An 89,024-nucleotide genomic window follows, 5' to 3' on the forward strand; every position below is an offset into this window, starting at 1 on the left:
ACCCGACTGCCCACCACCAAGGACCGTGACATCAACAGCCTGCTGCCACTGGCATAGCTGAGGTCCGGGGGTAGGTGGCTTCGGCGCACGCTTACAGCCATTGTCCGAGCGCAGCAGAAACGGCACCGGCACGTGCCCCAAGGTGCCGTAGTGGGTGATCAGCGCCTGCTCCAACGCCGCGGCGGCCGTGCTGACCTTCCCGCTGCGCGAGAGCTGCCAGCCCAGCAACTGCCGGGTGTGGCAGTCGATCGCCAGGGCCAGCGTCAGCCAGCCATCCCGGCCATGTCGCCCAGCGCTGATCTGGTGCGGTCGCTACCGACGGCAACGCCTCGATCCGCGGCCGCTTGCCTACTGCCCGTGAGCAGGAAATCACTGGGGCGTTACACAAGTTCTCCCATTGTCGGAGCAGCTGGGAGCGTGCCTACTTGCCCACCACCGGCAGCGCGATGAAGCTCGCCTGTCCCGGTGCGTGGTACACGCGCTGGGTGGCCTTCACGTAGTCGGCCGGCCTGGCGAAGAAGATGTTGTCCACGTAGGTCTGCGGGTTGCGGTCGTACAGCGGGAACCAGCTCGACTGCACCTGCACCATCAGCCGGTGGCCGGGCAGGAACACGTGGTTGGCGGCGGGCAGCGCGAAGCGGTAGTCCAGCGGCTGGCCGGCGGCCAGCGGCGCGGGCTTGTCGTAGCCCCCGCGGTAGCGGCCGCGGAAGATGTCCATCGCCACCGCGAGCTGGTAGCCGCCCATCGCCGGCTGCTCGGCCACCTGGTCGGGATAGACGTCGATCAGCTTCACCACCCAGTCGCTGTCGGTGCCGCTGGTGGCGGCGGTGAGGTGCACCTCGGGCGCGCCGGCGATGGCCAGCGGCGCGGTCAGCGGCGCGGAGACGTAGGTGAGCACGTCGGTGCGGCCCGAGGCCTCGCGCTGGTCGTCCACCAGCCACTCGGACCAGGTGAGGCCGTTGTCGTAGCCCACCGGCTGGATCGGCCGCGCGCGGAACGGCACCGGATGCGCGGGGTCGGAGACGTATTCGTCGTAGGCGCCGCCGCCGGCGGGCGCGTCGAAGCCGAGTTTGCCGCCCGGCTGCAGGTACAGCGCGCGGCTGGCCGTGGCGCAGCCGCTCTCGCAGGCCAGCGGCCAGCGGTCCAGCCGCTGCCACTGGTTGCTGCCGGTCTGGAAGGCGGTGACCGGGGCGAGGTCGGCCTTCGGCGCGTCGTCCTTGAGGTACTGCGCGAGGAACGGGCGCAGGATGTGCTCGCGGAAGTACCTGGCGGTGTCGCTGCCGAAGCGGATCGCGCCCAGCGAGGAGCCCTCCTCGATCTCCTGGCCGTGGTGCCACGGGCCCATCGCCAGCTTCACCATGTCGCCGTTCTTGTCCTTGGGCTTGATCGCGCGGTACACGGCGAGGTCGCCGTAGATGTCCTCCTGGTCCCACAGGCTGTGCACCAGCAGCACCGGCACCTTGAGCGGCTGCGCGGCGAGCACTTTGTCCATCGCCTGCTGCTGCCAGAAGGCGTCGTAGGCGGGATGCGCGACGAGCTTGTTCCAGAAGCCGAGCTGCTTCATGCCATAGGCCTCGCCCATCGCGCCGGCCGAGCCGTAGTGCATGAACAGGTCGTACTCGTCGTGGAAGCTGGTCCACCATTTCGTGCTGTTGTCGCGGGTGGCCTCCTGCTCGTAGATGTAGCTCAGGTTCTGCTGGCGGAAGGCGCCGTGGTGGAACCAGTCGTCGCCCATCCAGCCGTCCACCATCGGGTTCATCGGCACCGCCGCCTTCAGCGCGGGGTGCGGGTCCACCAGCGACATCAGCGGCTCGAAGCCGTCGTAGGAGATGCCGATGGTGGCGACGCGGCCGTTGCTCTCCGGCACGTGCTTCACCAGCCAGTCGATGGTGTCCCAGGTGTCGGTGGCGTCGTCCACCGGCGTGGGGTTGAGCGGGCCGTGCACCGGGCGGTTCATCACGTAGTCGCCCTCGCTGCCGTACTTGCCGCGGATGTCCTGCACCACGCGGATGTAGCCGTCCTCGACGATCACGTCGGCGGCGTTGTCGTAGCCCTGCAGCATCGGGCCGAGGTGGCCGCTGGGCGCGTGCGCGGTGAGCGCCTTGGCGTCGTAGGGCGTGCGGGTGAGCAGGATGCCGGCGCGCCGCGCGCCCCTGGGCAGCAGGATGAGGGTGTGCAGCTTCACCCCGTCGCGCATCGGGATCATCACCTCGCGCATGTCGTAGTCGAAGCTGCTGGTGACGGGCACGAACTTCGCCGGCGTTTCGCTGGGGTAGTCGGGATACCTGGCCTGCCGCGCATCCGCCGCGGGAGTCCGGCCCAGGGCCAGGAGCAGCAGGGCGAAGGCGGATGCCAGCGCGCCGCGGCGCGCGAGAAGGCGACTCATCGTGGAACTCTCCCCTGGTGGACAAGCCGGCCTAGCCTAGCGCGTGGGGAGTGCGATGGCGCATGCCGCGCCGTGGATCGCGGCCCGCATGCACGAACGCCCGGCACGGGCCGGGCGTCCGCGGTGGCGAAGCGCTGGCGGGCGGTCAGGACGAGGCCGACGCCGCGCCGGCGCCGACGGAGTCGACCGTCAGCGAGACGCGGCGGTTGTCCGCGCCGTTCTCGCGCACGGCGCCCTTGGCCACCTGGCGGTTGCGGGCCTCGCCGTAGCTGACCGCGCGCACCTTGTCGGCGGACAGGCCGCTGCTCACCAGGAAGTCGCGCACCGCCCTGGCGCGCTCCATGCCGAGCCGCTGGTTGTAGCCGGCCGGACCGGCCGGGTCGGCGAAGCCTTCCACCGTGACCAGCACGTCGGGGTGGTACTTGGCCAGCGTCTGCGCGAAGTTCTGCAGCGCCGGCTTGTCCTGCTCGCGCAGGGTCGAGCTGTTGAAGTCGAAGTGCGCCACCGTGTCCACGCTCACGCGGCCCTGCAGGCTGGTGATCTGCGCGTCGTACTTGGAGAACTGCTCCTGCATCTGCTGCTTGATCGCGTCGATCTGCTGCTGCTGGTCCTGCTGCTTCTGCTGCAGCTGCTGGATGGCGGCGTCGAAGTCGGTGCGCTTGACGTAGCTGGAGCAGCCGGCCAGGCCGACGGCGAGCAGGGCCGCGGCCAGCGCTGCGGTGCGGGGAACATGGAGGGTCATCGCCGGTCTCCTTGGATGCGCGCCCGCGTTCGCAAGCGACAGCCAGGCGCGGGCGGTGGTGGGAAGGGAGCGTTCGGAAAGCTGCCGCATTCCCGGGACCGTAGCCGATGTGGCCGGACGAACCCACCCCGTCGCGCGCGCCTGCTGCGCTTGCGTTCAGCAGCGTGAAGGCCGCATGCGCGCCACGTTGCGCGCGCGGAAAAAAGCGAGGCCCGGCGTTGCGGCCGGGCCTCGCGTCGCGTCCGGGCCGAATCGGTTACGCGATCTCGGGCAGCGTCGCCACGCCGGCCTCGATGCCGGCCTTGTGCGCGTGGATGCGTGGCAGGATGCGCGCGAAGTAGAACGTCGCGGCGTCGCGCTTGGCCTGCTTGAACGCGGCGCCCCGGCCGCCCGCCTCCGCGGCCGCCACGCTGCGCGCCCAGAAGTAGGCCAGCGTGACGTAGCCGGAGTAGTACAGGTAGTCGTTGGCGGCCGCGCCCAGCTCCTCCGGGTTGGCCTGCACGCGCTGCGCCAGCTGCTGGGTCAGCTCGCCCCATTGCCTGGCGGCGGCCGCGAGCGGGCCGACGAACGGGCGCAGCGCCTCGTCCTGGCCATGCGCCTGGCAGAACGCGCCGATCTCGTCGAGGAAGTGCCTGAAGCCCACGCCCTTGAGCTGGAGGATCTTGCGGCCCAGCAGGTCCGCGGCCTGGATGCCGGTGGTGCCCTCGTACAGGGTGATGATGCGCGCGTCGCGCACGAACTGCTCCATGCCGTTCTCGCCGATGTAGCCGTGGCCGCCGTACACCTGCAGCGCCTCCTTGGTGCACTCCTGCGCCAGCTCGGTCACCACGCCCTTGGCGATCGGGATCAGGAAGGCGAGCAGCTCGCCGGCCCGCTGCCGCTCGGCCGGGTCGGCGGCGCGCGCCTCGAGGTCGGTCTGCAGCGCGGCGTACAGCACGATCAGGCGCGAGCCTTCCACGAAGGCGCGCTGGGTCAGCAGCATGCGCCGCACGTCCGGGTGCACCAGCAGGTTGTCGGCGGGCTTGTCCGGCAGCCTCGGGCCGGACAGCGCGCGGCCCTGCAGGCGCTCGCGCGCGTAGTTGAGGCTGTTCTGGTACGCGCGCTCGGACAGCGCCAGGCCCTGCACGCCCACCGCCAGGCGCGCCGCGTTCATCATGGTGAACATCGCGGCGAGGCCCTTGTTCGGCTGGCCGATCAGGTAGCCCTCGGCGCCGTCGAAGTTCATCACGCAGGTGGAGCAGCCGTGCAGGCCCATCTTGTGCTCGATGGCGCCGGCGCTCGCCGCGTTGCGCTCGCCCGGCGAGCCGTCGGCGTTCACCTTGAACTTGGGCACGATGAACATCGAGATGCCGCGGCTGCCGGCCGGCGCGTCGGGCAGGCGCGCCAGCACCAGGTGCACGATGTTCTCGGCCAGGTCGTGCTCGCCCGCGCTGATGAAGATCTTGGTGCCGGTGATGCGGTAGCTGCCGTCGGCGGCAGGCTCGGCGCGGGTCTTGAGCAGGCCGAGGTCGGAGCCGGCCTGCGGCTCGGTGAGGCACATGGTGCCGGTCCAGCGGCCTTCCACGATGGGCTTCAGGTAGACGTGCTGCTGCTCCTCGGTGCCGTGCAGCTCCATCGCGTGGCAGGCGCCCTCGGAGAGCAGCGGGTACAGGCTCCAGGCCAGGTTGCCGCTCTGGAACAGCTCGGTGGTGGCGGTGCCCATCACCGCCGGCAGCGCCTGGCCGCCGAACTTCTCGGGCATGGTGAGGCCGGCCCAGCCGCCCTCGGCGAAGGCCTTGAACGCCTCCTTGAAGCCCTTGGGGGTGGCGACGGTGCGCGTTTCCTTGTCGTAGCGGCAACCCTCGGCGTCGCCGCTCTCGTTGGTCGGCGCCAGCACCTGCTCGCTCAGCCGGGCGGCCTCCTCCAGCACGGCGTCGAGCAGGTCGCGGGTGTGGCCCTCGCCGCCCTGCAGCCGGGTGAGCACGGCCTCGGCGCCGAGCACGTCGAAGAGGGCGAAGCGCTGGTCGTCCAGCGGGGCCTTGTAGATGGTCATGGCTAGGGTTCCTTGCGGTCGAGGCGGGAAATCAGCGGTAGGTGTCGGCGATGCCGGGCACCGGCGAGAGCCAGTCGTTGCCGTGGAAGGGGAAGTCGCGCGGCTTGTCCTCCTTCTCCGGCGTGGCGGTGGCGGTGCCGCTCACGCTGTAGGCGAGCGAGCCGGCGCTGCCCTTGGCGTCGATCGCGCGCAGCGCGGCGCTCATCTCGGGCGTGGGCAGCACGTCCAGCTCCAGCACGTCGCCGGCCAGCGCGGGGATGTCCAGGTCGAAGCGCGCGTGCAGCCGCACCGGCACCAGCTGGGCCACCTGCAGCTCGCCCTCGATGGCGCTGAAGTCCATGCCGGCGTAGCTGTTGTTCTGGATGCGCACGGCGAGGTGCCAGCGCCCGTCCGGCCGCACCTGCAGCTGCTGCACGCTCAGCGACGGCGGGAACACGCTCTTGCGCGGTGGCCCGCAGGCGATCAGGCCCAGGCAGAGCAGGGTGGGGATGATCCAGCGCAGAAGACGCATCGCGGCCTCCAAACGATCGTTTGAACGGTCGATTCTAACCGCGATTCGGGACGGGGGTGATAGCGCCGGCCCGATGCCGGTCACCATCCCGGCGAAAGCCGGGATCCGGAGGCTTCGGGCGGCCGGAAGCAAAGGCGCTGGGTTCCTGCTTGCGCAGGAATGCCGGCGCTTGCCAATCGTCAGCCGGGATCCAGCGACTTCGGGCGGCCGGAAGCAAAGGCGCTGGATTCCTGCCTGCGCAGGAATGACGGCACCGGAATCCGGCGCATCCATGGCGAACGCAGCCGGCGGAAGCACGCGGCCGGTTTCGCGGCAACGCACGAACAGGCATGATCGGACTTTCGCCTTCTCCGAGGATATCCGCCGCATGCCACGCCGCTTCGTCGCCCGCCGCTCGCCCATCCACGGCAACGGCGTCTTCGCCACCGCCCCGATCAAGAAGGGCGAGGAGATCATCGAGTACAAGGGCACGCTGATGACCCACGCGGAGGCCGACGCGATGTACGGCGACGGCGGCGAGACCGGCCACACCTTCCTGTTCACCCTCAACGACCAGTACATCGTCGACGCCAACCGCAAGGGCAACACCGCGCGCTGGATCAACCACAGCTGCGACCCGAACTGCCGCGCGCTGATCGAGGAGAGCGCGGACGGTGACCCGCGCAAGGACCGCGTGGTGATCGAGGCGATCCGCAACATCAGGCCGGGCGAGGAGCTGACCTACGACTACGGCATCACCCTGGACGTGCCGCACACGCCGCGGCTGAAGAAGCTGTGGAAGTGCCTGTGCGGCTCGCCCAGGTGCACCGGCACGCTGCTCAAGCCCAAGCGCTGAGCGGCACGGGCGCGGCCGTCACGCCGCGCTGATCCGGTGCACACCCGGCCTGCATCGCCGGCCTGCCACGCTGGCGGCTCCATCCGGAGGGCCAAGCGATGAACGAGCCGAAACGATTGCAGGGGCGCGCCGTCGCCATCCTCGCCACCGACGGCTTCGAGTACTCGGAGCTGACCGAGCCCAGGCGCCTGCTGGAGGAGGCGGGCGCCGCGGCCAGGGTGATCGCGCCGGACGGCGCGGACGCGATCAGGGGCTGGAAGGGCGGCGACTGGGCGGACGAAGTGAAGGTGGACCTGCCGCTGTCGCAGGCGCGCGCCGCCGACTTCGACGCGCTGGTGCTGCCCGGCGGCGTGCTCAATCCCGACAAGCTCCGCCTGAAGCCGGAGGCGATCGAGCTGGTCCGCCGCTTCGGCGCCAGCGGCAAGCCGATCGCGGCGATCTGCCACGGGCCGTGGACGCTGATCGACGCGGGCCTGGCCAAGGGCCGCCACGTCACCTCCTGGCCCTCGCTGCGCAGGGACCTGGAGAACGCCGGCGCGCAATGGGAGGATGGCGAGGTGGTGCGCGACGGCCCGCTGATCACCAGCCGCAGGCCGGGCGACATACCCGCATTCACCCGGGCGCTGATCGAGGCACTGGCGGGATAGGCGGCCTCTCACTTCGGCTCTCTACCCGGGGGGAGAGAAAGCAGGGGCGAATGGAGCCGGTTGCAAGCCTGTTTTGCCTCTCTTGCCACATGCGCAAGCGTGAATCCACCGCCCACCGCCATGGCTCCCTCTCCCCTCCGGGGAGAGGGTTGGGGTGAGGGGACGCACGTGCCGCGTTCTTCCCGACGAAGCCTGCCCGCCGAAAGTGGAACGTTGCCGCGAGCCCCGGCCCCTCACCTCGGTCCTCTCCCCGGAGGGGAGAGGAAGCCCGGGGCGAATGGAGCTGGTCGCCATCCCATGCCTTGCCGGAGATCCCCTGTCGGAGCCCGAAACGCACTGGTGGGAAAGCCAAGAACGCACAGACGCCCTCAGTCCTCCTCCACATGCGGCTTCCACGCCTCGCTGAGCTGCTTCTGCACCGGCGGCGGCACCGGCTCATAGTGGCTGAGGTCGAGGCTGTAGCGGCCGCGGCCGCCGGTCATCGCCTTCAGCTCGGTGGGGTAGTCGGTCAGCTCGGCCAGCGGCGCCTGCGCGCGGATCACCAGCTCGCCGCCGCGCCGCGCGTCGGTGCCCAGGATGCGCGCGCGCTTGCCCGCCAGGCCGCCGGTGACGTCGCCCACGTTCGCCTCCGGGATCGCCACCTCCACGTCCACGATCGGCTCCAGCACGATCGGCCGCGCCTTGCCCACCGCGTCGAGGAAGGCCTTCTTGCCCGCGCTGACGAAGGCCACCTCCTTGGAGTCGACCGGGTGGTACTTGCCGTCGTACACCGTCACGCGCAGGTCCTGCATCGGGTAGCCGGCCACCGCGCCGCGCTCCATCGCCTGGCGCACGCCCTTCTCGATGGCCGGCAGGAACTGGTTGGGGATCACGCCGCCCTTCACCTCGTCGACGAACTCGAAGCCGCCGCCGCGCTCCAGCGGCTCCACGCGCAGGAACACCTCGCCGAACTGGCCCGCGCCGCCGGTCTGCTTCTTGTGCCGGTGGTGGCCGTCGGCGCGCGCGGCGATGGTCTCGCGGTAGGCGATGCGCGGCGGGTGCGTCACCACCTCCACGCCGTAGCGCTCGCGCATGCGCTCCAGCATCACCTTCAGGTGCAGCTCGGAGAGGCCGCGCACCACCGTCTCGTTGAGCTCCTTGTGGTGCTCGACGCGCAGGCACGGGTCCTCCTCGGCCAGCCGCAGCAGCGCCTGCGAGAGCTTCTGCTCCTGGCCCTTGTGCTTCGGCTCCAGCGCCAGGCCGAACATCGGCTGCGGGAAGTGCGGCGGCGCCAGGCGGATGCGGTCCTCCTCGTGCGAGTCGTGCAGCACGGCGTCGAAGTGGATCTCCTCCACCTTCGCCACCGCGGCGATGTCGCCGGGGATCGCCCGCTCGATCTCCACGTGGTTCCTCGCGTTGAGGCGGAACAGGTGGCCGACCTTGAACGGCTTGCGGCCGTCGTCGACGTAGAGCTGGCTGTCGCGGCGGATGGTGCCCTGCCACACGCGGAACACGGAGAGCTTGCCGACGAAGGGGTCGTTGACGATCTTGAACACGTCGGCGACCACGTGCCGGCCCGGGTCGGCGCTCACCGCGATCGGCGCGCCGCCGGCGTCGAGGAAGGGCGGCGGGTTGCCCTCGGCGGGGTTGGGCAGCAGCCGCTCGGCCAGCTCCAGCAGCTCGGCCACGCCCGCGCCGGTGCGCGCGCTGACGAAGCACACCGGCACCAGGTGGCCCTCGCGCAGGCACTGCTCGAAGGCGTCGTGCAACTGCTCGCGGGTCAGCGCGCCCTCGCCGGCGTCGAGGTAGCGGTCCATCAGCTTCTCGCTGACCTCCACCACCTGGTCGAGGATGCGCTGGTGCGCCTCGGCCAGCGAGGAGAGATCGGTGGCGCCCTCGGCGTGGAAGAAGCAGTCCAGCACGCGCCGGCCGCCGTCGGCGGGCAGGTTCACCGGCAGGCACTCGGGGCCGAACTCCTCGCGCAGCGCCTCGGCCAGCGCGGGCAGGTCCGCGCCCTCGGCGTCGATCTTGTTGACCACCAGCAGCCGCGCCAGGCCGCGCTCGCGCGCGTGCTCCATCATGCGGCGGGTGCCGTGCTCGACGCCGTTGGCGGCGTTCACCACCACCGCCACCGTCTCCACCGCGGCGAAGGCCGACAGCGTGCCGCCGCGGAAGTCCGGGTAGCCGGCGGTGTCGATCAGGTTGATGTGGCAGCCGCCGCGGTCGATGCCGGCGATGCAGCTGTCGATGGAATGGCCGCGCGCCTTCTCCTGCGCGTCGGTGTCCGACTGCGTGGTGCCGCGCTCCACCGAGCCCTGCGTCTGGATCACGCCGCCGGCGTGCAGCAAGGCCTCGAACAGCGTGGTCTTGCCGGCGCCGGCATGGCCGGCGAGCGCGATGTTGCGGATGTTTTCCGTGCTGTACGACACGATGCGACCCTCCTTTGGCGGAGGCGCGGACTCGCATCGGCATGAGCGGCGCCGCACGAGGCCGCGCGTGGCGGCTGACGATGGCGGGCCGTCATGGTCGTCCGGGCGCCGTGCGGCGACGGGGGCGGTCATGGCGGGAAGGCGGCGGGCGCCGCGCGCATAGCCTTGTGCCATCGCGTGGCCCGGTCAAGCTGCATTGCGGGGCGGGGAACCCGCGGCGCGTCCGTCGGTCCCAGCAAGCGTACGAAGCTCCCTCCCGGCTTCCATCCCAGGACGGGGACCCCTGTCGGGAGCCGCCGCGGTTCCGCCGCGGCTCTTCCCCCCGCCCGCGGGGAGCCGGGAGGGACCCTGCCTGCGGCCGTGCGCCGCGGCTGGGGTGCGCCCGGCCGCCGCGGCGCACGGCTGCGCTTCGGAAACGATTCAAGCGGCGGGCGCCATGCTGACGGCCGGACATCCACCACGCGAGGGACATCGCCATCGTTTCGCCGCCGCCGGTCGAACACCATCGCGGGGCACCGCCCGCCCGGCGCGGGCTGGCGCCGCTGGACGCGGACACCGGCGCGCGGCTGCGCGCGATGCGCTGGCGCGCGCCGCCCGGCCGGCGCCACGGCCTGCCGGCGCTGGCGATCGTGCTGGCGCTGCACGCGCTGTTCGCGCTGGTGGTGTGGATCGAGATGCGGCCGCCGGCATCGCGCGAGGTGGTGCACGCGCGGCTGGACGACGCGCTGCGGGTGCGCTTCATCGTCGCGGCCAAGGCGCCGCCGCCGTCGCCCGTGCCGCCGCCCGCGCCGGTCCGGCCGCCTGCGCGCCCGTCGCCATCGCCGCCCGCGCCGCCGCCGTCGCGCGAGCCGCCGGCGAAGGACGCGATGACCGTGACGCTGCCGCCCGCGCCGCGCCTCTACGACCGCAACGGCCAAGTGCTGCTGCCTGCCGCGCCGTCCAGCGCGCCGCCCGCGCCGGACTACGTGCAGCGCCTGCCGCAGGGCGACATGCAGGTGATGCGCCACGACAGCCCGGTCGAGTACAAGGCCACGCGCTTCGCGCAGGACTGGGGCAAGGGCGGCGGCGCAGTGACGCGCGCGCTGGAGAAGGCGGTGGAGAAGACCACGCTCGAGACCACCATCCGCCTGCCGCGCGGCGTGCGCATCCACTGCGCGGTCAGCCTGGCGGCGCTGGCCGGCGGCTGCGGCGGCGATCCGCCACCGCCGCCGTCGAAGAAGGATGGCGACGAGCGCCTCAGCATGGCCCCGGCCAGGCCGCTGGCCGCCGGTCCGACGCCCCCCGAGGGACCTGGTGAGGCCCAGTGCATCGCGCTCTACCGCAACGGCAAGCCGTTGCCCCACGGCTGCCCGGTGGACACGCCCAACCGCGCGGTGGACGCGGAGATCCGCGACTGCGTAGAGCGCTACCGCGCCGGCAAGCGCCTGCCCACCTGGTGCCCCGCCGACACGCCGCGCCGCGCGGCATCCGCACCCGCCGCCGCATCCTCCGCACCCGGCAAATAGCCATCCAAAACACGCACGACCACCGCCTTGCCCCCTCTCCCCTCCGGGGAGAGGGCCGGGGTGAGGGGTCACCCTTGCGACCAGCCCGAACCAGACCGCGCGAACCTCACCGCCTGCATCGCCCGACCCGCATCGACGAGGCACCCCCAGAAAAGCTCTCCCCGCCGCCGCCCTCCGATCCCCCTCGCAGCGGCCGACCCATCCCCGTCTCCCGCTACACTCGCCGCCATGCCCATGCCCCCCGCGGAGAAGCCATCCGGTTCGCGCGTCGTGACCCTGCTGCCTTCGCCGCGGGAGGCGGCGCAGCGCGCCCTGGTCTACCGCCGCCGCCGCGCCGAGCGGCCGCGCGAGCGCGGCCTGCGCATCGCCGCCTTCGTCGGCACGCTGCTGGTGCACCTGCTGGTGCTGGTCGGGGCGATCCTCGGCCCCGCCTACGAGCTGGTCGAGCCGCCGCCGCAGAACGCCGAGCCGCTGCAGGTGCGCCTGATCACCCATGCGCCCGAACCGCCGCCGCCCCCGCCGCCGGTGCGCGGCCTGCCGCCACGCAAGCCGGGCCCGACCCATCGCGGCAGCGCGGTGCCGAACGCGCCGCGCCGCGTCGAGCGCAGCGCCGCCGCGCCGGCCGTCGCCGCGCTGCAGCCGGTGCCCGTGCCCGCGCCGCAGCCGCCGGTGATCACCGTCACCGCGGAGCCCGCCACCATCAAGCTCGCCCCGGTCGCCGCGCCGCGCCCGCCGGCGAGCCTGCCCAGGCCGAAGCCCTCGCCCGAGCTCAAGCCGGTGCCGCTGGCCGGCGAGCCGCCGCAGGTCGCGCTGGACACGCCGCCGGTGCCCAAGCCGGTGCCGCCGAAGTTCCAGCCCGAGCCGATGCGCAAGCCGCAGCCCGAAGGCAACCAACCGTTGCAGACGCCGCCCTCGCTCACCCTGCCCGAACTGCCCGCGCAGGCGCCGCCCGCGGTGAGCGCGCCGAGCATCGCGCTCGACGCCACGCCGCCCAAGCCGGCGGTTACGCCGAGCACGATGGCGCTGGCGCAGCCGGAATCGCCGGCTTCGCCGCCCACGCAGGAACTCGAGGCCGTGCCGCTGCCCGCGCAGCTGGCGCCGCAGGTGAACCTGCAGCCGCAGCTCAGCGCGCCTGCGCCCAGCGTGCCGCGCGAGCGCACGCAGGTGCAGGCGCCGACGATCCGCCTGGCCGAGCCCGAGCTGGCTCCGGTGCCCGCTGCCGAACAGGCGCCGTCAGTGCAGGTGGAACGTCCCGCGGCGCCCAGCCTGGACACCCGCACGATCCAGGCGCCGCGCCCCAGCCTGCCGGCGATCGCGCGTCCGCAGCTCAGCGTGGCGAGCGAACCCTCGTCCAGTAGGGGGGAGGAAGCGGCCAAAGCGCCGGCCGCGAACAGCGAAGCGCAGGCGTCGTCGGTGGCCGCGCCGGAGAACGCCGCCGCCGAATCCTCCGCGAAAGGCGCACAGGAAAGCAGCGCACCCCAGACCACGCCGCAGGGCAGCGAAACCGCCACGCCCGGCCAGCCCGAGGGCACCGCCAATGCCGCGCCTTCCGCCAACGCCAACGCCAATGGCCAAGCCACGCCGTCGCCGGCGCACGGCCGCGGCAGCGAAGGCGAGGGCAAGCTCGGCGAGCACGCTCAGGCCGGCGCCGCCGAGGGCGCCGAGAAGGGCCGCTTCGGCAGCTACATCCAGCTGCAGCCGCACGGCGACACGCAGATCATGGAGCACCGCGCGCCCAACATCGGCTACCGGCCCACCCGCTTCGAGCAGGACTGGACGCCGGAAGGCGAAAGCTCCATCGACACCGCGCTGCGCCGCGCGGTGGAGAAGACCACCATCAAGCACACCTTCCACCTGCCGCGCGGCGTGCGGGTGGAATGCAAGCTGCTGCCGTTGATGCCGGTCGCGCTGTTCGGCTGCGACAACCCCGACCCACCGCCCCGGCCGGTGGCCGACAAGGTCTACGAGCGCATGCACCTGGCCCCGGCCAACCCGCTGCTGCCGCTCGCCGACGCCACGGGCGCCCCCGCGTCGGCCGCCACGGCGGCCGCGCCGATCAAGCTGGACGACAGCGCCGAATGCGCCGCCGCCCGCGTGGCGGGCGGGCCGCTGCCGCCGGGGTGCGCGACGGAAGCGGCCGCGCCGGTCCGGCCGGCACTGGCGGCGCCGGCACGGTCGTCGAGTTCGTGGGTGCCGGCGAGCGACCAGTTCTGACCGGTTTCCGACGCAATGATCCTGCCCCTGTTTCTCGGACCCCCGGATAAGCAATTCATCACGCGTGAGCAGGCGAATTGCACGAGTTCGAATTATTTCGTGTCGCTTAATCCGGTGTCCGAAATTCGGGGGCAAGATCACACATGACGGTAAGCAGATGCGTCATCCACACCTTGTTGGTACTTGGCCTGTGGCTGGGATTGGGGTTGCAAGCGCGGACGCAGACGCGGACGGTGCATTACTACTACACCGACCCGCAGGGCACGCCGCTGGTGAAGGCGCACGCGCAGGGCAACGTCATCGCGCGAGACGAACCGGGACTACGTGTGGCTGGGCGACTTGCCGGTGGCGGTGTGGACGCCAGCGGTGGCACGGCGACGGTGAGCCATGTACATGCGGATAGGCTAGGCACATCGCGGGCCATCACTTCGCACAAGTTGCGTGCATTGCGACGGGCACGAATCATCTAATCGAGTGGCAGTCGGGATGCAGAGCGGCGACGCCAACGGCAGCACTATGGCGTAGCAGGGGGATGTTTGGCTATTGCGCCAGGGCTAGAGCATCCTCAACAACTCCCTCATCAACGGCAGCCTGCGCACCCGCACCGCACTGACGCGGAACACCGCGTTGGCCAGCGCCGGGGCGGCGGTGGGCATGGCGAGGAAGCTGGCGCCGCTGGGCGGGAGGTTCTCGCCGGGGACGACGATCACCTCCACCTCGCGCGGCAGCTGGGCCATGCCGGCGAGCGGGTAGTCGCGGTAGCTGTGCTGCTGGATGCGGCCGTCCTTGAAGGTGACGCCGAGGTTGAGCGCGGTGCCCAGCGCGTCCAGCGTGGCGCCGGCGACCTGGCCTTCCAGGCCGGTGGGGTTGATCACGCGGCCCACGTCCACCGCGCACACGGCGCGCCGGATGCGCAGGTCGTTGCCGTCCAGCGCGGCCTCGATCGCGTGCGCCACGTAGGCGTCGCCGATGCGCCAGCAGGCCAGGCCCAGGCCGTTGACGCTGTGCAGCCAGTTCTGCTTCCAGCCTATGCGGTCGGCGACCAGCCTGAGCACGTTGAGCAGGCGGCCGGTGTCGAGCACGTGCCCGTCGCCCAGCGCGACCTGCCGCGGCTCGCCGAGCAGGCGCAGGCGGGTGTCGAGCGGGTCCTCCTTCATCGCGTGCGCCAGCTCGTCGACGAAGCTTTCCACCGCGAAGGCGTTGGAGAGGTGCGGCATGCCGCGCTGCGCGCCGCGCGGGATGGCCGACTGCAGCGCGCACCAGTCGCTGCGGTAGCTGGGCACCAGGCCGGCGGGCAGCTGGTCGGCGGCCACCTCGGAAGTCCACAGGCGATCGTCCGGCACGCCGCGGCGGGCGAGGGCGGAGGCGCTCGCGGTGCGCTGCGTCCAGGCGATGACGTTGCGCTTGCGGTCCACCACCGCGCTGATCTTGTGCGCCGAGCCGGGGCGGTAGACGTCGTGGGCGAGGTCCTCGCCGCGCGTCCACAGCAGGCGCACCGGCCTGCCGGCGGCCTGCGCCAGCAGCACGGCCTCGGCGACGTAGTCGTGGTCGAGCCGGCGGCCGTAGCCGCCGCCCACGCGCGGCACCTGGATCCGGATCTGCTCGGGCGCCAGGCCGGTGAGCCGGCGCACCACCGTCCACGCCTGCTGCGGCGCCTGGGTGGGCACCACCAGGGTGGCGCGGTCCTTCTCCAGCCGCACCAGGCAGTTCATCGGCTCGGGCGTGGCGTGCGCCAGCCAGGGCAGGACGTAGCTGGCCTCCAGCCGGCGCGCGGCCTTCTTGCCGGCGGCGTCGACGTCGCCGTCGTTGCGCACGCGCACGGCGGCGGCGGTCTTGTCGTCGAGCAGCGCCACGGCCTGCTGCTCCAGGTCGGCGCTGTTCTCGCCGCCGCTGGGGCCGGGCTTCCAGTCGAGCTTGAGCTTGTCGCGGCCCTGCAGCGCGGCCCAGGTGTCTTCGGCGAGCACCGCCACCGCGGGCGCCAGCACGGTCTGGCCGAGCGGCTGGCTCGGCTCGGGCCGAAGCTGCACCACCTTCACCACGCCCTTCACCGCCAGCGTGGCGGCGGTGTCGATGGCGGCGAGGGTGCCGTCCGGCCAGGGGCAGTGACTGAGCACCGCGACCAGTTCCTCGGCGAAGCGGTGATCGCTGGCGAAGCGCAGCTGGCCGGTGACGATGGCGCGCGCGTCGGCGTCGCCCGCGGGCTGGCCGATCAGCGCGTAGCGCTCGGGCTGCTTCACCGGCACCGGCGCGGGCGGCGGCGCGACCTTGGCGGCCGCGGCGGCGAGCGCGCCGTAGCCGAGCCGGCGGCCGTCCGGCGCGATCACCAGGCCGGACTGCGCGCGCAGCTGGTCGGCGGGCACGCCGAGCTGGCGCGCCGCGGCCTGCAGCAGCAGCCAGCGCGCCAGCGCGCCGGCCTGGCGCAGGTCGGCCCAGGCGGCCGGCACCGTCTCGCCGGCGCCGCCGCGCTGGTGGCCGTAGGTCCAGGCCGGCTGGCCGTCGCGGTTCTGCACGCCCAGGCCCAGCGGCAGCACGGCGACGCGCTGCCAGTCGGCGTCCAGCTCGTCGGCGATGATGCGCGCGACGGCGGTGGCGCCGCCGGTGCCGGTCTCCGGGTCGCGCGTGCCGATCAGCACGGCGCCGTCGGCGTCGATGCGCACGAAGGCGCCCAGGCTGCGGTAGTCGTCGCCGAGCAGGCCGGGCGGCAGCGGCGCGTCGTCGGCACGGGCCTCCGCCAGCGGCAGGCCCACGACCAGCGCGCCGGCACTGCCGGCCAGCACCTTGAGGAATCGGCGGCGCGAGAGGTCGGCGCTCATGCCTTGCCTCCGTTGGCGGCGCGCTTGATCGCGCGGCGCACGCGCGCGTGGCAGCCGCAGCGGCACAGCACCGGCAGCTGGTCGATGTCCTCGTCGCTCGGGCGGGGCTTGCGGTTGAGCAGCTCGACGCCGGCGATCAGCCAGCCGGGCGTGCAGTAGCCGCAGCCGATCGCGTCCTCGTCGACGAAGGCCTGCTGCAGCGGGTGCAGCGAGCCGTCGGCACCGGCCAGGCCCTCCACCGTGACCACGCGCCTGCCGGCCAGCGCGGCCATCGGCTGCGCCAGCGCGGGCACCGCCTTGCCGTCCACCAGCACCAGGTCGGCGCCGCTGTGGTCGCCGCCGTACTTGGTGCCGGTCAGGCGCAACACGTCGCGCAGGTACCACAGGAGCGGCATCGAGGGATCGCCGGTGTGGCGGTAGCGCTCACCGTTGATCTCCAGCTCGATGCCGGCGCGGACCGGCTCCGGGACGATCCGTCCGGCCGGCTCCGCCGGCACGCCCTGCGCTTGCGCCATCAGTCATCTCTCCCAGGCTGAACGCGCCTATTGTGGCATCGCGCCGCCCGTCTGGCCCGCGTCGCGGCTGAACAGGCGGCGCCAGATGGCGTAGACCGGCACGCCGGCCAGCATGATCAGCACGCCGATGCCGGCGTCGCGCGGGCGGCTGCGCATGGTTTCCAGCACCACCCAGCCCACCGCGCCGACGAACAGCAGCGGCAGCCACGGGTGGCCCGGCACCTTGAACGCCGCGTCGCCGCCACGCCGCCGGTACCAGAACAGCGTGGCCACGCCGGCGGCGCAGGCCAGCCAGTCGCCGAAGGTGGCGTAGTCCAGCAGCTGTCCTTAGCTGCCCGAGAGCAGCAGCACCACGGTCCAGCCGGCGAGCAGCAGCAGCGCGAGGTTGGGCGTGCGGTGGCGCGGGTGCAGCCGGCCCACCGCGCGGAAGAACAGCCCGTCCGCGCCCATCACCTGCAGCACGCGCGCGCCGGCGACCAGGGTGATGTTGCAGAAGCCCAGCGCGGAGACGGCGATGCCGAGCGCGATGATCCGCGCGCCGGCCGGCCCGGCCACGCGCTGCATCACTTCCGCCGCGGGCGCGCTGCTGGCGGCGAGGCCGGCGTGGCCGAGCACCGCGAGGTAGGCCACGTTGACCAGCGCGTAGGCGGCGATCACCGCCAGCATGCCCAGCAGCAGCGCGCGCGGCAGCGTGCGCTGCTGGTCGTCCACCTCGCCGGCGAGGTTGTTGAGGTAGGTGAAGCCCGAATAGGCGAACAGCACCGGCAGCGCCGCGCCCATGAAGCCGGCGTCCGCGCGCGCCGGGTCGGCCGCCAGCACCGGCTGGCCGCGCCCGGCCAGCAACAGCCCGCAGGCCACCAGCGCCGCCACCGCCAGCAGCTTGAGCAGGGCGAACAGGTTCTGCACCCGCGCGCCCAGGCGCAGCCCGAACAGGTTGGTGCTGGCCACGAACGCCAGCGCGCCCGCCGCCAGCGGCAGCGCCATGGCGGCGGGCAGGCCGAAGGCGGCGCAGGCGTAGCTGGCGAAGATCGTCGCCACCGCCGCGGTGGAGCCGGAGTAGATCACCAGCAGCATGGTCCAGCCGAACAGGAAGCCGGCCAGCGGCCCGAACGCCTCGCGCAGGTAGACGTAGGTGCCGCCCGCCTGCGGCCGGCGCGCGCCGAGCTCGGCGTAGCACAGCGCGCCGGCCAGGGTGAGCAGCCCCGCGCCCACCCACATCGCCAGCAGCGCCAGGCCCGAGCCGGTGCGCTGCGCGGCGATGCCGGGGTTGAGGAAGATGCCGCCGCCGATGATGCCGCCGACCACCACCAGCGCGGCGTCGAGCGGGCGGAGACGGCGCAGGTAGCCGCGGTCGTGGTCGGTCATGGCGTCGGCGCGGGCGGAGAGGCGGGCAAGCATGGCCGGCGGCGCGCGGGCGGGCAAGGGTGGTGGCCTCGTGGCGACGCTGCGGCAGGGCGGGGAGGAAAGGCACTGGATTCCCGCTTGCGCGGGAATGACGTCGAGGGAGGGTCAGGAGTCGCCGCAGAGACGCACTCCACACGCCTCGTCATTCCCGCGCAAGCGGGAATCCAGCGCCTCTTTCGACGCACCGCGGTGAATCGCTGCCGCGGCGGATGCGGTGGAAAGCCCGGTAACCACCGCCCGGATACGCGCCCCCCACGTTCCGTCATCCCGCGCAAGCGGGCATCCAGCGTTTCTTTCGACGCACCGCGGTGAATCGCTGCCGCGGCGGATGCGGTGGAAAGTCCGGTAACCACCGCCCGGATACGTGCCCCCCACGTTCCGTCATTCCCGCGCAAGCGGGCATCCAGCGCCTCTTTCGACGCACCGCGGTGAATCGCTGCCGCGGCGGATGCGGTGGAAAGCCCGGTAACCACCGCCCGGATACGCGCCCCCCACGTTCCGTCATTCCCGCGCAAGCGGGCATCCAGTGCCTCTTCGACGCGCCGCGATGGATCGATGCGCCACGGTGGACACCACCCGCGCGGGCGCGTCTCCGGCCCCGCCGTCGCTACAGCCGCAGCTCGCCGCGCACGCCCACGGCGCAGGCGCCGCCGATGGTGATCGCGCCGGTGGCCGCGTCGCGCGCCACGTCCACGTAGCCGTCGCAGTCCACCTCGCGGCCCTGGCTGGCGCGGTAGCGCAGGCCATAGCCGTCCGGGTCGCCCGCGGCGGCGAGCATCGCCATGATCGCGGCGTTGGCGCTGCCGGTGACCGGGTCCTCGGGGATGCCGTCGGCGGGGCAGAAGGCGCGCACCGCCATCGCCGCGCCGCCGCCGGTCTCGCGGCCGAACACGGCCACGCCGATGGCCGATTGCGCCTGGCACAGCGCGGCGACCGCCGGCAGGTCCGGCCGCAGCGCGCGCACGCGGGCGGCCTCGCGCAGGTCGCAGAGCAGCCAGTGCGGGCCGTTGTCGACGCGCTGCAGCCGCGCCGCCGCGGGCAGGCCGTGCAGGGCGCGGTCCAGCGCCTGCCGGGTTTCCGCGGCCACGGCGTGCACGCGCGCCGGCGGCGCCTGCACGTGCACGATGCGCCCCGCGCCGTCGCCTTCCACATGCACCGGCAGCAGCCCGGCGGCGCATTCCTGCACCAGCGTGGACTGGCCGGCCGGCACCAGGCCGGCCTCGATCGCGGCGTAGGCGCTGCCCACGCTGGGATGGCCGGCGAAGGGCAGCTCCTGGCGCGGGGTGAAGATGCGCACGCGGTAGTCGGCCGCCGCCGTGGCGGGCGGCAGCAGGAAGGTGGTCTCGGAAAGATGGGTCCAGCGGGCGAACGCCTGCATGGTCGCCGCGTCCAGCCCGTCGCCGTCGATCACCACCGCCAGCGGGTTGCCGCCGAGCAGGCGGCGGGAGAACACGTCGAGCTGCATGAAGCGGCGGGAGCGGGGCATGGCGCGTTCCGGAGCGGGAAGGCGCCAGACCATGGCATCGCCGGGGACGGGAGGCAAGGCGGCCGGCCCGCGGAGCGCGGGCCGGCCGCGGGAGGCTCAGAAGCCGCTGCGCAGGAACAGGTCCAGGTTCGCCACGTTCAGCGTGCCCAGGCCGGCGCCGGGGTTGTAGCGCGGCTCGCCGTAGTAGAACCAGTTGTCGCCGGTGGTGACCTTGTCGAAGGCCGACCACTTGCCGTAGCCGAACAGGCCCTGCAGCAGGTACAGGCGCGGGTTCCACAGGCCGATGCGGTGGTGCGTGCTCTGCTTCAGCAGCGCGCTGATGCCGTTGAGCTGCGGCGCCACGAAGCTGGTGCCGCCGGAGCTGTAGAAGCCGCCCTGCCAGTAGAGCAGGTAGCCGGTCTCCGGGTCGGCGTTCAGCGCGACGTCCGGCACGTTGCGGCCGGCGAAGCGGGCGGGCAGCTTGAGGTAGGTGTACGGGCCGCTGTCCGGGTCGTTGTAGACCAGCGACTGGTTCTTCTCGCTCAGGCGCACGCCGTTGGTGAACAGCTGGTACAGCGGCGTGCGCCAGTACACGCTGACGCCGCCGCCGCCGCCCACCGAGAACACCGTGTCGCGGCTGGGCACGAAGGGCAGCAGGTAGTCCCAGCCCCATACGCTTTCCTTGTCGATCGACAGCACCACGTCGCCGGCCGAATCGACGAACTTCACCGGCACGGTGGTGCCGCCGGCGGCGGTGATGTACGGGTCGGAGGCGGGCGAGTCCACCGTCAGCGGCGCGCTGAACTCGCCGGGGCCGTCGCCGGTGCCCAGCGGGCGCACGGTGTCGTAGGCGCCGGAGTCGCCGCTGGCGGCGAACAGCGACTGCCCCTGCACGGCGGCCTCCAGGAAGATCTGGTGGTAGGCCTGCAGGTCGCCCACGTCGCTGGTGTCGTGCGCGTTGCCGCCGTTCAGCGCGGCGAAGTTGAAGATCTCCGCCAGGCCCCAGCTGGTGGAGATGCTGTCGGCCTTGTTGTCCGACACCGCGCGGGCGAAGGCGTCGACGAAGCCGGAGCCGGCGTTGGGCGCGTCGTACACGATGATGTCGGCCTGCGGCGCCAGGCCGCCGGCCTGCTGCACGTCCAGCGTGGTCTCGTCGCTGCCGTTGCTGCCGCCGCCGCCGTCGACGTGCACCTGGGAGATGCGGTTGGGCTTGGTCTGCAGCCCGATCGCGTCCCAGTACGCCTGCGCGTCGGCCGGGTCGAAGTTGGCCAGGGTCACGATCGCCACGGTCGAGCCCTTGCCGGTGATGCCGCGCTGGTACAGCGGGTTGATGTTGTAGAAGTCGGCCACGTCGCCCACGGTGTACTCGCCGGGGATGCCGGTGGAGGTGGGGTTGCCGGCGGCGGCCGTCGCGGTCTGCGCGCGCAGCGCGGTGGGCTGGTTGCGCACCGTCAGGTTGACCGTGCGCGGCGCGGTGGTGTGGTGCGGCAGGAACTGCCGCTCGTTGCTGAGGCCGCTCGCCGTCAGCACGCTGTCGCCCAGCCCGACCGGAATGGCCAGCGGCCTGGCCGGGCGGTGGAAGCGCCGCCCGTTGCGCGACACGTAGGTGTGGATCGGGGTGCCGAACAGCTGGCTGAACTGGCCGATCGTGCCGCTGACCGAGATCACCATGTGGTTGTCCAGCACCTCGCCCTGCAGGCCCTGCCTGGCGAGGAAATCCTGCACGCGCTTGATCTGCGCGTCGGTGGCGCCGTAGCGCCGGGCGAACTCGGCGGTGCTGAGGAACTTCTGGAAGTAGGGGCTGCCGGGGGTGGCGGTCTGCTGGGCGTAGGCCTCCAGCGCGGCCTGGTCGCGCAGGCGCAGCACCAGGCTGACGGTGACCTTCTGGTCGCTGGCCGCCAGGCCCTGGTCGAGTTCCTCCTGCAGGCCGGTCGCCGCGGCCGAGGCGGCGGCGCCGGCGAGCAGGGCCGCCAGCGCGATGGAAAGAGCCTTCCGGTGCGATTTCACGAGCATGTGCGTTCTCCCTGAAAGTGGTCAGGGCTGGCGCAGGGGCGGCCGCCGGCCGCCGCGGAGGGACGGGCACGGCATCGCATCCCGGCGCAAGCCGCAAGCGAGTCACGAAAAAAGTCTTTCCCCAGCGACGTCGTCAGCCCCCCTGACGACCGGCGTTGCGCCGCTGCGGCCACCCTAATCTGCCGGGGCGGCGCGCGCAAATGCCGATCGGTGGATGCGGGGCTGCGTCCCGGCATAAGCCGCCGCGCATTTCCCGTCTGCGGGCGCGCGGCCCCGCGCCGCCGCGGTTTGGCCGCGCCGGGCCGGCTGCGGCACAATGGGCCGTTTTTGCGCCGGCCGCGGCGCTTCCCGCACGTCCCCGTCAAGCCATCGCCATGACCATCATCAAGCAAGACGACCTGATCCAGTCCGTCGCCGACGCCCTGCAGTACATCAGCTACTACCACCCGGTCGACTACATCAGGAGCCTGGCCGCCGCCTACGAGCGCGAGGAGTCGCCCGCCGCGAAGGACGCGATGGCGCAGATCCTGATCAACTCGCGCATGGCCGCCGAAGGGCACCGCCCGCTGTGCCAGGACACCGGCATCGTCACCGTGTTCCTGAAGATCGGCATGGACGTGCGCTGGGACGGCGCCACGATGAGCGTGGAGGACATGGTCAACGAGGGCGTGCGCCGCGCCTACAACGACCCGGACAACCGGCTGCGCGCCAGCGTGCTGGCCGACCCGGCCGGCCGGCGCCTCAACACGAAGGACAACACGCCGGCGGTCGTCAACGTCTCGGTGGTGCCGGGCGACAGGCTGGACGTGATCGTGGCCGCCAAGGGCGGCGGTTCGGAGGCCAAGAGCAAGTTCGTGATGCTCAATCCCTCCGACTCCATCGTCGACTGGGTGCTCAAGACCGTGCCGACCATGGGCGCCGGCTGGTGCCCGCCGGGCATGCTCGGCATCGGCATCGGCGGCACCGCCGAGAAGGCGATGCTGCTGGCCAAGGAGTCGCTGATGGAGCCCATCGACATCCAGGAGCTGATCGCGCGCGGGCCGTCGAACCGCATCGAGGAGCTGCGCATCGAGCTGTACGAGAAGGTCAACGCGCTGGGCATCGGCGCGCAGGGCCTGGGCGGCCTCACCACCGTGCTGGACGTCAAGATCAAGGACTACCCGACCCACGCCGCCAACCTGCCGGTGGCGATGATCCCCAACTGCGCCGCCACCCGCCACGCGCACTTCACCCTGGACGGCTCCGGCCCGGTCGCGCTCGACCCGCCCTCGCTGGAGGACTGGCCCAGGCTCACCTACGACGCCGGCAAGGGCCGCCGCGTGGACCTGGACACGGTGACGCGCGAGGAGGTGGCGGGCTGGAAGCCGGGCGAGGTGCTGCTGCTCACCGGCAAGCTGCTCACCGGCCGCGACGCCGCGCACAAGCGCATGGTGGACATGCTCGGCCGCGGCGAGCGGCTGCCGGTGGACTTCACCAACCGCTTCATCTACTACGTGGGCCCGGTCGACCCGGTGCGCGACGAGGTGGTCGGCCCGGCCGGCCCCACCACCGCCACGCGCATGGACAAGTTCACCCGCCCGATGCTGGAGCGCACCGGCCTGCTCGGCATGGTCGGCAAGGCCGAGCGCGGCCCGGCGGCGATCGAGGCGATCCGCGACAACCGGGCGGTGTACCTGATGGCGGTGGGCGGCGCGGCCTACCTGGTGTCCAAGGCGATCAAGGCGTCGCGGGTGCTGGCCTTCGAGGACCTGGGGATGGAGGCGATCTACGAGTTCGAGGTGAAGGACATGCCGGTCACCGTGGCGGTGGACAGCGCCGGCACCTCGGTGCACCAGACCGGGCCGCGCGAGTGGCAGGCGCGGATCGGCAAGATTCCCGTAGCAATCGAATGAAGCCCCAAGCGGGCTGCCCTCTGCAGGATGCGGGGAGGTCCGGGGCCGCGGACCCGCACGGCACCTCGCCTCCTCTCCCCTGCGGGGAGAGGATTGAGGTGAGGGGCAGGGCTCGCGGAAGCGCATCGCCAGTGCGTCCCCACGCCCCGGCCCTCTCCCCGGAGGGGAGAGGGCGCAACCCGTATTCGCATAAGCCTCGCGGCGGTGTTGGCTACTGCGCCTCCTCTCCCCTGTGGGGAGAGGATTGAGGTGAGGGGTGGGGCTCGCGGAAGCGCATCGCCAGTGCGTCCCCACGCCCCGGCCCTCTCCCCGGAGGGGAGAGGGGGCAAGTCTCGGGGCGCTGCGGATGTCTAAACGTCCAAACGCCGCGCGCCGCCGCCCCATTGCATTCGGCGTGCCGCAGCGCAACACTGGCGGAATTGCCTTTCCCCGCCGACCAACCCCAGACCCGTGACCTCCAACGCCCCCGCGCCGCTGCCTGCGGACGCCCCCTGGATCGTGATGAAGTTCGGCGGCACCAGTGTCGCCACCCTGCCGCGCTGGCAGAACATCCGCGAGCTGGTCGCCAGCCGCCGCGCCGAGGGCGCGCGCGTGCTGGTGGTCGTGTCCGCGCTCACCGGCATCACCGACGCGCTGAAACAGCTGTGCAGCGAGGGCGACCAGGACAAGCGCAGGGCGGCGGCCGGCGCGATCGCGCAACGCCACTACGACCTGCTCGCGCACATGCAGCTGCCGCTGCCGGCCGCGCTCGGCGCGCGCCTGGACGAGCTGGCGCGGCTGGCCGAGCAGGGGCCGGCGGCAATGGGCGAGCTGGCCTGGTCGGCGCTGGTGCAGGCGCACGGCGAGCTGATGTCCAGCGCGCTGGGCGCGGCCTTCCTCAGCGAGAGCGGCCTGCCCACGGCGTGGGTGGATGCGCGCGACTGCCTCGCCGCGGCGGCGTTGCCCAACCAGAACGAGCGCACCAAGCTGCTCTCGGCGATGGTCGAGGCGCGGCCCGACCCCGCGCTCGCCGCGCGGCTGGCCGCGCAGGGCGAGGTGTTCATCACCCAGGGCTTCATCGCGCGCGAGGCGGCAGGGCGCACGGTGCTGCTCGGCCGCGGCGGCTCGGACACCTCGGCGTCCTACTTCGGCGCGCTGCTCAAGGCCGCGCGCGTGGAGATCTGGACCGACGTGGCCGGCATGTTCACCGCCAACCCGCGCCAGGTACCGGGCGCGCGCCTGCTGCAGAAGCTGGACTACGAGGAGGCGCAGGAGATCGCCTCCACCGGCGCCAAGGTGCTGCACCCGCGCTGCCTGTCGCCGCTGCGCGAGCCGCGCGTGCCGCTGCTGGTGAAGGACACCAACCGGCCGGAGCTCGAAGGCACGGTGATCGGCCCGGAAGTGCGCGAGCACGCGCCCAGCGTGAAGGCGATCAGCGCGCGCAAGGGCATCACCCTGGTGTCGATGGAGTCGGTGGGCATGTGGCAGCAGGTCGGCTTCCTCGCCGACGTGTTCGCCCACTTCAAGCGGCACGGCCTGTCGGTGGACCTGATCGGCTCGGCCGAGACCAACGTCACCGTCTCGCTCGACCCCACCGAGAACCTGCTCGATTCCGACGCCGTGGCCGCGCTGGCCGCCGACCTGGCCAAGGTGTGCCGGGTCAAGGTGATCGCGCCGTGCGCGGCGATCACCCTGGTCGGCCGCGGCATGCGCTCGATGCTGCACACGCTGTCCAGCGTGCTGGCCGAGTTCGGCCAGCTGCGCGTGCACCTGATCTCGCAGTCGTCCAACAATCTCAACCTCACCTTCGTGGTGGACGAGAACGTGGTGGACGAGCTGCTGCCGCACCTGCACGAGCTCTTGATCGCCGCCGGCGCGCTGCGCACCGACGACGCGGCGCTGTTCGGGCCGAGCTGGCAGAGCCTGTACGGCAGCGGCGAGGCGCCGCCGCCGGCCGAGGCGTGGTGGCGCGAGCCGGCGCAGCGCAAACGCCTGCTGGCGCTCGCCGCCGAGGCCACGCCGCGCTACGTCTACCACCTGCCCACGGTGCGCCGGCAGGCGCGGGAGCTGAAATCGCTCGCCGCGGTGGACCGCCTGCACTACGCGGTGAAGGCCAACACGCACCCGGCGATCCTGCGCGCGCTGGCGCAGGAGGGCTTCGCCTTCGAGTGCGTCTCGCCGGGCGAGCTGGCGGCGGTGGCCGCCGCGGTGCCGGAGAGCGCGCCGCTCTTGTTCACGCCCAACTTCGCCGCGCGCGCGGACTTCGAGCGCGGCCTGGCCACGCGCGCCACCGTCACGCTGGACGCGCTGTACCCGATCGAGCACTGGGGCGAGCTGTTCCGCGGCCGCGAGATCTCGCTGCGCGTGGACCTGGGGCGCGGCCTGGGCCACCACGAGAAGGTGCGCACCGGCGGCAGCGGCAGCAAGTTCGGCCTGCCGGTGGAGCAGCTCGACGCCTTCCTGCGCCATGCCGACGCGCACGGCGTCGCCGTGCGCGGCCTGCACGCGCACCTGGGCTCGGGCATCCTCGACCCCGGCCACTGGGGCGAGGTGTACGGCCAGCTCGCCGCGCTGGCCGAGCGCATCGGCAGCGTCGCCTTCCTCAACATCGGCGGCGGGCTCGGCGTGCCCTCGCACCCGGGCGAGGCGCGGCTGGACCTGGCCGCGCTGGACGCGGTGCTGCGCAAGGTCAAGGCGGCCTATCCGCACTACGCGCTGTGGATGGAGCCGGGCCGCTACCTGGTGGCGGACGCCGGCGTGCTGCTGGCGCGCGTCACCCAGACCAAGGGCAAGGGAGGCTGGCGCTACCTCGGCGTGGACACCGGCATGAACAGCCTGATCCGCCCGGCGCTGTACGACGCCTGGCACGAGATCGCCAACCTCACGCGGCTGGACGAACCGGCCACCGGCCTGTTCCAGGTGGTCGGCCCGATCTGCGAGAGCGGCGACGTGCTGGGCAGCGACCGCCGCCTGCCGGAACCGCGGGAGGGCGACGTGATGCTGATCGCGCAGACCGGCGCCTACGGCAAGGTGATGTCCTCGCCGTACAACCTGCGCGGCGAGACCGAGGAGGTCGTACTGGACGACTGACCGCGCCCAAACTACCTCACGCTGCTCCCTCTCCCCTCCGGGGAGAGGGTTGGGGTGAGGGGCCGCTCTTGCGACAAACTCCAATGGATGGAGCCTTCAAGGATGAAGCGCATCAACGTGGACCGGGCGCGCAGCTTGCGCACGAAGCAGACGGACGCGGAGCAACATCTATGGCGTCGCCTGCGCAACCGGCAACCGCAAGGCTGGAAATTCCGCCGCCAGCACGAGATCGACCGCTATATCGTCGATTTCGCCTGTCCGGACGCGGCGCTGGTGGTGGAGCTGGATGGCAGCCAGCGCGACGGGCAGATGGCCTACGATGAGGTACGCACGCGCAAGTTGGAAAACCTGGGCTACCGCGTGCTGCGTTTCTGGGACAATGACGTGTTGACGGATATCGAGGGCGTGCTCGAGGCGATTCTGGAAGCCTTGGCAAGCCCGGCCCCTCACCCCGACCCTCTCCCCGGAGGGGAGAGGGAGCAGGGTTCGCGGGAGACTTGAGAGAGTGACGACGACCATCCAACCGCGCCTGACTCAGGCGTTCCGCTTCCTGCACGCGCGCTACGCCGACGGCGTGGCCGAGCTGGCGTATGCCTTCGACGACGGCGAGCCGCTGGTCGAGCGCATCCGCTTCCCCGCCGCGCCGCCGCTGCCGGCCGCGCGGCAGGCGGCGTTCGACGCCGCGCTGAAGCTGCTGCACCTGGTCGCCGGCGTGAGCTACTACAAGGCCGGCGTGCCGCCTAAGATCGAGGTGGCCGACGGCCCGCTGGACGCGGACACCGCCGACCTGCTCGACGCGCTGTACCTGCACGGCCTGGCCGAGTTCGCCTACCGCAACGGCCTGGACCTGCGCGGCCGCATCGCTTTCCCGCGCGTCGGCTCTGCGCCCTCTCCCCTCCGGGGAGAGGGCCGGGGTGAGGGGCCAACCTCGCCGCAGGCCGGGGAGGGCCGCAAGCCGGACGCGCGGCAAGCCCCGTCGCTGGACCTGCCCAGGCGCACCCTCGTCCCCATCGGCGGCGGCAAGGACTCGCTGGTCGCGGTGGAGGCGATCAAGTCCATCGGCGGCGAGGCCACCGCCGCATGGGTGGGCAACTCGCCGCTGATCGCCGCCTGCGCCGAGCGCACCGGCCTGCCGCAGCTCAACATCCAGCGCGAGCTGGCGCCCGGCCTGTTCGAGCTCAACCAGCGCGGCGCGTGGAACGGGCACATCCCGGTCACCGCGGTGAACTCGGCGATCCTCGCGGTGGCCGCGATCCTCTACGGCTACGACTCGATCGCCTTCGCCAACGAGCGCTCCGCCTCGGTCGCCACGCTGGAGTACGAGGGCCAGCAGGTGAACCACCAGTGGAGCAAGGGCTACGCCTTCGAGGCGATGCTGGCCGACTGGCTGCACGCGCACGTGGCCGCCGACCTCGACTACTGCTCGCTGCTGCGCCCGTACTCGGAGCTGGCGATCACCCGCGCGTTCGCGCGCCTGCCGCAGTATTTCGACGTGTTCTCCAGCTGCAACCGCAACTTCCGCATCCTCGGCCCCAGGCCGGCCGACCGCTGGTGCGGGCAGTGCCCGAAGTGCCACTTCGTGTTCCTCGCGCTGGCGCCGTTCCTGCCCAAGCCGCGGCTGCTCGCCATCTTCGGCCGCAACCTGCTGGACGACGAGACGCAGGCCGCCGGCTTCGACGCGCTGCTGGAATACAAGGACCACAAGCCGTTCGAGTGCGTGGGCGAGGGCGCCGAGGCGCGCGCGGCGATGCACGCGCTGGGCGAGCGCCCGGAATGGCAGGAGGACGCGCTGGTGGCACGCTTCCGCGGCGAGATCCTGCCGCAGCTGGACGCCGCGCGGCTGGCGCTGGAGCCGTGGCTGCGGCCCTCGCCCGAGCACCGCGTGCCGGCGCGCCTGCGGCCCGCGCTGAAGGCCATCGGCTGATGCGCATCGCCGAGCTGGCGGGCAGGCGCGTCGCGGTCTGGGGCTTCGGCCGCGAGGGACGCGCGGCGATCCGCGCGCTGCGCGCGCGCCTGCCGGCGCTGCCGCTGGCGCTGTACTGCCGCGAGGACGAGGCCGCCGACGCGCGCGCCTTCGATCCGGCGCTCACCGTGTACGGCCACGAGCCCGAGGCGGTGGCGCTGTCGGCCTACGACGTGGTGGTGAAGTCGCCGGGCATCTCCGCCTACAGGCCGGCGGTCGTCACCGCGCAGGCGCAGGGCACGCGGTTCACCTCCGGCACGGCGCTGTGGTTCGCGGAGAACCCGGACGCGCGCGTGGCCGCGGTCACCGGCACCAAGGGCAAGAGCACCACCACCGCGCTGCTCGCGCACCTGGCGCGGCACCTGGGCGTGCGCACCGCGCTGGCCGGCAACATCGGCCTGCCGCTGCTGGAGCTGCTGGACGAGCGCGCCGAGCTGTGGGCGGTCGAGCTGTCCAGCTTCCAGACCGGCGAGGCCGGCCCGCTGGAACTGGGCGTGGTCACCAGCCTGTACGAGGAGCACCTGGACTGGCACGGCTCGCGCGAGCGCTACGTGGCGGACAAGCTGAAGCTGGCCGACGCCGCGCGCACGCTGCTGGTCAACGGCACGCAGCCGAACCTGCTGGAACGCACCGCGGCGCATCCGCATCGCCTGCCGTTCGGCACGGCCGCGGGCTGGCACGTGGCGGACGGCACGATCCGCCGCGGCGACGCGGCGGTGTTCGAGCTCGCCGCGCTGCCCGCGCCGGGCCTGCACAACGCGCTCAACGCCTGCGCCGCGCTGGCCGCGCTGGAGGCGCTGGGCCTGGACGCCGCCGCCGCCGCGCCGGCGCTGGCGAGCTTCCGCCCGCTGCCGCACCGCCTGCAGCCGCTGGGCGAGCGCGACGGCCTCGACTGGATCAACGACTCGATCAGCACCACCCCGCAGGCCACGCTGGCCGCGCTGGACAGCCTGGGCGGACGCGAGGTCACGGTGATCGTGGGCGGCCACGACCGCGGCCTGGACTGGTCGGACTTCGTGGCCGCGGCGAAGGACCGCGCGCGCCTGCGCATCGTGGCGCAGGGCGCCAACGGGCCGCGCATCGCGCAGGCGCTGCGCCGGGCGAAGGCCGGCGTGCCGCTGGGCGAGGCGGAGGATTTCGCCGACGCGGTGGCGATGGCGCGCACGGTGACGCCGGCCGGCGGCGTGGTGCTGCTCTCGCCGGGCGCGCCCAGCTTCGACCAGTTCAAGGACTACGCCGAGCGCGGCCGCCGCTTCGCCGAGCTGGCCGGCTTCGGCGCGCAGGCGGCCACCGCCATCGCCGGGCTGGGCGTGGCCTGAACGCCTGCTCACGATCTCTCCGTGCCCCCGGGCCGGGAACTCTGCTTGCGCGCAGGCCAAGGAGGAGCGACGGCACGCGGGGAGGCGCCAGCTTTTGGGGAGCGCGGAGTGGGGCGATGGCCGCGATCGACCCGGCGCAGGACCGCCAACGGCCGAGCGTTGCCTCCGCACCCGCCCGCGATTCGTCCTGCCGCTCTTCCTCGGGAGGTCTCGAGGCGCTGAAGCCGGCCGCCACGCGGCGGAGCGCCGCAGGGGAACGGCGCAAGGCGGTGCGATCAGCCGCTAGAATGCGCGGTCCCTTGAACAGGCGGCGCGCGGCGCCGCGCGGAGTGGCACGCGCGTGGAGCGGCCGGTGACGGCAGAAAAGGCGGCGGAGGCGGCGGTCCGGGCCGGGCTGCCGGCGCTGCTGCGCCGCTGGGCCGGGCCGCTGTTCTCGGTGGCGGTGCTGTGCCTGGCGCTGTGGGCGCTGCACCGGCTGCTGGCCGAGGTGAGCTACCGCGAGGTGCGCGGCTACTTCCACCAGCTCGGCCACGGGCAGGTCGCGCTGGCGGTGCTGCTGACCGTGCTGGGCTACGCGGTGACGACGCTGTACGACCGCTTCGCGCTGCGCGCCATCGGCCGCCCGCTGCCGTACCGGCGGGTCAGCCTGATCGCCTTCGTCAGCTACGCCTTCAGCAACACGCTGGGCATGGCGCTGCTGGTGTCCGGCTCGATCCGCTACCGCTTCTACATGCAGGCGGGCCTGGGCAACGCCGAGATCGCCAGGGTGGTGCTGTACACGACCACGGCGTTCTGGCTGGGCCTGTGCGCGCTGACCGGCGTCACCCTGCTGCTGGTGCCGGTGCCGCCGGGGCTGCCGTTCGCCGCCGCGGGCCGGCCGCTGGGCGTCCTGCTCGCCGCGATCCCGCTGCTGTGGATCGGCGGCCGCCTGCTGTGGCGGCGGCCGCTGGGGCTGGGCCGCTGGCGGCTGGCGCCGCCCCCGCCGGCGCAGGCGCTGCGCCAGGTGCTGGTGGGCGCGCTGGACTGGGGCCTGGCCGCCGGCGTGCTGTACGTGCTGATGCCGGAGGCGGTCGCCGGCGGCTTCGGGCACTTCCTGGCGATCTTCGTGCTGGCGCAGCTGGCCGGGCTGGTCAGCCACGTGCCGGGCGGCCTGGGCGTGTTCGAGACGGTGATGCTGGCCGGCTTCGGCGCCAGCGGGCAGCAGGCGCTGGCGGCGCCGATCCTCGGCTCGCTGGCGGCGTTCCGCATCGTCTACTACCTGCTGCCGCTGTGCGCGGCCGCCGTGCTGGTGACGCTGCGCGAGGCGCGCGGCCTGCGCCGGCGCGCGCTGCTGGCGCCGTGGTTCACCGCGCTGCTGCCGCCGCTGTTCGCCGGGCTGACCCTGGTGTGCGGCGCGATCCTGCTGTTCTCCGGCGCCACGCTGGGCCTGCCGGGGCGCATGGCGGTGCTGCGCGAGGTGGTGCCGCTGCCGCTGCTGGAGGTCTCGCACTTCATGGCCAGCGTGATCGGCATGCTGCTGCTGATCCTGGCCCGCGGCCTGCAGCGCCGGCTGGACGCGGCCTACGTGCTGACCCTGGTGCTGCTGGTGGCCGGCGCGGTGTTCTCGCTGCTCAAGGGCATCGACTACGAGGAGGCCGCGCTGCTGCTCCTGCTGGCGCTGGCGCTGGCGCCGGCGCACCGGCAGTTCTACCGGCGCGCCTCGCTGTTCGGCACCAGCTTCTCGGCGGGCTGGATCGCCGCGATCGTCGCGGTGCTGGTCTGCGCGGGCTGGCTGGTGGCCTTCAGCTACCGGCACGTGGAGTACGACAGCAGCATGTGGTGGGAATTCTCCTTCCGCTACGGCGGCGCGCCGCGCGCGCTGCGCGCGCTGGTGGGCGCGGCGGCGGTGGGCCTGCTGTTCGCCGCGGCGCACCTGATCCGCGCCGCGCGCCCGCGCCCGCAGCCGCCCACCGGGGCGGAGCTGGAGCGCGCGCTGCCGCTGCTCGGGCGCTTTCCCTCGACCCAGGCGCAGCTGGCGCTGATGGGCGACAAGTCGCTGCTGTTCGACGCGCACGACCGCGCCTTCGTGATGTACGCGGTGGAAGGGCGCAGCTGGGTGGCGCTGGGCGACCCGGTGGGCGCGGACGAGGCGGCGCGGCGCGAGCTGGTGTGGAGCTTCCGCGAGCTGTCCGAGCGCGCCGGCGGCTGGCCGGTGTTCTACCAGGTGCGCCCGCAGGACCTGGACCTGTACCTGGAGGTGGGCATGCGCCTGCTGAAGATCGGCGAGGAGGCGCGCGTGCCGCTGGACCGCTTCAACCTCGACGGCAAGTCGAAGAAGGTGCTGCGCAACACGGTCAACCGCCTGCACCGCGAGGGGCTCGCGCTGGAGATCGTGCCGGCCGAGCGGGTGGGCGCGCTGTTGCCGCGGCTCAGGCCCGTCTCCGACGCCTGGCTGCGCGACAAGCGCGTGCGCGAGAAGCGCTTCTCGCTGGGCGCGTTCGACCCGGCCTACCTGGCGCGCACGCCGATGGCGGTGGTCTGGCAGGGCGGCGAGCCGGTGGCCTTCGCCAACCTGCTGCTGTGCGAGACCAAGGAGGAGGCCTCGGTGGACCTGATGCGGCACGTGCCCGACGGCCCCGCCGGCCTGATGGACTACCTGTTCGTGGAGCTGATGCAGTGGGCGCGCTCGGAAGGCTACCGCTGGTTCAACCTCGGCATGGCGCCGCTGTCGGGCCTGCAGAACCGCCGGCTGGCGCCGCTGTGGATGCGCTTCGGCGCGCTGGTGTTCGGCCGCGGCGAGCGCTTCTACAACTTCCGCGGCCTGCACCGCTACAAGGACAAGTTCGACCCCGAGTGGGAGCCGCGCTATCTCGCCGTGCCGGCCGGCGTCGCGCTGCCGGTGGTGCTGGCCAACGTGGCCGGCCTGATCGCCGGCGGCCTTGCCGGAGTGGTGCGCCGATGAGGCGATGGCCGAGGCGGATCGCACTGGTCCTGGCGCTGCTGGCCGTGGCCGGCGTGCTGGCGTGGCGGCCGTGGTCGCATCCGACGCTGGCCGAGGCCAGCGTGGTGCTGCCGGCGCCCGCGGGCGTGACGCCGCTGGCCGGGCGCGGCGACGTGCTGGCGGTGGTGTTCTCCGGCGACGGCGGCTGGCGCGACCTGGACAAGCAGCTCGGCGAGCAGCTCAACGCGCGCGGCATCCCGGTGGTGGGCGTGAGCATGCTGGAGTACTACTGGCACGGCGGCTCGGCCGGGCGCACCGCGCGCGAGCTGGACGCGCTGCTCGACGCGCAGCTGGCGGCCCTGCACAAGCGGCGGCTGTGGTTCGTCGGCTTCTCCTTCGGCGCCGACGTGCTGCCCACGGTGATCGGGCACTTGCGGCACGAGCACCGCGCGCGCATCGCGCAGCTGGTGCTGCTCTCGCCCACGCAGGACCTCAACTTCGAGATCGAGCTGGAGGGCTACATGCAGCAGCGGCTGGGCTGGCTGCAGTCGATGCTGAAGTCGATCCAGGAACGGCTCAAGCCGGTGCCGCACTATCCCGCGCTGCCGCCGCTGCTGGCGCTGGGCGCGCACCCGCCGGTGGAGTGCTACTACGGCACCGACGAGGCCGACGACACCATCTGCACCGACCCGCGCCTGCCGCCGTGGGTGCGCGTGCACGCGATGGCCGGCGACCACCACATGGGCGGCGACTACGGCCGGCTGGCGCAGGCGATGATCGCCGGCCTGCCGGCGGCGGAGCCCGTGCCGCGCTGAGGGCGCAAGGCCGCCCTGCCTGCGGGGGCAGGACAAAGGCGGGCTTGCGCGCGCCGGGCGGCCGAGGGCGCGGCCCCGCGCGGGAGTGCGGCGGCAAGCCGTCCAGTGCCTTCGGACCTTGGAGGGAAGTCGCTGGATCCCCGCTTGCGCGGGGATGACGGACGGGGCAGGGCTGCCGGCGGCGCGGCGCGTTCAGTGCCGCAGGCTGTCCGGCACCTTGCCGCCGTTCTCGGCCAGCTTCTGCATCACCGCCTTGTGCAGGGCGAGGTTCTGCTCCGCGCTGCCGTCGGCGGCCACGTGCACGTTCAGCTCGCCGGCCAGTTCCTTGCGCGCGGCGAGGCTGGAATCCAGGTCGAGCAGCTTCAGCAGGTCGACGATGGAGTGGCGCCAGTCGCTGGGCCGGCCCTTGGCCTCGGCGAGCCTGGTGAGGACCGCTTCCACGTCCACCGGCTGCGGCGCGGGGGCGGGCGCGGCGGCCGGCGCCGGCGGCGCGGAAGAAGCGTCCTGCGGCGGGGCGGCCGGGGCGGGCGCGGGGGCGGCGGCGGCGTCGCCGCCGTGGTGGAAGATCTTGTCGAGGATGGTGCCGAAGATGCTCATGGCGGGTCTGCCTCCTTGAAGCCAGTGGGAAGCCGCGCTGCCGCGGCCGGTGCATCCCCCCGAACTTGCAACGGCATCCATGACGTTGCGGTGAAACCTTGGGGTCGAAGCGTCGCGGATCGGCGCGGGGGGGAAGGCATGCGGGGGTGGCGCGCCGTTTCGAAGCGAGTTTCGACGGATGCCATCGCGGGCGTGGCCCCTCACCTCGATCCTCTCCTCGCTCCTCAAAGCCGGCGCCATCCATGGCGCCTCCCCGCGTGCCCCGGCGGGGAGAGGAGGCGAACGCGGCGGGCGGGTTCGCCCGTCCAATGTCCGGCAGGCCGGGCGGGAAGTCTCCGGTTGCAGGGCGGCTTTCTCAGCGCTCGATGCGGTAGTTCAGGCTCGCGCGGCTGAACTCGGTGGCGTTCTGCGCCTCGAAGTTCCAGCGCCGGCTCAGGCGGTAGCGCAGGGTGATCACCTCGCCCGGCTCGAACAGGCCCACGCCGTAGCTCAGGTACAGCCGCGGCGAGAGGTACTTGCCCACGGTGAAGGCCGAGCTGCCGCCCAGCGCCTCGTTGCTGGACACGCCGATCTCGTCCACGCCGATCTTCGAGCCGATGCTCTTGGCCAGCAGGTCGCCCGCCGCCGAGCCCAGCGCCTGCGCCGCGGCGCCCACCATGTTGCCCTCGCCGCCCTTCACCTGCGACAGCGGCTTGCCGGTGATCAGGTAGGACAGCGCGTCGGACTGCTCCATCACCGGGTTGGAGAACACCGTGAGCACCGGCCGCTGCGCGGTGCCGGAGACCAGCAGGCCCACTTCCTGCCCCTCGTCGATGGTGGCGTTGGGGTTGAGCTTGCGCACCGCGCGGATGTTGAGGCCGGGGTTGTCGATCGGCGTGCTGGCGAACAGCAGCTGGCCGCGCTCGATGTGCAGGTCCTGGCCGTAGGCCTTGTAGGTGCCGTCCACCGCCACCTGGCCCTGGCCGGTGGTGTCGCGGCCGGGCCGCTCGCTCACGGTGAGCGTGCCGCTGAGCCGGCCGTCGAGGCCGAAGCCGATCAGGTGCGTGCGCCGGCCCAGGTCCACCTTGACCTGCGCGTTCAGCGGCAGCTGCTTGGCCGCCTCTTCCTGCTTCTGCTGGTCGACCACCACCACGTCGGGCGAGGCCTGGGTGGCGCCGGCGCCGGGCAGCTTCTCCACGTTCACGTCGGCGCTGTCCAGCAGCACGCTGCCGCCGACATTGATGCCCTTGGCGTCCTGCCGCACCACCAGGTCGGGACTGATCTCCACCTTGGCGGCGGGGATGTCGGCCGCGGTGAACTGCTTGCCCTTGAGGGTCACCGCGGTGGCGGCGCCTTCGCCCAGCCCCACCGTGCCGCCCACCGCAAGCTGGCCGCGGCCGGAATGCACGCTGCCGTCCAGCACCAGCTGCTGCGCGCCCTGGGTGCCGGCGACCAGCCGGCCTTCGCCGAGCTTGAGGCCGAGCGAGGGCACCTCGCCGGCGAAGCCGGCCACGCTGGCCTGGCCGGTGAGCTGCGGCTCGTCCAGCGTGCCGCCGAAGCGGAAACTGCCGTCGAGGCTGCCCTTGACGTTGGCCAGCTCGCTGGTGAACAGCTCCAGTGCGGCGAGGCTGCCCACGTGCAGCGTGAGCTGGCCGCTCAGCGCGCGCTGCGCGCCGCCCACGGCGAACTGGCCGTCGATGCGACCGCCGTGGTCCAGCTCGGCGCGCAACGTGGCCTGCTGGCGGTCGGGGCCGAGCTGGGCGTCGACGGCGAGGCCGCGCCAGGTCAGCAGCGGCGCCTCGGCATGGTCGGTGTAGGTGACCGAGCCCTGCGCCGAGCCCAGCGTGGCGCTGCCGCTGAGCGCGCCGGCGGCGTTGCGGCGGATGCGGCCGTCGCCCTGCAGCGTGCCGTCCACGCGCAGCGGCAGCTCGGCGTTGCCGCTGGCGTTGAGCAGCAGGGCCAGCGGCAGCGCGCGCAGGCGGTAGCCGGCGTCGAGGTTGCCGGCCTTGTCCTGGGTGGCGCTCACGCACAGCAGCGGGTCGCCCGCGCTGAGGCACAGCTCGGACAGGCTGGCCGCGCCGTCGTTCCAGCGCAGCCGCGCCGGCTGCTGCAGGCGCCAGCGCGGCAGGCCCTGCGGCTCCAGGTCCAGCGCGGACAGCGTGCCGTTCCACGCCTGGCCCTGCATGCCGCCGGCCAGCGCGAGATGCAGCGAGAGCTGGCTGCCCTGCGCGTCCAGCTTCAGCTGGTGCCTGGCCTGGGTGCCGTCGCCGTCGAGCGCGATGCGCTGGAACGCCAGCCCGCCCGCGTGCGTGCCGGTGGCGACCAGGTCGAGCTGGCCGCCGGGCGCGCTGAGGTCGGGCAGGTGCGCGGTCAGGTGCAGGCCGTCCACGGTCTGGCCATGGTAGGAAAGCGTCTGGCCGTCCAGACGTCCGTCCACGGCGAGCCTGGGCCACAGGCCCTTGAGGCGGAAGTCGCCCTGCAGGCGTCCGGCGGCGTCCGGCAGCCAGTCGGCCAGCGAGGCGACGGCGAGCCTGAGCTGCACGTCGTTGCTGGCGCCGGGCCTGGCGTCGAGGCGGATGGTGCTGCCGCCGGAGGCGAGCTCCAGCCGGCCGTCCACCACGCGGGCGGGCGACAGGTGCAGCGTGCCGCTGCCGCGCAGCGCGCGCTCGCGCAGGCGGCCGTCCAGCCTGCGCAGTTCCAGCGTGGCGTCGGGGCCGCTCTGCGGCAGCGAGCCGCGGGTGCCGAGGTCGGCGTCGATGGCGCCGTTCCAGCCGGCGAACAGCTGGCCGGGGTCGAAGGCCCTGGCCTTGGCGTCGAGCTGCCAGGCCAGCGCCGGTTGCAGCACCAGTTCGCCCTTGAGGTCGAGGCCGCCCTGCGGCTGCTTGAGCGCGAGCGCGTTGAGCGCGATGCGCTGCGGCGTGCCGTCGAGGTCGAGGGTGAGCTGCGCGAGCTTGCCGGGCGGGCCGATGGCGACGTCGCCGGCGGCGTGGAACCGGTCGGCGTTGCCGCTGGCGTCGAGCTGGCCGTGGCTGGCCAGCGCCTGGCCGGCCAGTTCCGGCGGCAGCTGCACGTCCTGCCAGGCCAGCCGCAGCGCGCCGCCCAGCGGCTGCGCGTCCAGGTGCAGCGTGCCGCTGGCGTTCACCCGGCCCTTGACCTGCGGCGAGCCGAGCGTGAGCGCGTCCAGCTGCAGGGTCTTGTAGTCGTCGCTGAAGTGCGCGCGCAGCGGCTGCAATTGCAGCTGGTAGTCGTTGAGGGCGAGCCGGCCCTGCAACGTGCCGCCGCGGCGGTCGCCGCTGCCGCGCAGGTCCACCGCCAGCGCGGTCAGCGAACTTTCGCCGAGCAGCGGCTTGGGATCGAAGCGCGGCGCCTTCAGCGTGGCGGTCCAGGCGTAGCGGTCGTCCTGCGCGAGGTCCAGCACGAGCTGCGCCGGCGTCGGCGCGCTCAGGTCGAGCTGCAAGTGGCTGCGCTTGCCGTCGCCGTGCGCGGCCAGCGTGCCGGCGTAGCCGGTGCCGGCCAGCTTCCAGGCGAAGCGGGCGTTGCCGTCGCCGCGGTAGCCGCGGTCCAGCGCCACCTCGCCGGCGAGGTCGGCGCTGCCGTCGGGCGCGCGCAGCCTGAGCTGCTTCAGCGCGATGCCGGCGGCGGTCCAGCGGCCGGCCAGGTCCAGGCTGTCGGAGGCGAACAGCGGCTGGCCGTCCTGGCGGATCGCCACCTTGCCCACGTGCACGCGATCCAGCAGCAGGTCCACCGGCGGCTTCAGCGAGAAGGGGCCGTTCTGTTCCTCCGGCTGCGGCGGTGCCTTCGGCAGGGCGACGACGACGTCCTCCACGGCGAGGTCCAGCACGTGCACGCGCCTGGCCAGCAGCGGCCAGAAGCGCAGGTCCAGCGAGGCGCTGCCGACGGTGGCCCGCAGCCCGTCCTTGCCGGCGTAGCGGATGCCGCGCAGGCGCAGCGGGCCGAGCAGCCGGCCGTCCGCCTGCTGCACGCTGAGCGCGCCGTCGGTGAAGCCGCTGGCGCGCGCCAGCGCGAAGCGCAGGCCGCTGCCGGTGCCCAGCAGCCACCACAGGGCCACCGCCGCGAGGAGCAGCAGCGCGACGAGGGCGATGGCGAGGCGCTTGAGCCACTTCTTCATCGGTGCGCCTCCGCTCGCCCGTCTCTCCCTCGCCCCGGCAGCCGGCCGTTTCTCCCTCTCCCCTCCGGGGTGAGGGGGCGGGGCTGGCGGGGACGCTCGCTCGATGCGGCGCTTTCGCGGCGTGGCCCCTCACCCCAGCCCTCTCCCCGGCGGGGAGAGGGAGCCATGGCGCTGAGGATGGGGAGGGCGGCGCTCACAGGTCCGGTCCTATCACGATGTGCAGCTGGATGCCGTGCTCGTCCTTGCTGTGCACCGGCGTGCCCAGGTCCACCCGGATCATGCCCACCGGCGAGAGCCAGCGCACGCCCAGGCCGGCGCCGATCTTCGGGCGGTAGTCGGTGCCGTCGAAGGCGTTGCCGGCGTCGACGAAGGCGGCCATGCCCCAGTTGCGGGTGAAGTAGTGCTCCACCTCGCTGCTGCCGACCAGCAGGTTCCTGCCGCCGACCACGCGGTCGTAGCTGTTGCGCGGGCCGATCGACTGGTAGCTGTAGCCGCGCACCGAGCGGTCGCCGCCGGCGAAGAAGCGCAGCTGCGGCGGCAGCGCGCCGAAGTCGGAGGTCCAGGTCATGCCGGCGCTGCCGCGCAGGATCAGGCGGTCGCGGCGGCCGAGCGCGTGGATCCACTTCGCGTCGGCCAGCAGCTGGCTGAAGCGCGCGTCGGAGAGCAGCGTGCCGGCGGTGCTGCGCGCGGTCACGTTGATCGACCAGCCCTTGCGCACGAAGCTGGGGTTGTCGGCCTGCTTGCGCGCCAGCGAGGCCTCCGCGTACAGCAGCGTGCTCCGCCCGTGCTCGATGCCCAGCGTGTTGTCCGGCTCGCCGCCCTTCTTGCCCACGGTGAAGGTGCCCGACAGCGCGTGCAGGCCCAGCGTGCGCGTCCAGCCGTGCCACAGCCGGGTCTCGTTGGCGACCAGCTCCAGCGTGTGCGAGTCGGAGGTGTCGGTGTTGGCGGCGCGGTAGTTGGCGCCGAAGTTGAAGCTGCGCTGGTCGTCGCCGGGCATCGGGATGGAGTACAGCGAGGAGACCATCTTCAGCCGCTGTGCCAGCACGATCTCGTTCTTCCACTTGTGGCCGCGGTCGTTGACCCAGCGCCGCTCCAGCCCGCCGCGCACGCCGAAGCCGGTGTCGGTGCCGATGAACGGGCCGCCGGTGTAGATGCTGCGCCTGGCCGGCGCCAGCTCGACCTTGACGTCGACCACGCCGTCCCTGGCCTCGTCCACCTCCGGCAGCACGTTGACCACCGCGAAGTAGTCCGCGCCGGTGAGCGCCTGCTGCAATTGCAGCAGGTCGTCCTGCAGGAAGTAGTCGCCGCGCTTGAACGGCACGTAGCGGTCGAGGAAACCGGGGCGGAACTGCGAGCCCTCGAAGTGCACCCGGCCGAAGCGGAAGCGCCTGCCGGCCTGCCAGGCGAGCCTGACCTCGGCGCTGCGGTTGCCGCGGTTGACCTCCACGCGGCGGGTGACCAGCCGCGCGTCGAGGAAGCCGTTGGCGGTGAGCTGGCGCGCCAGGCCGTCGCGCGCGGCCTCGTAGGCGCCGTGGTCGAGCGGCTGGCCCTTCAGCCGCTCGATCGCGCGCTCGGCGCGGCGCACCGCCGGCAGCGCCAGCGCGTCCGCGTCCAGCCGCACGTCCACCGAGGTGATCCGCACCGGCTCGCCGGGCTTCACGTGCAGGGTCACGCGCCAGTCCCTGCCGACCTGCTGCAGGTCGCTCTCCACGGTGGCGTCGTAGTAGCCGTAGGGCTCCAGCGCGGCCTTCGCCTGGTCGGGCGCGCGGGCGTAGAGGCGGCGGATCTGCGCGTCGCTGACGTCGCGCGCGGCGTACTGGGACAGTTCCAGGCCGGAGGTCACTGCCGCCTTGAGGCGGTCGTCCACGCCGTCCACCACCAGCTGCACGCCGGCCCGCGCCAACCCCGGAAGCAGCAGGGAAAGCAGCAGGAGCCGCCGTGAAAGGCTCAGGCGGCGATGGCGTCGCATGCGCTGGGCTCCATCCTTGTCGTGCGTGTCGATCGGCCTCGGTGGAGGGGAGCTTAGCGAAACGCGCGTTCGCTGCACATGAACGCGCCGGGCCGGCGGGCCGCCGCGGCGCGGCGTCAGCCGACCTTGTCGCCGGCCCTGTGCGCGATCCAGGCGCCGGCCAGCGCCGACACGTAGGGGATCGACTGCGCGGCCAGGATCACCATCCACAGCGTGCCCTCGACGTAGCGCGTGCCGAAGTGCAGCGCCATGCCCACGATGCACAGCGCCAGCGCCAGCGCCATCAGCAGCTCCTCGCGCACCGGCGCGAAGGCGGCGAAGTTGCTGCCGCCGATGCGCCGGCTCTTGGCGGTGACCACGAACGAGGTCTTCTCGCGGGTGAGGCCGTGCAGGATGCCGCGCGCGATGGCGTGCGACAGGCCCATGCTGGCCAGCGAGGCCATCAGCGTGTCGTACCAGCCGCACGGCACGCGCGCGCGGTACAGCACGATGCCGAAGATCGCCTTGGCGAAGAAGAAGCCGATCACCGGGATCAGGAACAGCTGCATCGGCAGGCTGAACAGCTGCGGGAAGGCCACCATGCCGGCGGTCCAGTAGATCGCCATCAGGGTAAAGATCAGGTGCAGCGCGTCGGCGAACCAGCTGAACCAGCCGGTGAGGAAGTGGAAGCGCTGGCCGGCCGAGAGCGGGCCTTTCTTGGTCATCCAGTCCCAGCGGCCCTTGAGGATCTGCATGGCGCCGAACGCCCAGCGGTAGCGCTGGCTCTTGTACGCCTTGAAGTCGGCCGGGGTGAGGCCCTTGCCCATCAGCTCGTCGACGTAGACCAGCTCGTAGCCGGCGTGCATCAGCCGCAGGCCCAGCTCGGCGTCCTCGCAGATGGTCCACTCCGACCAGCCGCCGGTGCCCTCCAGCGCGGAGCGCCGCACCATGGTCATGGTGCCGTGCTGGATGATCGCGTTGCGCTCGTTGCGGTGGTGCATGCCGATGCGGAAGAAGCCGTCGTACTCCCACGCGGTCATGCGGCGGAAGCGGTTGTGCTCGAAGTCGCGGTGCGCCTGCGGGCACTGCACCACCGCCACCTTCGGGTCGTGGAAGTAGCCGGTCAGCGCGGACAACCAGTCCGGCCGCACCACGTAGTCGGCGTCGATCACCGCCACCACGTCGGCGCGCGGGTCGGTCTCCTTCAGGCCGAAGTTCAGCGCGCCGGCCTTGAAGCCGGGCCACGGCTCCAGGTGGAAGAAGCGGAAGCGCTTGCCGAGCTTCTCGCAGTACTCCTGCACCGGCTTCCAGATCGCCGGGTCCTTGGTGTTGTTGTCGATCACCAGGACCTCGTAGTTCTCGTAGTCCAGCCCGGCCAGCGAGTCGAGCGTGACGATCACCATCTCCGGCGGCTCGTTGTAGCAGGCCAGGTGGATCGAGACGAACGGCTGCTTCTCCGGCGGGTCGGGCCTGAGCATGCCGGCGTGGCGCACCCAGCGGCGCCGCCACAGCACCTCGGTGAACTCGAAGCCGTTGATCAGCAGGATGGCGAGAATGGCGACCTGCGCCGGGAACAACAGGACCAGCATGGTCCAGTCGATCCAGCTCAGGTAGAAGTTGAAGGGCAGGGTGGCCGACCACACCACCAGCCCGCAGGCGAGCTGGATCAGCGCGGCGAAGAAGAGCCGCCCCATCGGCTTGAAGCGGCTGAAGCGCACGCCGAACCAGACCATCGGCAGCAGCGCCAGCAGGCTGGCCGCCAGCGCCTTCCACGGCCAGGCGGTGTCCTCGGTCACCGGGCCGGTGAACGGGAACTTCGGCTGGCGGTCGGCGTTGAACATGCCCCAGTAGGCGCCGGTGCGGCCCTCGCCGAGGTTCTCCTTCCACGGCTGGTCGAAGGCCTCCAGCAGGTAGTAGTCCACGCCGTGCGCCTTGGCCGCGTTGAGCCAGTCGCGCACGAAGATCGCCTCGTTGGAGACCGACGGGTCGGCGTACTCGTGGCGGTCGCCGTTGGAGGGCCAGCCGATCTCGCCCACCACCACGTGCTTGTCCGGGTACAGGTGCCGGATGTTGTCGTAGGCGCCCAGCGCCGCGCCCACCGCGTCCTTGCGCGCCACGCCGTTCCAGAACGGGAACAGGTGGATGGTGATGAAGTCCACGTGCTCGGCCAGCTCGGGGTACTTGATCCAGATGTAGTCCGGCTCGGCGATCGACACCGGCTGGCGGATCTGCGCGCGCGCGCGGTCGAGGTAGGCGATCGCCTGCTCGACGGTGATGTCGCCGCGGAACAGCGCCTCGTTGCCCACGATCACCCGCTCGATCGCGCCGGGGTAGCGCCGGGCCAGCTCGATCAGGCCCTCCAGCTCGCGCTCGTTGTTGTTGAGGCGGGTGTCGATGTTCGCCCCGGCCATCACCTCGAGGCCTTCCTGGCGGGCCAGGCGGTAGACCTGCGGGTTCTCCAGCGTGGAGTAGGTGCGGATGCGGCCGGTGTAGCGGCGCAGCAGCTTCAGGTCGCCGTCGATCTCCGCGTCGCTGGGGAAGTCCTGCTTGAGCGGGTTCTGGTAGCGCTGGAACACCGACACGGAGAAGCCGTTGATCGGGCCGTGCCAGTCGTCCGGGCCGTGCGGCCGGTTGCCCCACCACCACAGGCCGATGTTCAACGCCGCCACGACCAGCGCGATCAGGAGGGCTGCGAGCAGCGGATGCCGGCTGTCGTGCGTTGCTGGTGTGGCGCTCAAGACGGTCCCCGTGGCAGCCTCCTCGACGAGGCGGTAGAGCCGCAGGAGCTTACTAACGTGGCGCGGCGGGCTCAATAAAGCGCGCCGGCGGCGGTCAGCGCGAGGTCAGTCCTGCGCCGGCGGTCGGCGGCTTCTGTGGGAGCGGCTTCCGGCCGCGATTCCCCCGCTAAGCTTGTCACAAGGTGTTGCGTCTAGCCTGGGAAAATGCCCAGGTCGATTCCGGACGGATGCCCATGATGCTCGGGAAAGCGGATGCGCCGGCGCGGCGCGCTTTCGGCTGGTTCATGCTGCTGGCACTGGTGGTGCTGGCCGCCGGCATCGGCCTGCGCGACCCGTGGCCGCCGGACGAGCCGCGCTTCGCGCTGATGGCGCGGCAGATGCTCGAGTCCGGGCAGTGGCTGTTCCCGCACCGCGGGCAGGAGCTGTACTCGGACAAGCCGCCGCTGCTGATGTGGTGCGAGGCGGCACTGTTCGGCCTGTCCGGCGGCTGGCGCGCGGCCTTCCTGCTGCCCTCGCTGCTGGCCGGGCTGGGCACGCTGGGCGTCACGTACTGGGTCGGCCGGCGCCTGTGGGACGCGCGCACCGGCCTCGCGGCGGCGGGCCTGCTGCTGGCCTCGTTCCAGTTCGTCGAGGTGGTCAAGCACGCGCAGATCGACCCGCTGCTGCTGTTCTTCGTCACCCTGGGCAACGCCGGCCTGCTGCTGCACTGCCTGCGTGGCCCCGACTGGCGGGCCTGCTGGCTGGGCTGCTTCGCCGCGGGGCTGGGCGTGGTCGCCAAGGGCGTGGGCGTGCTGGCGCTGCTGATGCTGCTGCCCTACGCCTGGGCGCGCTGGCGCGGCTGGGCGGTGTCGGGCGTGCGCGATGTTCCCGCCGCAGGGAGCGGCGGGCAGGAACCGGCCGTCCATGGCGGCGTCGCGTCCGGCATGGACGACGGCGAGCCGGTCGTCCGCGACCGCATGCTGCGGAGGGGCCAGCCGCCGGCCGGCGGCGACGGCTGGCGCTGGGCGGCGGGCGCGCTGGCCTTCCTGCTGCCGATCCTGGCCTGGCTGCTGCCGATGCTGGCGACCGCGCTGGGCAGCGGCTCGCCCGAGCGGCTGGCCTACGTGCAGGACCTGCTGTTCCGGCAGACCGCGCAGCGCTACGCCGACTCCTGGCAGCACGTGGAGCCGCCCTGGTACTTCCTCGGCGTGATGCTGGCCGACTGGCTGCCGGTGTCGCTGCTGATCCCGCTGCTGCTGCCGCGCTGGCGGCGCGCGCTGCGCGAGCGCGAGGCGCGCGTGCTGCTGCCGCTGGCGTGGTGGCTGCTGGTGCTGCTGTTCTTCAGCCTGACCCCGGGCAAGCGCGAGATCTACCTGCTGCCCGCGCTGCCGATGGCGGCGCTGGCGATGGCGCCCTACGCGGAGGAGCTGCTGCGCCGCCGCTGGTTGCAGCGCGCCGCGTTCGGCCTGGCCGTGCTGGCCGGCGCGCTGGCGCTGGCGGCCGGCGCCTGGGCCCTGCTCGGGCAGCCGCACGCGGCGCGGCGGATCGCCGCCGGCTACGAGCTGGCCGACGGCGGTCGCGCGCTGTGGTGGTGCGTGATCGCCGCCGGCACGCCGTTCCTGCTCGCGGCCGCGCTGTGCCGGCCGCGCCGCGGCGTGGCGGCGCTGCTGGCGGGCATCGCCGCCGCGTGGGTGGTCTGGCCGCTGGCGACCTATCCGCTGCTCGACGCCAACCAGTCCGCCCGCGCGCTGATGGCCCGCGCCGACGCGCGCATCGGTCCCGACGGCCAGCTCGGCCTGGTGCTGTGGCGCGAGGAACTGCTGCTGCAGGCGCGCCGTCCGGTGGCCGAGTTCGGCTTCTCGCGGCCGTGGGAGGACCAGCTGCGCGACGCGCTGGCCTGGCAGGCGCAGCGGCCGGGGCGCTGGATCCTGCTCGACAGCGACGCCATGGGCGACTGCGTCGACAAGGCGCGCGCCTGGAAGGCGGGCGTGGCCAACCGCAACGAGTGGTGGATGTTCGACGCGGCGGCGGTGCGCCCGGCCTGCCGGCCGCCGGGCGGCGCGGCCGCACCCTGAACGGATGCCGGCGGCGGCCGGGGCGGGCGTCGCCCCGGCGCCGGCTTGTCACTAAAATGTCACGGTTTCGTGCGGCAGCCCGCGCCGCGGAGAATCGTGGTGACGCGCTCTGTCGACTGGCTCACCGGCGCCTGGCGCCGCGGCATGCCCTCCTGGTGGCTCGGCCTGCTGGTCGCGCTGTATTTCCTCATCTTCCTCAACCACACCATGTGGCGCGAGCTGGCGGGCGACTTCGCACCCACCGGCGGCATCGGCGCGCAGCCGCTGTTCGCGCTGGCGGTGGCGCTGCGCATCGTCGGCAACGTGCTGCTGGTCGTGGCGCTGTCGCTGTGGCCGCGGGTGGGCAAGCCGCTGCTGGCGCTGCTGCTGGTGGTGGGCGCGGCCAGCGCCTACCACATGGACGTCTACGGCGTGCGCTTCAACGAGGACGTGGTGCAGAGCATCTACGAGACGCAGCGCGCCGAGGCGGCCGCCATGCTCACCCGCGACATGCTGCTGTGGGTGGGCCTGTTCGGCGTGCTGCCCGCGGCGCTCGTGCTGTGCGTGCCGGTGCGCTACGCGCCGTGGCGGCGCGAGCTGTCGCGGCGCATCGCGGTCGTCGCCGGCGTGCTGCTGCTGATGCACGCGCCGGGCCTGCTGGCCAAGCGCAACTTCACCTACTTCTTCCGCAACCACCGCGTGGTGTACGAGGTGTACAACCCCTACGCGGCGCTCAGCGGCACCTTCCACTACCTGCAGCGCAACGTGTTCCGCCGCGAGCGGCCGGTGCAGCCGGTGGGGCAGGACGCCGCGCTCGACCCGGCCGCGGCGGCGGGCCGCAAGCGCGTGCTGGTGCTGGTGGTGGGCGAGACCGCGCGCGCGGAGAACTACGCGCTGCAGGGGTACGCGCGCGACACCAACCCGGAGATGGCGCGCGCCGGCGCCTGGTACTTCCGCGACGTGTGGTCGTGCGGCACCGCCACCACCGTGTCGGTGCCGTGCATGTTCTCCGGCCTGGGCCGCGAGCACTTCGACAAGGCCCGGGCGAGGGCGCGCTGGAACCTGCTCGACGTGGTGCAGCACGCTGGCGTGGACGTGTTCTGGCGCGACAACGACGAGGGCTGCAAGGGCGTCTGCGCGCGCGTGCCCAGCGAGGACCTCACCGACGCCAGGGTCGAGGGCCTGTGCGACGCCAGCGGCTGCCTGGACGACGTGCTGCTGGCCGACCTGCCGCAGCGGCTGGCGAAGATGCGCTCGCCCGCGCTGCTGGTGCTGCACCTCAAGGGCAGCCACGGCCCGGCCTACTACCAGCGCTACCCGGCCGCGTTCGCCCGCTTCAGGCCGACCTGCGACACCGCCGAGGTGCAGACCTGCGGCTACGCGCAGGTGGTCAACACCTACGACAACACCATCCTCTACACCGACCACATCCTCGGCCGCATCGTGGACATGCTGAAGGCGGACGGGGAGCGCTACGACGGCGCGATGCTGTACCTGTCCGACCACGGCGAGTCGCTGGGCGAGCACGACGTCTACCTGCACGGCGCCTCGTGGGACAGCGCGCCCACGCAGCAGAAGCACATCCCGCTGCTGCTGTGGCTGTCGCCCGCGTGGCAGCGCGACGCGGGGCTGGCGGCCTCGTGCATCGAGGCGCAGCGCGGCCGCCGGCTGAGCCAGGACAACCTCTACCACACGGTGCTGGGGCTGCTCGGCGTGCGCACGGCGCTTTATCAGAAGGAACTGGATTTCCTTGCACCCTGCCGTTGAACGGTGGTTCGCTACGGCGGGTCGAGCCGCACCAGGTCCGTTCGAGACACGATCGTGGCGCATCCTCTCCCCTGCGGGGAGAGGAATGAGGTGAGGGGGCGGGGTTCGCGGCGGCGCTTCGTCCGTGCGCGCTTCAAAGCCCGGGCTGGCCAGGACTGGCGCCAGTGCGGCCCCTCACCCCGGCCCTCTCCCCGGAGGGGAGAGGGAGCGCGGCTTGCGGCAGCGGCGGGCCATCGCGCCTCCTCTCCCCTTCGGGGAGAGGAATGAGGCGAGGGGCGGGGCTTGCGGCGACGCTTCGTCTGGGCGCGCTTCAAAGCCCGGGCTGGCCAGGATTGGCGCCAGTGCGGCCCCTCACCCCGGCCCTCTCCCCGGAGGGGAGAGGGAGCGCGGCTTGCGGCAGCGGCGGGCCATCGCGCCTCCTCTCCCCTTCGGGGAGAGGAATGAGGCGAGGGGCGGGGCTTGCGGCGACGCTTCGTCCGTGCGCGCTTCAAAGCCCGGGCTGGCCAGGACTGGCGCCAGCGCGGCCCCTCACCCCGGCCCTCCCCGAAGGGGAGAGGGAGCAGAGCTTGCCGCAGCGGCTGGTGATTGCGCTTCCTCTCCCCTTCGAGGAGAGGAAGAGGCGAGGGGACGGGGCTCGCGGTGACGTCTCGTCTGTGCGTGCTTCAATGCCTGGACCGATGAAGACTGGCGCCAGTGCGACCCCTCGCTCCAACTCTCTCCCCCGGAGGGGAGGGGAGGAAGTGCGGCTTCACCCGCGCGGCGTCGCCTTCGTCCGCTCCAGCATCTTGCCGAACTTGTAGCGGGTGCGATGGGCGTTGTGGCGGCGGCTCATCGAGCAATGCGGGATGAAGTTCTTCTCGCCGAAGCCGTCGATCATCACCAGCCGCGGGCCGCCGCGGGAATCGCTGCCGTAGACCACGTTCCAGGCATGCAGGTCGCCGGCGATCACGTTGTGCTCCAGCATGCTGGCGAGGAAGGCGTCCATCGCCGCCTGCACCTGCGGGGTGAAGCCGTCGCGGCGCACCCAGGCGTCCAGCGTGGGGGCGAGACCGCCGTCGGCGCCGCGCACCTTCTCCACCACCAGGCCCAGGCCCAGGTCGGTGTCCTCCAGCCCCGCCACGCGCGCCAGCGGCGACGGGCTGTGCATGGCGTAGCGGCGCGAGGCCACGTACTCCTTGAACTCGCGCACGAAGCCGGCGTAGGGACCGGTGCGCGCCAGCCGGCGGTACCACGGCGCGGCGCGCCAGCGCTGCTCGATGGCGTCCTCGCGCAGCACCTTCACCAGCAGGTCGGGCGCGTCGGGGTGCCGGTAGATCCGGCGGATGTGCCCGCTGGCAACGGGCTGGAGGTGGCGGAGGGCGAGCATGCGGCCTCGAAGGCTTGGCGAGGGACGTATTGTGGGGCATCGGGCGCCGCCTTGTGGGCATCGGGTATCGCCGCATCGGCGTGGTTCCGTCCCGTCATTCCGGCCTGCGCCGGAATGACGGCTGGGAGGTGGTCGCACCAGGCGTGACGGGAGGCGAAGTGGGAGTCGCGGCATGCCCCCGTGGCGCAGGCGCGCCGCCGCTTAAGCGTATGCTAGGCGGCTTGCGCTACCTTGCGGGCAGCGCCCTCGCGCGCCGTTCGCACCCGTTCCACCGCCGCCGGCCCGCCGGCGGTTCCTTTCCCGGAGATCCTAAGCATGCGTCGATTGAGCTGGCGCTTCCTCGTGGCCTCGCTGGTGCTGCTCACGCTGAGCCGCCTGGGCCTTTCGTTCTGGCAATGGCAGCGCGTGCACGACGCGGGCGGGCTGTGGCCGGTCGTGCTCGGCGGCTGGCGCATCGACCTCAGCCTGCTGGCGATGATCGTCGCGCTGCCGCTGGTGCTCTCGCCCTGGCTGGGCCACAGGCCGCTGGCGGTGAAGATCACCGCGTGGTGGTACCGCGTGTGGTGGCTGCTGATCGTGCTGCTGGAAGTGTCCACGCCGCAGTTCATCACCGAGTACGACACCCGCCCGAACCGGCTGTACTTCGAGTACCTCAGCCATCCGCGCGAGGTCTCGGCGATGCTCTGGCACGGCTACAAGGGCGTGCTGTTCGCCGGCCTGCTGGTGCTGGTCGCGCTGGGCTGGCTGGGCTTCCGGCTGTTCGGCTGGGCGAGGACGGATGCGCGCATGCGCGGCTGGCTGCGCGTGCCCGCCACGCTGGTGCTGTTCGCCGCGGCCTTCCTGGCCGCGCGCGGCACGCTGCAGCACCGCCCGCTCAACGCCGCGCAGGTGGCCTTCAGCAGCGACAGCATGGTCAACACGCTGCCGCTCGATTCGCTCTACAGCGTGGCCAACGCGGCATGGGAGCTGGGCAGCGAGCGCTCCGCCTCGGCGGTGTACGGCAGGCTGCCGGAGCCCGAGATGCAGGCCATCGTGCGCCGCGCCGCGCTGCTGGAAGACCCGCCGATGGACCCGCAGTACCCGAGCCTGCACCGCCAGGAGGCCAGCGCGAAGCCGCCCCGGCCCTACAACCTGGTGATCATCGTGGAGGAAAGCCTGGGCGCGCAGTTCGTCGGCAGCCTGGGCGGGCGCGACCTCACCCCCAACCTCGACGCGCTGGGCAGGCAGGGCTGGCTGCTGGCGCGCACCTACGCCACCGGCACGCGCTCGGTGCGCGGGCTGGAGGCGATCACCACCGGCTTTCTGCCCACCCCGGCCGAGGCGGTGCTGAAGCTGCCGCGCAGCCAGCGCGACTTCTTCACCATCGCCGGTCTGCTCGGCCGGTTCGGCTACCACTCGCGCTTCATCTACGGCGGCGAGGCGCACTTCGACAACATGAAGGGCTTCTTCCTCGGCAACGGCTTCGACGAGGTCATCGACCAGCCGAAGTTCGACCTCAAGCCGGCCTTCGTCGGCTCCTGGGGCGCCAGCGACGAGGACATGTTCAACGAGCTGCACCACCGCCTGCTGCAGGACGAGCGGGGCGGCAAGCCGGCCTTCACGCTGGCCTTCAGCGTGTCCAACCACACGCCGTGGGAGTATCCCAGGGGGCGCATCCAGCCGCAGGGCGAACCGGCCAGCGTGGACAACACCGTGCGCTATGCGGATTGGTCGATCGGGCAGTTCTTCGCCCGGGCCCGGCAGGCGCCGTACTGGGACCACACCGTGTTCCTGATCGTGGCCGACCACGATGCGCGCGTGTTCGGCGCCAGTCTGGTGCCGGTGCGGCACTTCCACATCCCGGCGCTGATCCTCGGCGCCGGCGTGCCGGTGCAGCGCGACGAGCACGTGGTCAGCCAGGTCGACCTGGCGCCGACGCTGCTCTCGCTGATCGGCGTCGGCAGCGTGCACCCGATGCTGGGCGCCGACCTCACGCGGCACTATCCGGACCGCGCGATCATGCAGTACGGCGACAACTACGGCTACCTCAAGGGCGACGAGCTGCTGGTGCTGGAGCCGCACAAGCCGCCCACGCAGTACCGCTACGGCGTGGCCGGCGAGACATTGGCACCGGAGGCGGTCGATCCCGCGCTGGCGAAGGAGGCGCTGGCGCACGCGCTGTGGCCGAGCTGGGCCTACCTCAACCAGCGCTACCGGCTGCCGCCGGCGAGCATGCAGCGCTGACGGCCGGGCTGGGGAGGGTGTCCGGTCGCCGGCGGGCCTGATCCGAGCCAGACAGTTGCCGCGATGCGTCTCGGCAGCTTGCGGCCGCGATCCGCGCAATGTCGCCGGCCGCAACGTGGCGGGCGAGGTGTTCCTCGTCCGTCATGCCCTGCCAGGCATCTGCGTTCAGACGGTGCGGATCGGTTGCCGGCCAGCGGATGGTCGGCTGCACGACATCGGCCAAGCTGTGGCCATGAGGAACGAAAGCGCGGTGCCGGCGGCGCTGCCGGAAAAAAGCGAAGGCCGGTACAGGGCCGGCTTTCTTGGCGCTTGCGGCCGCGTGTTGGCAATGCCCCCAATCATCCGGTGACCGGAAAGAGGTAGGGGGGGAAGGGGGGCTCTGCGTTTATATGTTGGAGGGAACAGGGGGAAGGCGGCCGTAATGACACGAACAGGATTGTTCCGACAGGAAGTCGTGGAGGCCCGGCGCGGGGAATGGCTGGGTTCCATCGTGGTGGCGGCGCCGTTGTCGCGCTGGTGGCTCACGATGCTGGCCGCAGCTGCGGCCGCGGCGCTACTGCTTTTGCTATGCCTGGGTTCCTATACCCGCCGCGAGACGGTGAGCGGTCAACTGGTGCCCAGCGCCGGCCTGCTCAATATCGCGGCGCCCAGCGCGGGAACCGTGCAGCGGTTGCGCGTGCACGATGGCCAGGCCGTCAAGGCCGGCGAGATCCTGCTCGAACTGGTCGGTGACCAGGACAGCGCGGCGCTGGGCGGCACCCACGCCCTGGTGGGGCAACAGCTCGAGACGCAGCGGGCGCGCCTGGAGGCGGATCTGGCCGACCAGCAGGCGCTGGCCAAACAGCAGGCGGCGGCGCTCCAGGCCAAGATCGCCTTGCTGGGAGCCCAATTCGACCAGATCGCCGGGCAGCTGGATTTCCAGCAGCAGCAGGTGACCAGTAACCGACAGCTGCTTGAGCGCATACAGCCCTTGGCCAGCAAGGGCTACGTATCGATCTTGCAGGTCCAGCAACAGCGCACCGCGCTGCTCGATGCGCAGACGCAGTACAAGGCTCTCGTCCGCCAGCAGTTGGACACGCGGCAGCAACTGGACGCCGCCCAGCAGGCGCTGTCGCAATTGCCGCTGGAAACGGCGGCCAAGCGCAACGAGACCGAGCGGCAACTGGCCTCGGTCCGCCAGTCCATGGCGCAGAACGAAATGGCCCGTGCGGTGGTGTTGCGCGCGCCGCGCGACGGGGTGGTGTCGGCCGTGCTGTTCAAAGAAGGGCAGATGGTGAGCGCCGGGCAGCCGCTGCTCTCCCTGCTGCCCAACGGTGCCACCTTGCAGGCGCAGTTGCTGGTGCCCAGCCGCGCGATCGGTTTCATTGCGCCGGGCAATCAGGTGGTGCTGCGCTACCAGGCCTTCCCTTATCAGAAGTTCGGCCAGCAGTACGGTCGCGTGGACGACGTCTCGCGCAGTGCCTTGGCACCCTCGGAAGTGGCGGCCCTGGTCGGCGAGCAGGCGAAGGAGCCGCTGTACCGGGTCCAGGTGGCGTTGGACAGCCAGCACGTCATGGCCTATGGCAAGGCCGAGCCGGTCAAGCCGGGCATGGCGGTGGAGGCGGACATCCTGATGGAGCGGCGGCGCCTGATCGAATGGGTTTTCGAGCCACTATACGGCATCGGTAGCCGGTTATTTAGCAGTAGCTCTCGGTAGCGACCTCCGCTCTCCAGCTTGATTATTTGTGGTTGTTAGCATGCCGACCGCCAGAACGGCATTATTTCTGGCATCACTTCAAGGAGATGAAGCCATGCGTAATCTTGATGAGGTTGAAGTCCGTGGTGTCGCGGGTGGTCTGATTGCTGGTCCGGTAGATTGGATTGGTGGTTGGGCCGTTGGCAAGGCACTCGACTGGTTTGTTGGTTATGTAGAGGATGGCTTGCAAACGGGAGCCCCCGGTTTTATTGAGGGCGATCCCAACTTGCCCGCCAATGTTTATGGAGCTTGATAGTGCTAAAGAGAGGGGCGCCTTTGTGGCGCCTCTCTTTTCCCGTACTGGGCAGAGGAATTGTTGTGATTGCTATAAGGATGAATTATCTACGGTTATTTCTGATGGTGGCGGTTGCCGGCTTGATTGGCACATGTTCCGCGCTGCTTGTTGATGCATTCTTTGTTCATGTTGTTGGCTTGGTTGGGTGCGATGAGTTTCCGAAAAATGGCATCGCAAGCCAATGGTATATGGTGATACTTATCGGACCAGCCATTGAGACATTGATCCTTTCCTGCTTCATTTCTCTTGCGAGTAACTTTGTGGAATGGAAGAGTGTTTCACTTTGCTCGGCGATATTCTGGTCTCTGTTGCACGGTTTTTTTTGTGTTCTATGGGGTGTTGTGGTCTTTATACCGTTTTTGATTGATTCATTGATTTATATGTTTGTGAGAAAACGGTTTTCTTTTGGATTGGCTTTTTTATGCGCCATGGCGGTTCATTCAATTTATAATTTTTTTTCATTCATTATCTATCTATATAGATAGTCTTTGGTAGTAATCAATGGGTCTGAAGTGGCTATTGAGCACTCCAGTCATATGGATGTGTGGCGATCGATTTCCTGCTTTTCGAGTGAAAATATAAGGTTGCATGCAAGTAACGTCAAGTAAGATTTCTGAGTCGATGAATGACGTTATCAATTCCCGGGCTTTGCGGTTAGATATGATCATGGCCAAGTATCACGTTGCGACGGCCTAAATGGATGGGCTGCTTTTATTCTTGTCAGAGAAGATTATGTGCGCATTTGGCGCATTGATTGCTGTTAATGGCAAGGTTTAGTTGTGGGGCTCTGGGAGAGAGTTTTCAATTTAGACAAGGGGGCTTCTTCATGCCTACTATCGGCACGCAGCCGATATCGGCGGCTGCCAAGCCGGATACACATGCGCGCCTACTGTTCGGCTGGTGGCATCGCCTGCCAGTGTTGCTGCAGACAGAAGCGGTTGAATGCGGCCTGGCCTGTTTGGCGATGGTGGCGAACTACCACGGCCACGACGTGGACCTGGCTGGCTTGCGCCGGCGCTTTGCCACCTCGCTCAAGGGCGCGACCCTGGCCCGGCTGATGGAGATGGCCGGGAAGCTCGGCTTCACCTGTCGGCCGCTGAAGCTGGATCTCGGCGAGTTGACGCAGTTGCGCATGCCCTGCGTATTGCATTGGGATCTCAATCACTTCGTCGTACTCAAGCGCGTTACGCGACACGGCATTGTCATCCACGATCCGGCGCGTGGCGTCCGCAAGCTGGGCATGCGTGAAGTGTCCGATCATTTCACCGGCGTGGCGCTGGAGCTTTCGCCTGCCGCCGACTTCACGCCGGTGCGCGAACGGCAGGCGGTGTCGTTGCGCGCGCTTACCGGCAAGGTGCGCGGCCTGGTGCCCGCGCTGGCGCAAGTCCTGGTGCTGGCCCTGGCGCTGGAGGTATTCGCGCTGGCCGCGCCGTTCTACCTGCAATGGGTGCTGGACCAGGTACTGGTCTCGGCCGACCGCGATCTGCTCACTCTGCTGGGGTTGGGTTTCGGCACATTGGCGATCCTGTCGGCGCTGGTCACCGCCGCGCGTTCGTGGGCGGTCACCTGGCTGGGTGCCACGCTCAACGTGCAGTGGGCCGGCAACCTGTTCGGCCACCTGATGCGGCTGCCGCTGGACTGGTTCGAGAAGCGCCACGTGGGCGACGTGGTATCGCGCTTCGGCTCCATCCAGACCATCCAGAAAACCCTGACCATGCAGTTCGTCGGCTCCCTGCTCGATGGCCTGATGTCGCTGGTCACGCTGGTGGTGATGACCTTCTACAGCGCATGGCTGACGCTGCTGGTGCTGGGCCTGTTCCTGGGCTACGGCCTGGCGCGCTGGCTGTGGTTCGGCCCGCTGCGCCGTGCCAGCGAGGAGCAGATCGTCCATGCGGCGCGTCAGCAGAGCGAGCTGCTGGAATCCATCCGCGGCGCGATGCCGGTGAAGCTGGCCAACAAACAGGACGAGCGGCTGGCGCGCTACGTCAATGCCACCGTGGCCGCCACCAACCGCGACATCGGCATCCAGCGGCTCACCATCGCCTTCGCGCTGGGCAACCAGTTGATGTTCGGGTTGGGCAGAGTGGCTTTGATCTGGATCGCCGCTGCGTTGGCGCTCAGGAACGAATTTTCGGCTGGCATGCTGGTGGCCTTCATCGCCTACGCGGACCAGTTCACCAGCCGGGCGGCGGGGTTGATCGACAAGTGGATGGACTTCCGCATGCTGCGGCTGCATGCCGAGCGGGTGGCGGATATCGCCCTGACGGCGCCGGAGCCGCGGGCCGAGATCGCCTGGACGGGGCCCGTTCCCGAGGCCAGTGTGGAACTGCGCAACGTGAGCTTCCGCTATGCCGAGGGCGAGCCGTGGATCCTGAAGAACTGCAACCTGCGCATCGAAGCCGGAGAGTCGGTAGCGATCACCGGCCCCAGCGGCTGTGGCAAGACCACGCTGGCGAAGATCGTGTTGGGTCTATTGGAGCCAACCGAGGGCGAGGTGCTGTTCGGTGGCATCGACATCCGCAAGCTGGGTCTGGACACCTACCGCCAGTGGGTCGGCGCGGTGATGCAGGACGACCAGCTTTTCGCCGGCTCCATCGCCGACAACATTGGCTTCTTCGACCCGGAGGCGTCGATGGAGCGGATCGTGGCGGCAGCGCGGATGGCGGCGATCCACGAGGACATCATGCGCATGCCGATGGGTTACCAGAGTCTGGTGGGCGACATGGGTTCGAGCCTGTCTGGCGGACAGAAGCAGCGCGTCATATTGGCACGGGCTTTTTACAGAAATCCCCGCTTATTGGTGTTGGATGAGGCTACGAGCCATCTCGATCAATTTAACGAGGCGGCTATAAATGATTCCGTCCGAGGCCTCGGTATGACCCGCTTGATCATTGCCCACCGACAAGAAACCGTTGCGTCGGCACGTCGCGTCGTTTCGCTAGTGGGCACTACAACAGAAAGAAATTTGTCCGGGCGGACGTCCGGACAAATAGTAGCCGGATAGGCCGGCATCCCGGTGCAGGGGGAACTGCACCAACTTGAAAAAGGAGACAAACATGAGAGCCATTATGCCTCTTGGTTTTGAAAATGCCCGCGAGCTGACCTCGGACGAGCTGGCTCAGGTTGGTGGCGGGGTGGCGAAGAACACCTTTGTCGTCAAGGGGACTACCGGTCCGAATGGCAATGACGGTGAGGTTCAATACGACCGCGAGTGGTAATGGTTGGGTGATAATGGAGGCAGGGCCTTGTGCCCTGCCTCTCCAAGGGGGATTTGATGGATCGGATTCATCTAATTGTAGGTAATTCGCGAGACTACCATGCTGTTGCCGTGCAATGGGCAATCCGGCGCATGGGTCATGAGGCGATAATTTGGGATGGTCTTGCGGCAGACCCTCATGGGCAAATGAGTATTGCCTATGAGAACATGAGCCCCTTACGTCTTGGGCCTCGCTTGTTCAACACTTTCGGAAGTGTTTGGTTTCGCAGACAGATTCCCTTTCAGCCAATCGGGAGCGTTCATCCTGATGCGCGATCTTTCCTGATCCAGGAGTTGACTGATGCTCATTTGTCATTCTGTGCATCAGTTGAGTCGATGTCTAACTTCGTTATAGGTGGACAGCGCACACGGTGCGCGTCGTCGAAATCCTATCAATTGCGAATAGCGCAGGAGCTAGGTTTCAAGATTCCTCGAACATTGATATCGAACAACTATGCAGACGTCATGGCGTTCACGAAGGGGGCGGAAAGGCTTTTAGTCAAGCATTTCGCTCCCCATTACTTCATAAGTAGGTCGACAGGAGCCGTCAGAGCAGTGGGTCCGAGTGTAATTCGTTCGGAGCACCTCTCTCCAGAAAAAGTGGAAGTCTGTCCATGTATCTACCAAGAGTATATAGATAAAATCTATGAGCTTCGTGTTACGGTGATCGGTAGCCAAATTTATACTGCCCGGCTTTCATCTAATGTTGGGGAATTGATCGACTGGCGGCCTGCGTTTGGTTCGGCTCGTCTGGATGTGGAGCCATTCAAACTTGATAGGGCCACTGATTCGCGTATCAGGCAGCTGATGGCGCGGCTTAATTTGCCTTACGGTTGCATAGATATCGCAGTCGATAGATCGGGAGAGAATATTTTTTTGGAGATAAATCCTGGCGGACAATTCCTATTTATTGAAGAAAAAATAAAGGAATTTCCTCTCCTTCGGGCGTTCGCTTCGATGCTTATTGCTCAATCATGTGACTTCCAAGTGAACATTGATGGCCGTATGCCAATCGATATAGATGAATTTGAACTTAGTCCCGAGTTTGATGAGTGGAGGGTCGCATATGATAAGAATGCCAGCAAGAATCCTAAGTTTGTTACTTTTGTTGAGTAGTTTGTGGCTGTTATGCACCTCGGTTCTGGCTGGAAATGCTGAACAGTTGGCGCGCAAAAAATGCCCGGGTTTGGCAACATGGGAGGCTCGGCATCTGAAGACACAAGCGTCCGATAAGACGGGAATTCCCGCGTTGCCTTCCTTGCGTGCTCAGCTACTTGCTATGGAGCAACGAGATCAGAAGGCAAGGGACCAATTTTTACAGAAGGGTGGTAGTGCAGCTTCTCTTGCCGAGCTTGTGCGCGTGGATGCCGAAAATTTGAAACAACTCAAGCGTATAATAAGGAGGTACGGTGTGCCCGATGTCTCGCAAGTCGGGCGGGATGGGATGGGTTCACTCTGGTTGCTAACCCAACATGCTAGTGCTGACGTTAGTCTTCAGAAGGTTGTTCTTAGTAAGCTCAGGGATCGCCCTGGCGATATTGATACGGTGGAGATAGCCATGCTCACAGATCGGATTCTGCTTGGAGAGGGCAAACCGCAGGTTTACGGAACACAGTTCCATGAAGTCCACGGAAAGCTTGTTCCTTACAAGATTAAAGACGAGAAAAGCGTAGATGCTCGACGCGCGAAGATGGGGCTGATGCCGCTGGCAGACTACCAGTGTGCTATGAACGTCTCGCCTCCTACGACAGATGGAGGCGGACAGACGAGCTCAAGCTCTACAGACCATTGAGCCCGCAGGCCATGTTCAGGCAAGTTTGCTCAAATCTCAGCCATGAAAAGCCGCCTTGCCAGGCGCGGACAGCGCTCTGGGCATGCGTGACTCAGAGCTCAATTCGGTGAGCCTACGTTTCGTCTGAAGCCGTAGGCGCCACCCTCTTTCCCTTTGGATCGTGGACGTCTTGCCCCTACTTAAGCAGCGAGCGCAGCATCCAGGCGGTCTTCTCGTGTGCTTTCAGGCGGCCGGTGAGCATGTCGGCGGTGCCTTCGTCGCCGGCGGCGTCGGCCACCTTGATCGCCTCGCGCGCGGTGTGGGCGGCGATCTCGTGGCCCTCCACCAGCTGGTTCACCATCTCCTTCCAGTCCGGCACGCCGGACTCCTCCTTGATCGAGGTGAGCTTGGCGAACTGGCTGTAGGAGCCGGGCGCGAACACGTCCAGCGTGCGGATGCGCTCGGCCACTTCGTCGGCGGCCAGCCACAGTTCGTTGTACTGCGTCTCGAACATGGTGTGCAGGCTGTTGAAGTGCGGCCCGGTAATGTTCCAGTGGAAGCTGTGCGTCTTGAGGTACAGCGAGTAGGTGTCGGCGAGCAGCTTGGACAGGTGCTTGGCGATCTGCTCGCGGTCTTTCTTGGCGATGCCGATGGATACGGCCATGTGTCCTTCTCCTTTCCCGTAGCGTGGATGATCTGTCGAAGACAGCCCATGCAGCTTAGCGGCGGGCCTATGACGGAGGAAATTCAACTTGGCGATGTTCTCGATAGGCGAGAACTATCGGGTGCCGCGCCGGGCCCCAGTGCTTGCTTCAAACGGGATGACCAGGCCTTTTCCCGCCCGGCGCGCGGCATGAGCAGCCTTGCCGTGGCGACGATGGATGCCGAGCCGGTCGGCGCATCCCCGGAGATCGCCGATCCGCTGCCGCGGGCCCGACGCCCGAATCGGCCACGCTGCGGGGCGGCGTCCGCTTGAACGAACGATCAGGCCGGCGGCCCGATGAGTTGCTCGTACCAATCCCGATACGGCGTGTTCTTGACCAGGTAGCGGTTGAAGTCCTTGGCTCCATCCTGCCACCAGACCGGCCCGCGTTCCCCCAGTGCGATCTTGGCCGCGTTGACGGAACGGCGCGCCGCCGCCAACGCCGCTGCATCCCCGGCGGCCATGGTGGCTTTCACCTGCCGCCGCGCCGCCATCAGCGCCCTGACCAGGGTTTCGCGTTCCTGAGGCGACAGGTGCGGGTTCGCCACCCGCCAGAGGCGGCCGCGAACCACCATGTATCGACCGTCGGGTGTCTGCGGATGCTCCATGCGGGTCCGGCTTACGGAGTTGGGGACGGGGCACACGCCTTGCCCACATCATGGCGTGCGTCCTGCCGATCGTCCGATGCCATTCGTCAAAGCTTCGTGCGCGCCGGCATGCCCGCCACCCCGGCCACCGTTCCTGGTCCAGCCATCGTCGCCGCGTTTTGGAAAAAAAAACCGCCCCGCCTGCGCGGCCCATCCGCAAGCTTGGCGATCGATTCTCCGGATGGCCGCGGCAAGCGGGTTTCACCGCAGGTGAAAAGGCAGACCTGCGTGTTGCAGACGGATCCATCGCGATCGTTCCCATCCGGGAAAGCCGATCCAGGAGACGGATGAATGGGACAAGCCTTGTTCAGCCCCCAGATCGCGGGGCCAGCCCGCACATGTTGCGCCGCTGCTCGGATGATCCGCCCACCGTTTCCCGCACCCACAGACGCCGTGACGCCATCGCGGCAATGCGTTGGCAGCCACGGGCTATCATGGTGGATCCATGAAGGACCGTGCCTCTCCCGCCGCCCCCGCCCCGACCGACGACCGCCTGCGCACCCTGCGCGCCGCGCTCGACGGCGTCTGCAGCCGCGACTTCGGCCGCCTGCTCGGCCGCTGGCGCGGTCTGTCGCGCCGGCCCGACGCCAGGAAGCTGGAGGCGCTCGCCGCCGACGTCGAGGCGTCCGCGGCGAAGCGCCGCGCGCGCGCCGCGGCCAGGCCCGCACTCCGCCTCGACGAATCGCTGCCGATCACGGCGCGCGCCGAGGAGATCGTCAAGCTGATCCGCGCGCACCAGGTGGTGGTGATCGCCGGCGAGACCGGCTCGGGCAAGACCACCCAGCTGCCCAAGCTGTGCCTGGCCGCCGGCCGCGGCGAGGCGGGCATGATCGGCTGCACCCAGCCGCGGCGCCTGGCCGCGCGCTCGGTGGCGCGGCGGGTGGCGGAGGAGCTGGGCACGGCGCTGGGCGAGCAGGTGGGCTTCCAGGTGCGCTTCAACGACCAGGTGTCCGAGCGCACCCTGGTGAAGTTCATGACCGACGGCATCCTGCTCGCCGAGACCCAGGGCGACCCGTGGCTGAGCGCCTACGACACCCTGATCATCGACGAGGCGCACGAGCGCAGCCTCAACATCGACTTCCTGCTCGGCTACTTGAAGCGCCTCGCCGCGAAGCGGCCGGACCTCAAGATCGTCGTGACCTCGGCCACCATCGACACCGCGCGTTTCGCCGCGCACTTCGGCGGCGCGCCGGTGGTGTCGGTGGAGGGGCGCGCCTACCCGGTGGAGGTGCGCTGGCGACCGCTCGAGGCGCTGGGCCTCGAGGCCCAGCGCGGCCTGCAGCAGGGCAGCGCCGAGCACGTCGCGGCGGTGCTGGACGAGATCACCCGCGAGGACCCGCGCGGCGACGTGCTGGTGTTCCTGCCCGGGGAGCGCGAGATCCGCGACGCGCACCTCGTGCTCTCGCGCCGGCAGTACCGCGAGACGGAGATCCTGCCGCTGTACGCGCGCCTGTCCGCCGCCGACCAGGACCGCGTGTTCAAGCCCGGCCCGAAGCGCCACGTGGTGCTGGCCACCAACGTGGCCGAGACCTCGCTCACCGTGCCGCGCATCCGCTACGTGATCGACGCCGGCACCGCGCGCGTGAAGCGCTACAGCCAGCGCAGCCAGCTCGAACGGCTGCACGTGGAACCCGTCTCGCAGGCCGCCGCCGACCAGCGCAAGGGCCGCTGCGGCCGCGTGGGGCCGGGCGTGTGTTACCGCCTGTACGACGAGGCCGACTTCGCCGCGCGGCCGCTCTACACCGACCCGGAGCTGCTGCGCTCCTCGCTGGCCAACGTGATCCTGCGCATGCTGGCGCTGAAGCTCGGCGAGGTGGAGGACTTTCCCTTCCTCGATGCGCCCGACCCGCGCGTGGTCGCCGACGGCTACCGCCGGCTGGCCGAGATCGGCGCGATCGACGACGCGCGCGCGCTCACCGCGGTGGGGCGCACGCTGGCGCGGCTGCCGATCGACGTGCAGCTGGCGCGCATGCTGGTGGAGGCCGAGAAGCTGCGCGCGCTGCGCGAGCTGCTGGCGATCGTGGCCTTCCTCAGCATCCAGGACCCGCGCGAGCGTCCCGCCGAGGCGCGCCAGCAGGCCGACGCCGCGCATGCGGCCTTCGCCGACCCGAGGTCGGATTTCGTCGGCGTGCTCAATCTGTGGCGCGCCTACCACCAGGCGCACGAGGAGCTGACGCAGTCCCGGCTGCGCGACTGGTGCGCGCGGCATTTCCTGTCCTTCCTGCGCATGCGCGAGTGGCGCGAGCTGCACCGGCAGCTGCTGCTGGCGGTGGAGGAGCTGGGCTGGTCCACCTCCGCTCCTGCTCCCCTGCGGGAAGATCGTGCTCTTCCTCCCTCTCCCCGTCGGGGCGAGGGCCGGGGCGCGGGGCCAACCCCGCGAGGCGGCGGGAAGAACGAGCGCGCTTCGCCCGCCCGCGCCGGCAAGCAACGCCCCCTCACCTCGATCCTCTCCCCGGAGGGAAGGGAAGGCGAGCGCGAGGAGCGCGTGCTTGATCGGGAGGCTGCGGTGGACCACCGCTTCGAGGCGATTCATCGCAGCCTCCTGGCCGGCCTGCCCACCCAGGTCGGCCACAAGGACGAGAAAGGCCTTTACCGCGGCACGCGCGAGCGTCGCTTCCAGGTGTTCCCCGGTTCGGCGCTGGCCAAGGCGCCGCCGAACTGGATCTTCGCCGCGCAGATCATCGACGTCGGCGGCAAGGTGTGGGGCATGATGTGCGCCCGCGTCGAGCCGGCGTGGATCGAGCAGCAGGCTGCGCACCTCGTGCGCACGAGCTGCCGCGAGCCGCACTGGTCCAGGAAGCGCGGCACCGTGGTGGCCTACGAGCAGGTGAGCCTGCTCGGCCTGGTGCTGGTCGAGCGCCGCCCGGTGACCTTCCAGCGGCAGGACCCGCGCCTGGCCCACGCGATCTTCCTGCGCGAGGCGCTGGCGCGCGGCGACATCGACGCGAAACTGGATTTCCTGCGCGCCAACCAGCGCGTGCTGGAAGAGGCGCGCGGCATCGAGGCTAGGCAGCGCCGCGAGGGGCTGCTGCGCACGGAGGACGAGCTGGCCGCCTTCTTCGAGGGCAAGCTGCCCGAGGCCATCGCCTCCACGCGTGCGCTGGAGGCGTGGTACCGCCGCGCCAGCCCCGCCGAGCAGGCCGCGCTGCGCTGGTCGCTGGGCGACGTGATGGCGGGCGGCGCGGGGCTCGATCGCAGGGCGTTTCCCGCGGTGCTGGAGCTTGCGCCGGCGTCCGGCGGCGCGGCGCAGCGCTACCGTCTGGAATACCGTTTCGTGCCCGGCGACGAGGCCGACGGCGTCACGCTGCACCTGCCGCTGGCGATGCTCAACGCGCTGCCCGCCGCGCGCTGCGAATGGCTGGTGCCCGGCCTGCTCGCCGACAAGGCGGCCGAGCTGATCCGCGGCCTGCCCAAGGCGCTGCGGCGCAACTTCGTGCCCGCGCCGGACTTCGCGCGCGCCTTCGCCGAGGCCGAGGCGCCGCGCGACGAGCCGCTGGCGCAGGCGCTGGCCGCGTTTCTCGGGCGCGTGACCGGCGTGGCGGTGGAGCCGGGCGAGTTCGCCGCGGTGGAGCTGCCGGCGCATTTCCTGATGCGCTTCCGCCTGCACGACGAGAGCGGCCGCACCCTGGCCGCCTCGCGCGACCTCGCCGGGCTGCGCGCGCAGTGGGAAGGCCGGGCGCGCGAGGCGTTCTCGCGCAAGACCGACGTGGAGCTGACCCGCGAGGACGTCGCCGCCTGGGACTTCGAGGAAATCCCGCGCGAGGTGCGCTCGGCCGGCGGCCTGCTGGCCTTTCCCGCGCTGGTGGACCTGGGCGAAGCCGCCGCGCTGCGCGTGTTCGAGCGCCGCGACGAGGCGGCCGCGGCCCACGTGAAGGGCGTCGAGCGCCTGCTGCGCAACGCGCTCGCCGGCGACTTCAAGCAGGCGCGCCGGCGGCTGCCGATCGCCAGCGCGCTGTCGCTGAAATACGCGCCGCTGGGCAGCGTCGACGGCCTGCGCGAGGACCTGGTGGAAAGCGGCTTCGCCGACTGGCTGGCCGCGCACGAGCTGGACGCGCGCACCGCCGGCGCCTTCGAGGCGCTGCGCACGCAGGCCGCGCGCGAGCTGTTCGCGGCGGCGGTGGCGCGCCTGAAGCTGGCCGAGCCGATCATCGAGGCGCAGGCGGAGCTCAAGCCCTGGCTGGAGCCGCCGCTGCTGGGCTTCGCCCGTGCCAGCTACGACGACCTGCGCGAGCAGTTCGACGCGCTGCTCGCGCCCGGCTTCCTGCGCGAGCTGCCGACCTCGCGGCTGGCGCACTACCCGCGCTACCTGAAGGCGATGCGCCTGCGCGCCGAGCGCCTGCGCCACGACCCGGCGAAGGACCAGCAGCGCCTGCTGCAGGTGCTGCCGTACTGGCGCGAGTACCTCAAGCGCCGCGCGGCGGGCGAGGACGGGCTGGACGAGCTGCGCTGGCTGATCGAGGAATGGCGCGTGTCGCTGTTCGCGCAGGAGCTGAAGACCGCCGAGCCGGTCTCGCCCAAGCGGCTGGCGCGCGCGCTGGAGGCGCTGGGGCCGGGCTAGCGGGAAGGCGGCGGTTCCCCGCCTTGCGCCAGCAGGCGCGCGAAGCGGTCCAGCTCGGCCTCGTCCATGTCCGACACCACCGCCGCGGCGGCGTGGTCCAGCGCGAGGACGCGCAGCCCGTAGCCCTGCATGCGCGCCTGCCGCGGCAGGCCGGCGGGCGGCGCGGCCAGGACGAACACGTCGATCAGGTGGCCGCCGTGGCGGTAGACCAGCACCGGCACGCGCGCGCTGCCCACGTAGTCGATGCGCCCGCCCGCCAGCGGGAAGCCCTGCGCGGCGAAGTCGCGCACCGGCGGCGACTCGGCCACCTTGCCGGCGAACCAGGGCTTGACGGTGTGCCGGTCGCTGGACACGACGTCCACCGGCGAGGCGGCGGCGAGCGCGCGCCAATGGCTGGCGAACAGGTCCCGGGTGAGCCCGGCCTGCGCCCGGAGGCCCTGCTGCCGGTCGTGCCAGAGTCCGGCCGCGCCGGCGCCGAGGAGGGCGGCGGCGAGCCACGAGGCCGCCAGCGCCGCCCAGGCGCGGGCGCGCGGGCGCGCCGCGGGCATCGCGGCGGCCAGGCGGCCGCGCAGCGCCGCCGGCGCCGCGTAGCGCATGGCGGGATCGCGCAGGCGCGCGCGCAGCGCCTCCAGTTCGGCCAGCGCCTGCCGGCACGCCGCGCAGCCGTCCAGGTGCGCCTCGAAGGCGCGGCTGTCGGCCGGGTCCAGCTCGCCGTCGAAATACAGCGGCAGCAGCCGGCGGGACGATTCGCAGTTCATGGCCGGTCTCCGTTGGCGCCGAGGGCCTGCAGCAGCTTCTCGCGCCCGCGCGACAGGCGCGACATCACGGTGCCGATCGGTATCGACAGCATCTGGGCGATCTCCCGGTAGGACAGTTCCTCGATCTCGCGCAGGACCAGCACCTCGCGGTATTCCTCCGGCAGGCCGCGCAGCTGCCGGTGCAGCCGCGCGCGCTCCTGCGCGGCGGCCGCGTTCTGCTCCGGCTCGTCGGCGGCGGTGTTCGGCAGCACGCGCTGCGCGGCGGCCTCGCCGAGCTCGGCGGCGAGCTGGTCGATGGCCACGAAGCGCCGCCCGCGGCCGTGCTCCTTCAGCCGCGCGAAGCAGCAGTGGCGCACGATGGTGAGCCACCACGCCTTGCCGTTGCCGCCCGCGTAGGTGTGCGCCGACTGCAGCGCGCGCACGAAGGCGTCGTGCACCGCGTCGCCGGCGTCGGCGTCGTTGCCGAGCAGCCAGCGCGCGAGGTTGTAGGCCGCGTCGAGCTGGCGCATGGCCAGCTCGCCGACCAGGGTCCGCCGGGCGGCGAGGTCCATCGCGCTCAGGTCCGGCACGGGGCGGGGACGCTACTGGCGCACATGGACCACTCCGCTCATGAACGGATGCACGGTGCAGTAGTACTCGAAATCGCCCGCCTGGGTGAAGGTGTGCGAATAGCGGTCGTCGGTGTCCAGCGCCGGCGAAGCGAGCGGCTTGCCGGTCCTGCTGGTCACGGTGTGCGGCACCTGGTCGTGGTTGATCCAGGTCACCTCGGTGCCGGGTCGCACCGTGAGCCCGGCGGGGCCGTAGGCGAAGCCGGCGATGGAGACGGTGACCTGCGCCGGGGCGGCCGCCGGTGCGGGAAGCGGGGCGGCCAGTGCGGCGAGCAGCGTCAGGGCCAGGCCGGTCTTCTTGTCGGGTTTCATGGGTTGGCCTCGGGAAGTGGAAGGGGCGTCAGCGGTCGAGCGGGGTGTCGATCAGGGCGAGCAGCCCCCTGCCGCGGACCAGCGAGACGCGGCGGGTGCCGAGCAGCCTGCCGAGCTGGCCGGGCGGCACGGTCACCGGCCCCGGCTCGCCGATGCCGGCCTGTCCCGGCGTCGGCAGCGGGTAGGCCAGCGACATGGCGGTGTGCAGCGCCACGTGGCCTTCCACCTTCTGCATCACCTGGTGGATGTGGCCGTTGAGCACCGTCACCGAGCCGAACGGGCGCAGCAGCGCGAGCGCGGCGTCGGCGTCGCTGGTGCCCCAGCCCCAGGGCGCCCAGATCGTCCACAGCGGGATGTGCGCCAGCACCACCACGGGCGTGGAGTGCGCGACGCCGGCCAGGTCCGCCTTCAGCCAGGCCAGCTGCTCGTCGCCCAGCGCGGCCATCGTGCCGGCCTTGAAGTTCTGCACGTTGTTGAGGCCGATGAAGTGCGCGCCGCCCTGGTCGAAGCTGTACCAGGAGCGGCCCCGGCCGTCGGCGCCGAACGCGCGCAGGTAGCCGGCCACGCCGTCGTCGATCGCGTCGTGCTCGCCCGGCACGGTGTGCAGGCGGTCGGTGCGGATCTCCTGGAACAGCTCGCGCGCCTGGCCGAACTGGTCGGCGCGCGAGAGGTGGCTGATGTCGCCGGTGTGCACCACGAAGGCGGGGCGCTGCGGCAGCGCGTTGATGTCCGCGATGGCGCGGCGCAGGCTGCCGACCACGTCGGGGTTGGCGGCCTTGCCGAAGCCGATGTGGGTGTCGCTGATCTGCACGAAGCTGAGCGTGCCCGGCGGCGCCGCGGCGGCCGCGCCGCCGGAGGCCATGCCGAGCGCGCGCGGCACGCCGCCGGCGATGTTCCACAGCACCGCGGCGCCGGTCCAGGCGGCGAGGCAGCCCAGCGCCCTGCGCCGTCCGGCATCGTGCGCGGGGTCGGGGGCGGGCGCGTGGCCGGCGTTGCGGTCGGGCCCGTGGTCGGAGGCGGTCATGGCGGCGGTCCTGGTCGTGGGGAACGAACCTCCAGATCGTTCGGGCCGGCGTTTTATTCCCGCCGGCCGTCGCCGGAGCCGGCCGGCAGGGGGTGGGCGGCGCGTGCCGGCGCGGCATGGCGGGGGATCGCGGCCGGAGGCCGCTCCCGCAGGGGCCTTGCAAGTGTTGCGGGAGCGGCCTCCCGCGAGACCGCCATCGGCCTCGGTGCCGCACCCGTCGAGGCCGTGCCCAGGCACCGGTGGTCCAGAGCGGTCTGGCCTACAGCGTGCGCAGGAACGCCTCCAGCACCGCGCCGCGGTACTTGCCACGGTGCAGCAGCAGCGAGAGCCTGCGGCGCAGGTCGAGGAACGGCGTCCTCAGCACCTTCAGCCGGCCGGCGGCCGCCGCGTCGGTCACCGCCACCGCGGGCAGGCAGGCGATGCCGAGGCCGGCGATCACCGCCTGCTTGATCGCCTCGGCCTGGTCCAGCTCCAGCACCGTCTCGCCCGGCGGCAGGCCGGACAGCGCGCGCTCGCTCAGGCTGCGCGTGGCCGAGCCGGGCTCGCGCAGCACCCAGCGCGCGCCGGCGAAATCCGCGGGCTTCAGGCCGCGCCGGCGCACCAGCGGGTGGTCGGGCGGCGCGCACACCACCAGCGCGTCGTCGCGCCAGGGGCGCACCTCCAGCGCCGGGTGCGCCACCGGGCCTTCCACGCAGCCCAGCTCCAGCGCGTGGTCGAGCATGGCGGCGGCGATCTCGGCGGTGTTGGCCACGCGCAGGCGCACCGAGACGTGCGGGTGCGCGCGCACGAAACCGCCGAGCAGCTCGCCCACGCGGTAGTTGCCCACGGTGTTGCTGGCGCCCAGGCGCAGCTCGCCGCCGAGCGCCTCGGCCCGGGCCGTGCCGAGGCGGCCGAACTCGGCGTGGCGCTCCAGCAGCTCCTGCGCGCGCGGCAGCAGCTCGCGCCCGCGCGCGTTGAGGCGCAGGCGCCCGCGCGCGCGGTCGAACAGCGGCGCGCCGAGCTGCCGCTCCAGCTCGGCCAGCGCCATGCTGGCGGCGGGCTGGGTGAGGTGCACGCGCTCGGCGGCCGCGCGCACGCTGCCGAGCAGGGCGGTCTGCACGAACACGTCGAGCTGGCGCGGGCTGATGTTGAGCATCAGCCGATCTTATAGCACCGATCAGATATTCAAAGTTTTGCTGATCGAGGGGCGGGCGGAGAATGGCGCCACCTCTGCCAGGCCCCGTCCGATGAACGCCGTCGCCGCACCCACCTTCCCGCAGCGCCTGCCCGGGCTGCTGCTGTCGCTCGCCCTCGCCGCCGTCGCGCTGGCGCTGGGGCGGCGCTTCCCGCTGGTCGGCGGGCCGGTGGTCGGCATCGTGCTCGGCATCCTGGTGCGCAACGCGCTGTCGCCGGACGCGCGCTTCACGCCGGGCATCCAGTTCGCCGGCAAGCAGGTGCTGCAGTGGTCGATCGTCGCGCTGGGCTTCGGCCTCAGCCTGGACCAGGTGGCGAGGACCGGCCTGGAGTCGCTGTCGGTGACGCTGGTGACGATGAGCATGGCCTTCCTCGCCGCGCGCGCGCTGGGCCGGCTGCTCGGCGTGCACGACAAGCTCAAGGTGCTGATCGGCGTGGGCACGGCGATCTGCGGCGGCTCGGCGATCGCCGCGGTGACGCCGATCATCAGGCCCGACGAGCACGACACCGCGTTCGCCATCTCCACCATCTTCCTGTTCAACCTGGTGGCGGTGCTGCTGTTCCCGCTGCTGGGCCACCTGCTGCACCTGTCCGACCTCGGCTTCGGGCTGTGGGCCGGCACCGCGATCAACGACACCTCCTCGGTGGTGGCCGCCGGCTACAGCTACGGCAAGGCGGCGGGCGACTACGCCACCATCGTCAAGCTCACCCGCGCCACGCTGATCATCCCGGTGTGCGTGGTGCTGGCCTTCGGCGTGGCCGCGCGCGAGAAGAGCAAGGGCGCGGCCGGCTTCGGCCTCGGGCGCATCTTCCCGTGGTTCATCCTGTGGTTCCTGGTCGCCTCGGGCGTGCGCACCGCCGGCCTGGTGCCGGTCGCGGTGCAGCCCGCGCTGCATGCGGCCGCCGAGTTCCTGATCGTCGTCGCGCTCACCGCGATCGGCCTGTCGGCCAACCTGCGCAAGATGGCCGCGACCGGCCCGCGGCCGATCCTGCTGGGGCTGGGCGTGTGGGCGGCGGTGGCGGTGAGCAGCCTGCTGGTGCAGCTGGCGATCGGGCGGCTGTAGGCCGGGAAGCGCGAAGGAGTGGGCGCCGGGCCGCGGCGTTGCGGCATGGCGGGCGTGGGCGAGGGTCCGGGCGATCGACCTGACGCAAGACCGCCAACGGCCCCGATGCCAGGTCGTCGAGGTCGTGCCCGGCGCCGGGGTCAAGCACGGCCTTGCCTGGCCGGGAAAGCACGCAAGGCGATGGAAGCACGACGAGCGCGCCTGCACACCCGCCCACACGCCATCCCGCTGGCCTTCCCGGCGCTCTTCCCCGGAAGGTTTCGCACAGGCCCTCGGGCGTGCGCGCGCCGGCGCGCTAGGCTTTCCCCTGCTCCGCCAGCGTCAGCGCCACCTTGTCGCGCAGGTAGACCGGCAGCGCGTGCTCCGGCGCCTGCGCGCGGCCGGCGCGGAACTCGCGCACGGCCAGCACGGCGACGTGGCGGGCCTGCGGGTAGTGCGCGCCGCCGGCCGTGCGCAGCGCGCCGGTGAGGCGGCCGCGCAGCGCCTCGCCGTAGGTGGCCCAGCCGGTGCCGACCACCTGCCAGTGCGCCGCCACGGGCAGTTCCAGGGCCTCGGCGGTGGTCACGCGCTCCCGGTCCAGCGCCAGCAGGCCGCCGGCGCCGTCGGGACGGTAGCTGGCCGCGTAGATCTCGCCCATGCGCGCGTCGATCGCCGCGAGGATCGCCGCGTCCTCCTCCTGCGGCGCCTCCAGCGCCAGCGCGGCGAGCGAGGAGACCGGCACCACCGGCACGTCCAGCGCCAGCGCCATGCCCTGCGCCAGCGACACGCCCAGCCGCACGCCGGTGAAGGCGCCGGGGCCGCGGCCCACCGCGATGGCGTCGAGCGCGTGGCGGCCCACGCCGGCCTCGGCCAGCAGCGCGTCGGCCATCGGCAGCACCAGCTCGGCGTGGCGGCGCGGCGCCAGCTCGCCGCGCGCGACGATCTCCTCGCCGTGCACCAGCGCGACGGAACAGGCTTCGGTGGAAGTCTCGATGGCCAGCAGGTTCATCGGCGCATTCTCGCATCGGCGGCCGGGCCATGACAGCCGCGGCGCCGGGCGGCGGGCGGGCCGCGCGCGGGCAAGGCGGGGCGGATGCACGGCCAGCGCGGGGCGGAGGCCATTACCTCCCAGGTAATCGCCTTGCCCGCGCCGCGCCCGCAAGCTGTGCCCGCATCCACCGCGAGGAGAACCGCCATGACCGCCATCCGCACGCTCGTCGAGCGCTACCTGCAGAGCTGGAACGAGACCGACCCGCTGCGCCGCCGCGCGCTGATCGAGGACGTCTACGCCGAGCACGCCGCCTACACCGACCCGATGGTCGAGGCCCGGGGCTGGGAGGCGATCGACGCCACCATCGCCGCGGTGCAGGCGATGTTCCCCGGCCACGCCTTCCGCCTCGCCGGCGAGGTGGACGCGCACCACCACCTGGCGCGCTTCCGCTGGCACCTGGTGGCGCCGGGCGTGGCCGAGCCGCTGGCGATCGGCTTCGACGTGGCCGAGCTGGAGGACGGGCGCGTCCGCCGCGTGCACGGCTTCCTCGACCGGCTGCCGGCCGCCGCCTGAAACATCCACGCCCCGCCCGCCGCGCGGGCGGGGCCCGCATCCGGAGGAGACCCGCATGAGCCACTTCGCCGCCACCGACGGCACCGGGCTGTTCTACCGCGACTGGGGCCGGGGCCGGCCGATCGTCTTCGTCAGTTCCTGGGGCCTGGACTCGCGCACCTGGTCGCGCCACATGCTGCACTTCAACGCGCTGGGCTACCGCTGCATCGCGCCGGACCGGCGCGGCCACGGCCGCTCCGACGATCCCGGCCACGGTTACGACAGCCTCGACCGCCTGGCCGACGACCTCGCCGAGCTGCTCGACCACCTGGACCTGCGCGACGCCGTGCTGGTCGCCCACTCGATGGGCACCGGCGAGTGCGTGCGCTACCTCGCGCGGCACGGCAGCGCGCGGGTGGCGCGGCTGGTGTTCGCGGGCGCGGTGGCGCCGAGCTACCTCGACGGCAGCCGCGACCCGGCCAGCATGGACGAGGCCGCCACCGGGGCCGTGCTCGCCGCCATCGCGCGCGATCTGCGGCAGTGGCTGGAGGACAACGCCGACGGCTTCTTCCTGCCGGCGACGACCGGCGTCACCCCCGCGCAGATACGCCAGACCATCGGCCATTTCCAGGACGTGTCGGCGCTGGCGCTGCGGGACTGCTTCCGCGCCAAGCGCGCGGACCAGCGCGCCGAGCTGCGCGCGATCGACGTGCCGCTGCTGGTGGTGCACGGCGACCGCGACGCGAGCGAGCCGGTGCAGCAGGGCCGCGCCGTGGCGGCGCTGGTGCCCGGCAGCCGCTACCTCGAATACGCCGGCGCGCCGCACGGCCTGTACCTGACCCACTTCGAGCGCTTCGTGGACGACGTGCGCGCCTTCATCGGCGATGCGCGAGGCGGCGACGCGGCCGCGCGCGGGCCCCGGGGCATCGCCGCATGAGCCGCCGCGCGGAACCCGCGTCCGCGTCCGCCACGGCGGCGGCGACCGCTGGCATCATCGCGGCATGAACGCCCTCGCTTCCGACGCCGCCCGCCCGGTCGGCGACCTGCTGCGCGAATGGCGGCGGCACCGCCGCCTCAGCCAGCTCGACCTCGCCACCGGCGCGGAGATCTCCACGCGGCACCTGAGCTTCGTCGAGTCGGGCCGCGCGCGACCGAGCCGCGAGCTGATCCTGCACCTGGCCGAATACCTGGACGTCCCGCTGCGCGAGCGCAACGCGCTGCTGGTCGCGGCCGGCTACGCGCCGGCGTTCAAGGCGCGCGCGCTGGACGACCCGGCGCTGGCCGGCGCGCGCGCGACCATCGAGCGGCTGCTCGCCGGCATGGAGCCCGCGCCCGCGCTCGCCGTCGACCGCTACTGGAGCCTGGTCGCCGGCAACCGCGCCGTGCAGCGCCTGCTGGCCGGCGTGGCGGCGGAGCTGCTGCGGCCGCCGGTGAACGTGCTGCGGGTGGCGCTGCATCCGGCCGGCCTCGCGCCGCGCATCCGCAACCTCGCGCAATGGCGCGGCCACCTGCTGCACCGCCTGCGCCAGCAGATCGACGCCTGCCACGACCCCGCGCTGATCGCCCTGCTGCGCGAGCTGCAGGCGCTGCCCGCGCCCGCCGCGGCGGAGGACGCCGCGCCGCCGGGACCGGCCATCGCGGTGCCCCTGCTGATCGAGGCGGAGGGCGCGCTGCTGTCGCTGCTCAGCACCACCACGGTGTTCGGCAGCCCGGTCGACATCACCCTGGCCGAGCTCGCGCTGGAAGCCTTCGTGCCGGCGGACGCGGAAACGGCCGGGCGCCTGCGCGCGATGGCCGGCTGAGGCGCCGCCCGCGGGCCGGGCGCCGCGCCATCGCGGCCGGCGCGGTCAGGCCGGCGGCTGCCACAGCTCGACGCGCGTGCCTTCCGGGTCGGTGATCCAGCCGAAGCGGCCGTACTCGCTTTCCTCCACGCGCTCGTCCACCGCCACGCCGTCGGCGCGCAACCGGGCGAGCAGCGCCGCGAGGTCGTCCACGCGCAGGTTGATCATGTAGGGCTGGCCGCCCGCGCCGAAGTAGCCGGTGTCCGCCGGGAACGGCGCCCAGACCGCATAGCCCGGCCGCGCGGCATCGTCGGCGAAGCGCGTGCCGCCCCATGGCTCGACCTCCATGCCCAGGTGCCGCGCATACCATGCGGCCAGCGCGGTGGGATCGCGCGCCTTGAAGAAAACGCCGCCCAGTCCGGTGACTTTGGCCATTTTCGCCCCCTCCCTCGGTGGACCCCGGAAAACCGCCAGGCGCCGGCATGGCGCCGGCGGCACGCGGGGCGCGGACAGCATGGCGCCGGCGGCACGCGGGGCGCGGACAGCGTAGCCGTTGCGGGGGGTGTGCGCACGGCGCGGAGGGCCTGCGCAGGGACCAGGCGTCCTCCGGTCAGGCCATGTCGCTGCTGGAGTCCGGCCTGCGCCGGGATGGCGGGGGCTCTGGCCAGGCTGCATGCGTCGCGTGGCCGCCGTTCGGCGCGCCAGGCAACCTGGTCCCGGCTTTCTCGCCGCACTGCACGGACCGTTGCGGATGGCGGCGGGCCCGCGCCGGACGGCGAGGCGAGGGCCCCACAGCAGCGCCTGCGCCGGAACGGCCCGGCGTTGCCCGTTCCGCGCGCCTTTCAGCCCCCCACGGTGGCCGCGGCCGGCACGGGGCGGAAGAACGCGCGCACCTCGTCCAGCGCGCGCGTGCGCGGCATCGGCGGCAGGCTGGCGAGGAACAGCCGGCCGTAGCCCTTGGTGCCGAGACGCGGGTCGCACAGCACCAGCACGCCGCGGTCGTGCACGTCGCGGATCAGCCGGCCGGCGCCCTGCTTCAGCGCGATCGCCGCGCTGGGCACCTGCCAGCCCATGAAGGGGTTGACGCCGGCCGCTTCCAGCGCGTCCAGCCGCGCCTGCAGCACCGGGTCGTCGGGCGCGGCGAACGGCAGCTTGTCGATCACCACCACGCTCAGCGCCTCGCCGGCCACGTCCACGCCCTCCCAGAAGCTGGCCGCGCCGAGCAGCACGCCGCGGCCGCTGGCGCGGAAGTCCTCCAGCAGCCGGTGCCGCGGCGCCTCGCCCTGCACGAACAGCGGCCACGGCGCGCGCTCGCGCAGCAGCTCGGCGGCGCGGCGCAGCGCGCGGTGCGAGGTGAACAGCAGGAAGGCGCGGCCGTCGGAGGCCTCCAGCACCGGCAGCACGGCGTCGAGCACGCGCTCGGTGTAGTCGCGCGCGGCCGGGTCGGGCAGCTCCGGCGGCAGGTAGCACAGCGCCTGCCTCGCGTAGTCGAACGGGCTGTCCAGGCCGAGCGTGAGCGGGTCCTCCAGGCCGAGCTGGCGCGCGAAGTGCCCGAAGCTGCCGGCCACCGACAGCGTGGCCGAGGTGTGCACCCACGCCGCCCGGGTGCGCTCGCGCATCGCGCGCAGCGGCGCGGCGAGGTCGAGCGGCGTGGCGTGCAGCGCGAAGCCGCGCGGGAACAGCTCGTACCAGCGCACGTCCTGCGGCGCGTCCTCCTCGGCGATGCGGTCCAGGCGCAGCGAGAGCGCCGTCGCGCGCTCGTGCGCGCTGGCCAGCCCGCGCGAGCGCTCGGCCTGCGCGGCAAGCGCGTCGGCGAGCGCGGCCAGCGCCTCGCGCAGGTCGTGCAGCGCGCCGCCCGCGCCGGCCTGCCGCGCCAGCTCGCGGAACGGCCCGCGCGCGGGCAGCGGGTCGAGCGCGAGGCGCAGCCGGCGCACCGCGTCCTGCACCGCCTCGACGGGTTCGAGCAGCGTGCCGATGGCGCCGGTGACGCCGTGGCACTCGGCCAGCGCGTCCTGCGCGAGCTCCGCGAGCTGGCGCGCGCTCACGCTCTGCGAGAAGAACTGGCCGGCCAGCTCCGGCACCTGGTGCGCCTCGTCGAGGACGAAGGCCGCCGCGCCGGGCAGGATCTCGCCGAAGCCCTCCTGCTTGAGCGCGAGGTCGGCGAACAGCAGGTGGTGGTTGACCACCACCAGGTCCGCCTCCTGCGCCTCGCGGCGCGCGGCGACCACGTGGCAGTCGTCGTAGAACGGGCACTCCGCGCCCAGGCAGTTCTCCGGCGTGGAGGTGACGCGCGGCCACAGCGGCGATTCCTCCGGCACCTCGGCCAGCTCCATGCGGTCGCCGCGCCGCGTGCGCGCCGACCAGGCGCGGATCGCGGCCAGCTGCGCGGCCTGCGCGCGGTCGAACGTGGCGCCCTCGCGCACGGTCTGGTCGAGCCGGTACAGGCACAGGTAGTTGGCGCGGCCCTTGAGCAGCGCGGTCTTGACGCGCGCGCCCAGCACCGAGCGCACGCGCGGCAGGTCGCGGAAGTAGAGCTGGTCCTGCAGCGCCTTGGTGCCGGTGGAGACGATCACCCGCTCGCCGGAGAGCAGCGCCGGCACCAGGTAGGCGTAGGTCTTGCCGGTGCCGGTGCCGGCCTCCGCCACCAGCGTCTCGCGCTGCGCGATGGCCTGCGCCACCGCCCGCGCCATCGCCTGCTGCGCCGCGCGCGGGGCGAAGTTCGGCAGCTCGCGGGCGAACGGGCCGTCGGCGCCGAGCAGGGCGGCGATGTCGTCGGGATCGGTCATCGCGCAAGTATCGCCCAGCGGGGCCGCCGCGCGGGCGGAAGGTCGCGCGGTCCGCGCGGCGGCGGGCGCACCTGCCGTTCGCGGCCCCGCATGCGGCGCTGGAGCCGGCGTGCCGGCGACGCCCGGCTGGCCCGCGCACAGCGATACGCCCTGCCCATATCGCCCCTGCGCACGACATGCCCCGAGAACCGCGAACGGCAAATGCAAGTGCAAATTTGCATTGCAATTGCAATTTGTCAACTCGGGCCGACGCGCTTGCAAGAATGGCGCGCGCTTTTCGCGCGGGTCCCCTGCTTCGAGATGACGTCCTCCCCGTCCTACGCCGATTTTGCCGACCGCCTGCGTCGCGCCTGCGACGAGGCCGGCGTACCCGGCGGCCGCCAGCGCGTCACCGCCGTGGCGACGCGCTTCGGCGTGGCCCGCGAGACGGCGCGGCTGTGGTTCGCCGGCCGCGCCCTGCCGGAGCTGACGCGGCTGATCGAGATCGCGGAGGAACTGGGCTGCAGCCTGGACTGGCTGGCGCTGGGCCGCGGCGTCGCGTCGGCCGCCGGCAGGCCGGGCCGCCGCGTGGCGGACGGCGCCGCTTCCTACGACGCGCTTTCGGCGCAGGAGAAGGCGGTGGTCGCGGCGATGCGCGACCTCAGCGAGAAGCGCCGCGCGGGGCTGGTGGCGCTGCTGTCGGGGCGCTGAGAACCTGCCCGATCGCCCGTGCCCCGTGCCCCGTGCCGGGAGCCTTCGCGCGTGGACGGGGAAGAGCGAAAGAGGGGACGCCGGTCAGCGACGTCACGACGTGGCGGGGCTGGCGAGGATTCGGGCATCGGGCTTGCGAGGCTCCTGGGGGAGCGGCCTCCGGCCGCGATCAGCCGACGCCAGGCCGCCCAGCGGCCTTAGCGCCGGGCCCGCCAAGGCCAGAGGCTCCAGCGCCAGATGGTCGAGCGCGGCTTGCCTGGCCGGAGAAGCAACGGGAAGCGAGGGAAGAACCGCCGCCGCTTCCACCCCCGCTCGCGCCTTATCCCGCTGGCCTTCCTTGGCAGCGCTTTCCCGGAAGCTCTTGAAAGGGGCCGAGGCGCGCCGCTCCGCCGCGGCATCCGGGCCGGCGCTAGTAGCGCGGCACGCCCGCCACGTGGCACTGCTGCACCCACTTGCGCGCGGTGGCGGCGCCGGCCTCGTCGTCGGCCTGCAGGCGCATCTCCACGATGGTCTGCCAGTTGCGCGCGCACAGCGGGCCCAGGCGCGGGCCGAGCTCCCACGAGCGGTGGGCGAGCTTCTCGGCGGCGGCGTAGTCCTTCAGCCGCACGGCGAGCTCGGCGCGGTCCTGCAGCAGCTCGGGCGAGTCGGGACCGAGCCTGAGCGCCTGGTCGAGCTTGGCCGCGGCGTCGGCGTAGCGGCCGGCGCGCTCGTCGGCCTGCGCGGCGTCCTGCAGCGACGCCACGCCGGGGTCGCGCAGCGGGTTGACGTCGATCACCGACTGCTCGCGCGCGCCGGCGGCGCGGATCGCGGCGACCAGGTCGTAGCTCGGCCGCGGCGGCCGCACCGGCGCGGGCGGCGGGGTGCTGCAGGCGGCGGCCAGCAGCGCCAGGGCGAACGGCGACAGGCGGGGGAGGGTGCGGCGTTGCATGGAGGTCAGTATCCGGTGGAGTGGGTGGCGGCGTCGATGCTGGCGGCCGGCGCCGGCGCGGCGCCGCCGCTGAAGAAGTTGCCGACCTGCTGCCAGAAGCAGCCCTCGGCGTCCGCCGGCAGCGAGCCGGGGACCACCGGGATCTGCCGCGCGCCCTCGCACTCGGGCTGCGTGCGCTTGCCGTCGGACGGGTCGACCCAGGCCATCTCCAGGCCGTCCGGCACGGCCGGCAGCGGGCGCGTGGGCAGCTTGCGGAACAGCGCGGCCCAGGCGCGCAGCGCGCCGGAGTTGCCCCACAGGCTGGTCACCTTGTTGTCGTCGCGGCCCATCCAGAACACCGCCAGGCGGTCGGCGGTGAAGCCGGCGAACCAGCTGTCGCGCTGGCTGTCGCTGGTGCCGGTCTTGCCGGCGGCGTTGAGCCAGGACAGGCCCGAGTTGCCCACCGACGCGCCGGTGCCGTAGCGCATCACCTGCTGCATCGCCCAGGTGGTGAGCGCCACCGCCTGCTGGTACTCGCCCTTGCCGGTCTGCACCTCGTAGCGCTTGATGGTCCGGCCGCTGCCGTCGACCACGCCGCGCACCGCCAGCGGCGGCAGCGCGTGGCCGCCGCTGGCGAGGTACTGGTAGAGCTGGCTCACCTGCAGCGGCGAGAGGTCCACCGCGCCGAGCAGCAGCGAGGGGCCGGCGCCGACGTTGTCGAGGCCGAACGACTGCAGGAAGGCCTGGATGCGCGGCAGGCCGATGTCCAGGCCCAGGTGGATGGTGGCGAGGTTCCACGAGTGCGCCAGCGCGTCCACCAGCGGCACCATGCCGTGGCTCTGGTGGTCGTCGTTCTGCGGCGTCCACGGCGTGCCGTCGGGCTGGCGCATCGAGACCGGGCTGTCGTCCAGCGGCGTGGCCAGGTTCCAGCGCTGCGGCTGGGTCAGCGCCACCAGGTAGACGAACGGCTTGATGGTGGAGCCGATCGGCCGGCGCGCGTCCAGCGCGCGGTTGAAGCCCTGGTCGCCCGGCGTCTTGCTGCCGACCACGGCGAGCACGCTGCCGGTCTGCGCGTCGGTGACCACGCCGGCGGCCTGCAGCGCGTCGCCGCGCTTGCCCTGGCCCTTCATCGCCTCGGCGATGGCCTGCTCGGCGTAGAGCTGCGCGGCCGGGTCCAGCGTGGTGAAGATCGACAGGTTGCCGGCGCGCAGCGTGTCGTCGTCGAAGTCGCTGGTGATCTGCGCGCGCACCAGCTGCATGAAGGCGGGGAAGCGGTTGTGCGGCAGCTGCGCGCTGGGCGCGATGCCCAGCGGCGCGGCCTCGGCGGCGTTGGCCTGGCCGGCGTCGAGCAGGCCGGTCTGCACGAACTGCTGCAGCACCAGGTTGCGCCGCGCCAGCGCGCGCTGCGGGAAGCGGCGCGGGTCGTAGTAGCTGGGGCCCTTGACCATGCCGATCAGCATGGCGATCTCCTGCGGGCGCAGGTCCTCCAGCCGGCGGCCGAAGTAGAACTCCGCGCCGGCGGCGAAGCCGTGCACCGCCTGGTCGCCCTGCTGGCCGAGGAACACCTCGTTGACGTAGGCCTCCAGGATGCGGTCCTTCGGGTAGTGCGCCTCGATCAGCAGCGACAGCAGCGCCTCGTTGAACTTGCGGGTGAAGTTCTGGTTGCGGTCCAGGAACAGGTTGCGCACCAGCTGCTGGGTCAGCGTGGAGCCGCCCTGCACGGTGTGGCCGGCGCGCAGGTTGGCGAAGGCGGCGCGCAGGATCGCGCTGAAGTCGAGGCCGATGTGGTGCTTGAAGTCGCGGTCCTCCACCGCCTGCAGGCCGGCCACCAGCAGCGGCGGCACGTCGGCCAGGCGCACGATGCGCCGCTCCTCCTGCTGCGCGCCGTACACGGTGGCGATGCGCGCGGGGTCGAGGTGGGTCGCGGCGACCGGCTTGCCGCTGGCCGCGTCGGCCACCGCCACCACCTGGCCCTTGCCCAGCGTCACGCGGATGCGCCTGGGCAGCTCGCCGCCGTCCGGCCCGGCGTAGCCGCGCGAGGCGATGGTGTAGCGCGCGCCTTCCTTCGCCCAGCTGCCGGGCACCTGGCCGCGGCCGTCGTTGCCGTAGCCGGCGAAGGTCAGCTCCAGCTCCAGCGCGGCCGGCGTCATCGGCACGCCCGGCGCCAGCAGCAGCGGGCGCGCGTACACGCGCGTGGGCACCGCGAACACCAGGTCGTTGAAGCGGTCCTGCACGCGCTTGTTGAGCACCAGCGTGTACGGCAGCACGAAACCGAAGAACAGGCCCAGGCCGATCCAGAACGGGATGCGCACCCACGGCCAGGCGGTGCGGGCGAGCGAGCGGAGGCGGGTCAGGAAGGCCAAGGGCGGGGTATCCGGGGCAAAGTCGTCCGGATGATAGGGCCTGCCACCCGGCAGGCATCTGAATGCCGGTCCGCCGGATGTGGCGCGGCGCGGGCCGCGGGCGGCCGATCGGCGGGCAATTCAGGCCGGCGGGCGCCAGCAGCCGGCGGTGGGCGCGAACGGCCTTGGATGCACGCCGAGCAGGCGTTCCAGCTCGGCGTTGTCGGCCACCAGGTCGGTTTCCAGGCGTTGCAGCGGGCCGCGCAGGCGCGGCGCGGCCCGCGCGCCCGCGCGCAGCAGCCAGGCCGGCAGCGGCAACGGCACGGTCGCCGCCGGCAGGCTGCGACGCACGCGCGCGAACATCTCCGCCGCGCGCAGGCGCTCGCCGCCGCCGATGGCGAGCACGCGGCCGGCCGCGGCGGGGCGCTGCAGCGCGGCCAGCACCGCCTGCGCGATGTCGTCGGCGTGCACCGGCTGGCGCAGGCCGCGTCCCGCCGGCAGCGGGAACAGCCGCGTGCGCAGCGCGCGCCGCGCGATGGGGGTCAGGCTCTTGTCGAGGCCCGCGCCGTAGACCAGCGTGGGCCGCAGCACGGTCCAGGCGCTGCCCAGTTCCGCGCAGGCGCGCGCCAGCGCGGCCTCGCCCTCGCGCAGCTCGCGCGCGACCGCGCGCTCGGCGGGCACGTCGGAGCCGATCTTGCTCTCCGCGCTCATCGAGCTGGTGGCGACCACGCGCGGCGCATGCGCCGGCCTCGCCCCGGCCAGCCAGCGCGCGAACGGCAGCAGCGGGCCGAAGCTGACGATGGCCTCCACCGGCGGCAGCGCCGGCACGCGGTCGGGCAATGCGCCCTCCAGCCAGCGCACGCCGCCGGATGCCGCGCGCGGGCGGCGGCTGAGGGCCAGCACCTTGATGCCTTGCGCGCGCAGCCGCGGCAGCAGGAAGTGGCCGATCTGGCTGCTGGCGCCGAACACCAGTACGGTCATCGGTTCCTCGTCGTTGCGTGGTGGCCTGGAGTGGCGGGATCGCGGCCGGAGGCCGCGATGCACTCTGCCGGCACAGAGCCGACGGCTCCCATGCAGAGCCCCGCCGCGGAAGCCATTCCCGCGGCGGTTCCCGCCACGCCCGCAGGCGACGCCGCCATCGCGGCGCCTTCAATGCATCGCCCGCAGGCGCCCGTCGAGCTCCTGCAGGCGGGCCAGCGCGGGCGCGACCTTGCGCGCCTGCTGCAGCGACTGCGCGGCGCCGGCGCGGTCGCCGCGGGCGAGCTGCTGCTCGGCCTGGTCGAGCCAGGCGTCGCCCAGCCGGCGGCCCAGCTCCTGCTGGCCGGCGTCGCCGGGCGACAGGTCGGCCAGGTCGGCCAGCAGCTCGCCGGCATGGGCCAGGTTGCCGCTGGAGAGCGCCTGGTCGAACTGCGCGGTCACCACGTTCGGCAGGTTCTGCAGGCCGCGGCGCGCGTCCTCGTTGTTGCCGTCGATGGCCAGCGCGTTGCGGTAGAGGTCGTAGGCGCTGTCGCCCGGCGGCAGCATGATCTCGCCGCGCGCGGTGGCCTGCTGCGCGCGCCTGAGCAGCTCGGCGAGCTGCGCCTGCTGCTGCGGGCCGAGCGGCGGCTGCAGCGTGCCGGCGGCGGAGTCCGCCGCGGCCGGCGCGGCGGCCGGCTCGCCCAGCCGCGCGCGCGCGGCGGCGAGGTCGGCGGACTTGGGCGCCAGTTCGCCCGCGCGGTCGAGCAGGCGCCGCGCCTGCGCGCGGTCGCCCGCGTCCAGCGCGGCGTTGGCCTGCACGACCAGCGCCTGCGCCACCTGGCCCAGGCCCGCGTGCGCCTGCGCGTTGTCGGGATCGAGCTGCAGCGCGCGCCTGAACCAGGCCAGCGCGGTGTCGTCGCCGTCGCCGTCGATGCGGCCGGCGCGCAGCGCGTCCTGGCCGCTCTGCAGGGCCTTGGCCAGCGCGCTGTCGTCCTGCTTGCGGTCCTGCGCCTGCGCGGCGCGCAGCGCGGGCAGCTCGCCGTAGCTGGGCAGCAGCGCGGCGAGCTGGTCGATGCTGGCGGCGGCGCCGGCGTCGTCGTTGGCGGCCAGTGCGGCGCGCGCCTTGGCGGCGAGGGCCGCGCCGACCTTGTCCAGGCCGTGCGCGGCCACCGCGTTGCCGGGGTCGCCGTCGAGCGCGCGGCGGTACAGCGCGCCGGCGCCGTCGGGGCCGTCCAGCCGGCCGGCGTCGAACGCCTGCTGCGCCTGCGCGATCAGCGCCTCGGTCTGGCTGGCGCCGTTGCGCGCCTTGGCGATCAGCTGGTCGAGCCGGTCCACGTCGCTGCCGCCGCCGAGCAGTTCGCGCGCGGCGCCGAGCAGTTGTGAGGCCTCGTCCAGCCGGCCGGCGCGGTAGGCGGCGTCGGCGCGGGCGAGCTCGGCCATGCCGACCTGGCGCAGGCCGTCGCGGGCGCGGTCGTTGTCCGGCTCCTGCTCGCCGGCGGACTCGAACAGCGCGCGCGCGCCGTCGGGGCCGTCGAGCCGGCCCTGCTGCAGCGCCTGCTCGGCGCGGGCGAGCTGGTCGTTGAGCCCGGTGCGCGGCACCAGCCCGCGCAGGCGGTCCTGGTTGAGCCACAGCGCCAGCAGCGCCGCGGCGACCACCAGCAGCGCCCACGGCCAGCGCGGCGTGCGGCGCGGCGGCCGCTCCGGCGCGGCGCGGCGGCGCTCCGGCTCCACGCGGATGCTCGGCAGCTCGTCGCGCGGCGGTGCGGCCGGCGGGTCGTCGTCCAGGTGGTCGAGGTCGCCCAGGCGCGGTTCGATCCGCTCGGACGGGTCTGCGTGGTGGTCTCGGCGTCCGCTCATGTGCATGGGGAAAATGGAGGCCGTGGCAGCTTAGCACCGCCGCTCCGCGCCGCCCGCGGCGCGGAATGGGGCGTTCAGCTGGCGCTGACGCGGCGCGCGTCGGTGACGTTGGGCAGCGCCGCCAGCTTCGCCAGCAGGCCGGAGAGCTGCTCGAAGTCGCGCACGCGCAGGGTGAAGCGCATCTCCACCACGCCGCTGCGCGGCGACACGCGGCTGTTCAGCGCGACGATGTGCGTGCCGACGTTGCTGATCACGCCGGTGACGTCCTTCTGCAGGTCCTTGCGGTCGTAGGCGGTCAGCTCCACGTCCACCTCGTAGGACTGCGGCGCGCCGCTGCCCCATTCGACCTGGATCACGCGGTCCGGGTCGCGCCGCGCCAGGCGCGCCAGGCTGGCGCAGTCGGCGCGGTGCACCGAGACGCCGCGGCCCTTGGTGACGTAGCCGCGCACCGCGTCGCCCGGCAGCGGCTGGCAGCAGCGCGCCAGCACGGTGAGCAGGTTGCCCACGCCCTCGATGCGCAGCGCGCTGGGGTCGGGCTTCTCGCTGCGGCGCGGGGCCAGCGCGGGCGGCGCCGGTTCCGCCGCCGGCGCCTCGGCCTCCAGCAGCGCGCGCGCCACGTGGCCGGGCGTCACCTCGCCCAGCGCCAGCGCCACCAGCAGCTCGTCGTGGGTCTTGAGGTGGAAGTGCGCGGGCAGCGCGGCCAGGTCCGGCGCGGGCAGCGCCAGGCGCCTGAGCTCGCGCTCCAGGATCGCGCGCCCGGCGGCGAGGTTGGCGTCGTGCGCCAGCTTGCGGAACCACACGCGCACCTTCTCCCTCGCGCGCGAGGTGTGGAGGTAGCCGTGGTGCGGCGAGAGCCAGTCGCGGCTGGGCTCGGCGTTCTTGGCGGTGATGATCTCCACGCGGTCGCCGCTGCGCGGCTGGAAGCTCAGCGGCACGATGCGCCCGTTGACCCTGGCGCCGCGGCAGCGGTGGCCCACCTCGGTGTGCACGTGGTAGGCGAAGTCGAGCACGCTGGCGCCGTGCGGCAGGTCCACCACCTCGCCCTTGGGGGTGAGCAGGTAGACGCGGTCCTCCAGCAGCTCGGTCTGCAGCTCGGCGGCCAGCTCGCCCTCGTCGCCGCGCGGCTCCAGCAGCTTGCGCATCCAGGCGATCTTGGCCTCGAACTCGGCGTCGGCGCTGCCGCCTTCCTTGTAGCGCCAGTGCGCGGCCACGCCCAGCTCGTTGTCGCGGTGCATGGCGTGGGTGCGGATCTGCACCTCCAGCGTCTTGCCGTGCGGGCCGACCACCGCGGTGTGCAGCGAGCGGTAGCCGTTGCCCTTGGGCCGCGCGATGTAGTCGTCGAACTCGCCGGGCAGGTGCGGCCACAGCGAGTGCACCACGCCGAGCGCCGCGTAGCAGTCGGCCACGCCGTCCACCAGCACGCGCACCGCGCGGATGTCGTACAGGTCGGAGAACTCCAGCGCCTTGCGCTGCATCTTCTTCCAGATGGAATAGATGTGCTTGGGCCGCCCGGCCAGCTCGGCGCGTATGCCCGCGGCCCGCAGCGCGCGGCCGAGCTCGTCCAGCGTCTCGCGGATGAAGGCCTCGCGGTCGGCGCGGCGCTCGTCGAGCAGGTTGGCGATGCGCCGGTAGGTGTCCGGCTGCAGGTAGCGGAAGGCCAGGTCCTCCAGCTCCCATTTCAGCTGCCAGATGCCCAGGCGGTTGGCCAGCGGCGCGTGGATGTCGCGGGTGAGGCTGGCCAGCTCGCGCCGCTCCGCCTCCGGCAGCGCGGCCGCCGCGCGCATCTTAGCCAGCTGGCGCGCCAGCAGCACGAACACCACGCGCAGGTCGCGGATGATCGCCAGCAGCAGCCGGCGCAGCCCTTCCGAGCCGCCGCCCTGGGTGCGCTGCGCGTGCAGCGCCCACACCTTCTCGGCCGCGCGCTGGCCGTCCACCAGCCGGCGCAGCTCCTCCGGCAACGCCGGCGCGCGCGCCTCCCACAGCGCGGGGTCGGCCTGCGCCAGCGCGAACCACAGCGCCGCGGCCTGGGTCTGCGCGTCGCAGCCGAGCATCGCCAGCAGGTCCAGCACGTCGGCGCACTCGGCCTGGTCCACCGCCGGGCGCCGCGCGCAGGCCTCGAGCGCCTCCGCCAGCGCGGCCGGCAGCGCCGCGGCGCGGGCGCGCCACGGTTCCAGGCTGGGCGTTGCGGGGGCGGGAGCTTGCACCATGCGCGCGGGAATCCTCGTAGGACGCCATTCTAGTGACAGCGCGCCGCACCTGGCCTGAAGGGGCGCAGGCGCGGGACAATGCGCGGCTTTCCATCAGGGATCGCGCCCCATGAGGCACCGCGTTCTTTCCGCCTTCGTCCTGGCGGTGCTGGCCGCACCGGCGCACGCGCAGCAGGCCGAGCCGCTGCGCCAGCGCATGGGCGAGGCCGCGTTCCGCCAGGCCGCGCCGGAACGCGCCGTGGTGGAGAGCCGCATCGCCGGCCGCTTCGCCGGCTGACGGCCGGGCGACGTGCTCGCGCTGGCGAACGGCCAGCGCTGGCGCGTGGCCGACGACAGCGCGCTGGCCACCGGCAGGCCGCTCGACGCGCCCGCCGTCACCGTCGGGCCGGGCCTGCTCGGCGGCTGGCTGCCGAAGGCGGCGGGCTACAACGCCAGCGCGCGGGTGGAGCCGGCGAACTGAGCAAGGGCGCGTCGCTTGATGCCGGACGCCGTGTCGGAAAAATCCCACGGCGCGCCGGGGCGGTAGGGAGTTGAGCCGCCATTGCGTTCTAGTAATTTTGATCAGGCCGCCGTGGGCAGAGTCCGTGCATCGCGGCGGATCGGCAATACAGGGGAAAGTTCATGGACGACGTTGCAGCGCGACGACTGGGCCGGTGGCCGCGGGCGCTGTCGTGCGGACTGCTGGCGCTGGCGCTGCCGTTCTGCCTCGCGCCGGCGCGGGCGCAATCCATCGCGGGACAACAGGAGCAGCGCGAGCGCGAGCAGCGCGACGCCGAGCAGCGCGCCAGGCTGCGCGAGTCGCCGGACGTGCGGCTGCAGCCCGCGCCGTCCAGCGACTACCGGCAGACCGGCCTGCCGCGGGAGACGCCGTGCTTCCGCCTCGACAGCATCGTCCTGGAAGGCGGGCGCCGCGAGGCGTTCGGCTTCCTGCAGCGCTACCTCGACCGCTACCGGGGGCAGTGCGTCGGCCAGCAGGGACTGGCGCTGCTGGTCCGCCGCGCGTCCGACCTGGTGCTGGCGCGCGGCTACGTGACCACGCGGCTGGCGGTTCCCGAGCAGAACCTCGCGCAGGGACGGCTGCGCCTGCTGCTGGCGCCCGGCACGCTCGGCGCCGTGCGCTTCGCGCCGGGCTCGGCCACGGCGGACTGGCGCAGCGCCCTGCCGCTGCGGCCGGGCGACCTGCTCGACCTGCGCGCCATCGAGCAGGGCCTGGAGCAGTTCAAGCGCGTGCCCTCGCAGGACGTGAAGATCGACATCGCGCCCGGCGCCGCGCCCGGTACCTCCGACCTGGTGCTGACGGTCGTTCGCGCGCGGCCGTGGCGCTACACCTTCGAGCTGGACGACGGCGGCATCCGCGCCACCGGCCGCGAGCAGGGCGGCATCAACCTGGCGCTGGACCAGCCGCTGGGCGTCAACGACATCCTCGTGGCCGGCGTCACCCATTCGGTGGGCGACGACCACGGCGTGCGCGGCACCCACGGCGGCGACCTCGACTACAGCCTGCCCCGGGGCTGGTGGACCTTCGAGCTTTCCAGCAACGGCTACGGCTACCGCCAGCCGGTCACCGGCGCCATGCAGACCTTCAGCTTCACCGGCCGCTCGCGCACCAACGCGGCCAGCGCCACGCGGCTGCTGCACCGCGACCAGCGCAGCAAGACCTCGCTGCAGCTCACCCTGAGCGGACGGCAGGCGCACAGCTACGTCGACGGCGAGGAGATCGCCGTGCAGCGGCGCCGGACGCGCGCGCTGGAGCTGGCGCTGGTCCAGCGCCGCTACCTCGGCGACGCCCAGCTCGACCTGCGCCTGGCCTGGCGCCGCAACGTGCCCTGGTTCGGCGGCGACTGGGCGGCCGGCCACGACGGCGGCCCCACCTTCCGCGCCAGCATCGCCACGCTCGACGCCAGCCTCGGCCTGCCGTTCCAGGCCGCCGGCCAGCGCTGGCTGTGGGCCTCCGAACTGCGCGCGCAGGCCACCGGCGACCAGGTCTACGCGGAGGACTACCTCACCGTCGCCGGCCGCTACACCGTGCGCGGCTTCGACGGCGAGCAGACCCTGGGCGGGCCGCATGGCGGGTACTGGCGCAACACCCTGAGCTGGCTGCCGGGCGGCAGCGGCGTGGCGCTGTACGGCGGCGTCGACGTCGGCCGCGCCGGCGGCGTGCCCACGCCGGGCCTGTCCGGCCACGCCGTCAGCGGCGCCGTGCTCGGCGTGCGCGGCGGCCGCTGGGGGCTCTCCTGGGACCTCTTCGCCGGCTGGGCGCTGCACGCCCCCGCCGGCTTGCGTACCGCCCGCCCCGCGGCGGGCATGCAGTGGATCTACGTGTTCTAGGCGGCGCGCCCCGCCGCCCCGTGCGAGCCCGGATGCGTCCGGGTACTGCCGTCAAGGAGTCGATGCCATGAAGGATTTCCGCCACCGTCCCCTTCCCATGCGACCGCTGCGCCGCAAGGCGCTGTGCGCCGCGCTCGGCCTCGCCCTGGGCTGGCCCGCCGCCCATGCGCAGAGCGCGGCGGTGCGCCCGGACGGCAGCACCGCCACGACGACGCAGCAGGCGCCCAACGGCGTGCCGGTGGTGAACATCGCCGCGCCCAACGCCGCCGGTCTCTCGCACAACCGCTACCGGCAGTTCGACGTCGGCGCGCAGGGCCTGATCCTCAACAACAGCGGCGCGATCAGCAGCACGCAGCTGGCCGGCTACGTCTACGGCAACCCCGACCTTTCCAGCGGCGCGGCGGCGCGGCTGATCCTCAACGAGGTCACTTCCACCGCGCCCAGCCGGCTGCAGGGCGTGCTCGAGGTGGCGGGCCGCGCCGCCGACGTGGTGGTGGCCAACCCGAACGGCATCGACTGCAACGGCTGCGGCTTCATCAACGCCACCCGCGGCGTGCTCGCCACCGGCACGCCGGTGCTGGGCGCGGACGGCACGCTGAGCGCGCTGCGCGTCACCGGCGGCACCCTCACCATCGGCGGCCAGGGCCTGGACGGCAGCGGCATCGACCGCGTGGACCTGATCGCGCGCGCCGTCGCGGTGAACGCCGGCCTCTGGGCCAACCGCCTCAACGTGGTGACCGGGGCCAATCGCGTGGACTACGCCACGCTGGCCACGCAGAAGCTCGCCGGCACGGGCGCCGCGCCGGCGCTGGCGCTGGACGTGTCGGCGCTGGGCGGCATGTACGCCGGCGCGATCCGCCTGGTCGGCACCGAGGCGGGTCTGGGCGTCAACAGCCAGGGCCAGGTCGCCGCGCAGGACGGCGACCTCACCCTGACCAGCGCGGGCCAGGTCGTGCTGGGCGGCAAGACCGGCGCCACCGGCAACGTCGCCGTCGAGGCGGCGCAGTCGGTCGCCAGCGCCGGCACGCTGGCGGCCGGCGGCGCGTTGCGCCTGGACAGCGGCGGCGACCTGAACGTCGGCGGCACGCTCTACAGCGACGGCGCGATGACGCTGACGGCGGGCGGCGCCCTCGTCAATCGGGGGCAAGTGCAGTCGCAGGGCGGCGCCCTCACGCTGCAGGCCGCGGGCACGCTCGCCAACGCGGCCGGCGCCGGCATGCTCGCGAACGGACCCGTCGCCGTGCACGCCGGCGCGCTGGACAACGCGGGCCGGCTGGAGTCGGTGCAGGGCATGGGGCTCACGCTGCAAGGCGCGGCGACCAATGCCGGCGTACTGCAGGCCGACCAGGGCGGGCTTGTGCTTTCGGCCGCCACGCTGGGCAATGGCGGCCGGATCGCCGCGGGCGGCGACGCCAGCCTCGGCGCATCCACGTCGCTGGGCAGCACCGGCACGCTGGTGGCCAACGGCAAGGTGACGCTGAGCGCGCCGAGCCTGAGCACGGCGGGCACGATCCAGGCGGGCCAGTCGCTGGCGATCGCGGGCGGCAGCCTGAGCAGCGCGGGCAAGCTGTACGCGCTCGGCGGCGACTGGACGGCGCAATTGAGCGGCGCCTTCAACGGCGCCAGCGGCAGCGACATCTACGGCGCCGGCAAGGTGGGCGTGCAGGCCGCTTCCTTCGTCAACGCGGGTGGCGTGGAAGCGCGCCAGGCGTTGTCGCTGACCAGCGGCGGCGAGCTGCGCAACCAGGGCACGCTGCAGGCCGACGGCGGCGACGCCACGCTCGCCGCGGGCACGCTCGACAACGACGGCACCGTCAGCGCGCGGGCCCATCTGCACCTCGGCGCCACCGGCGCGCTGACCACCCATGGCCAGGCCGTGGCGGGCGGCGACGTGGACCTCGGCGGCGCGCGCCTGGACACGGCGGGCCTGGTGCAGGCCGGCGGCCGCCTCGACCTGGGCAGCGCCGGCGACCTGGTCAACGCGGGCCGGCTGTACGCGCTGGGCGGCAACTGGACGGCGCGGCTCGGTGGCGCCTATGCCGGCCAGGCCGGCAGCGACGTGTACGGCAGCGGCGACCTCGCCCTGCATGCAGCGGCGTTCGCCAACGCGGGCACGTTCGAAGCGGAACGGAGCCTGGCGATCCAGGCCGATCACGCGCTCGGCAACAGCGGCCTGCTGCGCGCCGACCAGGGGAACCTGACGCTCGGCGCCGACGCGCTGAGCAACGGCGGCCGGATCGGCGCGGGCGGCGACGCCAGCCTCGGCGCATCCACGTCGCTGGGCAGCACCGGCACGCTGGTGGCCAACGGCAAGGTGACGCTGAGCGCGCCGATCCTGAGCACGGCGGGCACGATCCAGGCGGGCCAGTCGCTGGCGATCGCGGGCGGCAGCCTGAGCAGCGCGGGCAAGCTGTATGCGCTCGGCGGCGACTGGACGGCGCAATTGAGCGGCGCCTTCAACGGCGCCAGCGGCAGCGACATCTACGGTGCCGGCAACGTGGGCGTGCGGGCCGCTTCCTTCGTCAACGCGGGCGGTGTCGAAGCCGGCCGGAACGTGCAGGCCACCGTCGACAGCGCGCTGGACAATCGCGGCGCGGTACAGGCGGACCAGGGCAGTCTCGCGTTCTCCGCCGCCACGTTGAGCAACGATGGCCAGATCAGTGCTGGCAGCGATGCTGGCCTGAGCGCGTCCACGTCGCTGGGCAGCACCGGCACGCTGGTGGCCAACGGCAAGGTGACGCTGAGCGCGCCGAGCCTGGGCACGGCGGGCACGATCCAGGCCGGCCAGTCGCTGGCGATCGCGGGCGGCAGCCTGAGCAATGCGGGCAAGCTGTATGCGCTCGGGGGCGATTGGACGGCTCAATTGAGCGGCGCCTTCAACGGAACCGGTGGCAGCGACGTCTACGCCGCCGGCAACGTGGGCCTGCGGGCCGCTTCCTTCGTCAATGCGGGTGGCGTCGAAGCCGGCCGGAACGTGCAGGCCACCGTCAATGGCGCGCTGGACAATCGCGGCGCGGTGCAGGCGGACCAGGGCAGTCTCGCGCTCTCCGCCGGGACGCTGGGCAATGGCGGCCGGATCGCCGCGGGCGGCGACGCCAGCCTCGGCGCATCCACGTCGCTGGGCAGCACCGGCACGCTGGTGGCCAACGGCAAGGTGACGCTGAGCGCGCCGAGCCTGGGCACGGCGGGCACGATCCAGGCGGGCCAGTCGCTGGCGATCGCGGGCGGCAGCCTGAGCAGCGCGGGCAAGCTGTACGCGCTCGGCGGCGACTGGACGGCGCAATTGAGCGGCGCCTTCGACGGCGCCAGCGGCAGCGACATCTACGGCGCCGGCAAGGTGGGCGTGCAGGCCGCTTCCTTCGTCAACGCGGGTGGCGTGGAAGCACGCCAGGCGTTGTCGCTGACCAGCGGCGGCGAGCTGCGCAACCAGGGCACGCTGCAGGCCGACGGCGGCGACGCCACGCTCGCCGCGGGCACGCTCGACAACGACGGCAC

61 protein-coding genes and 2 pseudogenes are annotated in these 89,024 nt (G+C 72.2%); 32 read left to right on the forward strand and 31 right to left on the reverse strand.

Translation table 11 applies throughout. The annotated features are described in order from the left end of the window. From C7456_RS17565 to C7456_RS13560, 5 genes and pseudogenes are all read right to left on the reverse strand, one after another. Nucleotides 1-228: pseudogene (locus C7456_RS17565) on the reverse strand (hypothetical protein); the annotation flags it as partial. 193 nt (nt 229-421) lie between these two features. Then, nucleotides 422-2,386: a CocE/NonD family hydrolase gene (locus C7456_RS13545; RefSeq protein ID WP_109724360.1), complete on the reverse strand. Its 1,965-nt coding sequence runs from the start codon at nt 2,384-2,386 to the stop codon at nt 422-424. Between the two features lie 145 nt (nt 2,387-2,531). Next, nucleotides 2,532-3,128, reverse strand: a complete 597-nt coding sequence (locus C7456_RS13550) for an OmpA family protein (RefSeq protein WP_109724361.1) — start codon at nt 3,126-3,128, stop codon at nt 2,532-2,534. 256 nt (nt 3,129-3,384) lie between these two features. Continuing rightward, entirely contained in the window at nt 3,385-5,160 is a 1,776-nt protein-coding gene (locus C7456_RS13555; RefSeq protein ID WP_109724362.1) for an acyl-CoA dehydrogenase C-terminal domain-containing protein, read from the reverse strand. Nucleotides 5,161-5,191: 31 nt separating this feature from the next. Beyond that, complete coding sequence (locus tag C7456_RS13560) at nt 5,192-5,671, reverse strand: hypothetical protein (protein WP_109724405.1); 480 nt, start codon at nt 5,669-5,671, stop codon at nt 5,192-5,194. A 367-nt stretch (nt 5,672-6,038) separates the two neighbouring features. On the opposite strand from C7456_RS13560, the gene C7456_RS13565 reads away from it, so the two are divergent. Together C7456_RS13565 and C7456_RS13570 are read left to right on the forward strand one after the other, a co-directional pair. Next, nucleotides 6,039-6,506 (forward strand): SET domain-containing protein, encoded by a 468-nt coding sequence (locus C7456_RS13565; protein WP_109724363.1) that lies wholly within the window; start codon nt 6,039-6,041, stop codon nt 6,504-6,506. A gap of 98 nt (nt 6,507-6,604) precedes the next feature. Next, nucleotides 6,605-7,153 carry a type 1 glutamine amidotransferase domain-containing protein gene (locus tag C7456_RS13570; RefSeq protein WP_109724364.1) on the forward strand — a complete coding sequence of 183 codons (549 nt, stop codon included), beginning with the start codon at nt 6,605-6,607 and terminating at the stop codon, nt 7,151-7,153. A gap of 368 nt (nt 7,154-7,521) precedes the next feature. Here C7456_RS13570 and fusA read toward each other — a convergent pair whose 3' ends face one another. Then, nucleotides 7,522-9,561 (reverse strand): elongation factor G, encoded by a 2,040-nt coding sequence (gene fusA / locus C7456_RS13575; protein WP_109724365.1) that lies wholly within the window; start codon nt 9,559-9,561, stop codon nt 7,522-7,524. A 575-nt stretch (nt 9,562-10,136) separates the two neighbouring features. Between fusA and C7456_RS17225 the strand changes: the two genes are divergently transcribed. The 3 genes from C7456_RS17225 (at nt 10,137) to C7456_RS16865 (ending at nt 13,750) form a co-directional block, all read left to right on the forward strand. After that, nucleotides 10,137-11,066, forward strand: a complete 930-nt coding sequence (locus C7456_RS17225) for a hypothetical protein (protein WP_211306326.1) — start codon at nt 10,137-10,139, stop codon at nt 11,064-11,066. A 228-nt stretch (nt 11,067-11,294) separates the two neighbouring features. Beyond that, nucleotides 11,295-13,280 carry a hypothetical protein gene (locus tag C7456_RS13585; protein WP_170120222.1) on the forward strand — a complete coding sequence of 662 codons (1,986 nt, stop codon included), beginning with the start codon at nt 11,295-11,297 and terminating at the stop codon, nt 13,278-13,280. A 143-nt stretch (nt 13,281-13,423) separates the two neighbouring features. Beyond that, a complete protein-coding gene (locus C7456_RS16865; protein ID WP_146203584.1) occupies nt 13,424-13,750 on the forward strand; it encodes a hypothetical protein in 327 nt (108 codons plus the stop codon). 84 nt (nt 13,751-13,834) lie between these two features. Here the strand turns inward: C7456_RS16865 and C7456_RS13590 are convergent, their stop codons facing one another. The 5 genes and pseudogenes from C7456_RS13590 to C7456_RS13610 all read right to left on the reverse strand — a co-directional run bounded on the left by C7456_RS13590 (nt 13,835) and on the right by C7456_RS13610 (nt 21,490). Further along, a complete protein-coding gene (locus C7456_RS13590; protein WP_109724366.1) occupies nt 13,835-16,093 on the reverse strand; it encodes a xanthine dehydrogenase family protein molybdopterin-binding subunit in 2,259 nt (752 codons plus the stop codon). Continuing rightward, nucleotides 16,090-16,608, reverse strand: coding sequence for a (2Fe-2S)-binding protein (locus tag C7456_RS13595; protein ID WP_109724367.1), 519 nt, complete (start codon nt 16,606-16,608; stop codon nt 16,090-16,092). Before C7456_RS13595 ends, C7456_RS13590 begins: the two co-directional genes overlap by 4 nt. Nucleotides 16,609-16,635: 27 nt before the next feature. Next, a pseudogene (locus C7456_RS13600) lies at nt 16,636-17,973 on the reverse strand (APC family permease). A gap of 646 nt (nt 17,974-18,619) precedes the next feature. Next, a complete protein-coding gene (locus C7456_RS13605) occupies nt 18,620-19,498 on the reverse strand; it encodes a PhzF family phenazine biosynthesis protein (RefSeq protein WP_109724368.1) in 879 nt (292 codons plus the stop codon). Between the two features lie 96 nt (nt 19,499-19,594). After that, the gene (locus C7456_RS13610) at nt 19,595-21,490 is read right to left on the reverse strand and encodes a S53 family peptidase (protein WP_109724369.1); all 1,896 of its coding nucleotides are present in this window, start codon (nt 21,488-21,490) and stop codon (nt 19,595-19,597) included. 374 nt (nt 21,491-21,864) lie between these two features. On the opposite strand from C7456_RS13610, the gene C7456_RS13615 reads away from it, so the two are divergent. From C7456_RS13615 to C7456_RS13645, 7 genes are all read left to right on the forward strand, one after another. Beyond that, entirely contained in the window at nt 21,865-23,382 is a 1,518-nt protein-coding gene (locus C7456_RS13615; protein WP_109724370.1) for a fumarate hydratase, read from the forward strand. Nucleotides 23,383-23,832: 450 nt separating this feature from the next. Further along, nucleotides 23,833-26,451 (forward strand): bifunctional aspartate kinase/diaminopimelate decarboxylase, encoded by a 2,619-nt coding sequence (locus tag C7456_RS13620; protein ID WP_281268533.1) that lies wholly within the window; start codon nt 23,833-23,835, stop codon nt 26,449-26,451. Between the two features lie 102 nt (nt 26,452-26,553). After that, nucleotides 26,554-26,952 (forward strand): endonuclease domain-containing protein, encoded by a 399-nt coding sequence (locus C7456_RS13625; protein WP_109724371.1) that lies wholly within the window; start codon nt 26,554-26,556, stop codon nt 26,950-26,952. A gap of 4 nt (nt 26,953-26,956) precedes the next feature. Further along, on the forward strand, nt 26,957-28,375 hold the full coding sequence (gene murL, locus C7456_RS13630) for a UDP-N-acetyl-alpha-D-muramoyl-L-alanyl-L-glutamate epimerase (protein ID WP_109724372.1): 1,419 nt from the start codon (nt 26,957-26,959) through the stop codon (nt 28,373-28,375). After that, on the forward strand, nt 28,375-29,733 hold the full coding sequence (gene murD / locus C7456_RS13635; RefSeq protein WP_109724373.1) for a UDP-N-acetylmuramoyl-L-alanine--D-glutamate ligase: 1,359 nt from the start codon (nt 28,375-28,377) through the stop codon (nt 29,731-29,733). The genes murL and murD overlap by 1 nt, the downstream gene beginning before the upstream one ends. Before the next feature lie 352 nt (nt 29,734-30,085). Next, a complete protein-coding gene (gene mprF, locus C7456_RS13640) occupies nt 30,086-32,674 on the forward strand; it encodes a bifunctional lysylphosphatidylglycerol flippase/synthetase MprF (protein WP_245889875.1) in 2,589 nt (862 codons plus the stop codon). Then, on the forward strand, nt 32,671-33,468 hold the full coding sequence (locus C7456_RS13645) for an AcvB/VirJ family lysyl-phosphatidylglycerol hydrolase (RefSeq protein ID WP_109724374.1): 798 nt from the start codon (nt 32,671-32,673) through the stop codon (nt 33,466-33,468). Before mprF ends, C7456_RS13645 begins: the two co-directional genes overlap by 4 nt. 192 nt (nt 33,469-33,660) lie before the next feature. Here the strand turns inward: C7456_RS13645 and C7456_RS13650 are convergent, their stop codons facing one another. The 4 genes from C7456_RS13650 to C7456_RS13665 form a co-directional block, all read right to left on the reverse strand. Then, nucleotides 33,661-34,065, reverse strand: a complete 405-nt coding sequence (locus tag C7456_RS13650; RefSeq protein ID WP_109724375.1) for a DUF3597 domain-containing protein — start codon at nt 34,063-34,065, stop codon at nt 33,661-33,663. 355 nt (nt 34,066-34,420) lie between these two features. Continuing rightward, nucleotides 34,421-38,173 (reverse strand): translocation/assembly module TamB domain-containing protein, encoded by a 3,753-nt coding sequence (locus C7456_RS13655; RefSeq protein ID WP_109724376.1) that lies wholly within the window; start codon nt 38,171-38,173, stop codon nt 34,421-34,423. Between the two features lie 193 nt (nt 38,174-38,366). Next, the gene (locus tag C7456_RS13660) at nt 38,367-40,142 is read right to left on the reverse strand and encodes an autotransporter assembly complex protein TamA (RefSeq protein WP_109724377.1); all 1,776 of its coding nucleotides are present in this window, start codon (nt 40,140-40,142) and stop codon (nt 38,367-38,369) included. A 116-nt stretch (nt 40,143-40,258) separates the two neighbouring features. Further along, on the reverse strand, nt 40,259-42,859 hold the full coding sequence (locus C7456_RS13665; RefSeq protein ID WP_109724378.1) for a glycosyltransferase: 2,601 nt from the start codon (nt 42,857-42,859) through the stop codon (nt 40,259-40,261). Between the two features lie 233 nt (nt 42,860-43,092). Between C7456_RS13665 and C7456_RS17570 the strand changes: the two genes are divergently transcribed. Both C7456_RS17570 and C7456_RS13680 read left to right on the forward strand, forming a co-directional pair. Next, nucleotides 43,093-44,913 (forward strand): ArnT family glycosyltransferase, encoded by a 1,821-nt coding sequence (locus C7456_RS17570; RefSeq protein ID WP_245889876.1) that lies wholly within the window; start codon nt 43,093-43,095, stop codon nt 44,911-44,913. A 99-nt stretch (nt 44,914-45,012) separates the two neighbouring features. Then, nucleotides 45,013-46,659 carry a phosphoethanolamine transferase gene (locus C7456_RS13680; protein WP_109724379.1) on the forward strand — a complete coding sequence of 549 codons (1,647 nt, stop codon included), beginning with the start codon at nt 45,013-45,015 and terminating at the stop codon, nt 46,657-46,659. Nucleotides 46,660-47,407: 748 nt separating this feature from the next. On the opposite strand, the gene C7456_RS13685 is transcribed toward C7456_RS13680, so the two are convergent. Then, nucleotides 47,408-48,025 carry a YrbL family protein gene (locus tag C7456_RS13685; protein ID WP_170120223.1) on the reverse strand — a complete coding sequence of 206 codons (618 nt, stop codon included), beginning with the start codon at nt 48,023-48,025 and terminating at the stop codon, nt 47,408-47,410. A 315-nt stretch (nt 48,026-48,340) separates the two neighbouring features. On the opposite strand from C7456_RS13685, the gene C7456_RS13690 reads away from it, so the two are divergent. The 8 genes from C7456_RS13690 (at nt 48,341) to C7456_RS16885 (ending at nt 57,326) form a co-directional block, all read left to right on the forward strand. After that, nucleotides 48,341-50,248 carry an LTA synthase family protein gene (locus C7456_RS13690; protein ID WP_109724381.1) on the forward strand — a complete coding sequence of 636 codons (1,908 nt, stop codon included), beginning with the start codon at nt 48,341-48,343 and terminating at the stop codon, nt 50,246-50,248. A 421-nt stretch (nt 50,249-50,669) separates the two neighbouring features. Then, on the forward strand, nt 50,670-51,944 hold the full coding sequence (locus C7456_RS13695; protein ID WP_109724382.1) for a beta-barrel domain-containing protein: 1,275 nt from the start codon (nt 50,670-50,672) through the stop codon (nt 51,942-51,944). Between the two features lie 40 nt (nt 51,945-51,984). Then, complete coding sequence (locus C7456_RS16870) at nt 51,985-52,236, forward strand: hypothetical protein (protein WP_139942935.1); 252 nt, start codon at nt 51,985-51,987, stop codon at nt 52,234-52,236. Between the two features lie 104 nt (nt 52,237-52,340). Continuing rightward, nucleotides 52,341-52,763 carry a hypothetical protein gene (locus C7456_RS16875; RefSeq protein ID WP_139942936.1) on the forward strand — a complete coding sequence of 141 codons (423 nt, stop codon included), beginning with the start codon at nt 52,341-52,343 and terminating at the stop codon, nt 52,761-52,763. 341 nt (nt 52,764-53,104) lie between these two features. Then, nucleotides 53,105-55,282 (forward strand): peptidase domain-containing ABC transporter, encoded by a 2,178-nt coding sequence (locus tag C7456_RS13700; RefSeq protein ID WP_109724383.1) that lies wholly within the window; start codon nt 53,105-53,107, stop codon nt 55,280-55,282. Between the two features lie 52 nt (nt 55,283-55,334). Continuing rightward, a complete protein-coding gene (locus C7456_RS17230; RefSeq protein ID WP_170120224.1) occupies nt 55,335-55,496 on the forward strand; it encodes a hypothetical protein in 162 nt (53 codons plus the stop codon). A 503-nt stretch (nt 55,497-55,999) separates the two neighbouring features. Then, the gene (locus C7456_RS16880) at nt 56,000-56,650 is read left to right on the forward strand and encodes an ATP-grasp domain-containing protein (protein WP_139942937.1); all 651 of its coding nucleotides are present in this window, start codon (nt 56,000-56,002) and stop codon (nt 56,648-56,650) included. Then, on the forward strand, nt 56,610-57,326 hold the full coding sequence (locus C7456_RS16885; RefSeq protein ID WP_139942938.1) for a DUF6624 domain-containing protein: 717 nt from the start codon (nt 56,610-56,612) through the stop codon (nt 57,324-57,326). Before C7456_RS16880 ends, C7456_RS16885 begins: the two co-directional genes overlap by 41 nt. Before the next feature lie 175 nt (nt 57,327-57,501). Here the strand turns inward: C7456_RS16885 and C7456_RS13705 are convergent, their stop codons facing one another. Together C7456_RS13705 and C7456_RS13710 are read right to left on the reverse strand one after the other, a co-directional pair. Then, nucleotides 57,502-57,969 (reverse strand): Dps family protein, encoded by a 468-nt coding sequence (locus C7456_RS13705; protein WP_109724384.1) that lies wholly within the window; start codon nt 57,967-57,969, stop codon nt 57,502-57,504. Between the two features lie 320 nt (nt 57,970-58,289). Next, a complete protein-coding gene (locus tag C7456_RS13710) occupies nt 58,290-58,616 on the reverse strand; it encodes a hypothetical protein (protein WP_109724385.1) in 327 nt (108 codons plus the stop codon). Between the two features lie 484 nt (nt 58,617-59,100). On the opposite strand from C7456_RS13710, the gene hrpA reads away from it, so the two are divergent. After that, complete coding sequence (gene hrpA / locus C7456_RS13715; protein ID WP_109724386.1) at nt 59,101-63,213, forward strand: ATP-dependent RNA helicase HrpA; 4,113 nt, start codon at nt 59,101-59,103, stop codon at nt 63,211-63,213. On the opposite strand, the gene C7456_RS13720 is transcribed toward hrpA, so the two are convergent. From C7456_RS13720 to C7456_RS13740, 5 genes are all read right to left on the reverse strand, one after another. Then, nucleotides 63,210-63,971: an anti-sigma factor family protein gene (locus C7456_RS13720; protein WP_109724387.1), complete on the reverse strand. Its 762-nt coding sequence runs from the start codon at nt 63,969-63,971 to the stop codon at nt 63,210-63,212. The genes hrpA and C7456_RS13720 overlap by 4 nt on opposite strands. Next, nucleotides 63,968-64,540: a sigma-70 family RNA polymerase sigma factor gene (locus C7456_RS13725; RefSeq protein ID WP_109724388.1), complete on the reverse strand. Its 573-nt coding sequence runs from the start codon at nt 64,538-64,540 to the stop codon at nt 63,968-63,970. The genes C7456_RS13720 and C7456_RS13725 overlap by 4 nt, the downstream gene beginning before the upstream one ends. 12 nt (nt 64,541-64,552) lie before the next feature. Next, nucleotides 64,553-64,891 carry a cupredoxin domain-containing protein gene (locus tag C7456_RS13730; protein ID WP_109724389.1) on the reverse strand — a complete coding sequence of 113 codons (339 nt, stop codon included), beginning with the start codon at nt 64,889-64,891 and terminating at the stop codon, nt 64,553-64,555. A 28-nt stretch (nt 64,892-64,919) separates the two neighbouring features. Then, nucleotides 64,920-65,915, reverse strand: a complete 996-nt coding sequence (locus tag C7456_RS13735) for a metallophosphoesterase family protein (RefSeq protein WP_109724390.1) — start codon at nt 65,913-65,915, stop codon at nt 64,920-64,922. A 259-nt stretch (nt 65,916-66,174) separates the two neighbouring features. Further along, nucleotides 66,175-67,050 carry a LysR substrate-binding domain-containing protein gene (locus C7456_RS13740; protein WP_109724391.1) on the reverse strand — a complete coding sequence of 292 codons (876 nt, stop codon included), beginning with the start codon at nt 67,048-67,050 and terminating at the stop codon, nt 66,175-66,177. A 91-nt stretch (nt 67,051-67,141) separates the two neighbouring features. Between C7456_RS13740 and C7456_RS13745 the strand changes: the two genes are divergently transcribed. Next, nucleotides 67,142-68,152: a YeiH family protein gene (locus tag C7456_RS13745; protein WP_109724392.1), complete on the forward strand. Its 1,011-nt coding sequence runs from the start codon at nt 67,142-67,144 to the stop codon at nt 68,150-68,152. 295 nt (nt 68,153-68,447) lie between these two features. Here the strand turns inward: C7456_RS13745 and tsaB are convergent, their stop codons facing one another. After that, nucleotides 68,448-69,140, reverse strand: a complete 693-nt coding sequence (gene tsaB, locus C7456_RS13750; protein WP_109724393.1) for a tRNA (adenosine(37)-N6)-threonylcarbamoyltransferase complex dimerization subunit type 1 TsaB — start codon at nt 69,138-69,140, stop codon at nt 68,448-68,450. A gap of 186 nt (nt 69,141-69,326) precedes the next feature. Here tsaB and C7456_RS13755 point away from each other — a divergent pair, with 186 nt between their 5' ends. The 3 genes from C7456_RS13755 to C7456_RS13765 all read left to right on the forward strand — a co-directional run bounded on the left by C7456_RS13755 (nt 69,327) and on the right by C7456_RS13765 (nt 71,476). Next, nucleotides 69,327-69,695 carry a nuclear transport factor 2 family protein gene (locus C7456_RS13755; RefSeq protein WP_109724394.1) on the forward strand — a complete coding sequence of 123 codons (369 nt, stop codon included), beginning with the start codon at nt 69,327-69,329 and terminating at the stop codon, nt 69,693-69,695. Between the two features lie 55 nt (nt 69,696-69,750). Then, entirely contained in the window at nt 69,751-70,611 is an 861-nt protein-coding gene (locus C7456_RS13760; RefSeq protein WP_109724395.1) for an alpha/beta fold hydrolase, read from the forward strand. 64 nt (nt 70,612-70,675) lie between these two features. Then, complete coding sequence (locus tag C7456_RS13765; RefSeq protein WP_109724409.1) at nt 70,676-71,476, forward strand: helix-turn-helix domain-containing protein; 801 nt, start codon at nt 70,676-70,678, stop codon at nt 71,474-71,476. A gap of 45 nt (nt 71,477-71,521) precedes the next feature. On the opposite strand, the gene C7456_RS13770 is transcribed toward C7456_RS13765, so the two are convergent. Then, entirely contained in the window at nt 71,522-71,890 is a 369-nt protein-coding gene (locus C7456_RS13770; protein WP_109724396.1) for a VOC family protein, read from the reverse strand. Between the two features lie 407 nt (nt 71,891-72,297). Beyond that, nucleotides 72,298-74,241 (reverse strand): DNA repair helicase YoaA, encoded by a 1,944-nt coding sequence (gene yoaA, locus C7456_RS13775; RefSeq protein WP_109724397.1) that lies wholly within the window; start codon nt 74,239-74,241, stop codon nt 72,298-72,300. A 300-nt stretch (nt 74,242-74,541) separates the two neighbouring features. Here yoaA and C7456_RS13780 point away from each other — a divergent pair, with 300 nt between their 5' ends. Continuing rightward, nucleotides 74,542-74,931, forward strand: coding sequence for a helix-turn-helix domain-containing protein (locus C7456_RS13780; RefSeq protein WP_109724398.1), 390 nt, complete (start codon nt 74,542-74,544; stop codon nt 74,929-74,931). Nucleotides 74,932-75,340: 409 nt separating this feature from the next. Here the strand turns inward: C7456_RS13780 and C7456_RS13785 are convergent, their stop codons facing one another. From C7456_RS13785 to C7456_RS13805, 5 genes are all read right to left on the reverse strand, one after another. Further along, nucleotides 75,341-75,859: a tetratricopeptide repeat protein gene (locus tag C7456_RS13785; protein WP_109724399.1), complete on the reverse strand. Its 519-nt coding sequence runs from the start codon at nt 75,857-75,859 to the stop codon at nt 75,341-75,343. 5 nt (nt 75,860-75,864) lie between these two features. Next, nucleotides 75,865-78,201: a penicillin-binding protein 1B gene (gene mrcB / locus C7456_RS13790; protein WP_109724400.1), complete on the reverse strand. Its 2,337-nt coding sequence runs from the start codon at nt 78,199-78,201 to the stop codon at nt 75,865-75,867. A gap of 120 nt (nt 78,202-78,321) precedes the next feature. Next, the gene (locus C7456_RS13795) at nt 78,322-79,161 is read right to left on the reverse strand and encodes an SDR family oxidoreductase (protein WP_109724401.1); all 840 of its coding nucleotides are present in this window, start codon (nt 79,159-79,161) and stop codon (nt 78,322-78,324) included. A 168-nt stretch (nt 79,162-79,329) separates the two neighbouring features. Beyond that, nucleotides 79,330-80,994, reverse strand: coding sequence for a tetratricopeptide repeat protein (locus C7456_RS13800; protein ID WP_109724402.1), 1,665 nt, complete (start codon nt 80,992-80,994; stop codon nt 79,330-79,332). A gap of 74 nt (nt 80,995-81,068) precedes the next feature. Next, on the reverse strand, nt 81,069-83,201 hold the full coding sequence (locus C7456_RS13805; RefSeq protein WP_109724403.1) for a RelA/SpoT family protein: 2,133 nt from the start codon (nt 83,199-83,201) through the stop codon (nt 81,069-81,071). Between the two features lie 109 nt (nt 83,202-83,310). On the opposite strand from C7456_RS13805, the gene C7456_RS17235 reads away from it, so the two are divergent. From C7456_RS17235 to C7456_RS17245, 4 genes are all read left to right on the forward strand, one after another. Further along, entirely contained in the window at nt 83,311-83,478 is a 168-nt protein-coding gene (locus C7456_RS17235; RefSeq protein WP_170120225.1) for a hypothetical protein, read from the forward strand. A gap of 12 nt (nt 83,479-83,490) precedes the next feature. After that, nucleotides 83,491-83,661, forward strand: a complete 171-nt coding sequence (locus C7456_RS17240) for a hypothetical protein (protein WP_170120226.1) — start codon at nt 83,491-83,493, stop codon at nt 83,659-83,661. A 161-nt stretch (nt 83,662-83,822) separates the two neighbouring features. Beyond that, on the forward strand, nt 83,823-85,529 hold the full coding sequence (locus C7456_RS13810) for a ShlB/FhaC/HecB family hemolysin secretion/activation protein (protein WP_109724404.1): 1,707 nt from the start codon (nt 83,823-83,825) through the stop codon (nt 85,527-85,529). A 97-nt stretch (nt 85,530-85,626) separates the two neighbouring features. Then, a partial coding sequence (locus C7456_RS17245; RefSeq protein WP_170120227.1) for a two-partner secretion domain-containing protein occupies nt 85,627-89,024 on the forward strand: 3,398 nt, incomplete at its 3' end.

The sequence above is a fragment of the Fulvimonas soli genome (assembly GCF_003148905.1).
GTDB lineage: Bacteria > Pseudomonadota > Gammaproteobacteria > Xanthomonadales > Rhodanobacteraceae > Fulvimonas > Fulvimonas soli.

What these genes read in the sequence shown, in the direction of transcription:
- C7456_RS13700 (WP_109724383.1), top strand. Translation starts at nt 53,105, where the DNA reads ATGCCTACTATCGGCACGCAGCCGATATCGGCGGCTGCCAAGCCGGAT.
- C7456_RS16870 (WP_139942935.1), top strand. Translation starts at nt 51,985, where the DNA reads ATGCCGACCGCCAGAACGGCATTATTTCTGGCATCACTTCAAGGAGAT.
- C7456_RS13740 (WP_109724391.1), bottom strand. Translation starts at nt 67,050, where the DNA reads ATGCTCAACATCAGCCCGCGCCAGCTCGACGTGTTCGTGCAGACCGCC.
- C7456_RS17225 (WP_211306326.1), top strand. Translation starts at nt 10,137, where the DNA reads ATGCGCTGGCGCGCGCCGCCCGGCCGGCGCCACGGCCTGCCGGCGCTG.
- C7456_RS17570 (WP_245889876.1), top strand. Translation starts at nt 43,093, where the DNA reads ATGATGCTCGGGAAAGCGGATGCGCCGGCGCGGCGCGCTTTCGGCTGG.
- C7456_RS13720 (WP_109724387.1), bottom strand. Translation starts at nt 63,971, where the DNA reads ATGAACTGCGAATCGTCCCGCCGGCTGCTGCCGCTGTATTTCGACGGC.
- C7456_RS13685 (WP_170120223.1), bottom strand. Translation starts at nt 48,025, where the DNA reads ATGCTCGCCCTCCGCCACCTCCAGCCCGTTGCCAGCGGGCACATCCGC.
- C7456_RS13805 (WP_109724403.1), bottom strand. Translation starts at nt 83,201, where the DNA reads ATGGTGCAAGCTCCCGCCCCCGCAACGCCCAGCCTGGAACCGTGGCGC.
- C7456_RS13660 (WP_109724377.1), bottom strand. Translation starts at nt 40,142, where the DNA reads ATGCGACGCCATCGCCGCCTGAGCCTTTCACGGCGGCTCCTGCTGCTT.
- C7456_RS13735 (WP_109724390.1), bottom strand. Translation starts at nt 65,915, where the DNA reads ATGACCGCCTCCGACCACGGGCCCGACCGCAACGCCGGCCACGCGCCC.
- C7456_RS13730 (WP_109724389.1), bottom strand. Translation starts at nt 64,891, where the DNA reads ATGAAACCCGACAAGAAGACCGGCCTGGCCCTGACGCTGCTCGCCGCA.
- C7456_RS13615 (WP_109724370.1), top strand. Translation starts at nt 21,865, where the DNA reads ATGACCATCATCAAGCAAGACGACCTGATCCAGTCCGTCGCCGACGCC.
- C7456_RS13545 (WP_109724360.1), bottom strand. Translation starts at nt 2,386, where the DNA reads ATGAGTCGCCTTCTCGCGCGCCGCGGCGCGCTGGCATCCGCCTTCGCC.
- C7456_RS16885 (WP_139942938.1), top strand. Translation starts at nt 56,610, where the DNA reads ATGCCAGCAAGAATCCTAAGTTTGTTACTTTTGTTGAGTAGTTTGTGG.
- C7456_RS13570 (WP_109724364.1), top strand. Translation starts at nt 6,605, where the DNA reads ATGAACGAGCCGAAACGATTGCAGGGGCGCGCCGTCGCCATCCTCGCC.
- C7456_RS17235 (WP_170120225.1), top strand. Translation starts at nt 83,311, where the DNA reads ATGAGGCACCGCGTTCTTTCCGCCTTCGTCCTGGCGGTGCTGGCCGCA.
- C7456_RS13610 (WP_109724369.1), bottom strand. Translation starts at nt 21,490, where the DNA reads ATGCTCGTGAAATCGCACCGGAAGGCTCTTTCCATCGCGCTGGCGGCC.
- C7456_RS16880 (WP_139942937.1), top strand. Translation starts at nt 56,000, where the DNA reads ATGGCGTTCACGAAGGGGGCGGAAAGGCTTTTAGTCAAGCATTTCGCT.
- tsaB (WP_109724393.1), bottom strand. Translation starts at nt 69,140, where the DNA reads ATGAACCTGCTGGCCATCGAGACTTCCACCGAAGCCTGTTCCGTCGCG.
- C7456_RS13760 (WP_109724395.1), top strand. Translation starts at nt 69,751, where the DNA reads ATGAGCCACTTCGCCGCCACCGACGGCACCGGGCTGTTCTACCGCGAC.
- C7456_RS13745 (WP_109724392.1), top strand. Translation starts at nt 67,142, where the DNA reads ATGAACGCCGTCGCCGCACCCACCTTCCCGCAGCGCCTGCCCGGGCTG.
- C7456_RS13560 (WP_109724405.1), bottom strand. Translation starts at nt 5,671, where the DNA reads ATGCGTCTTCTGCGCTGGATCATCCCCACCCTGCTCTGCCTGGGCCTG.
- C7456_RS13655 (WP_109724376.1), bottom strand. Translation starts at nt 38,173, where the DNA reads ATGAAGAAGTGGCTCAAGCGCCTCGCCATCGCCCTCGTCGCGCTGCTG.
- C7456_RS13585 (WP_170120222.1), top strand. Translation starts at nt 11,295, where the DNA reads ATGCCCATGCCCCCCGCGGAGAAGCCATCCGGTTCGCGCGTCGTGACC.
- C7456_RS13555 (WP_109724362.1), bottom strand. Translation starts at nt 5,160, where the DNA reads ATGACCATCTACAAGGCCCCGCTGGACGACCAGCGCTTCGCCCTCTTC.
- C7456_RS13645 (WP_109724374.1), top strand. Translation starts at nt 32,671, where the DNA reads ATGAGGCGATGGCCGAGGCGGATCGCACTGGTCCTGGCGCTGCTGGCC.
- C7456_RS16875 (WP_139942936.1), top strand. Translation starts at nt 52,341, where the DNA reads ATGGTGGCGGTTGCCGGCTTGATTGGCACATGTTCCGCGCTGCTTGTT.
- C7456_RS13650 (WP_109724375.1), bottom strand. Translation starts at nt 34,065, where the DNA reads ATGAGCATCTTCGGCACCATCCTCGACAAGATCTTCCACCACGGCGGC.
- C7456_RS16865 (WP_146203584.1), top strand. Translation starts at nt 13,424, where the DNA reads ATGACGGTAAGCAGATGCGTCATCCACACCTTGTTGGTACTTGGCCTG.
- C7456_RS13755 (WP_109724394.1), top strand. Translation starts at nt 69,327, where the DNA reads ATGACCGCCATCCGCACGCTCGTCGAGCGCTACCTGCAGAGCTGGAAC.
- C7456_RS17230 (WP_170120224.1), top strand. Translation starts at nt 55,335, where the DNA reads ATGAGAGCCATTATGCCTCTTGGTTTTGAAAATGCCCGCGAGCTGACC.
- C7456_RS13770 (WP_109724396.1), bottom strand. Translation starts at nt 71,890, where the DNA reads ATGGCCAAAGTCACCGGACTGGGCGGCGTTTTCTTCAAGGCGCGCGAT.
- C7456_RS13595 (WP_109724367.1), bottom strand. Translation starts at nt 16,608, where the DNA reads ATGGCGCAAGCGCAGGGCGTGCCGGCGGAGCCGGCCGGACGGATCGTC.
- C7456_RS13795 (WP_109724401.1), bottom strand. Translation starts at nt 79,161, where the DNA reads ATGACCGTACTGGTGTTCGGCGCCAGCAGCCAGATCGGCCACTTCCTG.
- C7456_RS13550 (WP_109724361.1), bottom strand. Translation starts at nt 3,128, where the DNA reads ATGACCCTCCATGTTCCCCGCACCGCAGCGCTGGCCGCGGCCCTGCTC.
- C7456_RS13765 (WP_109724409.1), top strand. Translation starts at nt 70,676, where the DNA reads ATGAACGCCCTCGCTTCCGACGCCGCCCGCCCGGTCGGCGACCTGCTG.
- C7456_RS13810 (WP_109724404.1), top strand. Translation starts at nt 83,823, where the DNA reads ATGGACGACGTTGCAGCGCGACGACTGGGCCGGTGGCCGCGGGCGCTG.
- C7456_RS13705 (WP_109724384.1), bottom strand. Translation starts at nt 57,969, where the DNA reads ATGGCCGTATCCATCGGCATCGCCAAGAAAGACCGCGAGCAGATCGCC.
- C7456_RS13590 (WP_109724366.1), bottom strand. Translation starts at nt 16,093, where the DNA reads ATGAGCGCCGACCTCTCGCGCCGCCGATTCCTCAAGGTGCTGGCCGGC.
- yoaA (WP_109724397.1), bottom strand. Translation starts at nt 74,241, where the DNA reads ATGACCGATCCCGACGACATCGCCGCCCTGCTCGGCGCCGACGGCCCG.
- murD (WP_109724373.1), top strand. Translation starts at nt 28,375, where the DNA reads ATGCGCATCGCCGAGCTGGCGGGCAGGCGCGTCGCGGTCTGGGGCTTC.
- C7456_RS13625 (WP_109724371.1), top strand. Translation starts at nt 26,554, where the DNA reads ATGAAGCGCATCAACGTGGACCGGGCGCGCAGCTTGCGCACGAAGCAG.
- C7456_RS13605 (WP_109724368.1), bottom strand. Translation starts at nt 19,498, where the DNA reads ATGCCCCGCTCCCGCCGCTTCATGCAGCTCGACGTGTTCTCCCGCCGC.
- C7456_RS13565 (WP_109724363.1), top strand. Translation starts at nt 6,039, where the DNA reads ATGCCACGCCGCTTCGTCGCCCGCCGCTCGCCCATCCACGGCAACGGC.
- C7456_RS13785 (WP_109724399.1), bottom strand. Translation starts at nt 75,859, where the DNA reads ATGCAACGCCGCACCCTCCCCCGCCTGTCGCCGTTCGCCCTGGCGCTG.
- C7456_RS13780 (WP_109724398.1), top strand. Translation starts at nt 74,542, where the DNA reads ATGACGTCCTCCCCGTCCTACGCCGATTTTGCCGACCGCCTGCGTCGC.
- C7456_RS13710 (WP_109724385.1), bottom strand. Translation starts at nt 58,616, where the DNA reads ATGGAGCATCCGCAGACACCCGACGGTCGATACATGGTGGTTCGCGGC.
- C7456_RS13695 (WP_109724382.1), top strand. Translation starts at nt 50,670, where the DNA reads ATGACACGAACAGGATTGTTCCGACAGGAAGTCGTGGAGGCCCGGCGC.
- C7456_RS13800 (WP_109724402.1), bottom strand. Translation starts at nt 80,994, where the DNA reads ATGAGCGGACGCCGAGACCACCACGCAGACCCGTCCGAGCGGATCGAA.
- hrpA (WP_109724386.1), top strand. Translation starts at nt 59,101, where the DNA reads ATGAAGGACCGTGCCTCTCCCGCCGCCCCCGCCCCGACCGACGACCGC.
- C7456_RS13690 (WP_109724381.1), top strand. Translation starts at nt 48,341, where the DNA reads ATGCGTCGATTGAGCTGGCGCTTCCTCGTGGCCTCGCTGGTGCTGCTC.